This window comes from Sediminibacterium sp. FW305-C-61 (genome assembly GCF_058231065.1).
Genome location: NZ_JBIQXR010000003.1, coordinates 1 through 115,343 on the forward strand (window position 1 = coordinate 1; position 115,343 = coordinate 115,343).

Below are 115,343 nucleotides of genomic sequence, written 5' to 3' on the forward strand. Positions count from 1 at the left end.
TGGGCCGAATGGCCCCGTACCCGTTCCCAGACTACATTGGCCTCTGATTTAGCTGTCGTAGCTGCGCTCAACATCCAGGCCAATTACGGCCTGTAAACAGGTTGGCTGATTGTATTTATTCTTTTTTATCTTCCCTAAATACCTGGCTCCTGTTTAATGTCTGGTTTACTAATTACTTGCAGCTTGTGGCATGTAGCCTGTGGCTCAGAAGATGCTAGCAAATTTTCCCCGGACAGCAATGGCTTGCGACTTGAAGCTTGAAGCCAAATTTCCCCGGACAGTAATAGCTAGAAGCCAGTAGCCTTATCCCCATTCATTTTTCTTACATAAAGCCAGGTGCAAAATGCAGGAACCAAAATCTGGTAAAGCACCATAAATAAACTACTCCATAAATTATTTTGCTGCACACTATTTTGAGCAATTGGTATCAGGAGATGTTTTCCTATTGAACCATCTGAAAATACAATGCTTCCCACTGTGTTCCATCCAAGGTGTAAACCGATTGGCAGAAACAATGAATTTGTTTTAATAAAAGCATATGCATACATCCAACCCGCTGCTGCTGTAATGAGGAAAATAAAAATCATTTGAACGGGATGATTCCATGCATTGTAAGAAAACCAGTGATATACGCCGAAGGCAATCACTGATAACCAAAATCCTTTGGTAACACCCAGTCTTTTTAAAGCAATATAAAACAGCGCTCCCCGGAAAATAAATTCTTCATAAAGTACAGAACGCAACATCCACCAAAGACCTATACCAAACTCACTAAAAGAGTATGCTTCATTAAATTTCCAGGATATTCCGGCAAATGCTGATCTGGTTAAATGAAAAATGGAGGCCAGTGTCATGGCAATCAATAGTCCGATAAAAAACTGTTGTATTCTTTTTAAAGTTGGTAGTAAACCAAGTACGGAAAGCCCTTGTTTTTCAATTAGTTTTAAGAGTAGTAGTGATAACAGTAACTCTACCAAAATACCTGCCATAACTAACTGATTTTAAGTTTTTTATATCTGGTTTTCATCATTTGAGATAGGTGGTTTCCAAATAAAAGCTGCCAGGCTTGGAAAATTATGTTTATTTTTTCTATTTTTACAATCATGCAACGCTGCAATCAAATGTGGCGTTGTATTTTTTTTACCCTTTTTAAACCGCAAGATTATGAGTGAGAGTACTATGTATGTTACAAAGGAGACATTTGAAAAAATGCGTGAAGAGCTTCAGAAGATGAAATCGGTTGACCGACCGGCTGCGTCAAGGGCTATTGCAGAAGCCAGGGAAAAAGGAGATTTAAAAGAAAATGCCGAATACGATGCGGCCAAAGAGGCCCAAGGCATGCTTGAGGCCAAAATCAAGCAATTGGAAGGTGCCATCGCAAATGCAAAGATTGTAGACACCAGCGATATAGATACAAGTAAAGTAACTATACTTACTAAAGTAACCATTACTAATGTAGCTACTAAAAAAACGGTTACTTACCAGATTGTAGGAGAAAAAGAAGCTGACCTTAAAGCAGGAAAAATTTCTGCAGGTTCTCCTATTGGTAAAGGATTGATGGGAAAAGTAAGAGGAGAAGTGGCCGAGGTAATTGCTCCTACAGGAGTTATTAAATTTAAGATTGAAGACATCACTGTTTAATTAATTCTTCGTTGTTGTATGTTTCCGAAAAGCATACAACAACGAATTTCATATCTACAGGTTATGACCATTTTTTCCAAAATCATTGCGGGTCAAATACCATCTTATAAGATAGCAGAGGATGAACAATTTTTTGCTTTCCTGGATATTTTTCCACTGGTAGAAGGTCATGTGTTGGTTATTCCTAAACATGAAACTGATCGTTTCTTCGATCTATCGGATGAGTATCTCTCTGCTATGTTGCTTTTCGCTAAACCAATTGCCAAAGCAATCGAAAAAGCTTTTCCCTGTAACCGTTGTGGTATAAGTGTGGTTGGGTTAGAAGTTCCACATGCACATATGCACCTGGTGCCGATTAATAGCGCCGATGACCTGAATTTCACCAGAGGTAAATTACAATTGAGTCCTGAACAACTGCAGGAAAGTCAGCAACGGATATTGGCCGCGCTTTTAAAGTGAATTGTGAATGGTGAATTGTGAATGGTGTATATTACTTAATCCTTTACTTGTTGTGATTTCATATCTTAATTGGTAGTTGCATGTTATCTATCCTATTGCTGCAGCTTTCCAGGAATGCCAAAAAACAATGGACAATTCACCATTGACAATTCACTTTCCCCTAACTTTAGAAAAATAAACCCCACCGTATGCAAACTACTGCTTCAAAACGGGTCATTAATGGTTGGGCCATGTACGACTGGGCCAACAGTGTTTATAATCTAGTCATTACTTCAACCATTTTTCCTGCTTATTTCGAATCGGTAACCGGAGATGGTAATGATGCCACTACCAATGATACCGTTCAGTTATTTGGCAGAGAGTTTGTAAATACCTCTTTATATAATTATGCATTAGCAGTGGCATTTATGATTGTTGCACTGATATCGCCGATGCTTTCTTCTATTGCTGATTACAAGGGGAATAAAAAAAGTTTCTTATTCTTTTTCTGTACCATGGGCAGTTTAGCGTGTAGCGCTTTATTTTTTTACGGAAGTACGAACCTGGCATTTGGCTTGGCCTGTATGATTGTAGCCTGTATAGGTTATTGGGGCAGCCTGGTATTTTATAATTCATTTCTCCCGGAAATAGCTGCACCTGCCGATCAGGATCGTGTTAGTGCAAAAGGGTTTGCCATGGGATATACCGGCAGTGTAATTTTACAGATAGTATGTTTTGTTTTTGTGTTGAAACCAGATTTGTTTGGTATTACAGTCGGCAAAGCCTCACAAATTTCTTTTTTACTTGTTGGTGTATGGTGGTGGGGTTTTGGTCAGTTGGCATTGAGCCGTCTGCCTAAATCAACTCCTGCCGGAAATCTCAACAGTAAAGCGAGCATTTTCACAAATGGCTATAAGGAACTTAATAAAGTATGGAAGCAGCTTAGCCACACACCTATATTGAAAAGATATCTTGGGGCATTTTTCTTTTTTAATATGGGCGTACAAACCGTAATGCTTGCCGCCACTTTATACGGTAAAAGTGAACTGAATATACCTACAACCAACCTCATTATCGCCATATTAATAATTCAGTTGGTTGCCATTCCAGGTGCTTATACTATTGCAAAGCTCTCCGATAAACTGGGAAATTTCAGGGCATTGATGATTACAGTGGCTATTTGGATATTGATTTGTATCATCGGGTATCTATTGCCAAGAGATGGAGTGAATGAGTTTTATGCGCTGGCAGTACTGGTAGGATTTGTAATGGGCGGCATTCAATCTTTAAGCAGAAGTACCTATGCCAAACTAATGCCTGAAACAAAAGATACCACATCTTTTTTTAGCTTTTATGATGTTACAGAAAAAATTGCCATTGTAATTGGGATGTTTAGCTTCGGCTATATTAATGAATACACAGGCTCACAAAGAAATTCAGTATTGGCACTTGTAGTATTCTTTGTTATTGGATTGATATTACTCAGCTTTGCATCAGCAACTAAGCATAAACAAGGAAAAGTAGCATAGTTATGAAATTGTATTCGGTTAATAGTGGTTATTTTAAGTTGGATGGTGGGGCAATGTTTGGTGTTGTACCAAAATCAATGTGGAACAAATTAAATCCGGCTGATGAAAATAACATGTGCTCCTGGGCCATGCGTTGTTTGTTGGTGGAAGATAGGAACAGACTTATTCTCATTGATAATGGAATGGGCGATAAACAGGATGCCAAATTTTTTGGTCACTACTACCTGCATGGAAACGATACACTAGATAAATCACTTGCTCAATACGGTTTTAATAGAAATGATATCACCGATGTATTTTTAACCCATCTTCATTTCGATCATTGCGGTGGAAGTATAATTCGGGATGGAGATAAGCTGGTTCCGGCATTTCCCCATGCAACTTTCTGGAGTAATGAAAAACATTGGGATTGGGCCATAAAACCCAACGATAGAGAAAAAGCATCTTTTCTGAAAGAAAACATTCTTCCTATTCAGGAAAGTGGACAGTTGAAATTTATTAATACTCCATCAACAGGCTTTACAAGTAATGGACAATTAGAGACAGCGGCTTTTCTCGAGAATTTTTCTATCCGTTTTGTAAATGGACATACCGAGAAAATGATGCTGCCGCAAATAAATTATAAGGGGCATACCTTGGTATATATGGCAGATCTGCTTCCTTCCGCCGCTCATTTGCCTATTCCTTATGTGATGGCGTATGATATGTTTCCATTAACCACACTACATGAAAAGAAGCATTTTCTACAAGAAGCAGTTGAAAAGAACTACATACTATATTTCGAACACGATCATTTAAACGAATGTTGCAGCCTTCAGTTAACAGAAAAAGGAGTGAGGGTCGCTGAAACTTTCCCCCTCCACGCATTGTAAAGCTATCCAGGTTTGTAGTGTTTCACCTAATAATACCGCTTAAAAAATCCGTGAAAAAACGTGATAAAATCGGTGTTTTTCGGACTTCATTGCCATTTATTCATATTAAGTTTACGTTGAAATCCTAGCTTTAACACGCTATTTTAAAATCCAATGTCCAGAAACCAGGAAACCGGATGTCCTAATTGCGGATGCAGGATATCCTTCAGGCAGTTTATTCTGCTAAACAATTTTTCCGCCATCAACTGCGATACCTGCAATGCACGAATCGAAATTTCGAACCGGAATGGCAATGCAGTTATCGCAGTTGTTTCAGGAGTTATATCTGCTGCCACAGTGGTATATGCTGCTTATGCCGGTAAAGAATATTTAAATTCCTTTTTATTAGGTCTTATTGGAGGGGTTATACTGGCTACCCTTTTTGTGATAATTATCTGCAGGGTGCTATATAAAAGATCCCAGTTGTCGCGTAACGTACAAAGTAACCCTATACAGTATCCAAAAAATGCGATGGTGTCTAATGGTTAAAACTGATCATTGAACTAAGCGGGTATCTTAGGTTACGGTATTGCATCATGTCTACTTTTACACTTCCAACGATTATTGGACTTTCAATCCGAAGTGGTATATGATTGGGGTCGTCGCTCACCCATACCGTCATTTTTTCCCCACCTTCAAACAATGTTCCCTTAACCAGTAAGGGTTTGAATTTGATGGCCCTGAATTTACCATACTTTGTTTTGATGGTTTCCTTGCCTAAATACTTTATGTATAGGTTATAAACTTCATTGTCCAGAAACATGGAAAAGGGAATTTTTTCTTCAGGTTTATATTTATTGAAGTCAATATTCCGGGCATAATAAATAGAACTCAAAACATCCTGTACGCAACCGGGTACTTTAAATACACCTTCAGTTGTAACAGCGGTATTAGTTTCTTTATTAAACGTAATGTTTTCAAATTTTTTATAACCACCTTCGTCAATGTTCCGAATAAATTTTAGAGGCTGCAGATCGGTAGTGTCGATATATGATTCATACTTGTCCCTAACTTTAAAGATCCAGTCATAACTGGGGTTAGAGCTTCCTTTTCCAACTACATGGTAGGCAATTCTGTTGTTCATCTTATCGAGAGAAACGGAAAAATTGGCATTACCTGCATTTACATATAATCCAAGTACAGAATAAAATACATTAAATGAAATACTTTCACCTTCTTGAAAAGCGGTGTTCCGGATTCCGCAGAATTCATCTCCGGCCGAAAGGGGCTTTAAGGAGATAAGCCATATTAATAGTAAGAAAATTCGTTTCATGCTTGCCTGTTTACTTATTGTTTCTGAACAAACGAATGCCCAATAGAAATATACTACCTATTATAGCCGGAATAATCAGGTTTATTATCCAGATACTTCCGGTTGATGCAATGATGCCTAGCAGGTTGTTACTCAGTATGCCAAACAACTGTAAACTCACTTTTCCTCTTATTCCAATTTCCGCTAGTGTAATACTTGGAATAATGGTTAATATGACCAACAATACTGAAACAAGCGCTATTGTATCCCATATGCCTATTCCAACCTCAAACACTTGTATTACTAGCACATATTGTACCAGATATACAACGTATCGGAAAATAGAAAGAAGTAAAATTTTTGTTAAGAACTGCCACCCCAAACTTTCCATATTTTCTACTACAAACCTGTATCGCGACACAATCGGAATCTTTTCCAGTAGCCGGATTAGCCAGGATAATTTAAAATATAAAAGAATAAGCAATGCAGTTGCAAATCCGAGTACACTCATTAATCCTGTCAGCCAAAACATAGACAATCCCTCTAACTGATGGGTTGCATCGAAAATAAAAATGCGCATATATACCATTCCGGCTAAACCAAAGGAAAGGGTAGTAATAATCAGGCTCATGCTTCCTACTAATGAAATGGCCATGCCTTTCAATCGATTCCCATCATCCAGATATATTGATCTGGCAGCCGATTCTCCAAACCGATTAATACTATTAAAAACCAGCGCATTGCCGGTAATGGTTGCTTTAAGGGCCTTGGCAAAAGAAACTTTTTGCACTTTTGATACCAGTAATTTCCATTTATAGGATTCAATACCCAAATTGGCGAATACAAACAAAATTGCCAGTATTAGTTTCCAGGATTGCGGACCTTTTAAAGACCGTAAAATCATATCCCATGACTGCTGAATATCATCCTGATGCTGAACCTGCTGATAGATAGAGTAGGCCAGCCAGATAAAAAGTACTGGTCCTAGAAAGTAGTTCAGGAATATTTTTAGTCGTTTATTCAGGCACTGATGATTTAAGTAGTACAAAGAACGGGGAAATATAGCAGAATCATGGACTATGAAACTTGTTCAATAGACCATAGACCATAGTCTATGGCAGATGGCAAATAGATCGGGGTTTATAGTGGAGTATATATGGATTAAACAAAATGCTTCACCATGGACCATGGACCATGGTCCCTCTCTCCACAAATCTTCCGTATTTTCACCTGCGAATGGGAAAAGATGAAATTATATTAGGAATTGATCCTGGTACCCAGCTAATGGGTTATGCGTTGTTAAGGATTCATAAGGGGCAGCCGCAGGTATTGTTAATGGATATTTTGAAATTAACCTCACAGAAAGATATTTATGCCAGGCTCGAAACAATTCATGCAAAAGTTTGTGAGCTTATCAGGTTATATAAGCCTTCCACATTTGCCATTGAAGCACCCTTTTTCGGAAAAAATGTACAGAGTATGCTGAAACTCGGCCGTGCACAGGGTGTTGCTATTGCAGCAGCCATGCAGGCAGGTTTAACGGTAACAGAATATTCTCCTAAAAAAGTGAAACAGTCTATTACCGGCAATGGTAATGCCGATAAAGACCAGGTATGGAAAATGTTACAGCGTATTTTACAAATAGCCGAAAAGCCACAATATTTTGATGCTACAGATGCTCTGGCGGTTGCCCTCTGCCACTATTACCAATCATCCTCACCGCTGGCAATTAATGGAAAAAAAGGAAAGGGGTGGGAGGATTTTATTGCGAAAAATCCAAGCAGGATTAAATAATGGCAGATGTCAGATGTCAGATGTCAGATTTTTTTAAATCTGCAGACTCAATAAATGCCTATCTATCTCCTTAGCTAAAATATCAAATCTGCCATCTGCGATCTGCCATTCCACAATCCAAACCTGCCATCCCTACTTCAGGTATCCCGTCAATACAAGCACAAGCAATATCGCTCCGCCAATCACTCTGTACCAGCCGAAGAGGCGGAAGCCGTGTTTTTGTAGGAAGCCTATGAAGAATTTGATGGCGAGCATGGCTACGATAAATGCTACCAGGTTACCGACTGCAAGTGCGATGAGGTTATCGGTATTGGTTAATATTTCAGGATTGTCTTTCCAGGCTTTTAATAACTTATAACCGGTTGCGGCAGCCATGGTTGGTACGGCAAGGAAAAAAGAAAATTCTGCTGCTAATCCCCTGTTTAATTTTTGTTGCATACCTCCAATAATACTAGCGGCACTGCGACTCACACCTGGTATCATTGCAACGCATTGCCATAGTCCAATCATGAATGCGCGCACAAAACTCACTTCCTCTTCTTTATCAATTACTGGCTGCTGAAAAAGTTTGTCAATAAACAACAATACAAAACCACCTGCCAGCATGGTGATGGCGACTGTAAGTGGACTTTCAAGCAGATCATCAATCTTATCAGAGAAGAGCGCACCGAGTGCCAGGGCGGGAATAACGGCTATTAAAAGTTTTAGGTAAAAGTTCCATCTGTTAAGCGGAAAGAATTTTTTTCTGTATAGAACTACCACCGACAGAATAGCTCCAAGTTGAATGGCTACCTCAAACAGTTTCGTGAAATCGTCTTTTGCGATACCCAAAAATGAACTCGCAATAATCATATGACCAGTAGAAGAAATAGGCAGGAACTCGGTTATTCCTTCTACAATGGCAATTATAATGGCATCGAATATAGACATGGAGGAGAGTTGAAGTAGTCCGAAAGTCGGTTTGTTTGAAAGTCCGAAAGAAAGCTTAGTGTATAGTAAATCCTTCAGTGTATTTCTGTGTCTTCAGTGGTAATATTAATGCCACTTAAGACACAGAAATACACTGAAGGGTAGGGGATTTATTTTCCTTTTTTGAAGATCGCATAAATCTCTACCGCCAATCCGATTACGATAAGGATTGGTGCGATGGTAATGCGCGTGGTGCTGTAAACAACTTTGTAATCAAACACATTTGGGTCATTGCTTTTACCGCCACTCATCAAAAAAAATCCAAGCGCAATAATAACACCTCCTATCAACATCCACTTGTAATTATCTTTTGTAAAAAGTGGTGCTGGAGTATTTTTTGTTTCAGTCATATCAGTCAGTTTTTAAGAATTATTGTTTGTTCAAGTATTTTCTTTTAACCATTTACCATTCACATCTAATAAAGATCGTCCAATTTCATTTTTAAATATTTCAGTACGCTTCTGTAAGTACTGTACACTGAAATGCCTACGCCCAGAACAATCAGGCCACCAAAAAGTATAAAAGTAAGTTTCCAGTCGCGAATGGCTTTTAACTGCGGAAACTGACTTTCAGCCCAACTGATGATGCTAAATAACAATACGATCGCAATACCTGAACTAATTAATCCATTGACTATTGCCCTGATATTCAAAGGACGGGCAATGAAATTGCGCGTTGCCCCCACCATTTGCATGGTTTTGATCAGGAAGCGATTGCTGAACATCGCCAGACGTATTGTATTGTCAATACTTACTATAACGATAATACATAGTATGATGGCAATCACCAGGAATATGAGCCCGATTTTGGCCGCCCGCTCATTCAAATTACCCACCAGGGTTTGGGGATATTGAATATCGGTGATTTGGTTGCCATATTTGCCCAATAATTCGGTGGAAATGGCGTTTAGACTGTCTTTGTTTACGTATCCGGCTTTGGCATAAAAATCAATGCTTTCCGGAAGAGGGTTCATATCGAGTATTTTGGCCCAATCTTCATTGTTTTCCCGGTTCCAGATTTCCTGTGCCTTCTGTTTATCTACATAAGTAACAGTTTTTGTATAAGGACGACCAGCAATGTATTGCTGAATTTGCCCGATGGTATCTTTATTAAGGGTACGTAAATAGGCGCTGATGCGGATATCTTCCTTAAATGCATTACCCACCGAATTAATATTCAGGAAAAACCATCCCATGATACCCATAATCAATAGAACCAGGGCAACACCAATAATGGAGTAGATATAATTGGGTTTACTACGTTTTAAAGAAGATTTTGCGCTGTCTGCCATACTAATTCCTGTTTTTTTCTTTTCCCCCTTCTCCACCAGTGGAGAAGGGCAGGGGATGAGGAGCAAATGTAGGGTTTTGACGCCTAAAGACTTACATTTGCAGCCACTCTAACGATTATTTCGCTTTTGAAAAATAGCGTAATCCTGACTTATTTGGGTTAAAGATATGTTAGGATTACCGGCAGTTGCCGAAAAGTACTGAGCCTTCAGTTTCTGATCAGCAGACCTGCCCAATTAATAACGCTTTACAACAACAAAAAGTATACAGAACAGGACCAAATATGGAATACAATTTCAGGGATATTGAACAAAAATGGCAGTCAGCCTGGGTAAAAGACAAAACCTATCAGGTAAAAAACAATTCCGATAAACCAAAGTATTATGTACTGGATATGTTTCCCTACCCAAGTGGTGCGGGATTACATGTGGGACATCCCCTGGGTTATATAGCTTCTGATATAGTGAGTCGTTTTAAAAGACTCAAAGGATTCAATGTATTGCACCCGATGGGATATGATGCTTTTGGTTTACCTGCCGAACAATATGCCATTGAACATGGTGTGCATCCTGCTAAAAGTACCGCACAGAATATCGATAATTTCAGGAAGCAACTGGATAATATAGGTTTTAGTTACGATTGGGATCGTGAAGTGCGTACCTGTGAGCCGGGTTATTATAAGTGGACACAATGGATATTTCTGCAGTTGTTCAATAGTTACTATAACAGGCAACTACAAAAAGCCAGTCCGATTACAGAGCTAATAGCGGCTTTTGAAAAAAATGGTAATGCAGATCATGTTTGTCCGGGTGATAACAGTATTCAGTTTACTGCAGATCAATGGAAGGCTTATTCAGCAAAAGAACAGCAGGATATTTTGATGCACTATCGACTTGCATTTTGTGGATACGGTGAAGTTAACTGGTGCGAAGCCCTTGGTACCGTGTTAGCCAATGATGAAGTTGTGAATGGGGTGAGTGAACGTGGGGGACATCCTGTTGTAAAAAAGAAACTACGCCAGTGGTACCTACGAATTACTGAATATGCTGATCGCTTACTTAGTGGCCTCGACACCATCGAGTTCAGCGAAGCCATGAAAGAAATGCAAACGAACTGGATCGGAAAGTCCTCGGGAGCAGAGATCAGCTTCAAGCTACAAGCTGCAAGCCACAAGCAAGAGCCATCAAGCTTGCAGCTTGAAGCTTGTAGCCTGGAGCTCAATGTTTATACTACTCGCCCCGATACCATCTTCGGAGTTGACTTTATGGTTGTAGCGCCTGAGCATGAGCTTATTGAAAAAATTACCACGCCAGAGCAAAAAGAAGCGGTGGAGGCTTATGTAGCTTATGTGAAAAGCAGAAGTGATAGAGAGCGTCAGGCAGAGAAGAAAATTACCGGATGCTTTACGGGTGCTTATGCCATCAATCCATTCGACGGAAGAGAGATACCGGTATGGATTTCAGAATATGTACTGGCAGGTTATGGTACAGGAGCTATTATGGCAGTGCCATGTGGCGATGAGAGAGATTTTAAATTCGCTCAACATTTTAATATTCCTATTACCAATATTATTGGTGCTGCTTTCGATGGCAATGAAGCCAATCCAACCAAAGATGCCATACTCCATAACAGTGGTTTCCTCGATGGTATGAAAATGAGAGATGCCATAGAACTGGTGATTAGTAAACTGGAGGAGATGGGTATCGGTAAACGCAAAGTGAACTACAAAATGCGTGATGCAGCATTTAGTCGCCAGCGTTACTGGGGAGAACCATTTCCTATTTTATGGAAAAATGGTATTGCTTATCCGCTGGATGAATCGCAACTACCCTTAACCTTGCCAAATGTAGAATCGTATAGCCCTGGTCCGGAAGGCGAAGGTCCACTGTCGAATATTCCGGATTGGACCAATCAGTTTGGTGATAAAGGGGTGTTGGAAACCAATACAATGCCTGGTTATGCCGGAAGTAGCTGGTATTTCCTGCGATATATGGATCCCCAAAATGATCAACAGTTTTGCGGCAGAAAAGTTAGCGATTACTGGAACCAGGTTGATCTTTATATCGGTGGTACTGAACATGCGGTTGGACATTTATTGTATAGCCGTATGTGGACCAAAGCTCTCTACGATTTAGGGCATATTGGTTTTGATGAACCATTTAGGAAATTGCTGAACCAGGGGATGATACAGGGAAGTAGCAGATTTGTGTTTCGGAAAAAAGGAACACAACTTTTTGTGTCTGCAGGGTTAATAAATAAAGAAGAAGTTGATCAGTTACATGTCGATGTAAACATAGTTGATGGTGTTGAATTAGATATTGAAGCCTTTAAAAAATGGCGCAACGGCGAATATGCTAATGCTGAATTTATGTTGGAGGATGGTAAATATATCTGTGGGGTGGAAGTGGAGAAAATGTCTAAATCCAAATTCAATACCGTTAATCCGGATACGTTGGTTGAGAAATTCGGAGCAGATACATTCCGTATGTATGAAATGTTCCTTGGTCCGGTAGATCAAAGCAAACCTTGGGATACCAAGGGAATTGAAGGGGTACACCGTTTCCTTAAAAAGATGTGGCGATTGTTTTTTGATGAAACAAAAGGTGAAATCTGGAACAACGACACACCAACTGCTGAAGAATTAAAAGTATTACACCGCACTATCAGGAAAATTGAAGAAGATACAGAACGATTCAGTTTCAATACGGCAGTAAGTAGCTTTATGATTTGCGTAAACGAACTGAGTGATCTTAAATGTCATAAGAAAGAAATACTTGAGTCATTGCTGATTCTCTTAACTCCTTATGCCCCACATATTGCTGAAGAACTTTGGCAGCAATTGGGCAACAGTGGGTCTATTCTCGATGCACATTTTCCTGTATTCAATGCTGCACATGTAACAGAAACAAGCAAGGAATACCCCATCAGTATTAATGGTAAAATGAGAACCAACTTAACCATTGCGCTGGATGCTACGGAAGAGCAGGTTAAAGAACTGGTACTGGCTAATGAACTGGTTCAAAAATGGATGGAAGGAAAGCCTTTGAAGAAACTGATTTTTGTGAAGGGAAAGATGATTAATGTAGTAGTATAAAGACTTGATTTAGGGGAGATGCCGGTTTTCAGGCATCTTGCCTAATTTGGGCATCTTCTGTAAAGTGAATGTTGGCGTTTCTTCCTGCGTGTCTCCCTTAATTGACATGGTTATAAATAATAAACCATCTTTTATATGTCCAGGCCATTCATCTGTAATGTATTCACCTAAGCTATTTTGAGAAGTAACCATAATAAGGTTACTTTTTTTATTAAAACAATACTTTGTATCATTTATCATTAATTCTCCCATGAACCGCATACTTAATTTCGATGCGGTTGTAAAGTCAAATTCAATGCTGCCATACATCATTTTATGTATATCTATCAGCGCTTGTTTGGCGGAATCAGCACCATTGTTGTAAGCTCCTGGAAACACAGACATAGAATCAGTCAGGAAGTTAAAAAATCCATCTTCCGTTTTTACGCTAACAACTCTCCAATTACCAATTAAGCTGCTATCACATTGTGCATGAATCTCAGTAACTGAAATAAATAAGACAATAAGAAAAGCAACTTTTTTCATGTATAGTATTAGCTTAATTCCCGCAATATATAAAAAAATTTAATATTTTTTATCCCGTTGTTAAACCGTCGGTCAATCCAACCTTTTTGTCATTTATAACTTAAGTATATTGTACATCCAAAAACTGCATACATGAATAGGATCATTTCCTGCCTGCTTGGCTGCATAAGCCTCGCCAGCGTACAAGCTCAATCCAATCAACCTTACTTTTTATCAAACCCGGCTATAAGTCCGGATGGCGAAACCATCGTTTTTGCCTTTGAAGGAGATCTATGGAAAGCTGCCATTAAAGATGGTAAAGCCACCCGCATAACAGCCATGCAAGGGTATGAAACCAGTCCACGCATTTCTCCTGATGGACAATGGCTGGCATTCAGCAGCAGGCAAATGGGTAACGCTGATATTTATCTAATGCCCCTGACAGGTGGTGAAATAAAGCAGCTGACATTCCACAGCGCAAACGACGAAGTGAATAACTGGAGCTGGGATAGCAAGAAAATATATTTCACCTCTAATAGAATGGGTCAGGTTTCCGGGTTTACGGTAAATATTAATGGAGGTACGCCACAAAGATTATTCGGTAATCATTTCTTTCAGTTGGATCATGGTTTGGCTGAACATCCTTCCGGAGATATCTACTTCAACGATACCTGGGAAAGTACCAGCCAAATAGCCCGTAAGCGCTATAAGGGACCTTTTAACCCTGATATCCAGTCGTATAATATTGCCAGCAAGCAATACAAAAAACATACAGAATGGGAAGGAAAAGATTTCGCTTCAACCATCGATAAAAGTGGGAAATTGTATTTTATTTCTGATGAAGCAAATGGTGAATACAACCTTTATACATTAGAGAATGGAAAGAAAACGGCTCTTACCCGTTTCAATTCTTCTATCAAAGCTCCAGTGGTAAATGCCTCTGGTACTAAAATAGTTTTTGAACGCGATTACCAACTATGGCTTTATGATATTGCTTCAAAACGTTCAGAAAAATTAAATATCAGCCTGAACCGTAACTATGTTCTGCCAGCCGATAAAGATTATAATGTACGTGGTGCAATAACCAATATGGACGTTTCTCCTGATGGGAAAAAAATAGCTTTTACATCAAGAGGAGAAGTATTTGTAAGTGACCTTGATGGAAAATTCGTACAACAGATCAATAAAGGAAATACGGAAAGAGCAAGGGAGGTAAAGTGGATGAGCGATAATAAAACTATTCTCTTTAATCAAACTGTAGATGGTTACCTGAATTGGTTTACAGCTACAGCAGATGGATCCGCACCTGTAAAACAAATCACAAAAGATGTTAAGAATAATCGATCTGGAGTTTTAAATAAAACCAGGACCAAACTGGTTTATCTTAGTGGACGTGATGAAGTGAAACTACTTGATTTAAAAACATGGGAAAATAAAACACTGGTTAAAGATGAAATCTGGGCCATCCAGAATTCCGATCCAGGGTTTTCTCCCAATGACGAATATGTTTATTTTACTGCCATCAGAAATTTTGAGCAGGATATCTTTATCCATCACCTGAAAGATAACCGTACCATTAACCTTACAAATACTGGTATCACGGAAGCGGGTCCTGTTTGGAGCCCTGATGCAAAGTATATTTATTTTATCTCATCCCGCACCAAACCATCTTATCCATTCGGAATGCAGAATCCAAGTATCTATCGGATGCCGTTAGAGAAAATAGATGCTCCTTACCGTAGTGATAAATACGAGGCTCTTTTCAAAACAGAGAAAAAGGACACTTCGAAAAAAGAACCGGCACCTATTAAAATTGATGCTGCTAAAATTATGGATCGACTGGAGCAGGTTGGACCAAACTTCGGTTCCCAATTCCTTTTGAATGTTTTACAGAAAGGAGAAAAAACCATTGTATTGTATGTAAGTAATCATGCTGAAGGACGACCAGCTTTGTGGAAAACAACCCTTGAACCATTTGAGCAACCCAAAACAGAAAAAATTAATGGAGCTGATGCATTCAGTGTTGATTATGCGGAAGGTGGAGACAAGACTATGGTGCTGATCAACGGCTCTGTTTATAAATTGAATCTGGATGCAAATAAAGTAGACCCAGTCGCCATTTCTAAAGTATTCAGGAGAAACCTGTCTGCAGAATTTACACAAGTGTTCCAGGAAACATGGGCACATGTAAATGAAAATTTCTATGATGAAAAATTCCATGGTATAGATTGGCTGGCAACACGCAAAAAGTATGAAGTATTTTTACCTTATCTGAATACAAGAGGAGACCTGCGTACTTTGCTTGCAGACCTTTTGGGCGAATTGAACTCATCGCATCAGGGCTTCTCCTCCTCAGGTGATGAAGAGTCGGTGCAGCTTTCTAATAGAACCATGGAAACAGGGATTATCTTCGAAAACGACGATCCTTATAAAGTAAAATATGTAGTGTCAGGTAGTAATGCCGACAGGGCAACTGTTGATGTTCGCCCCGGCGACATTTTGGTAAAAGTGGATGAAGAATCGGTGGACACAAAAACAGACAGGAACTATTATTTCAGCAGACCTTCACTCGATGCTGAGTTGAACCTTACATTCAACCGCAACGGACAAACCATTACTACCAAAGTACATCCTCAGGGCTCATTATTTGCCAACCTTTCGCAGGAGTGGAGTGATATCAACCAAAAGCGTGTTGATGAAAAAACCAATAACCGTGTCGCATACCATAATATGAAAGATATGGGTACCGGTGAACTGGAAAAATTCCTGATTGATATGACACAGGATTTTTATCAGAAAGAAGCATTGATACTCGACCTGCGATATAATACGGGTGGTAATGTGCACGATGAAGTATTGAAATTTTTAAGTCAGCGTGCCTATTTACAGTGGAAATACAGGGAAGGTAAACTAACACCTCAATCCAATTTTGCACCCGCCGATAAACCAATTGTGTTATTAATCAATGAACAGTCGCTGAGTGATGCTGAGATGACATCACAGGGTTTTAAAGCACTTAAACTCGGAACCATTATCGGTATGCCGACATACAGGTGGATTATTTTCACCAGCGGTACAGGATTGGTAGACGGATCATTTGTTCGCCTGCCAAGTTGGGGATGTTATTCTTTAGACGGAAAAGACCTCGAAATTACTGGTGTTGAACCTGATATTAAAGTGCCGATGAATTTTGAGGATCGTATTAATGGACGTGACCCACAATTGGATAAGGCTATTGAAGAAATCATGAAGAAACTCAAAAAATAATCTTTCATAATCTGTGAATCTGTGGCAAAATATTTTAAGCCACAGATTCACAGATTAAGTTTAATCGGCTCTTATGTTTCATTCCATTGTTCCTTTTGAAAAGGGGACAGATTTACTTTTTCAACTCGACCTTACTGCCAATAACACAGCGGTAACCAGTGAGTTGGTAAATGATACCAATGCATTTGATGCTTATATAACTGCTTGCCGGCTGAATGCAGGTGCCCGATATGCGATTGGAGGATATAATGAGCATCGAACAGTTTATAGCAGGAGTGCTGTATTTGATACTGCAGATGAACCACGTCGCTTGCATTTGGGAGTTGATATTTGGGGAGATGCAGGTACACCTGTATTTGCACCATGCGATGGTGAAGTGCATAGTTTTGGATTCCATGAAACCTATGGAGATTACGGAGCGGTGATTATTTTAAGGCATATAATTGAAGATGCAGAGATTCATAGCTTATATGGACATCTTTCTTTAGGTGATCTGGATGGTTTGTATGAAGGAAAGCCCATAAATGGAGGCGATCAAATAGCTCATTTTGGACTACCTGAAGAAAATGGTCATTGGCCACCGCATTTGCATTTTCAGTTGATTAAAGATATGCAGGGCATAAAAGGAGATTACCCCGGCGTATGCAAATTCAGTGAGCGTATAAAATACCTCAATAATTGTCCTGATCCAGCCTTTATTTTGCGACACACATTCTAATCTCTTCTGTGGCCTTCTGTGCCCTCTGTTGCATTATTAATTGCCACTGAAGACACAGAAAGACACAGAAAGGGCAATCATTCACAATTCAATATTTAGTAGCTTTGGCCCATGTTAAACCCAAATCTTAACAGTGATTCTGGTAACCTCAGTGGTTCTGAAAAAGAATTTGAGAATGTCATTCGCCCGGCAGAAATCAATGATTTTTCAGGTCAGCCACAGTTAATTGAGAACCTTGTTATTTTTATCAAAGCTGCTAAGCTAAGGGGTGAAGCTTTGGATCATATCCTCTTTCATGGTCCACCGGGCCTGGGTAAAACCACCTTAAGCAGAATTGTTGCCAATGAACTGGGGGTAAGTATTAAAGAAACATCGGGTCCGGTTATTGAAAAACCGGGTGACCTGGCAGGACTATTAACCAACCTTCAACCCAATGATGTATTGTTTATTGATGAAATTCATCGTTTGAGTACGGTTGTAGAAGAATACTTATACGCTGCGATGGAAGATTTCAGGATCGATATTATGATTGATTCTGGTCCGAATGCTAGAAGTGTACAGATAAACCTGAATCCATTTACCCTTGTTGGTGCTACTACCAGAAGTGGATTATTAACAGCCCCATTATTGTCAAGATTTGGTATTAAGTCGAGACTGGAATATTACCAGGCTGAGACACTACAAAAAATTATTGAACGTAGTGCTGCTATATTAAACACCTCCATTCAATCAAATGCGGCATTTGAAATAGCCCGAAGAAGCAGGGGTACACCTCGTATTGCAAATGGCTTGTTGAGAAGGGTGCGCGATTTTGCTCAGGTTTTGAATGACGGTGAGATTGATTTAGGTATTACACAGCATGCCCTGAAAGCTTTGAATGTGGATGAGCATGGATTGGATGAAATGGACAACAGGATTTTATTGGCCATCATTGATAAGTTTAAGGGAGGCCCTGTTGGGTTGACTACCATAGCAACTGCAGTAGGAGAGGAAGCTGGAACTTTGGAAGAAGTATATGAACCTTTTTTGATACAGGAAGGCTTTTTACAGCGAACACCAAGAGGGAGAGAAGTTACTGCTAAAGCTTATACCCATCTTAATCGTGCTTTTAAGCAAACGGGTAATCAATCAGATTTATTTGCTTAAATAATTAAGCCACAGATTCACAGATTATGAACGATTAATCTGTGAATCTGTGGCTTAATAAATTATTGTTAGTGGTACTAAGGTGCTACCAATCTGAATCCATTCCCGTGAATATTCACGATTTCAATATTCGTATCGTCTTTCAGGTATTTGCGCAGCTTTGCGATATACACATCCATACTTCTACCATTGAAATAAGTATCACTACCCCATATTTTTTTCAGCGCACGTTCGCGGGGCAATAAATCATTTTTATGTTCGGCAAGCATTTTCAATAACTCATTCTCTTTAGGAGAAAGTGTTTGCGTGCTATCGCCGGTTTTCAACTCACGTAACTTTGGATTAAAATGGTATTTACCCAGATCAAACTCAATATTTTCATTGGTTTTGTTTTCTTCTTCGTTACGCTTAAGGATAGCCCTGATTTTTAACAATAAAACTTCACTGTCAAAAGGTTTAGTGATATAATCATCAGCGCCAAGTTTGTAGCCCTGGATAATATCTTCTTTCATGGTTTTAGCACTGAGGAAGAACAGAGGAATATCCGGATCTACATCACGAATTTCTTCAGCAAGGGTAAATCCATCCATATTGGGCATCATTACATCTAGGAGGCAGATATCATATTTCTCCCTTTGAAATGCAGCAAGCCCTAATCGTCCATCGCGTTCCAGTGTTACATCGTAATCGTTCAGTTCCAGATAGTTCTTTAATACCATACCCAGATTGGTATCGTCTTCGCACAAGAGTATCTTAAATTTTTTCTTGTCTTCCATGGTTCTAAAATTTATGTAAATAAAGATAATTCACTACTACTTAACATCCTATAGTCTGCAATCTTTTGTTAAAGGTGGGGTAATAGGTGCTGGGTACTAGGTACTGGGTATTAGGTATTAGGTGTTAGGTGTTAGGTGGTGCTTGTGGTCGATGAGTACATTTATTCATAATAACCTCTTCTCAGTACCCAATACCTATTACCTAGCACCTAACACCTAACGCCTAACCCCTACTCCCAACCGCTTATCCGTTAAGGTCCTTAAAAATGCAACCAGGTCGGCTTTTTCTTGTTTGTTCAGACCTAAAGGGGCCCCCATGGTACTATCCATATTAATCGGATTCAATACAAAAGCTCCGGGGTTATTGTAATATTCTATTACTTCTTCAAGGGTTTGAAACATGCCATTATGCATATAAGGAGCAGTAAGTGCTATATTCCGTAGTCCTGGAGTTTTGAATTTTCCAAGGTCTTCTTTTTTTCTGGTGATCAGGTATCTGCCCGAGTCTTTCAAAGCATATCCGTCGAATAATCCAATATTTTTAAACTGGTCATCGGTAAAATCTGGCCCTCTGTGACAATCGAAACATTTGGTTTTTTCACTGATGAATAATTTTCTTCCTCTTTCTTCCGAATCAGTAAATGCGATGATATCATCTATATAGGCATCGAATCTACTGCTGTCTGTTTCCAGCGTTTTCTCAAAAGCTGCGAAAGCGGCACCCAGGTTATATTTATTGGGGGTTGTTTTGAAGATACGCAGAAACAGTTTTTTATACTCGGCATTTGTATTTAATCGCTTTACCGCTTCGTCAATCGATAATCCCATTTCATCAGGATGTGCAATAGGCATCAGTGCCTGTTCTTCCAGTGATTTGGCACGACCATCCCAGAAAAAATAGGGGCGGTTTTTCATGTTCAAAACAGAAGGTGTATTTCGAAGGGTTGATCTTCCTTCAATTCCTATGCTGAAAGCCAAAGTATCAGCAAAGCCAAATTCAGGCAGGTGACAACTTGCACAACTTATACTATTGTCTTTTGAGAGAATTTTGTCGTTAAAGAGTTTTTTACCCAGTGCAGCTTTTGTATTAACAGGCGGCGGTGAAGTATAGGCAGCTAGGATGATTCCTGAAAACATTATAACCAGGATGGCTGCAATAGTCTGCTTCATGTTACAAAAATACTGAATCACCCGATTTTCATTTTCTGTTTTATTTTTACGGATTCAAATAAGGATAAACAGCTGTATTATGTTACTTACATCAGACAATAAATTCAAAAAACTCATTGTAATTGGCGACAGGGTACTGGTACGACCATCCAAACCTGATGAACAAACAGCGAGCGGTTTGTACCTGCCACCCGGTGTTCAGGAGAAAGAGAAAGTACAACAGGGGTATATCATTAAAACAGGTCCTGGGTACGCTATTCCAATGCCCGTTGATGAAGAACCCTGGAAAACAGATGAGGAACAGGTAAAATATGTGCCCTTACAGGCAAAGGAAGGAGATTTAGCAATATTTCTGGTCAGCGGTGCTACGGAAGTGATGTATGAACAGGAGAAATATTTTATCGTGCCACAGAGTGCTATATTATTGTTGGAAAGGGAGGAGGAGCTTTGAGCTGTTAGCCTTTAGCTATAATGCATTAGCTTTTAGCAGATGTTGATGTGAATGGGTTTTCTATTTAATATTTAATGGTTTATTTTTAAATCAATAATTTTTACAAAAGCTAATAGCTAAAGGCTCATAGCTAACTGCCAAAAGCCCGGTTTTCCTTAACTTCCAAATCTGAATCCCATAAATCATACCATCAAAAAATCATTATGTCAGATCAGCAGGTATTTGTAGACGCAATTAACGCGGGATATGGTTTTAAAGGCGAGCAGGTAAAAATAGGAGTGGCCATGTTAAATGGTGAAGTAGTACCTGGTGCTGATATAAAGCTGCCACTTAAAACCATGAATCGACATGGTTTGATTGCCGGTGCAACCGGAACAGGGAAAACAAAAACTTTGCAACTTTTGAGCGAGGCCCTGAGCGATAATAGCGTACCTGTGTTATTGATGGATATTAAAGGTGATTTGAGTGGTGTTGCTGCTGCAGGACAAGCAAACGAAAAACTAACGGCACGAAGTGAAAAACTTGGCGTTCCTTTTGTACCTAATTCATTTCCTGTTGAACTGCTCACTTTAAGTAATGAAAAGGGAGTTCGGTTAAGGGCTACTGTAAGTGAGTTTGGTCCGGTTTTATTAAGTAAGATTCTTGGTTTGAATGATACACAGGGAGGTTTGGTAGCTATGATTTTTAAATATTGTGACGACCATAAAATGCCCTTGCTAAACCTGAAAGATTTCATCAAAATACTTCAATACATAGGTAATGAAGGCAAGGCTGAAATAGAGAAGGAATATGGTAAAATTTCAACAACTTCAACAGGTACCATATTGCGGAAAATTATTGAACTTCAGCAACAAGGTGCAGATATTTTCTTTGGAGAAAAAAGTTTTGAAACCGATGACCTCATGCGAATCAGCGATGATGGCAGGGGAATGATTAACGTTTTGCGTGTAACTGATATGCAAGACAGGCCAAAACTGTTTTCCACTTTTATGTTGCAACTACTGGCTGAATTATATGCCAGTTGCCCGGAAGAAGGAGACCTCGACAAACCTAAACTGGTTATTTTCATTGACGAAGCACACTTGGTTTTCAATGAAGCTTCCGATGCCTTATTACAGCAGATTGAAACAGTGATTAAACTAATTCGCTCTAAAGGAGTGGGTATTTTTTTCTGCACCCAGAATCCTCAGGATATTCCTGCCTCTATACTAAGTCAATTGGGTATGAAAATCCAACATGCATTGCGAGCTTTTACTGCTGCGGATAGAAAGACAATCAAGCAGGCGGCTGAGAATTTTCCAGAAACCGCTTTTTATAAAACAGATGAGCTGTTAACACAAATGGGAATTGGGGAGGCGCTGGTAACCCTTTTAAATGAAAAAGGAATACCTACACCACTGGCACATGTTATGCTATGTGCACCTCGTAGTAGAATGGATATTTTAACGGAACAGGAAATCAACCAATTAACGAGTTCCAGTAAACTGGTGGCAAAATACAGTCAGGAAATCGACAGTCATAGCGCCTATGAAATATTAACCGACAAACTGGAAGAAGCTGCAGCAAGGAGTCAGGAAGTTGAAACGATGACGGAAAAAACAACAGGTAGAAAAAAACAGGATGACAGTTTTTTTGATAACCCTGTGGTTAAGCAGGTTGGAAGAACAGCAGCAAGCATAATCACCAGAAGTCTATTAGGCGCATTGGGATTAGGAGGGCGCTCCAGTTCAAAGACCAGAAGAAGGAGTTAAATGAATATTTCCGGATTCGTTTATTGTTATTAGTCCTTCACTTTGTAGAAAGTCAAGCACTACCCACCATTTTTCGCCCGAAATGTTTTTCATGGATGCGAATAATTGATCAATGGTGCAGTCGCCTTTTCTTAATTGCTGTTGAATGTTTGTTTCAAGTAAACTGAATTCTTCAACGGAAAGATTTTTCTTCTTTTTAGCTAAACAGTTATCACAGATACCACACTCGCGGATGGTTTTGTCACCGAAATAAATGCCGATAAACTGGCTGCGACAAGCTTCATTATCTCTCAGGTACCGGATCATGTCGTGTACTCGTTTTTTGAACTGTTCTTTTCTTTTAAAATATGCATCATGATCTATGTGAAGGTACTTAGCTGGTGCCCGATTTAAAAGATAATGAATTTGAGGTGTTTCTTTTTGTGGTAAATAAGTAATTACACCGTATGCCATTAATTCGCGTAATTGTTTTTTTACTGTTTCAACGGGTAGTCTGGTTAGTTTTGCGAGTTGTGATTCAAAAACAGAGACCTGGTTGTCGAAAATGCCTTCATATCCCCTGAGCAAACTTCTGATAGTAAGTTCCAGTGTCGGGTGAGCATTTTCAAAATTGTACAAAGCGTCTTTGTCGATGGTAAACTGAACTTGTGAGGGGAGGAAAATATTTTCTGCATAGCTGATATGTCCTTCCTGCTCCAGCACTTTCAGTGTGTTGACGGTGGTGATCAGGTCGAATTTAAAGCGGTCTGCAAATTCCCTGATATCAAAATCATAATAAGCCCCTTCTCCTGAGCCTACGGGCAATTGAAAAAAATCGGCCAATGCCTGGTAAATGGATTGTATAATCGGAATAGCTGGGTAACGCTTTTCTGGTAATTGTTCTAGTTGGTAAAGGTCGTCTTGCTGGAATAATGATACGGCAAATGCCCTATTTCCATCCCGACCAGCGCGACCTGCTTCCTGATAATAATTTTCCAGGCAGTCAGGAATATTAAAATGTATCACCGAACGAACGCCCGATTTATCGATTCCCATTCCAAATGCGTTGGTACAAACCATGATCCTTATTTCATTGTTGATCCATCTGGTTTGTTTAACTGTTCTTTCATCCTGTGATAGACCGGCATGGTAAAAATCAGCGGATAAGCCATGCAACTGTAATAAGGAACTGACTTCTTTGGTAAGTTTTCTGCTGTTACAATATACAATGCTGCTACCCGCAACGTTATGGAGTATTTGTATCAGTTTATTGATTTTGCTTTCAACTGGGAAACAACTGTAAGACAAAGCAGGTCTTTCAAATGATTGCCGGAAGAGATGGAAGTCTTTGAATTGTAATTTCCGGATAATATCTTCCTGAACTATTTCAGTAGCTGAAGCGGTAAGGGCGATTACTGGTACATTACTCAGTTCTTTTCGTAGTTGGGCAATGCGAATATAAGGTGGTCTGAAATCATACCCCCATTGCGAAATACAATGCGCTTCATCTACCGCTATCAATGATATATCTAAAGCAGGTAAGTATTCCTGAAACAGGGTTGATTCTATTCTTTCCGGTGACAGATAAAGAAATTTAAAATCTCCACGAACTGCTTTTTGTAATGTGTTTTTTACTTCTGCATAACTCATGCCGCTATTTAGTGAGGCGGCAGGAATTCCTTTATCCAATAAATGTGTAACCTGGTCGCGCATGAGTGCGATAAGCGGACTAATTACTATACACATACCATCCATCAACATGGCCGGTACCTGGAAGCAGATTGATTTTCCGCCACCGGTTGGTAAAAGTGCTAATGTGTCTTTCCCCTCCATCACAGACTGAATGATATCTTCCTGCATAGGCCGGAAGCTATTGTGTCCCCAGTATTTTTTTAAAATATCGATTGGAGTAATCATGGAAAAGAATGAAGTGATCAAAAATACGGGGAAATATCAGATGTCAGATGGCAGATGTCAGATGGCTGATAGCTGATGTCTGATGTCTGATTTGAAGGGATTGCCTTCGCCATTGTTGGTCGCCTCCGCCATTTTTGGTCGCCTGACCAACAATAGTTACACAGAGAGGGTGTTCGCTTTATATATGTGCACTTAGTATTTATGCGGGCAGCAAAATGAATCATAGGTATCGAATTAGTTTGTAGTTGGTCAGGCGACCAACTACGGTAGAAGATTTTGCCTGTTGTTAGAAATTAATCTGATTTAACCGTATATTAGTATATCATGTTAAAATATCGACTATTCTTTTTTGGAGGGTTGTTATTACTAATATTGATATTAGCTGATGTTGCGTGGTGGATTGCTAATTTTACAGAAACAATATCCTACGAAGAGAATACAAAAAAATACCTCAGTCGCTTTCCGGCTTTTTTACAAAACGCAAGACTTACCACCGTTATTGAAATAGGTATACTATCTATAGCGCTTGTTGGATTTTGGAAGTCTAAGCAGGCAAATTATTTAAGAAAAGTAGCTGTACTATTATTTGCCTTAACCTCAGTTGTATTATTTTGGTTATTATTTACCCTTATGTGAAATATATTTTCTTATTTATTCTAACACATCAATAAATAAATTTGCCAAGCTCCTATTTCAATATTATTAATTGCATGGATAAAAAAATTGCAATAAGGTATCTGATATGTCTTTTTTGTTTGAGTTTTGTTTTAAGTGGATATGCACAGGAAAAGCGGCAGAAAACTTATGTACATGCGTCGGCTGGTTTTTTCAGGGGATCTACAAATAGTGATAATATTACTAATACTCCATTTATGCTGGATTTCAAAATAGGGGGTTTTCTGGGGGATAAAGATGTAATTGGTTTACAAATCTCTACGAGTACACAAAGTATTCCGACAAAGGGAACTACAAGATCCGTTTATATTGCTGATTTTGGATTGCCAGAAACATACGGTAGACTGACACATAAGTATACTGCAGTTGGTATGTTTTATGATCATTTTTTTTCGATTGGTAAAAAGATCGACATCTTTCCTTCAGCTTATTTACAATACCTGGAGTACAGGGCAGAAGACAAAGGCAATATTATTGTAGTAACTGATTCATCCAGAACTTATTTAAATAAAATTGAGAACAGTTTTAAAGGTAGGGTAGGCATAAATTTAAATTTGCAATACGCACTAAATAAATCTACTTCTGTAACGCTCCGTTTTGTTCAGTTTGATTGTAAACTATGGGATCATACAAAACAGAATCTTTCATTGGAAATGCCTTTATTAGTGGGGGTTAGGTGGATACTACGGTAGAATAGTTGAGCATTAACTCCCGCTGTTGTTGTTTAGGCGACCAACAACGCGTGGGTTATTCTTTTCCTTTCATATTCCTTATTTCTCTGTTCCTTATTCCTCTGTTCTCTCACCCTGCCCATCCTTCACGATCCAGGCTTCGATAATGAATCGCTTCCGCCAAATGCTCCGGCTGTATATCAGCACTATCAGCCAAATCAGCAATCGTTCTGCTCACTTTTAAAATGCGATCATAAGCTCGTGCACTCAGGTTTAGCTTTTCCATGGCACGCTTGAGTAAGTTTTCTCCCACATTGCTGATCCGGCAAATTTCCCTGAGTTGTTTACTGCTCATCTGTGCGTTGGCGTACACGCCATTCTCGCCATTATAACGGGTTGCCTGTATTTCTCTTGCTTTGATGACACGTTCACGAATCGCTGCTGAATCTTCTCCGTTTTGTTGATTGCTCAGTTCACTGAAAGCAACAGGTGTAACTTCTACATGCAGATCAATCCTGTCTAATAAGGGACCGGAAACTTTGTTTAAATATTTCTGCACAATACCCGGTCCGCAGGTACATTCTTTTTCAGGGTGGTTGTAGTATCCACAAGGGCAAGGATTCATCGAAGCTATCAACATGAAATTCGCTGGAAAATCCAGGGCAATTTTAGCCCTCGATATAGTTACCCTTCTTTCCTCCATGGGCTGACGCATCACTTCAAGAACGGTTCTTTTAAATTCTGGCAACTCATCTAAGAATAAAACACCATTATGTGCTAAAGATATTTCACCCGGCTGCGGAACACCACCACCACCTACAAGGGCAACATCACTAATGGTATGATGCGGTGACCTGAAAGGCCGCTTACTAATCAGTGCACTATGCTCAGGAAGCTTACCAGCGACACTATGAATTTTTGTTGTTTCCAGTGCTTCCTGCAAACTAAGCGGTGGCAGAATGGTTGGTAAACGTTTTGCCAGCATAGTCTTACCCGCCCCCGGCGGACCAATTAAAATAGCGTTATGTCCACCAGCCGCCGCAATCTCCAATGCCCGTTTGATGTTTTCCTGTCCCTTTACGTCTGTAAAATCAAATTCAAATTGGTACTGGTCATTGAAAAATTCTTCACGGGTATTAACAACTACAGGTTGAAGGCTGTTTTCATCTTTAAAAAATTCCACAACCGTCTTAAGATGATCAACACCATAAACCTGCAGGTTATTTACCATTCCCGCTTCCCGGGCATTCGCCATAGGTACTATCAATCCTTTATAACCCTCTTTTCTGGCTTGAATGGCAATGGGTAAAGCTCCTTTAATCGGTTGTATACTTCCATCCAGACTCAATTCTCCCATGATTACATAATCTTTCAAAGCATCGGCATTATCTAATTGCTCACTCGCACCGAGAATACCTAAAGCTATCGGAAGGTCAAAAGATGAACCTGATTTTCTGATGTCTGCCGGAGCAAGATTTACCACCAGTTTAATCCGAGGCATATCGTACCCATTGGTTTTAATGGCACTCTCTGTGCGCTGTAAGCTTTCCCTGACTGCATTATCAGGTAACCCAACAATCTGGTAGCCCTGCCCTGCACTCACATTTACTTCAACTGTTATCGTAATGGCCTCAACACCATAAACAGCACTACCAAAAGTTTTTACAAGCATGAATGAAATTCAAAAGTGAAAAATAAAAATTCAAAACGAGGGTAAGATAGGGAAGAGTAGGAAAGAAAAAATGAAATGAGGGGAAATACGGGGGACTTATACTTGAAAATGGCAGATGTCAGATGGCAGATCTCAGATTTGTATGTCGGAATTGATGGATTACAAGAGGGTCGCAGTGGAAGTTGATATTTTTGATTTAAAAAATGGATAGACAAATACTTGAGCAACGAACAAAGCAATTTCATATTGAGGTGATCAGATTATGTTTATTGTTACCTAAGAATAATGTGGGGTATGAAATAGGAAAACAACTCATTCGATCAGCTGGCTCTGTAGCTGCTAATTATAGGTCGTCTAAGAGGGCAAAATCTATGTTAGATTTTATTTATAAAATTGAAATTGTCTTGGAGGAGGCAGATGAATCATTATACTGGCTACAAGTAATAAAAGAGGCAGCGTTAATTCATGATCAAAATACCAAATCATTGATTCAAGAAGCCCATGAACTAACTGCCATATTCTCCGCAACAACCAAAACCGCCAAAAGCAAAATAAAAAAATAAATCTGACATCTGCCATCTGACATCCAACAATCTCCTCCCTACAGTTTCTGCAACAACTCCACCACTCCCTCTTTTCTTAAAATCAAGTATCCAAGTCTGTCGTTGCTGATGCCTTCTTTGAGTTGGTAGCTGAAAATTAGTTGATCGTCACTAACACTTGTTTCGAAATAACGGAACTGGATATTGCTATGCTGTTGTAAAGCATCACCAATTTCATATAAGTGAGTGGATAGAATAAATAGTACATTTTTCATTTTTCGTAATCCCTCTATCACAGTACTGCTGCATTTCATGGCATCTTGTACATTGGTGCCTTTGAAGAGTTCGTCTATGAGAATAAGCCAGTTCTTTCCATCACTTATTTTTTGAATAGTATTTCTGATTCTCTGTACCTCATTAAAGAAATAACTTTCTCCTTTGATGATATTATCTACAACATTGATATTACTTAATAAGCCATCGAATAAACTCATTTGCATTTTTTGAGCGGGTACGCCCATACCCAGATGCGCCAGGTAAACACTTACGCCTACAGCTTTGATAAAAGTGCTTTTACCAGCCATATTAGCTCCGGTGAGGAAGAGGAAATTTTTTTCGCGGCTTAACTCTACGTCATATGATACCGGTATCTGTAATAATGGGTGATATAAGGCTGATGCTTCTACGTAAGGCTGCTCAGATTTCCGGATTTCAGGAAAGCAGAATGCATATTTTTTACAGGCAATACTTAATGAAAGAAATGCATCAATCCTGCTGTAAATGTCAATCAGTTCAAAGAACTGATTTTTGTAGTGAGATCGCACAAAATCTGCATAGCTGAGTATTTTCCAGTTACTCAATCCTTCTTTACTTGCATGGCCCATTTCGGGGATCATGCCCTTGTTCAACAGCATTTCTATCCGATCAGCCCAAATGCGTAAATGCTTGCTGGTAGCATTATCTTTAAGCAGCTGAACAATTTCTTGCATTCCTTTTACAAAATCTATGCAATGACTAATCGTATACCTCGTTAAAGAAAAATCAGGGGCATTAAATAGTTTGTAAATAAAGCTGCTGAACGCATTAGGTTGTGTCGGATATTTATTAATCTGTGATTCATAAAACCTGGCAATTACCATGATGGTACCATTGGTGATGGTAATTGGCCAACGATCAATTAAAGGAATGAGATCACGAATAGTTTGCTGATTGTTTTCAATCGCCTCAACTGTAGATAAAGGCTTGGCCACCACGTCATAGAGATATTCCCTACCACCAGTTGTTTGTGTATGATCCAAAAAATGAACAACGGATAATTCTTCCTCACTATGAAATATGGAAAGATCGGCAAGTGTAGTTTTGTCTATCTGCATCTGTTAAAGTTAAGAAAGTCCGGAAGTCGGAAAGACCGGAAGTCCGAAAGATGAAGGTTTATTTTTTAATAAGCTACTGTTTAAAAAGTTTTAGTAACTAAACAATCGAGAAAAAGCTTAGCATGATAATGTATACGTATGGATTGGACAGGGACTTTCTTGATTATGATGATTTATCATGAAAGATCATGAAAATCTGTGTTCCATACTCACCCTTCCATGTCTGTGGTTAAACAAAAACATACAGCAATACAAGGAAGGGATCTATACACCATCTACATAACTTCCGGACTTCCGGTCATCGGACTTTCCGACTTAACCTCTATCGCTCAAACCCCAACCTCATCCCTTTCTTAGATTCATCAAATACCCCTTTTCCATATACAGGATGACCATTTACAAAAGTATATTCAACAGTAGCTGGTATAAATTGTCCTTCTAAAGGGCTCCATCCACATTTATAGAGAATATTATCTTTCTGAATAGTATAACCTTCATTCATGTTAACCAGTACTAGGTCAGCATAATAACCTTCCCTGATAAAGCCCCGGTCCTTTATCTGAAAACAGGTTGCTACTGCATGACTCATCTTCTCTACCACTTTCTCAATACTGATCTTTCCTTCTTTTACATAGTGCAGCATTAGTCCAAGGGAATGTTGCACCAACGGTAAGCCTGCATGTGCATGTTCATAGTCTTCCAGCTTCTCAGCCCAGGTATGTGGGGCATGATCGGTGGCGATAACATCCAGGCGATCGTCGAGTAATGCTTCCCAAAGAGCTTTACGGTTATGCGGCGCTTTAATTGCAGGATTGCATTTAATCTGGTTGCCCAGTCTAGCATAATCATCACTGGTAAAATGCAGGTGGTGCACACATACTTCAGAAGTGATTCTTTTTTCTGCCAGTGGCAGCATATTGCCAAATAGCTGTAACTCTTTTTCAGTGGTGATATGTAGTATATGCAAACGGGTATTATATTTCTTAGCGTATTGTATGGCTTTGAAAGATGATTCAAAGCAAGCATCTTCGTTTCTTATGATTGGGTGATCTGCAGGCTCCAGTATTCCTTTCTTTGCTTTTAGTGCCTGGAAATTTTGTTTGATGATACTTTCTTCTTCGCAATGCGTGGCAATCAATAATTCAGACCCTGCAAATACTTTTTCCAACACCAGCGGATTATCTACCAGCAGGTTGCCGGTGGATGATCCCATAAATATTTTTACACCACATATCTCGTTCTTCTTATCATTGGTACGTAATATCTCTTCCAGGTTATCATTGGATGTTCCCATGAAGAAGGAATAATTAGCCAGCGAAGTATTCTTTCCTGTTTCATATTTCTGCTCCAATAAATCATGGGTAAATGCCGGTGGACTGGTATTCGGCATTTCCATAAAACTGGTTACACCTCCGGCAACTGCGGCTTTAGCTTCGGTGTAGATGGTTGCTTTATGGGTTAAACCTGGTTCCCGAAAATGTACCTGGTCATCTATTACGCCTGGTAATAATAATTGGTTACTGCCATCTATTTCAATGGCATTTATAGCTGGACTCAGGTTGGCGCCGATTTGTTCGATACGTGCATTCCTGATCCATACATCGCCATAAGTTATACTGCCTTCGTTTACGATGCCAGCATTTTTAATGATATAATCCTTCATAACAAAGATTGCCTTTGTGGCAAGCAATGCAATTTATTACATCATTCTCACTAAACCTTAATCTTCGAGGTGAATGGAGAAAATGATCATGCGCGACTGTATTTTGTCGAGCACATTAGAGAAGCGCAGGGTAGGGTCGTATTGATGGATATTGGACAACCCATAACTGAATTTTATTTCCGGAGATACGGTAACAAAAGGCAGGTAAAAGTTGAAGCCAATGCCAGCCTCAAAACCAAAATCATTTCTTTTCAGCTTTAATAGATCTTCAGATAATCGGGCTGCTGAATTGGAAGAAAGATCCGTATCCAACTTAATACCACCAAGCAGGTATGTTTTAAAATTGCCAATTCTATCTGAATTGAATTTAAAATGAAGGGGTAAGCTGATCAGGGTAGCCGGCAGTGTTTGTCTTTGAAGCGCCGCTTCTCCAGGTCGGGGTTTACCCAAACTATAATCAATGTATTTTGACCCGCCGATAATTAGTTGGGGGTTTGCACGGAACTCAAGGTGGTCGGTCATTTTTACCGTGGCTAGTAATCCCATGGTAATACCACCACTAGAACCAGGTCGTACCGCCAGAATCGAATCGTTTTGTAAAAAAAGAGGCGATTTCTGCTGGTGCAAAAAGGAGCTGTTATAGCCTAGGGTAAGACCAAAATAATAAGGCAGGTCATCGTGGTTTGGACGATAACGCTGTTTCTGTGCCATAACAGCCAGTGTACAGGTAATAAAGAGAGATAGCAGGATTACTTGCTTCCGCAATAAATGGTGCATATTCCGAAACTGAGTTTTTTCAAATAAGTTTGGGTAAATCCTGCTTCATGCATAATATTTAAAAAATTCTGCCCTTCCGGAAAGGCTTGAACACTATCGTTCAGGTATTGGTAAGCATTTTTATTTTTAGCAAATAAGCCACCCACTCCAGGGGTAACTACATTGGTATAAAAGTCGCACAGTTTTCTGAACAATGGCTGACTCGGTCTTGAAAACTCCAGCACCACCAGTTTACCTCCTGGTTTTAGTACCCGGAACATTTCTGCCAAACCTTTATCCAGGTGTGCAAAGTTCCGAACACCAAAGGCCACGGTAATGGCATCGAAATGATTATCTGGAAAATGAATGGTTTCACTGTCGCCTGTTTGAAGCTCAATTGCCTCATTCAATCCGAGTTTGGTTAGTTTTTCTCTACCCAAAGCCAACATTCCTTCAGAAATATCTATGCCAATGATCTTTTTGGTCTTCAATATCCTGTGTGTCATAATGGCTACATCTCCTGTGCCCGTAGCCACATCCAGTACCAGTTGAGGTTGAACGGCTTTTAACTGCCTGATGGCTTTTTTTCGCCATTGTACATCAACCCCTGCTGTGAGGAAACGATTCAGAAAATCGTACCTGAAAGCAATACTGTTAAACATCTCCGCCACCTGTTCCTTTTTACCCTGACCACTCTCCGGGTTAGGAACCACTTCGTCGTGCGCAAATTGTGCCATATCGGCAAAGATATTGAATTCCGGCCTGAAGGTCAGTGTTTGTAGACTTATACCGCTCAAAACAGGGGTTAATGTTTCGCAAATATTCGCTGTTCTGGGTTAAATCAGCTTAGAGTACTGTCTAGGGAATAGGCTGCAAGCTACAAGCTTCAAGCTGCAAGCCTTGATTCGTGGTTATTTTAGGCTTTCTGCTAATGATGAAATAAATTGGAGGCAAGCGTATTATAAACATAAATCTTACAGGGAGAGGAAGTGCCTAATTAGTAGGCCTTCCCATTAAAACGAATAATTGCTGAAATCCTTAAACATGCACAAATCAAGGCTTGCAGCTTGAAGCTTGAAGCATGTAGCTAATCGCCCTTTTTAGCTGCCTTGCTTTCAAGCCCCCATATAGATACGTTAAAACCCATAACCGCGTATTATCTTCGTGGCTCATGAAAGCCAGAATTTATAAATCTACCGGTAGTTGGTATGTCGCCAGGGGGGAAGATGGTAAAACCTACCAGGCACGTATCAAAGGGGTTATGAAAATAGAGGGTATTACCTCTACCAATCCTATTGCGGTAGGTGATGAAGTGGAAATGGAGATCGAAGCTATTCAGGAAGAATCGGCAATCATCAGTGAGATTTATGACCGGAAAAATTATGTGGCAAGGGTGTCTCCCCATAATAAACACCAACATCATATAATAGCTTCTAATCTCGACCAGAGCCTGTTATTTGTTACCCTGAAAGATCCTAAAACATCACAGGGTTTTATGGATCGCTTTTTAATTTCTTGTGAAGCTTTTCATGTACCCGCCATCATAGTTTTCAATAAGGCGGATCTCTATAAAAAGAAAGAGTTAGAGAAATTTGAGCGGCTAAAAGAAATTTATGAAGCTATCGGTTATAGTGTTTTATTGTGCAGTGTGGCAGAACAAAGAGGATTGGAAGAAGTAAAAGCATTGTTACATAATAAGGTTTCCTTACTCAGTGGACATAGTGGCGTTGGTAAGTCTACGTTTATTAATGCGCTATTCCCTGAATTCAAACTACGCACACAGGAAGTAAGTGGATGGAGCGGAAAAGGATTACATACCACCACTTTCGCAGAAATGTTCGACCTGCCAGGTGGCGGACAAATAATTGATACCCCCGGTATTCGTGAGCTAGGTATTGTTGATGTAAGCAAAGAAGAACTCGCTCACTATTTCCCCGAAATGCGCGACCGCATACAAAACTGCCAGTTTAATAACTGCATGCACATTGAAGAACCCAACTGCGGCATCAAGAAGGCCGTAATAGATGGAATCATTTCCGAAGAAAGATATATCAGCTATCGTACTATTTTGGATACGATGGAGGAGGAATGGTGAGATGTGAATGGTGAATGGTGAATTGTGAGTAGTTTGGGTGAATAATTTTACTCACTATTCACTATTCACCATTCACAACCTCCTCAATACTCTTCAAAACAACCTCACAAACTTCTTCCAGTTCTTCCGTTGTAATGATTAATGGAGGTGCTATTCGCAGCCTGTCTGGGGCGAAGAGAAACCAGTCGGTTATTAAACCATTCTTTACACATTGATGAACAATTTTTTGATTCGTTTCAGCATCCTGAAATTGCAGCGACATCCATAGTCCATGTATTTTTTTATCCTTGATGGCAGGGTGATTGAGCTTCTTATTTAGTATTTCTGCCTTTTTTTCAACGGTATCAATCATACCACTGTTGGTTAATACTTCAAAAGCTGCTTTACCAGCCGCACATGATACGGGGTGACCACCAAAAGTGGTGATATGACCAAGCACAGGATCATAGGTTAGGGTTGACATTAATTTCCTGTCTGCAATAAATGCACCTAAGGGCATTCCACCACCTAGTGCCTTGCCTAACAATAAAATATCGGGAACAACATCAAATTGTTCAAATGCCCATAGCGTACCTGTTCTTCCAAAACCTGCCTGTATTTCATCGAATATGAGTAACACGCAATGCTCATTGCATTTTTGCCTGATTTTTTCCAGCCATTCTTTTCGTGGGGCAGTGATACCGCTTTCTGCCTGCACAGTTTCCATTACCACACAAGCCACCGTTGAATCGATCGCATCTATCACAAGATCATCGTCGTAATTATAATGATGTATATCGGGTAGCAAGGGTCTGAATGCATTTCGCCAATATTCACCACCCATGATACTTAATGCCCCTTGTGTACTGCCATGGTAGGCATTATTGAATGCAATGATTTTTGAACGACCTGTAATTCGTTTGGCTAATTTCATTGCACCTTCTGTTGCTTCGGCACCGCTGTTGGTGAAATAAACACAATTCAATAAAGTGGGTAAATGATCTATGAGTAGTTTAGCATATTGTACCTGCGGACTTTCTATAAATTCTCCATACACAATCAGATGCATATAAGTGGCGGCCTGTTCCTGTACAGCTTTTACTACAGCTGGATGACTATGACCGATATTACAAACACTGAAACCGGAGATAAGGTCCACATATTTTTTCCCCTCTGCATCCCATAAATGAATGCCTTCCGCTTTTGTCATTTCAATGCCAATAGGTGCTTGTGATGTTTGTGCAACATGCTGCAAAAAAACTTGTCTGTTAGAAATACCACTCATTTTACTAACTTTCATTAAAGTTCATTTATTACGCATTCGAAATTCGATATTTTATGCCAGTAATTCTCCCGGTTCTCGGTAAACATCCACAATTAGGTGAAAATTGTTTTATAGCGCCCAATGCCACTATAGTTGGCGACGTGGTAATGGGTAACGACTGCAGTATATGGTTCAATGCCGTGGTGAGAGGGGATGTTCACTATATAAAAATGGGTAATAAAGTGAATATCCAGGATGGAGCAGTCATTCATTGTACGTACCAGAAAAACCCAACCGAAATAGGTAACAATGTTTCTATCGGTCATAATGCACTGGTACATGGCTGTACTATACATGATAATGTATTAATCGGCATGGGTGCCATTGTAATGGATCGTTGTGTGGTTCATAGTAATTCTATCATAGCTGCGGGTGCCGTTGTATTGGAAGGAACGGTTGTAGAAGCAGGCTGTATTTATGCGGGAGTACCTGCTAAAAAAGTAAAAGATATATCACAGGAGCTGATCCATGGCGAAATAGATCGTATTTCGAATAATTATGTGATGTATGCTTCCTGGTTTAAGTAAGGAACTTTTGGTCCATAGATTATAGACTATGGACCATGGTCTATAATCTATGGAATGCTATTTGCAATCAACAAGGCCCCATTCTGCAGAAGCGGCTGTATAATTTTTCGTAAACCGGAATGATGTTTTTAATGTCGAACCTGCAAGCTTGCTGGTAGGCAGCTTCTTTCATATTCTCCATTTTTGTATCGTCCTGTAATAATTCAATCGCATATTGGCTCATGCTGGCAACATCACCTACATTGGCCATAAAACCGGTTTCACCCTGAATATTTATTTCACTTAAGCCACCTGCATTAGAACTGATGACTACCGATCTGGCGGCCATGGCTTCTAAGGCAGCCAATCCAAAACTTTCATATTCAGATGGTAACAGGAATACATCACTAACTGCCAGTATATCTTCCATTTGCTCCTGCTTACCCAGGAAACGCACATCGTCTTCTATGCCCAATTCACGACTCAGTTCTTCCATGCCTGGTCGTTCAGGTCCATCGCCAACCATTAGTAATTTAGCCGGCATGGCTTTTCTTACATTGGCAAAAATATGGATCACATCAACCACCCTTTTTACCTTCCTGAAATTGGATGCATGTATAAGTATTTTCTCCCCATTAGGAGCAACCACTTTACGAAATGCGTCAATGGGTTTTTTATTAAAACGACTAACATCCACAAAGTTGTGGATCACTTCAATCTCCTTTTGAATAGGGAAGAACTTAAATGTTTCTTCTCTTAAATTTTGCGATACAGCAGTAATCGCATCGCTTTCGTTTATTGAAAAAGTCACAACGGGTTCGTAAGTCTTATCCTTACCAACCAGTGTAATATCTGTTCCGTGTAATGTAGTAATAACCGGTACATTTCTATTTGCTTTCTGCTTAACTATCTGCTTGGCCATATATGCAGCAGAAGCATGTGGTATTGCATAGTGTACATGCAACAGATCTAAATCGTGGTTCATGATAACATCAACCATGGTGCTGGCAAGCGCCACTTCATATGGCGGATAATCAAAAAGCGGATAGGTAGGCACCCTTACTTCATGATAAAAAATATTGGCATTGAAAACATTCAGCCTTACCGGCTGCTGATAAGTAATAAAATGTACCTGATGCCCTTCATCCGCCAATGCTTTCCCTAACTCAGTGGCCAGTACCCCGCTACCACCAAATGTTGGGTAACAAACTATTCCGATACGCATGTTTCTATTTGTTTAATTTGGAAGCCTATTAGCTTATGGTTGATAGTCGATAGCCCATAGTCCATAGTCCATGGTCTATGGTCTATGGTCTATGGTCTATGGTCTATAGATCAAAGATCACAATCTTTCCCCTGCAATTAACAACAATTATCCCAATCCTGTTTTCCATTCATATAACTGGCGAAAACATGACAAATGATTAACTTTAGGCTTATGAAAAAATTGATACTCCTTTTATTACTCTCACCCATTGCCTTGCTGGCTCAGCAGGAAGACGCGGCAATGATCAAAAAAATATCGGATGAAATACTACGCAATGGAAAAGCGTATGATTTATTGTACCAGCTCACGAAACAGGTTGGCGGGCGTTTGGCTGGTTCCCCACAAATGTATAAAGCGGAAGCCTGGGGTGAAAAAGCCCTAAAAGAAATGGGGGCCGATAATGTGTATCTCCAGGAATGTATGGTACCCCGCTGGGTGCGTTATGGTAAAGAAGAAGCTACCATATTAAGCGCAGATGGTAAAACAATAAATAAAAAACTGGACGTACTTGCATTAGGTAATTCCCTGGGCAATGGAAAGCCCGTTACTGCAGAAGTTATTGCATTCAACAGCTTTGAGGAAATGGATAAACGTAAGTCGGAAGTGAAAGGTAAAATTGTCTATTTTAATCACTCATTTGACCCAACTAATATTAAACCATTCATATCCTACGGGCAAACTGGTGTTTCCCGCAGGGCAGGACCCAGCGCCGCTGCAAAATATGGTGCAGTTGCGGTTATGATCCGCTCCCTGACAGAATCAACGGCCAATGACCCGCATACAGGCAGTACAGTTTATAATGATTCATTTCCTAAAATACCAGCCATTGCCATGGGGCCAAGAGATGCAGATTATGTTTGGGTACTCTGCAAAAAATCTGTCGTAAAAGTTACGATGAAAACAAGTGCCAAATTTTTACCAGATACCATTGGGCATAACGTAATCGGTGAACTGAAAGGGAGTACTTATCCAGATGAAATCATCACTGTAGGAGGCCATTTAGACAGTTGGGATGTAAATGAAGGGGCGCATGATGATGGCGCTGGTGTAGTGCATACTATTGAAGTAATGCGCGCTTTAAAAGCTATAGGTTATACACCAAAAAGAACGATTCGCTTTGTATTGTTTGCAAATGAAGAAAATGGCATGCGAGGTGGTAATAAATACGCAGAAGTAGCAAAACAAAAAGGAGAAAAACACATTTTCGCCCTCGAAAGTGATGAAGGTGGATTTACACCAAGAGGTTTTGGTTTTACGGCAACCAAAGAGAAGCATGAGAAAGCACAACAGTGGTTATCATTGTTAAAACCATATGGCACCGAAGATATGTCGGGAAGTGGGGGTGGAGCAGATATTGGTCCACTGAACAGACTTTTCGGAACACCTATTGCAGGCTTTCTTCCCGACCCTCAGCGATATTTCGACTTACACCATGCACGTACAGATGTTTTTGAGAATGTAAATAAAAGAGAGTTGTTATTGGGTGCAGTGAATATGGCAGGGTTAATTTACCTTGTTGATAAATACGGTCTATAATATGAATAAACGTAAAATTATCTGGACCATCGTTACGGTCTTGCTTCTCGCCTTGGTAATCTTCATATACTGGCGCTATTATTTTATTTATGCGGAAGGTACCAAAGCTGGACAATTAAATACTTTTCAGAAAAAGGGAATATTATTTAAAACATGGGAAGGTAAAATCATTCAAAGTGGTTTCAGGGCTAATGTTCAGAGTAATGAATTTGATTTTAGTGTAACCAGTGAATCTGTTGCTGAAGAATTGCTAAGGTGTTCAGGTAAAGAAGTTGAACTGCATTATAAAAGATATATTGGCACTTTGCCATGGAGAGGCCTGGAAAGAAACATTGTGGATAGCGTTTATGAAGTAAGAGCTACATCAACAGAAAGTGTCATCACACCAAAATAACCTTTTAAGCGGATTGATTGGACACGGATTTTCATGATAAATCTTGAGAATCATGAAAATCTGCGTTCCATATTCCTCACCCTTTTCTCAAGTATGAATTTTACCGCAGAGAACGAGAGATAAAGGAGGTGGCGCAGGGTTTTTATTAGGTGGCATGGAGTAAGAATATTGCCAGACGTTTATGAATGTCTGGCAGTTGGTTTTTCCATTCCTTTATGGTTTTGGTTTGAATAGACTCGGCAGGAGCTGTAATATTCCTCACCCCATTTCTCAAGTATGAATTTTACCGCAGAGAACGAGAGATAAAGGAGGTAGCGCAGGGTTATTTATTAGGTAGCATGGAGTAAAAATATTGCCAACCGTTTATGAATGTCTGGCAGTTGGTTTTTCCATTCCTTTATGGTTTTGGTTTGAATAGACTCAGCAGGAGCTGTAATGTCTACCGCAATACAAAGCTTTGTTTCCTGACGACAATATTGAACCAAGTCCTTGATTAGTGGATTATTACGATAAGGAGTTTCTATAAAAATCTGTGTGCAGTTTCTTTTATGTGAATCAGTTTCCAGCTCTTTGATTTTTTTCTTTCTCTCTGCAGCATCAATGGGTAAATACCCGTGGAACTGAAAAGATTGTCCGTTCATACCACTGGCCATTAAAGCAAGAAGTATTGAACTAGGTCCTACAAGGGGTTTAACTGTTGCCCCGATTTGCTGGGCCGCCTCTACCAGTATTTGACCGGGATCAGCAATGCCAGGGCAACCAGCTTCACTTATGATGCCAATATTTTTTCCCGCCTTTAATAACTGGGTAAAGTTTGCTTTAACGGATGATTCAGCTTTGTGAATAACAAACCATTGGTAGTCATCAATGACCATTTCTTTCCATATTTTTTTCAGGAAACGACGTGCAGTTTTTTCTTGTTCAACAAAAAATACAGTGCAATCTTTTACTGCATTGAGTATATATGAAGGAATGGTTTCCAAAGCCTCCTCATGCAGTACAGTAGGTATCAGGTATACTTTTCCGGTCATGCCTTGTTTCTTTCATTGGCAGGGTAAGTACTCAGTGTGGCTGCTACAACTGCATAAGCAGGTGCTAATATCCATCCAACTACCGGAAGTATATGCATCATATAAAAAATTATGCCATTACCCAAAGCGAGCCCTTTATGATGACCAATATAATAAATACTTTCAGCAGGTGTTTTTTTCTGGCGTTCCATGGTATAGTCCAGCATAGAAAATCCATAATAATAACATTCTACCAAAATTGCCAGAATGGGTGTTAACCATCCGACTAATGGAATTAAACTTAACACTAGAATTGCCAGCACATAAACAGTTTGCCATACACTATTTCGTAAAGCAATGGAAATACCCCTCAGAATATCTTTCCCGAGCTGTTTAAAACTGAATGGGTATTCTTTTCCTTCAATAATTGCGGCAGTTTTTTCACTCAGGTAAGCAAATAAAGGCGACCCAAGAATTAGGAAAAGATATTTGAACAATGAAAAATACAAAAGCATTAATACAAGCCACATCAGGGTAGTACCGAATACAAAGAGAAAGCCGATAAAGCTGCTTGATAATTCATCGATCCATGTTCTCAGTCCTGTTTTTAGGGTCATCCATTCAATAAAATCAGCAGCAGTTTGCCCGAAATAATACATTCCGGTAATAAAAAGCAGGGTATATAAAATACCAGGTATTAAAATCCATTTCCATAGCTTATGACGCACAATAAAATGGTGTGCCTGAATGTAGGATTGTATGGCTATGATGAGTTCTTTGAGCAAAAGGAGTGGTTTTGATCCACTAAGTTAATGTATTCAGTATGTTTATCCAGTGAAAGCTTTAACAGAATACAGGCAGCAGCAATTAACGCAAGCATTTTACCGAAGCAATAATGTTTGTGCCATTGCAAGAGACCTGATTGGAAAAATACTGATTACCTGTTTTGATAACAAGGTTACTGGCGGACGTATAGTGGAAACAGAAGCGTATAATGGTATAGTTGACAAAGCCTCGCATGCTTATGGTGGAAGGTTTACTAATAGAACTGCTGTAATGTATCGGGAAGGCGGGCGAGCCTATGTTTACCTCTGTTATGGTATACACCACTTATTCAATGTAGTTACAGGCATAGAGGGCAATCCCCATGCGGTTTTGATAAGAGGCATTGAGCCCATAATAGGCATGCCTATTATGCTTGAAAGAATGAAAAAATTAAAACCAGACCCTTCGGTTGGCAGAGGACCAGGTAATGTTGCAAAAGCGCTGGGGCTAAGGGTGCCACATACCGGCATTGATTTATGTAGCACAGAGATATTTATTGCAGATGATGGCTATCGGGTTAAAAAAACTGCTATACTCGCCACACCCAGGATAGGGGTTGATTATGCTGCGGAAGATGCACTGCTACCCTATAGATACATTGTAAAAGGTCACCCACAGGTTACACCACATAAACTGAATAAAACAGGATAAAGCCGGCAGTATAAAATGACTAGAACTTTGGACAGTTAACAATCTTATCAGAAGAAGGTCTTCTTATATAGATCAACGATAACTCAATTCCACCGCGATTCATAGAGGCCGTTTTTAAAGAAGATGAATTATAATCATAACTAACCCCAAGTCTGAAATCGTCAAATTCAAGTCCTACGTAGGGTATAATTGCGTCCTTAAATCGCATCCAGGTACCTACATATAAACTGGTTGCTTTAATATCATCCGGATTGGTATTGAATTGAAGTGCGGCCCCCAGCATGGTTGATGATGTGCCACCCTGAAACATTTGCATACCGGTTAAATGCAGTGAAGTGGTTGTTCCTACCGGAAAATAAGTTCCTGCATGTACGGTAGTGCGGGTTGGTAGTATGTAGTTAGCTCCGGTAAACGATTGCTTAGGCCGGTTGAGGTGGTACATGCTGATGCCAAAGTAGAAGTTATTGCGCTCATTGGTGCTGCCATTGTACAATAATCCTGCATTCACATCAACATAACTGGCTTTTAATACACCAGAATTAAAGACTTCGGAAGTTACACCTGTAAAACCTGATGTAGTTAACTGATCCTGGAATTTCAGCATATTGGTATTGATCAGCATATTGGCATAAGTAACTTGAAAACCGGCACCTAACTGGTGAAAGCCGTCTTCATCCAGTCCTTTATGGTATGCAGTAGATATGGCCCCATAATTAAACTTAACTGCGCCATTGGCACTGTTATCTGTATAGCCCATAAATCCCAATCCCCAGGTATCATTACTGGAAATTTTGTCTTTCATGATTTGAAAGTCTGCAGAAGCAGTTGCTGTTGTGTAGGCTTTCTCAATACTGGGCCATTGGTTCCTGTAATTACCAGCTATTCTATAACTACCGAAAAATTTACCTGTAAAAGCCGGGTTGAGGGTAAGCGGAGAGGAGAAAAACTGTGAGAAATTAGGATCCTGTGCTGATGCATTTAATGATAACATCAGTAATAATCCCATGCAGCTTATTTGGTACAGCTTTTTCACTCGGCGTCGAATTTAAGATAATCTGGTTAAATCATATACGCGTGGCCGGAACATTAGGTTGTCCTTAACGCATAGGGTTGACCAGAAAAATGACAGGATCGCTGCTCGGGTCAGGATTGATTTTTAGTGCCGAAAGCAAGGTCTCCGGCATCTCCAAGTCCGGGTACTATATACCCTTTGGCAGTAAGTTCATCATCGATATCACCACACCAGATATGTATTTTATCGCCACATTCTCTGTGAATGAGTTCAATACCTACAGTACAGGCAATGGCCACCACAACATGAAACTCACTTGGAGTGCCCTCGTCTTTCATATATTGGATTGTTTTCACAATCGAAGCACCTGTTGCAAGCATTGGGTCGCTGATGATCACAATACGGTTATCAAGGGTTGGACAACTCATATATTCGAGGCTAATCTCAAAAGAGCCATCGCGATGGTGTTTTCTGTAGGCAGAGATAAATGCATTGTCTGCTTTGTCGAAATAATTCAGCATTCCATTATGCATGGGTAAACCTGCTCTTAGTATGGTAGCCAATACAGGTTGTTGCTCCAGCCGTTTACTCTCGTGGGTACCAAGTGGGGTAGGTACTTCTACAATTGTATGAGGTAAACGCTTGCTGATTTCATAAGCGGCAATTTCTCCGATACGTTCCAGGTTACGGCGAAAACGCATACGATCACCCTGGATATTTACATCTCGTAATTCAGATACCCAGTTGCTAACGAGGCTATGCTCCTGACTAAGGTTTACAATCATGGTTCAGATATATAGGTTGCTAAAGGCTTCAAAACTAAAATCTATCTGCTGGAATGAGAAATTTAAGTTTAAAGGCTGGGAATCATCGTCTCGCTGGAAATGTTCTCTCATAAGTTTTTAACGGAATAAAAACAGGGAATGGCTTATTTTGGAGGAAATTATAAGCCCTTATGCAAAAATACCTGGTGGTTTTGGTCGTATTGGCGCTGTTCGCAGCCTGTAAAAGCGACAAAAAAGAAAAAAACTTTGATAATAACAGCTATGAAACGGTAAAAGAAACACTGGCCGAAAAGGAAAAAAATAACCCGAAGCGTTTCCTGATGGTAAGTAATACAGATAGAAAAAACCTGATAGGACAAACTGTAGTCAAGGGTTCCATTTCAAATAAAGCAACCATTTGCTGGTATAAAGATGTTGAATTGAGACTATCCTTTTACAGTAAAACAGGTGTTAAACTCGATGAAGGGCTCGAAACCATCTATGAAAATATCGGTCCGGGAAAAACTATCAAATTCAAAACAAAATATTTCGCACCCAAGGGAACGGATAGTGTTGCCATCAGCATCAACAAAGCTTCCGGAGATATTTCCGCAGCAGAATAATTTTAAACAGGCTTTTGATTTCTATTAGAGACCATTGTGGGACAGCTTTTAGCCTTTAGCTGTTTTCTCCCGGAAAGCAATAGTTAAAAGCTTAACTTATTCAGTTTTAGATAGAAGGGCAAAACCATCACCATCAAATAATCCTTTGTCGCTGAGTTTTAGGTGTGGTATCACCAATAATGCCATAAAACTCAAGGTCATAAAAGGTGCCTGAAGGGTTGACCCTAATTGCTTGGCCATACGATCAATATTTGTATATGCTTCTGCAACAGTATATCCATCATTTATACTCATTAAACCCGCAACAGGTAATCCGAGTACCTGCTGATTATCAGCATTGGCATAACAACTAACACCACCTTTTTCGGCAATTACCAGATTGATTGCAGCGGCTAAACTTTCATCATCTACGCCTACTGCAACAATATTATGACTATCATGCGCAACTGATGATGCAATGGCACCTTTCTTCAAACCAAAATTTTTAATAAAGCATTTCGCAACCGGGGCATCAAAGTATCGGTTTACCACCACCATTTTTAATATATCATCCTCAACATTTGCTTGCCAAAATCCATCTTCCAAAAATCCTGGAAGGGAAAGTTTATTGGTGATGAGTTGTCCATCAAGCGCTTCCATAACTGGAATCATTCCTTCTGTATTCGGATATTGTTTTTGGGCAATTTTCATATCGTTGGCAGTTACAGGCTTACAGCTAAACTGATTAATCGTGTCTGCCGCTACCTGTTCGATTAAACTCTTACCTTCTTTAGCTACTAATTTGCCATTGATATAGGTTTCCAACACTTTAAATGTTGTCAAATCCTTTACAACAATAAAATCTGCAGGATCACCTTCCTGTAATAAACCAACAGGCAGTCTGTAATGTAAAACAGGGTTTATGCAGGCGGCTTTCAAAACATGAAATACATCGATACCTTTTGCTACTGCCCTTGCGCATAAATCATTGATATGTCCGGCAACCAAACTGTCAGGGTGTTTATCGTCGCTGCAAAAAAGAACCTGGTTGGGATGGTCTTCCAAGAGATCAATCAATGCTTCAAAATTTCTTGCTGCACTTCCTTCACGGATGATAATTTTCATACCGTATTGCAATTTATCAAGTGCCTCATCAAGGGTAAAACATTCGTGGTCGGTAGAAATACCTGCTCCAATATATCTTTTTGCATCATCACCCCTCAAACCAGGTGCATGTCCATCAACCGGTTTCCCGGCCTTATGTGCAGCCGCAATTTTTTTCATCACTTCCGGGTCATTGAATAATACACCCGGAAAATTCATCATTTCACTTAGGTAGGCAATTTCAGGTCTTTGTAATAATGCTTCAACCGCAACACTGTCTAAAGCAGCTCCCGCCGTTTCAAATACAGTTGCCGGTACACAACTCGGGGCACCGAAATTGAATTTGAATGGAACTTTTTTTCCATTTTCAATCATGTAATCAACCCCGGCAATACCACACACATTGGCAATTTCATGCGGATCGCTCACAGTACCAACCGTGCCGTGAACAACAGCAAGTCTTGCAAACTCCGAAGGGATAAGCATGCTGCTTTCAATGTGTACGTGGCTATCGATAAATCCTGGTAGCAAATAATGGTCGGGTATCGGACTATCTGCTGGCAATGCTTCGATATGAGTGATCTGTCCCTCTTTAACCTGAACCTTTGCCGGATAAATCATTTTTTTTTGAATATCTACCAATTTGCCCGAAACGCTGAAATGACTGTTTGCATTCATAATACAAAGATAATTCTTCTGCGGATGTACTGTTATACAGGGGCTTCCCCCATTCATCATATCTTTTAGTTAAACCGCTGCATACTAACAAAACTGTCTGTAAGTTTACAGGTACAGAAAATACAAAACAATGAAAAAGCAAATCCTGACGAGTTTAGTGTTATTGCTCACTTTATGTGCCTCAGCACAAACTGTGGAAGAAATAATCGGCCAATATGAAGAAGCCAATGGTGGAAAGAATAAACTGAAAGCCATTAAAACACTTCAAATGGAAAGTGTGATGAAAATGAATATGATGGGACAAACCTTCGATATAAACCTCAATAGTATTCGTGAAAGAGGCAAATTATACCGCAAACAGATGGGTGGTATTATGGGTATGGGTAATTCCTGGACGATGGTAACAGATACAGCAGGATATATCCTGGTGCCAGCAATGCCTAATTTCGGAGGAGGTGGTTTTGGTGGGCCAGGTGGTGGTGGTGGACAAAGAGGCGGTGGAGGAAATACGGGTAATAGTCCGACAATCACTAAAATGACGGATGATGATCTCAAAAAACAACAGTTTGAACTTGATTGTGCCGGCGCATTTTCAATGCTGGTTGACTATGCAAAAAAGGGTTACACAGCTGAATTACAGGGCACTTCAAAAATTAATAAAGAAGAATGCTACAAGATTAAGTTGACCATGAAAGATGGTTTGGTTGGTACATTTTTCATCAATAAAAATACCCTGCTGGTTCAACAGGTAGATGCAACTGATGATATGGCCGCTGCAATGTCTGGCTTTGGCAGTATCATGCGTATGATGGGTGGCGGCAGACGTAACCTCAAAGTGTCTATTCAATACAGCGACTACAAAGAAATTGCCGGAATTAAATTTCCGATGAAACAAGTGATTAGTCTAGGCCCGGTAGAAACCGTCATCGAGCACCTCGATATCAGGTTGAATGAACCGGTGGATGAAGTTTGGTATAAAGTGAAGTAACAGAAGAATGTCCAATATCCAATGTTGAATGTACAAGTGGTTATTTCAACATTGGACATTCATTGTTGTCCGGAGAATTTGAACTGCGAGCTGTAGGTTTCGCGTATGATGGAACACAGATTTTCATGATTTTCAGGATTTATCATGATAGATCTTGAAAATCATGAAAATCTGTGTTCTATTAATAGCAGATAGTGTATTTAAGGCAACCAAATATTTCTTTAAGCAACTGACTTTAAATTTTCTCCCCCTCTTTTAATTCCAGTAAAAGCAGAAAATCTATAATAAGCACCCATCAAAGCTTGTAGCTTGCGGCTTGAAGCTTGCAGCCAATTTTCCCTGACATCAATGACTTGACATTCATTTTTTACTCGCTTTTTCGTACATTACTTTCCCAATTTAATACTGCGTATGAAAAAAAACTACTGGTTGTTGTCAATTGCTCTATTGACAATAACACAACTCATTGCTCAGAAACCTGATACCAGGAAAACAACTACCCCAATCAAAGATCCTGAAGCTGTTTTTATGGAAAGCTTGAAGTACAGGCTGGTTGGTCCTTTCCGGGGCGGCAGAAGTGCTGCGGTTGCTGGAAGTTTTAAAAACAAAACGACTTTTTATTTTGGTGCTACTGGTGGTGGTCTATGGAAAACCACTGATGGGGGAAGTAATTGGAAAGCTATCGGAGAAAAATCGCTTGGTGGAAATATAGGTGCAATTGCAGTAGCTCCCAGCGATGATAATATCATTTATGTAGGTGAAGGAGAGAACACCGTTCGGGGTAATGTGGCAGAAGGATTAAACGGAATGTGGCGTAGTGATGATGGCGGACGCACATGGAAAAATCTTGGCTTGAAAGAAGGGCGCCATATTATCAGGATCATCATACATCCGCGCGATCCGAATACTGTTTGGGTTGCTGCATTAGGTCATTTGTTTGGTCCTCACGAAGAAAGAGGTGTGTTTAAAACAACAGATGGTGGTAAAACCTGGAAAAAAGTACTGTATGTAAATAACCAGACGGGAGCTTCAGATCTTGTAATTGATCCGGAAAACCCGGGTGTTTTGTATGCAGGTATGTGGAGACTAATCCGTACACCCTACAGTTTAGAAAGTGGTGGCGAAGGAAGCGGTATGTATAAGAGTACGGATGGTGGCGAAACCTGGACAAATATCAGCACAGCAAAAGGACTTCCAAAAGGAGTCTGGGGTATTGTAGGTGTAGCCATTGCTCCTTCAAACACGGATAAAGTGTATGCTATCGTTGAAAATGCCAATGGTGGACTATATACAAGTAATGATGCAGGTGAAACATGGTCTTTAACCAGTAGTGATAATAATATCAGACAGCGCGCATGGTACTACAGCAAAATTTTTGTCGACCCTAAAAATGAAAACCTTGTCTATGCTTTGAATGTGGGTTTCATGCGCAGTCGTGACGGCGGACGTACTTTTCAAAGTGTAAGAACGCCTCATGGCGATCACCATGATTTATGGATTGATCCGGAAAATGGTAATAGGATGATTGTGGCAGATGATGGCGGCGCTCAGGTAAGTTTTGATGCAGCTGATAATTGGAGTACCATGGATAATCAACCAACAGGTCAGTTTTATCGCGTATCAACTGATAATGCTTATCCATATCGAATACTTGGCGCACAGCAGGATAATTCTACTATCAGGATTAAAAGTCGTGGTGCAGGAGCTGGTATCACCGATCGTGACTGGGAAGTAACTGCAGGTTCTGAAAGTGGTTATGTGGTTGCAGATCCACTGAATCCGGATATTGTTTATGGAGGTAATTATGGTGGATACCTTGCACGATTAGACCATCGCACCGGAGAAAACAGGGCTATCAATGTTTGGCCGGATAATCCGATGGGTGCAGGAGCCGATGTATTGAAATATCGATTCCAGTGGAATTTTCCCATCTTCTTCTCACCACATAATCCTAAACGATTATATACAGCAGGTAACCATTTGTTTGTAACTGAAAATGAAGGACAGAGCTGGGAAATCATCAGCCCGGATTTAACTACCAATGATAAAAGCCGCCAAGTGTCCAGTGGTGGTCCGATTACAAAAGATAATACCTCAGTAGAATACTATTGCACCATTTTTACTGCTGCAGAATCTGTTTTGGAAAAAGATTTATTATGGACAGGTAGTGATGATGGATTATTACACATCAGTAAAGACGGAGGTAAAAACTGGGAGAACGTAACCCCTGCAGACGCTGGTAAATGGATGATGTGGAACTGCATTGAAACAGATCCATTCAAAAAAGGAACGGCTTATGTTGTAGGGACTAAGTATAAACTGGATGACTTTACGCCTTATATCTACAAAACTGAAGACTATGGTAAAACCTGGAAAAAAATTACCAATGGCATCGAAAAAATGCATTTTGCCAGGGCAATTCGTGCAGATAAAAAACGTCCGGGATTATTATATGCAGGAACAGAATATGGTATGTACATTAGTTTTGATGATGGTGCCAACTGGAAGAAATTCCAGCTCAACCTTCCTGAAACACCTATCACAGATTTAACTATTAAAGAAAACGACCTGATTGTAGCAACACAGGGTCGTGCTTTCTGGGTATTGGATGATTTGAGCGTAATACAACAAATGAATCCTGCATTGACAGAAAAGAAATTACATGTATTCGATGTAAACCCGGTTTACAGATCTGAAGGAGGTGGAAGAGGCAGAAGAAATTTTGGCGGAACGCAAAATAACATGGGTGCAAACCCTCCCACAGGTGTAGTTATTAATTATTACCTGAAAGGCGTTACCGATAGCTCAAGGGTTTCAGTGACGGTTTTTGATAAGCAGTCTAAGCCAATCAGAACCTTCAGTAAAAATGCCCGTGAAGCATCTGATAAAATAAGTTTCACTGAAGGAATGAATCAGTTTGAATGGGATATGCTGTATCCGCCAGCTGAACGCTTGGATGGATTGATTCTCTGGAACGGAAGTATTGGATCTCCCAAAGCTGCCCCAGGAAAATATAAAGCACGTATTCGTTTTGGTAAAGATTCAGTAGATGTGCCATTTGAAATTAAACCAAATCCTAACTACGCAACTACAGAAGCTGGATACGATGAACAAGTTAGTTTCCTCTTACAAGTACGGGATAAGTTTAGTGAAGTGCAAAAAGCTATTAAAAATATCCGTGCTTTAAGAACACAGATGAATGAATTCACCGGTAGACTCGAAGGCAATAAAGAAATCAAACAATTTGCAGACAGTATTAATAAAAAAATAACTGCCATTGAAGAAGCCCTGTATCAAACCAAAGCGAAAAGCAGTCAGGATGTATTGAATTTCCCGATTAGATTGAATGATAAACTGGCTGGCTTATACGGTGTTGCTTCCAGCGGACAAAACCCGCCAAGCAAACAGGCCAAAGAAGCATTTGCAGAATTAGGTGGACAGGCAGATGTTCAACTTGGGAAATTGAAACTCATCATGGAAAATGATGTAAAAGCGTTGAATAAACTGATTAATGAAAAGCAGGTACCGGTAATTGGTATTAAATAATCATTCGTGCCTGAGTAAATTTAGCAGCAAGCCTTGATTGGCATTAATAAGGAACTGCTAATAAACTTCAAAAATAAGAAGCCATAGATATTTCAAGTATCTATGGCTTCTTTATAAACTATACCAACTAATTAATCAACTTATTGATGATGTAACAAAACTTAAAAACTGTTGCAAAAAAAACTTTCCAATAACCATAGGCCTTATGCAGCTAAGACCATCTTCATTACTATACTTTCGGTAAAAAAAATGAAATAAGTAAAACCCCAAAAACCGCGCTTTATAACCAACAATATCGAATTAAGCACCATACCAAAAATCCGACATCCGCCATCCGCCATCAGACATCCAAATCCGACATCCGCCATCAGCCATCAGACATCCAAATCTGAGATCTGAGATCTGACATCTGCCATTTGCCATCCGCCATCAGACATCCGACATCAAATCCGGTCTTCTCTCTTTCGTTCGCTCGAGTGCCTGCTCATATCTCCACTCTTCCACTTTTTTAGGATCGCCCTGCAAAAGAATTTCCGGAACTTTCATGCCCCTGAAATCTGCGGGCCTGGTATAAACCGGAGGTGCAAGCAGATCGTCCTGGAAGGAATCTGTGAGTGCAGAAGTTTCATCATTTAATACGCCGGGAATGAGTCGGCCAATTGCATCAACAACTACAGCCGCAGCCAGTTCTCCGCCACTGAGTACATAGTCACCGATGGAAATCTCCATGGTTACATATTGCTGACGAATTCTTTCATCTATGCCTTTATAGTGACCACAAATGATTAATAAGTTACCCTTTAGTGAGAGCAGGTTCGCTTTGCGTTGATCAAAACGACTTCCATCGGGTGTCATATATATAATTTCATCGAATGGGTAATCTTTCTGAAGTTCATCAATGGCATTTGCCAATGGTTCACACATCATTACCATTCCTGCGCCACCTCCATACTGATAATCGTCTACCATGCCATATTTGTTCACGGCCCATTTACGTAGCTGGTGAACATGTATTTCTAATAAACCTTTTTCCTGTGCCCTTTTCATGATACTGTGTGAAAAAGGACTCTCCAGTAATTCCGGTAATACGGTTAATAGGTGAATGTGTAACATACTGCAAAGGTATGAAAGACAGCTAAGGAATTCCTTTTGTTCAGGAAATTTGGCTTCAGGCCACAAGCTGCAAGCCATTGCTGTCCGGGGAAATTTAACAGCGAGCTGTAGGTGTCGCGTATGATGGAACACAGATCCTCATGATTTTCAAGATTTATCATGATAGATCTTGAAAATCATGAAAATCTGTGTTCTATTAATAGCAGATAGTGCATTTATCGCAACCAGATATTTCTTAAAGCCAGTTGCTTAAAGAAATATTTGATTACTTGAATTTGCATTAGGTGAAAAATTTCTCTGAAAGTAAAAAAAACATATTTTATGCTGTTATACCTGGTAACTCCTCTCTCCCCTATGGGATGATGAATCCAAGTTTTTTTATTTTCACAATATGATACATCAGAGTGTCTGATTGAGAATCAGTTTTTTGTAAACCGAAGCTTTTATCACCACGATTCAGTTGCATTAATTCGTACTATAAATAAAGTCAGGTCGAATAAGCAGAGCGTTCAGTGAGAATCAGAACGTGAGAAATATTTAATCGGCTAAAAAATCGCCGAGGTCACGTCTTTGCTTTTTAGTAGGTCTTCCGATTTTACTCAGTCGCTTTCCTGTCTGGTAGGTAGCTGCTTCATATTTTACCCGATCCAGTTCTTCAGCCGGGGTGAGGTCGATATAGAATTTTATGGCTTCGCTGTACTGTACACGATGGTCCAATAAGCCTGTTACTTTTACCACCCATCTTTTTGTTTCTGTTTTAACTTCATATTCATCTCCAACGGTAACGATGCGAGAAGCTTTAACAGCAGTGCCATTCATTTTTACTTTGCCTTTACTGCAGGCATCACCTGCCTGGCTCCTTGTTTTAAACAAACGTATGGCCCAGAGGTATTTATCGATTCGTAATTTTTCTTTGACTTCACTCATAGTAAAAAGAAGGAGCAAATAATTTATTTGCTCCTTGTACTATTTATTTTGATGCTGAATAGTATTGGTGGAAATAAGGAATGGTTTCAATGCCTTTATAGAAATTGAAAATATCGTATTTCTCATTTGGACTATGCAAGTTATCGCTGTCTAACCCAAAGCCCATAAATACAATCTTTAAACCCAGTTCCTTTTCAAATAAAGCACAAATAGGAATACTTCCTCCGCCACGTACTGGTATGGGTTCTTTGCCAAAAGTGGTTTCAATGGCTTTTGCAGCAGCACGATATTCATTAGAATCAATTGGTGTCATATAAGGTTCACCGCCATGATGCTCATGTGCTTTTACTGTTACACCCGCAGGAGCTATACTGGTAAAGTAATCCAGTATCTTCTTCGTAATTTTTTCTGATGATTGGTTTGGAACAAGACGGCAGGAAATTTTTGCATAAGCTTTAGACGGTAATACGGTTTTAGCGCCTTCGCCGGTATATCCTCCCCAAATTCCATTTACTTCAAGAGTGGGTCTAATGCCGGTTCTTTCATTGGTGGTATATCCTTTTTCACCCCATAACTGATTTATGCCGAGGTCATTTTTATATTCATTTTCATCAAATGGAGCTTTTGCCATTTTCGCACGCTCTTCTGGACTGGCTTCAACCACATCATCATAAAAACCAGGTATGGTGATATGGTTATGCTCATCATGACAAGAAGCAATCATTTTAGCCAGCATGGTAGCTGGATTGGCAACAGCGCCACCATAAACACCACTGTGTAAATCGCGGTTAGGTCCGGTTACTTCTACTTCAATATAACTTAAACCACGCACACCAATATCAATGGAAGGAGTATCCATACTTAACATTGATGTATCACTAATTAGAATAACATCTGCTTTCAGTAATGCTTTATTGGCTTTTACAAAAGTTGCGAGGTTCGGACTACCCACTTCTTCTTCACCTTCAATCAGGAATTTTACATTGCAGGAAAGTGAATTGGTATTCGTCATGGTTTCCAGTGCTTTCACATGCATGTAAAACTGGCCTTTGTCATCGCAAGCACCGCGCGCATAAATTTTCCCATCTTTAATCACCGGCTCAAAAGGTCCGCTATGCCATAATTCCAGTGGGTCTGCCGGTTGTACATCATAGTGTCCATAAACCAATATGGTTGGTTTGGCAGGGTCAATAATCTTTTCGCCATAAACAATCGGATGTCCGGCAGTAGGGTATATATGTGTAGTTTCGGCACCTGCGTCTTTAAGACTTTTCTCAACCGCTTCGGCACAACGTATCATATCTTCTTTGTGTTCACCACGGGCGCTTACACTGGGTATGCGCAGTAATTCCAGTAATTCGTTGAGAAAACGGTCTTTGTGTTGTTGCTGATAATCTTTCCAGGCTTGCATAGCAATGGTTTTTGAATGAGGATGCAATTTAGGGTATGCATTGAAAATTTATCTTTTTTTACCATAATCCGGGAAGATTTTAACGGAATAAAGCTTGCAGCCATTGTTGTCCGGGGAAAAACAGCTTCTAGCCACTAGCTGCTGGCTACTAGCCTTTTTTTGCTATTAATTTAACCATTCACAAGCTTGGATATGGTAATTAAATTTTTATTTTAAGAAGGATTATTACAAAACAAATTCGCAAGCCCTGTCATTTATTCAAATAATAGCAGAAAACCTAAAACAAGCACCAATCAAGGCTAGCAGCTAGAGGCTAGAAGCTCGTAGCCTATTTTCCCCGGACAGTTCTGGCTTGAAGCATGCAGCCAAACTCCCCCCACAAATACCTCAAAGCTGGTGTTTCTTATCAGAAATAATATTGCTTAGGTTCCATTCCACCCTTTTTTCAAAAGGCTTTTGTCTTTCCCTGCAATCTTTACTGCATATACTGCAACTAAAAGGAAGGCAACCGTCTGTATGTACAAAAAACTCAATAGAATCACCAAATTCCTGTCTGATCAGGTCAGATAATCTGTCAATTTCTTTATGCGCCTCATGTATGTTTAGATACCAGGGTACGGTGAGGTGACAGTCAATATGTAATAAACTTCCATATTTAATTACCCGGAGATTGTGTAAATCGATCCAGTTTTCTTTCCGGTTATTATTCAATACTTCAATAAAACGTCCCAGTAATTGGGTATCTGCCTCATCCATAATTCCTGCAAGCGATGATCGGATAATTTTATAGCCATTGTAAATAATAAGCAGACTCATGCCTAAAGCGATGAGTTTATCAAGCCAATAGAGTTTTGTTACAAGAATAATCAGTAATCCGGCAATAATGCCAAGTGTTGAATAGGTATCTACCTGTAAGTGTTTTCCGCTAGCCTGTAAAGCAAGAGACTTATTCTTTTTTCCCATACGCAGGCAAAAACTTCCCGCCACAAAATTGATAACTGCTGTAGCACCTACCAGCCAAAGTCCCATATCCAGTTCATGAATAGGTTCATTTCGAACTATATTGGCCACGGTTTCATAGATAATCATGATACCGGCTGCAACAATAAGGCCTCCCTCAATAGCTGCTGAAACAAATTCAGCCTTGCCATGTCCATAAGGGTGTTCGAGATCTCTTGGTTTTGCTGCAACATATAAACTGTATAATCCAATAAAACCCGCAAGCACATTTACAATACTTTCAAGCGCATCAGATAGAATAGCCAGTGAGTGTGTTTGATAGTAAGCAATGATCTTGGTAATAAATAATACCACACTCAGTATGGTAATCCATAACTGCACACGAAAATTTTGTTGTGCCGGGGTCATGCTTTTTTTTATAAAGATAACAGAGACTTGAGAGATGGTGGTTTAAAATTCAAGGTTTGAAACTTGCAGACCATAGTCCATAGTCCATGGACTATGGACTATGGACTCGCTTTTCTAACTCCGGTAACTATAATCTTTCAGTATCTTTCCCCATTAAACCATTTATCATGCTCAGAAAGAAATTGTTTGCTGCTTTGCTATTGTCGGTAGTGGTAGCGCAGGCGCAAGACAAAACAACTGCCAAATGGGATGTGAATAATCCTCCCGGCCCAACCAAAGAAATTGAGTTTACGGTTAATGAAGGCACCTGGATGAACCTCGATGTTTCACCCGATGGGAAAGAAATTGTGTTTGATCTTTTAGGTGATATTTATATCATGCCTGTTTCAGGTGGTACTGCAAAACTACTGCGTGGTGGTCATGCCTTTGAGGTGCAGCCAAGGTTTAGTCCGGATGGCACTAAAATCTTATTTACTTCTGATGCGGGTGGTGGCGATAATATTTGGGTAATGCAACGCGATGGAAGTAACCCCGTTCAAATTACCAAAGAGAGTTTCCGTCTGCTTAATAATGCTAGCTGGGTACCGGGAGGTGAATATTTTGTTGCAAGAAAACATTTCACTTCAACCAGATCACTCGGTGCCGGTGAAATGTGGATGTACCATATCAGTGGAGGTTCCGGACTTCAATTAACAACCCGTAAAAATGACCAGCAGGATGTGAATGAACCTGTTGTTTCGAATGATGGGCGATATGTTTATTTCAGTGAAGACATGTATCCCGGTGGTCAGTTTCAATATAATAAGGATCCGAATAACCAGATTTTTGTTATTCGCAGGTTAGACCGGGAAACGGGTAAGATAGATCAGATTACCGGAGGTCCGGGCGGAGCAGTTCGTCCCCAGTTATCACGTGATGGAAAATTACTGGCATTTGTAAAAAGAGTGCGCACAAAAACTGTATTGTACCTGCGTAATATTGAAACAGGAGAAGAGTGGCCGATATATGATGATCTGTCTAAGGATCAGCAGGAAGCATGGTCGATATTTGGTTTATATACTGGTTTTAACTGGATGCCTGGTGATCAGGAAATTGTTATATGGAGCAGGGGGAAAATGATACGTATTGATGTGAACGGAACAAATAAAAGTGTTGAAATCCCTTTCACAGCAAATGTGAAACAAAAGATTGTGGAAGCCGTACGCTTTCAGCAGAATATAAATCCTGAAACATTTAACGCTAATGTTATTCGTCAGGCAGTAACCTCACCGGATGGGAAATGGCTGGTATTTAATGCAGTTGGTTACCTATGGAAAAAAAACCTGCCCGATGGGAAAGCTGTTCGTATAACCAGTGGAACAAATTTTGAATATGAACCCTCTTTTTCGCCAGATGGTAAAACCATTGTTTACACCACCTGGAACGACGAAAACAGTGGTGCCATTTATTCAGTAGCACTTAACGGTGGCGCACCTAAGAAAATTACTTCTCTGAAGGCAATCTACCGGCAGCCTTCATTTTCCCCGGATGGAAAAACTATCTTATTCCGTAAAGAAAATGGCAGTGATGCCATGGGGCCTGCTTACTCCTCAGTTACTGGAATATTTATTATGAATGCTGATGGTACCAATGAACAATTAGTAACACAACGTGGTGATCAGCCAAGATTTAATAGTACTGGCAAACGTATATATTATACACTTGGCGGAGGAATGAATCGTCAGTTTGGTAGTTGCGATTTATCTGGTAACGATGATCGTATTCACCTGAAAAGCACTTATGGAAGTCAGTTCACCGTTTCGCCCGATGATCAATGGATTTCATTTATTGATCTGCATGAAGTATATGTGGCTGCATTTCCCATTACTGGTAAAACAGTTGATATAGGTGCAAATACAAAAGACTTCCCCGTTCGGATCGTATCAAAAGATGCAGGAATCAACCTGCATTGGTCTGCCGATAGCAAAACCCTTTACTATACTTTGGGTAACCAATACTTTACCATCCCTTTACAAGACAGATTTGGTTTTATATCGAATAAGTCAGAAGCAGATTTTAAAGTACCCGAAAAAGGGATAGAAATACAGGTTACAGTACCTACTGATAAGCCTGCAGGTATCATTGCATTTACCAATGCAACCATTATTACCATGAAAGGGGAAGAAGTAATTACCGGAGGAACCATTGTGGTTGAAAATAACCTCATCAAACAAATAGGGAAATCAGCTTTTGTAAAAATTCCTGCAGGGGCCAAAGTGATTGATTGTAAAGGGAAAACCATCATGCCTGGTTTCATTGATGCCCATGCACATGGAAGTCATTTCAGGTCAGGAATGTCTCCCCAAAAACACTGGCCATATTTTACCAACCTGGCTTATGGTGTAACTACCATGCATGATCCATCAGCTAATAGCGAAATGGTATTTGCACAGAGTGAGATGGTGAAAGCGGGTGTTATGACTGGTCCTCGTGTTTTTTCAACCGGTACAATTTTATATGGTGCAGATGGCGATATGAAAGCAGTGATTAATACTATTGATGATGCACGAAGTGCTTTACGCAGAACAAAAGCATTTGGCGCATTTTCTGTAAAAAGTTATAACCAGCCACGTCGTGAACAGCGGCAAATGGTAATACAGGCTGCAAGGGAATTGGGAATGGAAGTGGTTCCGGAAGGAGGTTCTTTTTTCTTTCATAATATGACCATGGTAATGGACGGACACACCACAATTGAACACAATATTCCGGTTGCGCCATTGTATAGTGATGTTGTTAATCTTTGGAAAGCATCTAAAACAGCTTATACACCAACATTGATTGTAAACTATGCAGGTGTAAGCGGTGAATACTACTGGTACCAGCACACGAATGTTTGGGAGAAAGAAAGGTTATTGCGTTTTACTCCTCGCACAGTAATTGATACCCGTAGCCGACACAGGACTATGCTGCCGGAAGAAGAATATAAAAACGGGCATATCTTAACTGCAGAGAGCGCCAAAAAATTGAATGATAATGGTGTTGCTGTTAATATGGGTGCGCATGGTCAAATACAGGGTATGGGGGTGCATTGGGAAATATGGATGATGCAGCAAGGCGGTATGAGTAATTTACAGGCATTAAAGACAGCTACTATTAATCCGGCACAAAGTCTTGGTCTCAATCAGTGGATCGGTTCTCTTGAAGCAGGTAAATTAGCCGATATGATTATATTGGATAAAAATCCATTGGAGAATATCCGGAATACCGAGTCTGTAAAATACACCATGATCAATGGTAGGTTGTATGATGCGGATTCAATGAATGAAATCGGAAATGTAAACAAACCAAGAACTAAATTCTATTGGGAACAATCTAAGAATGCAGCAATCTTTAGTTTCCCCTGGAATACAGAAGCTACTACTGAAACAGAAACATGTTCCTGTGGTAAACATTAATGATTCAATATTATCCTAATAAAAATAGGCTGCCAATTATGACAGCCTATTTTTATTTTATCGGAAGAAAATCAGATTAATTCCGCGGTATAATTAATTGGACAGTGTTTGCCCAGCATTGCGGATACGCCACAATATTTTTCGTGTGATAAACTTACGGCACGGTTTAACTTGTCGAGGTTGTCTGCCGAAACATCGCAGCGGTAAACCATATTGATAAATTTGAAAACTTTCGGATGATTATCTGTTTGTTCTGCGGATGCTTCTATTTCCAGTTTGGTGAAAGGAACTTTCATTTTATGCAGAATATCTACTACATCAATTCCACTGCAACCAGATAATGAACCTAACAACATTTTTTTGGGATTCATACCTGTGGCCGAACCACCATTTTCAACGGTTGTATCTATGCGAACGGTTTGTCCGGTATCTGCGGTAACATCAAATGCCAGTGTTTCTACCCATGTTGTTGTAACTTTCATGCTTATGCTTATTTAAATATTAGTTGACTTTAATCCTATTTGTTCATCCTCGCAGCTACTACATCCCAGTTTACTATATTCCACCAACTGTTGATATAATCGGGTCTTTTGTTCTGATACTTTAGGTAGTATGCATGTTCCCAAACATCGAGTCCGAGTAATGGTTTGCCCCAGGTATCATTTATATCCATCAGTGGATTATCCTGGTTAGGGGTTGAAACAATGGCAAGTGCATTGTCGCTGTTTACAATTAACCAGGCCCAGCCACTTCCAAAACGTGATTTTGCAGCATCAGCAAACTGGGTTTTAAAAGTTTCAAAGGATCCGAAAGATTGAATGATGGCATTACCCAGTTGTCCTGATGGAGTTGCAGATCCACCTGGCTTCATGGTTTGCCAAAACATTTCGTGGTTGAAATGTCCACCTGCATTATTCCTCATTTTAGTGGAATATTTGGAAATATTTCTCAGTACAGATTCTAAAGTTTTAGAAGAGGTATTTACGCCTTCAGCGGAACAAGCTTCTCCCAAACTTTTGGCATAACCTGCGGCATGTTTGCTATAATGGATTTCCATGGTTAATGCATCAATCCATGGTTCCAGTGCATTATATGCATAAGGCAGAGCCTGTTGTTGAAATTCATTTGCAGCTAATGTATTAGCCTGTAATACACCCGGAATTGCTGAAGCCAAACCAATTGCCAGTCCGGCTTTTCCTGAAGTCTTGATAAAATGACGTCGTGATGATTGGTGATTCATACAATTGCTTTTAGTAGTTAAGTGAATACGTTGGAGGACAGACCATAGTCCATGGTCCATAGTCCATAGTCTATGGTCTATGGTCTCTCTTCTTCACCCTAAAAGTATTCCAAATCTTACGTAATCGTGTAAAAGTTCTGTAATAAAACTCCTGGTTAAATAATTGTGAATCACTCATGGCTTTAATAATCAGGAATATACCAATAGGAATGAGTACCAGTGTTGAGAGCCACATGCCTTCAATTGGACTTGCTTGCCCTGATCGCACAAATTTTTCTCCGAAAGTGTTGAATAGGTGAAACAGCACGAAAAAGATGATGGCAAATACCAATGGAGTACCCAAGCCTCCTTTTCTTATGATGGACCCCAATGGTGCTCCTATCAGGAATAAAACCAAGCAGGCCACAGAAAGGGTGAATTTTCGGTGCCATTCGATTTCATGTGATATCAGCGATTTATATTTCTCTTCATAATCAGAAGCCATAAAGCCTGCATTCCCTTTTATACTGGTTATTTGTCCAAGGGTACTTTCAATTACACTTTCTCTGATAGAATCTGGGATAAGTGCATCAAATGTTTTGGCAGTTATGGTGGTGTCTTTTCCTTTTTTTATCCATCCTGTATCATTTGCGTATCGCGCGAATCGAATGTATGGGGTGATTTCGGTACGTGCTTTTCTGGTATAGAATGTGTCAATATGTTCTAATGAATCAATTGCTGAATTCAACTGTCGCAGACTTAACATTTTAGGATCATAAAAAGCGCTGTCTCCGGATTTGTTCATTTGGAAACTTTTCAGATCGAATACTTTTTTATATTCTTTAAATCCAAGCCTGATGAATTCTGTATTAGTGGTTCCACGTGGTCCTCTTTCTTCAAATCGCCAACCATCTTTTAAAATAAATTCCAGGAATTTTTTGTCTGGTGTAATACGCATGATACCCGATTTGGCCATCAGCATATGATCCTGTAAACCATAACTTTTTTCGAATAAAACGATATCATGAATTATGCTGTCGTTTTTTTCTTTCTTACCCAGTTTAATTACATATCCATCGAGCTTATCATAAAACACACCTTCTTTGATATCGATGGCTGGCTTTGAGACGATGATATCATATTTTAATGCAGCCAGTTTTAACTGTGTAACCGGAATGATATTGTTTGAAAACAGAAAGGCAAGTCCACTTAAAAAAACCGTTATCACAAATAACGGACGCATAAAACGTAACAAAGGAATACCTGATGCTTTGATGGCCACCAATTCGAAGCTCTCACCAAGGTTGCCGAAAGTCATGATAGAAGAAAATAAAAGTGCCAGTGGTAAAGCCATCGGTACCCAGAAAAGCATAACCAATCCAACCAGTTTCATAACGGTGAAAAAATCAAGTCCTTTACCCACCAGGTCATCTATGTATAACCAAAAGAATTGCATGGTTAATACAAATAATGAAATTGCGAATGCCGCCAGAAAAGGACCAACAAAGGAACGTATGATGAGTATATCTAGCTTCTTAAGCATGGGTGGTTTTAATGGTGATCCAGTTCGTGAATGGTCAATTGTGAATGGTGAGTAGTGAGAGATCAGTAGTGAGTAGTAAGCTATCAGTATAGAATTCTACTCACTATTCACCATTCACAACTCAAATCTGACATCTGAGATCTGACATCCGACATCTCCCTATCTTTACCAAATGTTGCCTGCAAAATTAACACTTTCGGAAGAGGAAAGGGAATTGATGATGAATGCCCGCTTCATTTTAACAAAGAATGCGGTATTGGAGCAGATGGAAGGCTTTTTTGGGCAGCTTTGTAACAGGTTTCGGGAGCAGGTAGCAAAAGCTGGATTTTCAGATGATGAATTGTTTATAACAAATCCAAAGATTTCAAAGGGGGAGCAGTATCAGCAACTTCCATGGGTTATGTTAGACTACCCCCGTTTGTTCAGTAAAACGGATACCTGTGCTATCCGTTGTTTTTTCTGGTGGGGACAATACTGGAGTATCACTTTGCAATTGAGTGGCAGGTTTTTATCGGAATACCAGCAGGATTTGGTTGGATTTGTAAATGACCGGATAGATGAACCAGATTGGTATGTTTCAGCAGGAGATGATCCCTGGCAGCACGATTTACATAGTGAACACTATCTGCCGATAACAGCTATAACGCAACATTATTGGCAGGAGGAGCGGAGTTATCTTAAACTGGCAAAAAAAATCCCACTGGAAGAGTGGGATCAAATAGTAAGGTTGATGGAAGATAATTATTCGGCGTTAATAGCCATACTGAATCATCAGGCTCCCAGGCGATGAAATAATTCTTTCACCTGATATTCCCATAACTGACTTTGGTCTTTGATTTCATTTTTTTCTGCGAAATCTTTAATCACCAGAATAGTTTGATTAGAAATTTCGGTTTTTTCTATCCGAAATTCAAAGTATTCATTCTTTTCCGTGTGAAGCCAGTGAAAACGTATAAACTTATCCTGTTCCTGATCAAGAATAGAAGCTTTATCGGGTGTACCGCCACTCCAGGAAAAACTGTAAACGCCTTCCCACTCATCTACTTTATCAGCAAACCATTCCTGCAAACCGGCAGGTGTTGCCAAAAATTCGAAAAGGATGGTTGGAGAACATCTTACGGGAAACTCTAAGGTAAATAACTGCTTTTTGCTCATTACAATCTCTTTAACTACCGTCAATCGAAGGCTGCAATAATATTAAATAATCCAAACCCTCCAAATGTTTTTTTAATGAACTGAACCGTTTTATGCCAAAGATTTGTGGATATCTGAATCCGATTATTATAACATACTGAATATCAGTGATTTGTATGGAATGTTTTTTTTGATGGAATGGGAAAAATGCTTAAATTGCTGTAAAGACAGGAAGACGCGCGCGCAGGAGAGAATAAATCTAATACCCGGTTTTATCTAACAACCCTAACATACAACCAAAACTGCTTCTACATGAGTATGCGTCAACTCAAAATCACGAAGTCGATTACGAATCGTGAATCACAGAGCCTGGAGAAATACCTGCAGGAAATCGGAAAAGTAGACCTTATCAATCCAGAAGAAGAAGTGCAATTAGCCATGCGCATCCGTCAGGGCGACCAACGGGCCCTGGACAGACTGGTTAAGTCGAACCTGCGTTTTGTGGTTTCTGTTGCCAAACAATACCAGAACCAGGGATTAACCTTGCCTGATCTTATCAATGAAGGAAACCTGGGATTAATAAAAGCAGCCTTACGTTTTGATGAAACAAGGGGGTTTAAATTTATCTCTTATGCCGTTTGGTGGATCAGACAAAGTATTCTACAAGCGCTGGCCGAACAGAGCCGGATAGTGCGATTACCATTGAATAAAGTTGGTTTAACGAACCGTATCAGTAAAGCCTATCAACAGCTTGAACAGGAATATGAGCGGGAGCCAACAGCCCAGGAATTGGCAGATCTCTTAGAACTAAGTATTGAAGAAGTTACGGCTACCATGAGTGTAGGTTTTCGTCATGTTAGCATGGATACTCCCTTATCAGATGGGGAAGACGGCACTTTAATGGATGTTATGGAAAACCCCAATGCCGAACGAACCGACGAAAACCTCGTACACTATGAATCACTTCGGTTAGAGATAGAGCGAAGCCTTAAAACTTTAACGGAGCGGCAGAAAGACGTACTCTGTTATTTTTTCGGGATCGGGGTAGATAACCCGCTCAGTCTGGAAGATATTGGTGAAAGATTTAACCTTACCCGTGAAAGGGTGCGGCAGATAAAAGACAAAGCCATCACCAAACTACGCAGTACCAGCAGGTGCAAACATTTGAAAGTGTATCTCGGGTAAAAAATCCGTACTATATTTGCGCAGCTTAAGTGAACCTGATATTGGTTCACTTTTTTATTGGTGAAAGCCCGAAATAGTGAATTATGTTCCAGAATCTCTCTGAAAGATTAGAATCAGCCTTTAAGAACCTCAAAGGTGAGTCGCGCATTAACGACCTGAATATTGCCAATACGGTAAAAGATATTCGCCGTGCATTGATTGATGCGGATGTGAATTTTAAAATAGCCAAAGAGTTTACCGATAAGGTAAAAGACAAAGCCGTTGGTGAAAAAGTAATCAATGCGATTAGTCCTGGCCAGTTGATGGTAAAAATTGTACAGGATGAACTAACAGAACTAATGGGTGGTTCTGAAGCCCCTTTTAATATTACCGGAAACCCCGCTGTAATTCTTATTGCAGGCTTACAAGGTAGTGGTAAAACCACTTTTACCGGAAAACTTGCGAACTACCTCAAAACAAAAAAAGGAAAATCTCCTTTATTAGTTGCTGCAGATATTTACAGACCTGCCGCCATTGATCAGTTAACGGTTCTTGCAGAGCAGGTTGGAGTTGACATTTATAGCGAGCGTGAAAATAAAGACGCCGTTGCCATCGCATTAAATGCGATCAAAGAGGCAAAAGCAAAGAATAAAAATGTAGTCATCATCGATACTGCCGGTCGTCTTGCAGTAGATGAGGCGATGATGAAAGAAGTTGCTGATATTAAAGCAGCGGTTAATCCTACAGAGATTTTGTTTGTGGTGGATTCCATGACCGGACAGGATGCTGTGAATACCGCAAAAGCATTCAACGACCGACTCGATTTTTCTGGTGTTGTACTGACTAAATTAGATGGCGATACACGCGGTGGTGCTGCACTTTCAATTAAATACACCGTTAACAAACCAATCAAGTTTGTAAGTAGTGGAGAGAAACTCGACACGCTGGATATCTTTTATCCTGAAAGGATGGCACAGCGTATCCTGGGAATGGGTGATATTACTACACTCGTAGAAAAAGCACAGGCCCAGTATGATGAAGTGCAGGCAAAGAAACTGGAGAAGAAAATCAGGAAAAATCAATTCGATTTCCAGGACTTTCTTGATCAGTTACAACAGATAAAGAAAATGGGAAACCTGAAAGACCTGATGGGTATGATACCTGGTGTAGGTAAAGCCATTAAGGATGTAGACATCAATGATGATGCTTTCAAAGGCATAGAAGCCATGATCAGTTCTATGACCCCGCATGAAAGGGCCAATCCTGATAGCCTCACGCCAAGTCGCAAGCAAAGAATAGCCAAAGGAAGTGGAAAAGATATAGCCGAGTTAAACGCATTCATGAAACAGTTCGAGCAGATGAAACAGATGATGAAGATGATGAACAATATGCCGATGGGCGGCAGACTTCCTGGGATGCGGAGATAAATTGTTTGTATGGTACAACTATTTTGATTTTACTGGTGTCATACCAGTTCATAAGCGTTTATGCGGGTACTGGTTTGTATATTCTCAATAGCCTTTAGTTTATTCTGCCATCAGGTGATTGGACAGAAAGCTATTCTTTTGGGGGCGGGTGGTAAATTCTATGATTTTGATATTGTAAATGGAGTATGTACCACCAAGGAGATCACTAATCTATGTAATATCGCAGCCTCGTCGGGCTTTTCTGTTGCTCAATACAAAAACAAAGTATATTTCAATACGCCCCTAAACGATCTGTTCGAATCAGATCTTTTAAATCCAGCCCTTTGTCGTCAGATTTCATCCTTCGTTTCGGCCAACTCACTGACAGTCGATAAAAACGGCACTTTATACTGGATTTCCGGACAAACTTTATACCGTCTTCCCGCTGGCTGGACACAGCCTGAAATTTTAGGGGCACTTCCTTTCTCACCAGCCGGTGATCTTATGTTTTATGGAGATAAATTATTGATGGCCGCTATGCCTAATGCAACTGTGAGCAATTATAGTTTGGTTGAAATAAATATTGCTTCTCCTCCCGACAGTAAAGTATTTATGGAAACACCAGAGTATGAATTTTACGGTATTATGAGTGTTTCTTCTAACTGTAACGAAAACAGGATTTTTGGAATCTCAGTAAGCCTGGTTAGTCTGGGCAGTGATATCGTAGAACTCGATCTGGTAAACAAACGGGTAATAGGTATATTTTGCTCGGTTAATTTTCGGGTATTGGATGCTGCTTCCTATACCGAAACCGGTGAAGTAAAAGGAATCAATATAAATAACATAAGTGTAAAACCCCAATGCGATGGTACAGGTTTAGGTGAAGTTGGTGTAGCAGCTACCAGTGCCACTGCTTCTGCCAATCTTCTTTTTTCTATCAATAATAATACGGCAGTGCCTTCAGGTTTGTTCGCCAATCTTTCTGCCGGAACCTATCCTATCAAAATAACCAGTTCGGATGGTTGTACCAAAGACACATTTGCTACTGTTCCATTTATTGATCGCCTGAGGGTTAATATGATTACAGCACCCGATACTTGTGGCACTCTTAAAGGTGGGGTAGTTATTAATGGAATAAGTAATCATACCGGATTTCGTTACTCTCTCGAGAATGCTTCTTATGTAGCAGGAAATGTGTTTAATAATCTTTCTGCTGGAATCAAATCACTAAAAGTTATTGAAACAAATGGTTGTGAACTGGATACCAGTTTTACCATCGGAAGTTTTCAACCACCCATTCCGATTAGTTCACTGGATATCACCAGTGCGAACTGTACAAATTCAGACGGATCAATTAAGGTTAATTTTAGTGCAGGTGCAACCATTCAGGGAGCCCGTATTAACGGAGGTTCGGTTCAAACGAATTACCAATTTACCAACCTGCCGGCAGGCTCACATCAATTACAAGTTTTAACGGCCAGTTGCATTTATGATACTACCATAACAATACCCAGTTTGTCAACAACACCGCCTGTTGTTTCGTATTCGGCAAGTGCACCTGATTGCGGAACCAAATCGAATGGTTCTTTACAGATAAATCTTACCGGAACTGTGGGTCCTTATACCTATAGATTAAATCAATCACCCTATACGAGTAATACTTATTATCCCAATCTGGCATCAGGTGTTTATCCCATCACTATAAAAGATGCCAAGGGGTGTGTTTTTACAGGTAGCGCAACAGTACCTCCATTCGTAGCCCAACCTGTGAACGTACAATGGAATGCAATACCTGCCGACTGCTGGCAGGCAGGTGGTAAACTAACTCTTATAGCCAATGGTTCAGAAGCTCCTTATTTCTATAGAATCAATAATCAGGTATACCAGACAGGTCGGGAAGCTTCCGGAATAGCTCCGGGTACCTATATCACCCAAATTTTAAATGGGAATAATTGTCCGGTTGATTCCCTTAGCATTACCATTACCACGCAACAATTGCCGGGTGTAGTGTGCGATACCGTTTATGTGCCTACTGGTTTTACCCCCAATGGAGATGGTAAAAATGATGAACTGAGACCAACAGCAGGTTCTGTTATTAACAACTTCATTTTCAGGGTGTTCAACAGATCCGGACAGGTAGTTTTTGAAACAAAAGAAAGTGGAAAGGGGTGGAATGGCCGTTTTAAAGGGATAGATCAGCCTCAGGGTACTTACGTATGGACATTTACCTATATAGGTCCGAATATGCAACAAAAGGTATTCAGGGGAACTACGGTACTGATTCGGTAACAGTATATTAACTTTTCAGTATGGATTAGCTTTGGAAATATAGGTGTAAACACTTATTTTTGCCGCCTGATTCACCCTATTTCTTAACGCCTATAAATTTCTATTTAACATGGCAGTAAAAATGAGATTACAGAGACACGGTAGCAAAAAGCGCCCATTTTACTTCATCGTAGTGGCCGATGGCCGTGCTCCAAGGGATGGTAAGTTTATCCAAAAGATTGGAACTTACAATCCGCTGACTGTTCCCGCAACTATCCAGTTAGACCGTCAAAAAGCCCTGGAATGGTTGAACAAAGGTGCACAACCTACCGATACAGTCCGCCGAATCCTCTCTTTCAAGGGAGTGTTGTACCTGAAGCACCTGTTAAGAGGTGTGAAATTGGGTCTGTTTGATGATGCAACCGCTATGACTAAATTCCAGGCATGGCACAATGAGCATGAAGCAAATATTACCCGTCGTAATGAAGAGCACAGAAAAAATCAGCGTGCAAAAAGAGCTTATACACCAGTTGTAAAAAAGGTGGAAGCTAAAGCTGAAGAAACTGCCGCTCCTGCTGAAGGAACTACAGAAGCTTAATCACGATAAGTTCAACATACTCCTGAAAGCCCCGATAGAACTGTCGGGGCTTTCTTTTTTATGGCTGATAGCTGATGTCTGATGTCGGATTTTATTTTATGGATAATAAATCTGACATCAGCGATCAGACATCAGCCATAGTCCTCTTATTTTTGCACCATGGAATCATACATTCACATAGGCCGTATTGTTGCAAGCTTTGGTTTGAAGGGAGAAGTGATTGTGCAACATGCTTTGGGTAAGAAAACTGCTTTGAAAGATGTAAAAGTGTTATTTGTAGAAGAGCAAAAAGGTTCTTATCTGCCCTATTTTATCGAAAGCTCAAAAGCCAAAGACCAGGATGAAATGTATGTAAAACTCGAAGGCATTAACACCAAAGAATCCGCTGCCAGAATCAGCACCCGAAATGTTTGGTTAAAAGACGCTGATTTCAGAAAGCTGGCAGGTAAGTCGTCCCCAATTTCCTTAATCGGATATACCATTATCACCGACGAAGAGGAGAACCTCGGTCCGGTAGAAGAAGTGATAGAACAACCACACCAGGTACTGCTAAAAGTTTTACTGGAAGGAAATGAAGCACTTATACCCCTTCACGAAGAAACCCTCGACAGCATCAACCACGAAACGAAAACAATTCATGTGGTATTACCGGATGGTTTGCTGGATATATATAGATAGAAGATAGTAGATGTTTGATCTCTGATCTTTGATTTATTAGGTTGGTAATAGCAATTAACGTAATCAAAAATCAAAATTCAAAAATCAAAATTCAAAAATCCTATATCCGACATCAGCCATCAGCGATCAGACATTCTCTTTAGCGCTCGCTCTGCCTGGAGAATATGTCTGTGATGATGCGCTATATAGAAATTGAAAGTGTCGCCTAGCTTTAGTTTTACCAGTTTTGAGATAGATATCGCACAAGTAGCTTTGCTAAGATCAACTTCTTTTGCAAGTTCCAATAACTGCAATAATTTTTCCTGCTGTTCAATGAATTCAGCTATTACCTTATGGCTTTCTGAATTGGTAGCCGGGTAATGGTTTTTAGGGGATGACATTTTTTTATTTACCATGCCATCATTCCCTGGCATCATTAGTTTGGTGAAATAATTACCTAGCCAACCCGATTTAAACTGGGTTGTTGATCCGTATTCCTTTTCTTTTGCTTTTTTAATGGCTCTTTCCATTTCCGGCAGATAAAAACGACCATAACTGTTCAAGTGCTCAAGACATTGGGTCGCACTCCATTTTTCAGGAGCCGTTTTATAACCAAACTCACTATTTTTCAACATTTGCCACTCACTAATGGCTTTGTCTAAAAATGATTCTGTCTGCTCCTGTAATGAAGATAAAAGCGTTGTAGATGAATAAATAGGCATTTTGCATTGTTTTTATTACTACAAAGCTGAATTAGTTTTATTCAGAAAATCTTGGCGCAGACCAAGATTTTGAAAGGAAATGAATTTTGAAAGATGAATAATTAGTAGTCTATAATAGGAATGTATATTTTCACTGCTCACTACTCACAATTCAAAATTCAAAAATCAAAATTCAAAAACTTAGCCTCACACCCTTACCCTACCCAGCAATTTACTAAATGTGGTCGCATCAATGCCTAGGTAGGATGCCAGGTATTTATGGGGTATCAGTCGAAGTACATGTGGACTTCTCTTTAAGAGTACTTTGAATTTTTCTTCTGCAGAAAAGCATTGCAATTCTATTTGTCTTTCCAGTACACCCATTAAGGAAAAACTGATGGCTTTTCGAATAAGGGTTTCGAAATTATGGTAACGATTCATTAGCTCATTTACCTGGAGATAGCTTGTTCTTAAAAAGCTGCTCTTTGTTAATGTTTCAAAGAAAAACTTTGAAGGGGTTTGTGTTAGAAATGAATCAGCAATACCCGAAAAAGAAAACGGGTAGGTGAAAACTATGGTAGCTTCTCTATCATCATCACCTGCATAAAATGCACGCTGTACGCCGTCTAAAACAAAATATAGATATCTTTCTGTCTCTCCCTGTTTGGTTAAAACCGATTTTCGTGGGGCAGCAAATGGTTGCCAGCAATCTGCAAAATCATTCCATTCATCATCCGACAAAAGATGAATCTTATTGCAAAAATCTCGTAAGGCAGATAAGTCTTTGGGATCGACGCTCAAAATAGTTTAACGATTTAATATCCAATTTACGGCAGTTTCTAATACTTTGTCTTTTTTCTGTTTCAAATCTGCAGCGCTAGTATAAACAATATTTTCAGGTATCACTGGCCCAAAATCTTTCTCGTCTTTATTTGCTCTGGTAAATAATTTTGTAGCGCCTCTTGCAATGATATGGCTGTTGGGTAACATGAAATTGTACATCTCTCCAAAATCATTAGGTGATTCACCGGTAGGTTCACCAAAGGTTTTCGCCAGCTTATAACTTACAATACCATCGGCAAGCATATTGGCACTTGAGAAAGTACCTGTACCTATTAAAACGGCAACTTTACCATTAAAGAAAGGTTCCTTCGGAGTTGGTATTGTTAGTTGTTCATTGATGTATTCATAGGTATCACCATCTTTCTGGCTCATATAAAACCGGGAATCGGCATCGTTATAATTAGCCTGCGCTTTCAAAAATGTTTTATAAGGTGCGCTTATTTTCCACTTCATACCACCCGCAAAAATGTACGGTTTCTTATTAAAATAGCGGATCAGTAATTCCCCCAATTGCGAATCGCCGCCCCCATTCTCACGCAGATCAATGATTAGGCCAGTAGCATTGCTGTCTTTCAGCTTGCCAAAAGTTTCGTCAAGAAATTTTTCAAAGGGTAAGCTTTTATCATTACGCATACTTCTGTAATTCAGGTATCCAACACCATTCGGCAGAAACTTAAATTCATAAGGCTTATTTCCTGTACTGTTTAATTTAACGGCCAATGCCTTATTAATGCTATCGGCCTCGGCACGTGAAAACCCTTCCACCGTATAACTTTTCCGCATTCCATTTTCTTTGATGGCTTCAATTTGGTAAGGACTGCTGATGCCATCCAGAAACAGTAGTTTTCTGCTATAATATCCGATCTGTTCATATTTCCATGTGTCTAGTCCACCAAAGTAATCCAGGTATTTTTTATTCAATTCCTCAACCGGAATGTTATTAATTTTTACAATGCGGTCATTATACTCTAATAGTTGGGCTTTACTAAGATCGTATGAAACACGCCAGGCATCTTTTTCTGCTTTCCGGATCATAAAAGGGAAACGTATACTATTTGTATATAGACTATCTGTTATCCTGCTGCTTACCAAACCAAGGTGTCCCTCCTGTAATGAAGCACTTAACCTGCTAAATAGGAAAACAGTTTGGTTATGGGTAAGACTATCGCCTTTGTAACCTGCCAGTAAATTTTCAGCCAGTTGAGCCAGCTCTATTTTACTAATACCATGGTAAAGATTTACGTGAGAAGCTTCCTGAGTCGATACCCAGAATTGTATATCATTTCGAACCTGCTCTTTTGATATTCTTTTATAATAAAAATCTGCCGGATGCTTCTGTTCGAATGCAATTGTCTGTTGCCCAATAGAGGACATGGTGCAAAAAAGAATAATCACCACTATAAATACTCTCATCTAATTTTTTTCCATCAAACGTACATTTACTCTAGAATGTTACAATCGCATAAAAAGGGGATTTTTGATGGGCTTGTTGTAGCTATTGCTGTCGGGGGAAACAGCTATTAGCCATTAGCTGTTCAGGGAATTCGGAGTCAGGCTACAAGTCTAGTGTAGGATAGAACAGAGATTTTCAGGATTTTCAGGATTTATCATGATAGATCTTGAAAATCATGAAAATCCGTGTTCTATTAATAAGAATTAGCGGATTAACAGCAATCAATTATTTCTTTAACCAGCTCATCAAAACTCCTGCTAAATAAAAAAACCAGCCCAAAAGGCCGGTTTTTATCGAATCAATGCTAAGGGCTTGTTTATTTAATTTCTTTAGAGAAAACTGAAACCTGACCGTAAGTAGTAATTTCCAATACGAGTTTCATATCTGATTTATCCATAGATACGAAATAGCTGGTTTCGCCTTCTGCATTTTCAAACTCGATGATGTCTTCGAGTTGAAATTCAGGGTAAGTATACTTGGTTGTAATGGTTTGGAGGGCTGCTTTAGGCAATTTGTCGAAAGCAAAAGCTTTTGCAGAACCAATCAGTTCACCCTGGTGGGTATAGAACACTTCTTTTTTAATGCCATTCTCCATAAAGCTAACTTTTTCGTAGTTGGCATCAGCGCTCCAGCTTACTTCTTTCGCACCAGTATAGTTTGAAGTAAAGTGGCTGGCACCGTTGTAACTTACTTTTTTATTGGTATCAGCAAAAGCGCTGGTTCCAAGAGCAATTAGGGCTAAGGTGAGGATAAATAACTTTTTCATTTTTTCTTGTATTAATGTGTTTATAATTAGTTTGTCGTTTTTCTTTTGGTTGAATTGACAAGTCAAAAGTAGAACCGAGTGATATATAGACGAAGGGAATTGTGATTAGTTACAAGCTAATGATGAGTGATGTTATGAGTGGTGTTAATGGTAATGTTAAGCATTGTTAATACAGCGCCATAACCCTTATCTGGTAAGAGGTATAGCCGAATTCTTAAAGAAATATTAAAGGCCTTTTGACAGTGATGAACTGCAAAATCAATCTGTCCGGTTTAGGATGAACGGTAGAAGATTCGGTGAGGAAGTAGGCCTTGGGCCTGGGACCATAGTCCATAGTCCATAGTCGATGGCCCATAGTCAATGGTCAATGGTGAATGGTGAATAGAATGGAGTCTATATTATAAACTCTATGGTCCATGGACTATGGCCTATGGGCCTAATCTGCAAAGAGCATTGCGACATAATTAATAACTTAGCTCTATGCAAGCTCCGCAGCGATATATAGCTCATTTTGATCTGGACTCCTTTTTTGTAAGTGTTGAGATGCTGAACAATCCTGAACTTAAAGGGAAGGCAGTAATTGTTGGAGGTTCTCGGGATCGGGGAGTGGTAACCACTTGTAGCTATGAAGCCAGGAAATTCGGGGTAAGAAGCGCTATGCCCATGAAAACGGCCATGCGGTTATGTCCACATGCAATACTCGTTCGGGGTACACGGGGTGAGTACAGCAGGTACTCTAGATGGGTAACAGATATAATTGCGGCCAAAGCACCTTTATTTGAAAAAGCATCCATCGATGAATTTTATATTGACCTCACCGGGATGGATAAATTTTTTGATCCTTTACAATGGACAATCGACCTGCGTGCCCAGATTATGGAAGAAACGCAATTGCCGATTTCATTCGGACTGGCCACCAACAAAATGGTGGCAAAAATTGCTACAGATGAGGCTAAACCTAATGGATACCTTTTTATTAAACCGGGAATGGAAAAAACATTCCTTGCTCCATTACCTGTCAGTAAATTTTCAGGAGTTGGGGAAAGTACATTGAAAGTGTTGCATGCAATGGGAATTCAAACCATACGTGATGTTAGTGAAACCAATATTGAATTTTTAGAAAAGAAACTTGGTAAATGGGGAACTGATCTTTGGTATAAATCACAGGGTATTCACCATGGTATCGTTCATGCTTACCATGAAGCAAAATCTATTTCAACGGAAAATACTTTTGAAGAAAATAAAACGGATATTGAATTTCTGTTGAGTGAATTGGTAAGGATGACAGAAAAAGTAGCTTACGAACTCAGACAGGATGAAAAACTTACAGGTTGTATAGCAGTTAAAATCAGGTATCCAGATTTTGAAACAACTTCCCGACAAACCACCATTGATTATACTTTAAGAGATGATGAACTGATACCGGTAGCCATTGATCTCTTTCATAAACTTTACCGAAAAGGGCAGCCAGTTCGTTTATTAGGTGTTCGGTTGAGTGAATTAACCAATCATGCCGTTCAGGCGAGTTTGTTTGATGATGCAGAAAAGAAGAATGAACTCTATAAAGCTATTGATGAAGTAAAGAATCGATTTGGTAAATCCTTACTTCAAAAAGCCAGAACCGTGAAAAATGATCAGGCAAAAGGTAAATAAAGTCCTGAACCTGGTATATTGATACCTGTTTTCTGTATCTTACTAATTCTTATACCTAAATAATCATCATGAAAAAACTACTTTGTTTTGGATTCGCCATATTGATGGTGTCTTTGTCAATAGCTCAACGAACCCTTATTTATTGCGGTCAAATGGTGGATGTAAAGAACCTGCAGGTATTAAAAGAAATGACGATCGCCATTGAAGGCAATATAATTGTTGATGTTATAAAAGGATACTCAGCAGCTAATCCTGGAGATAAAATAATCGATCTCAAATCAAAAACCGTTATGCCCGGTTTGATCGATATGCATGTTCACCTTGAAGGTGAAACCAATCCAGGACAATACATGGAAACTTTCACCTTTAATCCGGCAGATTACGCCTTTCAGTCTGTTGTATTTGCAGAACGCACTTTGATGACAGGATTCACGGCTGTAAGGGATCTTGGAGGTAGCGGCGTAAATATTTCACTTAGGAATGCAATTAATAAAGGACTTGTAAAAGGACCAAGAGTGTACACTGCTGGTAAATCTATTGCAACTACCGGTGGACATGCAGATCCAACCAATGGTTACCGTAGAGATTTAATGGGTGATCCGGGCCCGGAAGCCGGAGTGATAAATGGCGCCGATGAAGCTGCTAAGGCAGTAAGACAGCGTTATAAAGAAGGTAGCGATGTAATAAAAATTACTGCATCTGGTGGCGTATTGAGTGTAGCCAAAAGCGGAGAAAATCCACAGTTTACTGAAGCTGAAATTAAAGCCATTGTAGCAACCGCCAAAGATTATGGATTTAAAGTAGCCGCCCATTGCCATGGTACAGAAGCGATGAAACGCGCAGTACTAGCAGGAGTAAACTCAATTGAACATGGAACTTATATGACAGAGGAAGTAATGGAACTCATGAAAAAAATGGGTACCTACTATGTGCCAACAATTACAGCCGGTAAATCGGTAGGCGATTCAGCAAAAAAACCAGGCTACTTTCCTGCACTGGTAACCCCCAAGGCTCTTGCTATTGGACCAAGAATACAAAATACCTTTTCCAATGCATATAAAGCTGGCGTAAAAATTGCTTTCGGCACAGATGCAGGCGTTTATGCACATGGAAAAAACTGGCTGGAATTTGTGTATATGAATGAAGCAGGAATGCCCGCATTAGAAACCATCCGCTCCGCAACATTATATGCGGCTGATTTATTGGGTGATAATAGAATTGGTGTAATCGAAAAAGATAAACTGGCCGATATCATTGCCATTGATGGAGACCCGGTAAAAGATATCCGCGCCATGGGTAGTGTTAAGTTTGTAATGAAAAACGGAATAGTGTACAAAAAAGAATAAGAAATAAGGAATAAGAAATAAGGAATAAGAAAGTGTTAGTTAATACTCACTTTGGACATTTCTCTGTTCCTCTGTTTCTCTGTTCCTCTGTTATCTCAGTTTTCTAAGCTGCGCCAGCATTGCCCTCAGGTCTTTGGGGAGTTCGGCTTCGAGTTCAAATTTGTTATCGTGGAAAGTGAAGTTAAGTTTATAGGAATGAAGTGCAAGTCTGTTCATTAATGGCCTTTCCTGCTCATCATGTTTGGATAATTTGAACTTCTTTTTAAGTGCAGAAAGCAAAACAGGAGACGGGTCGCCATACAATTCATCACAAACAATCGAATGACCTAAATGCTGCATGTGTACACGTATCTGGTGTGTGCGGCCGGTATGAATTTGAAACTGCAACCAGCTATATAGCCGAAAGCTTTCTAAAACGGTATAGTCGGTTAGAGAAGACTTTCCTTTAACGTGTGTAATCATCTTACCGTTTTTGCCGGGATGTTCCATAATGGCAGCATCAATGGTGCCGTTTTCGTTCATTAGTTTACCGTGTACAAGTCCGAGGTAAAACTTCTCAACTTCTCTGCCTTCAAATAATTGAGAGAGTTCCTTGTGTGTATCTTCATCTTTGGCAAAAACAATAATACCGCTGGTATCTTTATCTAAGCGGTGAACAGTATAAATATTTTCGTACCTCGATTTAAGGATATCTTTTAACGAAAGCTCCTGTCCTAATCGATCAGGAATACTTAACAGGCCAGAAGGCTTGTTAACCGCAACAAAAAAATCGTTTTCAAATATAATATCGGGACGCATGTTAGGGGTTGGGGGTTAGGCGTTAGGTATTAGGGGGAAGGCTGGTTTGTATACTAACTAAGAGCTAACGCCTAACACCTAATTCCTAACACCTGCTAATTTTATTTATTTTTTCTCAGGAAGGAATTATTCATAAACTTCAGCAACCTCACTTCTTTTTCATTCAGGAAACGCCATTTGCCTCGGTCTACATTCTTTTTGGTGAGGTTGGCGAACATCACTCTGTCTAGACCTTTTACATCATAACCAAGGTGTTCAAAAATTCTTCTTACAATTCTGTTTCGACCGCTGTGAATTTCAATACCTACAATATTTTTTTGTTTATCGTCTGCATATCCAACAGAGTCTGCTTGAACAAAACCATCTTCTAAAGTAACACCACTTAAAATAGTTTCCAGGTCTTTTTTAATTACCGGCTTATCTAATGTAACCTCGTATATCTTTTTAACTTCAAAAGAAGGGTGCGTAAGCTTTTGGGCGAGTTCACCATCGTTGGTAAGAATTAGTACACCGGTAGTGTTTCTATCTAATCGACCTACCGGGTACACCCTTTCCGGGGTAGCATTTTTAATCAGATCCAATACAGTTTTGCGCCCCTGTGGGTCATTTGCTGTAGTGATGTAATCCTTTGGTTTATTTAATAGGATATACACTGCATTTTTTTGTAGAAATACCTGTTTGCCTTTTACAATTACTTTGTCTTTTGAAGAAACCTTGTATCCTGGTTCAAAAACCTTATCCCCATTCACCGTTACTTTACCATCTTTAACCAGATCAGCGGCTTCCCTTCTTCCACAAACACCTGCGTGTGCAATAAACTTATTTAAAGGCATTTGTTCACCAGGTTCTTTTCCTGGTAAAGAAATGTTGGTGGGTTGAGTTTCTGCTGTTGTATTTTTCTGCTTTTCTCCTCTATACTTCTTACCCTCTATATGGTTTAAAGCCTTTTTTTCATCCTTTTTTTTGCCTGGAGCCTGAGGCTTGAAGCTTGTAGCTTTCCCTTGCTCCCCCCTCATTTTCTCTATCTTCTTTTTCCGCATTTCTTCACCTGCGGCCCTTGCTTCTGCTTTTATTTTCTTTTTTTCCTGGCGGAAAGCTTCTTTAACTGCGCTGCCTTTTTTCTTGTTGGCAAACTTGTCGAAATTGTCGGTTCTTTTTTTCATGTTTTTGTTTTTGCTGTTTTACAACAGGAATGTAGCTTGAGGCTTGAAGCATATACTTATCCTTTATTTGCCAATTGTCCGCAGGCAGCATCAATATCTTTACCGCGACTTCTTCTTAAACGTGCATTGACACGGTTAGATTCGAGAAACTGCATGAAATTTTGTATGCCCTCTTCATCTGGTTTGGTGAAACGGAAAGCATCTATCGGATTGTATTCTATAATATTTACTAAGTCTGCAGGTACCTGACGATAAATTTTTATCAGTTCCTCCGCATCCTTTTGTGAATCATTGAAATTCTTGAACAGGATGTATTCAAAAGTGATTTCATTGCCGGTCTGTTTGTAGAAATAATTCAAAGCTTCAATAAGCACTTTGATATTGTTTGTTTCATTGATCGGCATAATCTCATTTCTTTTTGCATCATTAGCTGCATGCAAAGAGAGTGCAAGTTTAAATCGAACCTGATCGTCGCCCAGTTTGCGGATTGCTTTGGCAACACCAGCAGTGGAAACGGTAATTCTTCTTGGACTCATAAACAAACCATCTTCCGCTGAAATGCGTTCAATGGCTTTCATCACATTACCATAATTAAGCAGGGGTTCACCCATGCCCATAAATACAATATTGGATAATTTTTTCTGAAATTTCTCTTCGCTCTCTTTATTAATCAGTACAACCTGATCATATATTTCGTCGTAAGTCAGGTTGCGTTTACGGTCCATGTATCCAGTCGCACAAAACTTGCAACTAAGACTGCATCCTATTTGTGAGGAAACACAAGCAGTTTTTCTTTCGTCGGTCGGAATCAGTACTCCTTCAACAAGGTGGTTATCGTGGGTGCGAAAGCGGCTTTTGATTGTTCCGTCTTCGCTATATTGAACCGCATCAACTTTTAATGCAGGTAAACTAAAATTCTGAGCAAGCTTAGCCCTGAGTTCTTTGCTCAGGTTAGTCATATCATCAAAACTATGGGCATGTTTTTGCCATAACCACTCATGCACCTGTTTCACCCGGAACTTTTTCTCCCCCAATCCATTAAAATAATCCTCTAAATCATTGATACTCAGGTGTCTAATATTTGGTAGTTCCGTATTCATTATGCAAAGATACCCAAGAAACAGAGAAATGTCGAATAATGAATATCCAAGGTTGAAGTGAGTCATGAATTCGATATTGGATATTCGATATTTCTCTGTTCCTCTGTTTCATTCACTTATCTTGCGCAATATTTATTATTGTATGAATGCTTGTTATATTATAGATGCAGTTCGCACACCAATAGGAAGATATGGTGGGAAATTAAGTTCAATACGTCCGGATGATCTTCTGGCGCATGTAATAACAGCGCTTTTAAATAGGAATAATACCATCGATCCTGCTGCTTTTGAAGATGTGATTGCAGGTGCTGCTAATCAGGCAGGTGAAGATAATCGTGATGTAGCAAGAATGGCTGCTCTTTTAGCCGGATTGCCCGTAACAGTTGGAGGTAATACGGTGAACCGTTTATGCGCCAGTGGATTACAGGCTGTTATGGATGCATCGAGGGCCATTATGTGTGGAGAAGGAATGTTATACATTGCCGGTGGTGTAGAAAGCATGACACGCGCCCCCTTTGTAACAGCTAAAGCAGAAGGCGCCTACAGCAGAAAGATAGAAAGTTTCGACACAACAATAGGATGGCGTTTTGTTAATAAAAAACTGGCATCCATGTACCACCCATATAGCATGGGTGAAACAGCAGAAAATGTGGCGAAGGATTGGAATATTGGAAGGGAAGCACAGGATGCTTTTGCGTTTGCATCTCAGCAAAAATATTTTGCGGCACTGGAAGCAGGTAAATGGGACGATGAAATTGTAGCGGTTGAAATGATCAATGACCGTTTGATTTCCTGGTTCAACCAGGATGAGCACCCGCGTCAAACCTCTCTTGAAAAGTTAGCTACTTTAAAACCAGCTTTTGCCAAGGATGGCACTGTTACGGCAGGTAATTCCTCCGGTATTAATGATGGTGCAGCAGCCATGATCCTCGCCAGCGAAGAAGCCGTTAAACTATTTAACCTTCAACCAATGGCAAGGGTAGTGAGTATGGGTGTTGCGGGTGTAGATCCAGCTATTATGGGTATTGGTCCGGTACCTGCTTCACAAAAAGCCTTAATCAGGGCTGGATTAAACATTAATGACCTTGATCTTGTAGAACTCAATGAGGCATTTGCCTCTCAAAGTCTTGCATGTATGAAAGACCTTGAACTGGATCCTGAAAAAGTGAACGTGAATGGTGGCTCAATAGCCATCGGACACCCATTGGGTTGTAGCGGGGTACGTATTTCAACAACACTATTACATGAAATGAATCGTCGCAACTCGAAATATGGATTGGCGACGATGTGTGTTGGCGTTGGACAAGGTGCTGCAGTTGTTTACGAAGGATTACAGTAAATGTTTAGGTAGGGGAAATTATTCGTGCAAAGCAAAACAACAGGAAGAACCTGGCTTCAAGCTGCAAGCCGCAAGCTACAAGCCTTGATGGGTGCTTATTATAGACTTTCTGCTTTTAATGGAATTAAAGAGGGGAGAAAATTTAAAGTCAGTTGCCTGAATAAATAGTTGCTTGCCGTAAATGCATTATCTGCTATTAATAGAACACAGATTTCCATGATTTTCAAGATATATCATGATAAATCATGAAAATCATGAAGATCTGCGTTCCATCATACGAGACACCTACAACTCGCGGTTAAATTTCCCTGACAACAATGGTTTGAATAACTCAACTTTTTTGTTCTTAAAACTGCATGGAAAGCGATTGCTAACTACATGTTTTTGCTTTCCAATATACTGATGATTGCTTCCTTTTTTCTTTGTGATACAGGCACAGAAAGCCCGCCTTCTAAAATCAATGCTCCGCCATCTGATTTATCGTAAATGGTAATTTTATCTGGATTTACGAGATAAGAGTGGTGTGTTCGTAAAAACCCCAGCGGCTCTAACAGGGTTTCATATTCTTTCAGGTTTTTTGAAACCAATATCTCCTTTGCTGATTGTAAATAGAATCGCGTATAAGTACCATCAGCCATACAATAAAGTATTTCACTAACTTTTACGAAGTAGATATTTTCAATGTCTTTGAGTACGATGCGTTTGTCTTTATCTGGCTTGCCGGCAATTTGCTGGAGCAATATATCTATTTGGTCTTTTAAAGATTTCGACTCGATATTGGTTGCGGCTTTATCTAAACTAATCTTCAATTCGTCAGGATCAACAGGTTTAAGCAGGTAGTCTATGGCGCTGAATTTAAAGGCGTCTACTGCATACTGGTTATGCGCCGTAACAAATATCAATTGAAATTTAGGTGCAGGTAATTGCTTCATTAAATCGAAACCGGTACCATCTTCCATTTCAATATCTAAAAAAACAATATCCGGATTTTCCGTCTGTATCCGTTGAATACCATCCTTTACACCGGAAGCTTCTACGATTCGGCTGAATGGAAAGCCTATCTGTTTTATAAGTTCACTTAAGGTATTTCTTATGCCCGGCTCGTTATCAATGATTAATATAGTCATGGTTAATTGTGTATGTAAAACTATTTATTAATCACTTATCTATCAAGTTTCTTCATTTAATAATCGGATTGATTCAAAGATTAATGGTTTAAGTCTAAGACTATTCGCTTAAATACTTTTACTGGCCTAAATCTTTAACCAGGAATATGAAGCAGAAATTAGCAGTTTGCTGTGCGATCATTTTTTGCGCCATCGGTTCATTTGCTCAACGAACCGCCTATAGCCGCGAAGGTGCTGAGGCAACTTCAAAGCAGGTTGAGCTTTTGTTTAAAGACCCTTTCATTTTTAAAAAGGGCAAGGTGAATTTATCTGGCGATAAAACCGAAAATAAATCAGCTGTGATGGAAGCCCTGGCTATAAGCGACCAGGTAATTAAAGAGTATGAAGATAAAGTGGATGCATTTATCAAAAGTAAGCCAACGGCCATTGTGGTAAAAGACGGGTACCAAAGTGTAACTGCAAAAGTAAAAAGTTTATCAATTGCCATTGACAAGGCTGCAGACGGCTATAAAAACTGGCGCTCTTTAAGTACAGTTTCTTTCTTGCAAGACCTGTATTTATACCAGGCTTTTATCAAGGGCGCACTAAAAGTATATCCTGAAGCAATTTCGTTGGAAGAAAAGTTAGGAGAAGTTAAAGCGGCGATTGATCTGTACGGGACCAGAGAAAACTACCTGAATAAAATGGAAAAGAATCAGGCTGAATATGTTAAAAACCTGAGAATGAAAAAAGCCGTAATGGTTGATGCAACGGTAGAAGCAAACGCCAAGAAACAATACGAACAAAACTGGCAATCAGTGAAATTGGTAGTAACAAAGGTGAATATCACCACTATTTGGATCATTGAGAAGAATGCATTGGATATTCCTTTACACAAAGAAGTTGAAGTAAATCTTGCTATAAAAAAAGCAGATGGCAGTTGTGCCATAGCTAGTGGTTATGTACGTGCTACTTATGAAGGAGGCGGCAAATATGGTGCTCCTTTATTAATTATGCCAACCCATCCGATTGTTCTTCCATGTGAGAATTTAACTAAATAGACCTAATCTGCTAAAAATGAAACAAGTTTTAATTACTGTACTACTGCAATGTTCCCTACTCGTCACTGGCTTTTCGCAAGCCAGAGGTGGCAATCCTAAATTTGATGCTGATGCAAACCCTTATGAGAAAATAGTTAAGGAATCAGACCAGGGTAAAAGAACCGCCAAATTCTTCCAAAATTTCATTCAACCTCCTGTGCTTCGTGATTATTTCGATGCATCGCCATGCAACGAATATGTAAGCCTTAGTAATAATCGTATCGAACAGTTTAATGATTTTGTAGATGCAATTATAAAAGGTGGAATTGATGCAAAGCAAATGACAAAAGCTGCCAATGATTTCAAAAAAAGAGGCATAGCCACGCAAATTGCAGATATTGATTACCATACTGGTTATATAGAGAAACAAGGCACATTTACAACAGATAACAAAGTGCCGGTTGAAAACCTGCTCTGCAGAGCCAAGGGAAGTTTACAGGCGATTAAGAGTATCGTTGCTTATTTGGAAGCAGTAAAGAAATTATTTCCATCCATAGATGATATTGATCTGGCTATTCAGAAAGGAAAGAGTACAATACATGCCTATCCCGATAACAAATCATTACTAGACAAGATTAAACAAAACCTTAATCAATAAACCTATTATACTGTTTGGGTAAATGCCGCCTGTTGCTGCACGTAGATGTATTGATCTACCATCTATGTACAGTCAGCCCTATTGCATATAAATATTGTTTCAATCATATTTCAAATATACATTCATGAAAAAATTAAGTTTTAGTATTTATTATATAATCATTGCAGGTATTTTGGTATCAGCATGTGGTAAGAAAGGTGATCAGCAAGCTGCTGTAAAAAAACGATATATTTTAACCAATGAATATAACAATGCGAATAACAGTGCGATAGCAAAATATTTCGTAGATGATGTGCCAACTACAATTGGCAATCCTTCTGTTTCTGAAATATACGGTGAGGATTTAGAGGTTTCGGGAAATGATGTTTATGTTTTAGCAAGCAGACGGCCAATATCAGGAGGGGCATTTGATGCAGTAGTTTACAAGAATGGCGTTGAGCTTGTTACTGTTTCTGCTGTTGCCGGTGTCTATTATAATTGTTTGGCTGTAAATGGTAGTGATATCTATCTGGCTGGCATGCATTACCCATCTGGGGGTGTCCCTAAAATCATTCAGTGGAAAAATGGTACTGTTACATCCATTACTGAAAACACAGGTTCTAATGCAACAGATGCCAGACCTTATGATATGACAATAGCGGGTTCAGACGTTTATATAGCAGGATATGAAACAGCCACTGGAAGTCCATATAATAAACTGCCCAGGTATTGGAAGAACGGAGTAGCCGTAACACCGAATGCTTCTCCGGGAGTTTATTCTATCATACACAGAATAGTAGTAGCAGGTAATGATGTTTATTGTGCCGGACAATCGGATGATAAAGCAGTATACTGGAAAAATGGTGTACCTGTTGTTTTAAATAGTTTAAGTGGTTGGTGTTATGGTATTGCAGTTGATGGAGGTAATATTTATGCTGCCGGATCTATATCAGCCAGTCCGGGTACTTATAATGCAGTTAGCTGGAAAAATACCACACAAGCTATGTTAAGTAATATTACTGCTGCTGGAGTGGTTAGTGTTTATGGTATCGGGTTGGATGGAAATGATGTTTACATCATTGGAAGTATGCCGGAGGCCAATGGCTCAGGCGCAAAATCTGTGTATTGGAAAAACGGCACATTAACGGTACTTCCAACTGGCGATGGATATAATGGCTATGCCTATAGGATAGTTATCAAGTAATTAACCAATGGAGATTGCTAATATTCAGGATTAAACCTTTCTAAGGTCAGTTTTAGTCTAAAACTATCCAAAGAACATTTCGCCATAATCAGCAACAAACAGCTTGCAGTAATTATTATCCAGGGAATTATAGCCGCGAGTTGCAAGTTATGGTTAGGTTGGAACACATGTTTTCAGGATTTTCAGATTTATTATGATAGATCATGAAGATCCGTGTTCTATTAATATAAGCATGCCTAAAATAACTGCCAATCAATGTTTGAATCTTACAGCTCAGGCAAAACGAACGCTCGAGACTAAACCCGAATTGCTGGAATAGTAATGTCCACTATAGTGCCCGTACCTGCTTGTTCTTTTATGTTAAAGTTAGCCTCGGCATTAAATTTCAGGTTCAACAAATAAAAACGATCTTTTAAAATTTGACTGGCCCTTGAAATATGGTTTGTTTTTGAGTGATCATTTTTGATGATACCTCTACCGTTGTCGGCAATACAGATATGAATTTGTTGATCCTGCAATAATAAATCTACATTAATATGTCCTTTATAATCTATGCTGTTAAATCCATGTTCAATGCTGTTCTCTATAAATGGCTGCATAATCATGGAAGGAATCTGCCACTCATTTAGGTCAATGGCCTCATCGATATTAAAGGAGTAAGTGAATTTTTCGGGAAACCGCATGAGTTGTAAATCGATATATTGTTTTAAGAAAGTAATTTCTTCTTCAATGGTAATATAGTCGTTGTAGGTGCTTTCAAGTGTGTTGCGCATTAAACGGGAAAATTTTACCAGGTTTGAAGCAATGATGGACTGATCTTTTTTTTCAATGAGTAAAGATTGAATTGAGGTCAAAGCATTAAAAAAGAAATGAGGATTCATGCGTGCCCTGTTTAATCGCTGTTCTGTTTCCAGTACTTTTTGTTTATGCTTTAAAGATTGCTGACGGAGAAAGAATCCAATTACCCCAATCGCCAGTAAAGCGATAATAGCAAGAAGCAGATAGATTTTCTTTTGAAGAGAAAGTTCCTGGATCGTCTTTTCATTTTTCGCCTGGTTGTATTTCTTTTCCAGTTCATTGATGGTCGCAGTCTTTTCAATGGAATAAATGCTGTCTCTCAAAAAAGTCATTTCTTCCAATGCAGTTGATGCCCTTTTGAAATCATTGAGTTTTTTTGAACTTTTAAAAATGATGTTAAGCGGTTGAATGGCCAGTTGTTTATTAAAAAGAAGGGCATAGTGATAGGCTGAATCGCCCATTATTCTGGCAGTAGTATAATTATTCTGCGTAAAATAGATTTCACTCTTTACGCTATAACCATTCAACAAAAGCCTGTAAAAATCATAAACGCCTTTTGGACAAGCCTGAATGGCGCTATCGGCATAACGGATGGCAGTTTGGTATTTTTTTGTGACAAAAAAGTATTGGCTGATTTTGCTATAAGCATCTGCAAGCTCCAGTAAGTTCTCAGGTTTATTTTGTGAAATTCTTATGCATTCTGTAGCAAGTAGGAATGAGCTGTCTAAAGATGCTTGCGATTTAGTATGTTGATATGATTCGTAATAACTTTCCGCAACCCTTGTAAGTACTGCGGCAAGTATTACCGTATCTTTAGAAAGCCGGGCAAATGATAATGCTTTTCGGCTATAATGTAGGTATTTATTGAGTTGTTGCTCTTGCTGAAAAATGGATGCCAGATTGATACTTGCCCTTGCTGCTGCATACCAGTCTTTTTCTTCCTCTGCCAGAACAATAGCTTTTAAGGTAATGAATGAAACACTATCCCTATAGCCTGCTTCCTGGTAATAACGGGCCATTGTGTTGTAAAAACGGATCAGTAACTTTTTACAGTTTAGTTCTTTTTGAATTATTTCTTCTTTGAGAAAATAACTCCTTGCAAGTGATAACTGTTTTTTTGCAACAGCAATCTGACCTATGCCGTCTAAATAAACAATTTGACAAGCATTATTGGTGGATGCTTTAAGCTCATTCAATACCAGGATGGCTGAGTCTAATTTACCTGAATTATAATATTTCCCAATTTTTTGCCTGAGCGTGTCTGCCGGTTTGCAATTACAGTCTTCCTGGGCAGTACAAATGGCAGATATAAAAAGGGAAATAACTAAACCAATTATGCGCATGGCTGATTTCATAAAATCTTTTCTATCAGAAAGTAATATAAGTTATTTTATAACTATAATTCCTTAAAATTGAAGATGCGAGTTGAGGCTATTACTTGCTTTTGCAGTTATTAATTGAAAGCATTCAACTGTTTAAAAAAAGTCATCAATTATTTATTATTAAGAAATTGGATATTCTTCTCTCTTTGGAGAAATATTAAGGGGTGAAATACCTGCATTAATCTTTTAAATGAAAGGGTAAATTGAGTCACTTAAATGAAAAATGGATTAATTTTTTGGTTGCTATTTGTTGTTTACTAAATTGGTTTTTGAATGTTTAGGCGCCGATGAGAGGAGAATATAGGTTGCAGGTGGTACTGCTGGAAGAATAGCTTTATTTATATAGAAAAATTTACACTACGTTTTCTGGTAAATGTTGTAACTTTTGCTTTGAAAAACCGTTACGCAAAAAACTAAAACCTGATACTCATGAAAAAAATGTTGATGCTTTGTCTACTAATTGGCAGCGCAGTTTTTGTTCAAGCACAGTCTAAAGACAGTACCCTGAACGATTTTGTAGGAAAATATAAATTTCCTGATGGAAGTATTGTTACAGAAGTAGTTGTAAGTATGGAAGGGGAAGGACTTATCATGGGCTCAAGTGTGGGCAATTCTACCTTAGTAAAAACAGGAGAAGACTTATTTTCTATTACTGCATATGATGGCACTGCTCAGTTTAAGAGAGATGCCAATAAAAAAGTTATTGGTGTAAATATTAATGCCGGTGGTTATGTGCTGGAAGGTTCAAAATCAGAGGGCATTGCACTCAATCATGCTACAGCTATGCTTTTGAAGCGACAAATGTTTTTATCGGGGAAATAAAGTACCTGCTATGGACCATGGACCATAGACCATAGTCCATGGTCCATAGCAGATTCTGCTTTTCACTTGATTTTGGCACACTGCCAATATCTAAAGCTGCCGACTAATACCTAATACCTAACCCCTTACCCCTGTGCATAAAATTTAAACAGGTGTTTACTTGTAATAAGTTTCATCCAGGTAAAACAAGCCATCTTCTTGTTGCCAGTACCAGAATTTTTTTCTGTAGATAACATATTTACCCCTGGCAGTCGTTTTAATATAATTTTCTGGAACAAATAAAATACGGGGAGGAACTATTTTATACCTGTAAATAAGGTTGGTTCGTTGATTGGGTGTAAATGCACGGGTAAGTGTTCTGTAGTCTGCCTTTGCAGCAATCTCTTCAGGTAATTTTTCTTTTGGGGTAATGATATTCCCCATACCATCAATCACCACCATTGGTACCAAAGCTTCTTTTACTTCAGTTTTTGGTAACTCCTTCTCTTTAACAACTTTATCTTTTTTTTCAGGTACAGATGCTGGAGTTGTCTCTTTTTTTGCTGGTGCTTTTACCGTGGGTGTTGTAGTAATAACATTATCGGTTTTAGCGGGAACTGTTTTCCTTCCACAACTCATGATGAGCAGCGTTGCAGCAGCTATAATCCATTTTGGCTGTATCATATTGTTGTTTTGCGGTATGATATGCCAATATTGTGCCAGAATGGCTGATAGTCCAAGTCCATGGTCCATAGTCCATGGTCCATAGCAGATAGATCATGGTTTATTGTAAATGGGATAAAGACTTAATTAGTCTTTAAAGAAATAGTTAATTAACCATTGACCATGGACTATGGACTATGGTCTATCTCCCACGAACACTGCCAATGCAGATTGCTCGATTTCCTCCTGGGTTCCTTTTATCAGGTCTTTAACAACGCAGGTGCCTTGTTCCATTTCTTTAGAGCCAATGATAACAGCGTAGGGAATATTTTTCTTTTCTGCGTATTTGAATTGTTTGTCGAATTTGGCCTGTTCATGAAATAATTCGGCAGCAATCTGCTTAGATCTGAGTTGTTGTAGTAATTGAAATGCTATTTTAGATTCAGCTTCGCCTAAATTGAAGAACAGTACTTTGGTGCCTATTTGCACGGTGTTTGGAAAAAGTTGTAATTCTTCCATTACATCGTATATGCGATCAACACCAAAGCTTATGCCGACACCCGGTACATTAGGAACACCAAATAATCCGGTAAGGTCATCATAACGACCACCACCACCAATACTTCCCATCTGAACATTCAAGGCTTTTACTTCGAAAATTATTCCGGTGTAATAGTTGAGTCCTCTGGCTAAGGTAAAATCAGTGATGAGTTTGCTGCTGCCGTTTAAGCTGCAATTTGAAAGGATGTGCACAATTTCTGATAATCCTTTTTTCCCTGTTTCATTATTGCCGATGAGTAGTTCGAGTTGACTGATTTTTGCTTCGTTCGAACCATCAATCTTTAAATATTGCTCAACAATATTAACCTGATCGTTTGTTAAACCGCGTTGAAATAATTCTTCTTTTACTTTTTCAATACCTATTTTATCAAGCTTGTCAATTGCAACGGTGATATCCACCATTTTATCTGATCCACCACAAATTTCCGCAAGTGCAGCAAGAATTTTACGGCTATTGATACGAATTTCAACCGGTATACCCAACTGTTCAAAAACAGTTGCATAGATATGCGTTAGTTCAATTTCATTCAACAGACTATTGCTACCTACCACATCAGCATCGCATTGGTAAAATTCGCGGTAGCGGCCTTTTTGTGGGCGGTCGGCACGCCAAACAGGCTGAAGCTGATAACGTTTAAAAGGCATGGTTAATTGACCATGATTCATGGCAACATAACGGGCGAAAGGAATGGTAAGGTCATATCTTAATGCCCGTTCCGTTATGCCCTTATTGTTTTTTCCTTCAAGTATCTTATCAAAATCATGCCTGGCCTGTTCGTGTTTAGCTGGGTTATCAAGACCATTGTTCAGGATTTTGAAAATAAGTTTATCTCCTTCTTCGCCATATTTTCCCATAAGGGTATCGAGGTTTTCCATGGCCGGGGTTTCCAGTGGTTGAAATCCATATAATTCAAAAACCGACCGGATGGTTTGGAAAATATAATTGCGTTTGCGTACAACTGCCGCACTGAAATCTCTGGTTCCTTGGGGTAATCCGGGTTTGTTCATCTTTTTAGCTATTTATTGAGCTGGCTATATTTTGCAATTATTCTGTCGCAGGCTTCGGATAATAAGCCGAAAACATGGTGGTATCCATCTTCATTACCATACCATGGATCTGGCACAGATTCGTCATTTTCATTTATTTCATTCAATATCAGTTTGATCTTTTGAGGATTCCAAAAATTTCCGCTGATACGTTTAACATCCTTATAATTATCCTGATCCATCACATAAATCAGGTCGAAATTGTCCATGTCTGCAGCTTTAAACTGCCTGCAGCGTTGCCTGCTGATGTCGATACCGTTTATGCTGGCTACTTTTTGTGAAAGCTGATGTGGCGGTTCCCCGATATGGTAATTACCCGTACCAGCGCTATCAACCATCCAGGATAAACCAGCAGACTGGGCCTTGGCTTGTAAAATGCCTTCTGCCAGTGGACTTCTGCAAATATTACCCAGGCAGACCATCAATACTTTCATGGCTGCAAAGATAATGGTCAACCGCTAGAATGCTGTTCCTGTCTCAGATTCATTGCTGTCAGGGGGAAATGGCTGCAAGCTACAAGCTGCAGGCTGCAAGTTTAGCGTAGGATAGCAAGCAGATATATCATGATAAATCCTGAAAATCATGAAGATTAATAACAGATAGAGCTTTTAGAGCAATTAAATATTTATTTAACAAGCTGATTTTAAATAGTTAATTCGCTTACCCACCTTTTTATTTCATCAATAGCAGAAAGTCTAAAATGACCACCAATCAAGGCTTGCAGCTTGCGGCTTGTGGCTTGCAGCCAAATTTCCCCGGACAGTATTGTCTCCTATTTCGGATCCTTCGACTTATATATTTCAAAAAAAATCATAATAATAACTAACAACTGGCAGCATCTTTAACAAAGGTTATTATGGAAAGCTAAAATGAGTGCATCTAAAGAGTAAGAAGGAAATATTTTATTGTAAAATGAACACTTGATTCTTCTGGTAAATAAAATTATTAACTAAATTGCCCACCCCGGGTACAAAAAATGGTCAATATGGAACTGGATTTTAGAGAGAAACAGCGAAAGAGTTACCGAGTGATGAGGATGATTTATGATCTCTCTATGGCAGTTTTCATCATGGGGATGGCTTTTATATTATTGTTGGCTGAGCAGTTAAAAATTGAACAGTTAACAATGATAGATCCGATGTACAGGTACCTGATGGGGTCTATATCAGTATTGTATGGAGGTTACAGGTTGTACAGGGGGATTAAGCGGGATTATTAACATGCAAAAAGGAATTGTTTATACAATAGGATGGTTTTGTTTGTTTACCATGGTATGGTCTTGTAACAGTCCTGATAAAGTAAAGACTGAGTTAGACACACCAAATAAGGGGACAATCAGGATCAGTGTGGATGAGAGTTTTAAACCGGTTATTGAAGAGCAGCTAAGGGTACATAAATCTTCTTTTCCTGAAACCAATATCATCGTTTCCTATAAACCGGAATCAGATTGTTTCAGGGATTTGCAGAAGGACAGTACCCGTATGATTATTGTAGCGAGGGGATTATCGAAAGAGGAAGCATCGTTCTTTGAGAATCAGTTGTCTTTTAATCCGCAATACGGTATACTGGCTTATGATGCAGTAGCCATTATTGTAAATAGGCAATCACCTGATAGTGTCTTCACCCTGAGCAAACTTCGCAATATCCTGAGCGGTAAGGATAAAATTACCGCTGTAATGGATGGTAATAAAGCAACCAGTACGGTTCGCTATTTAAAAGACAGTGTATTAAGAAATGGCAATTTTGGCGCCAATGTGGTGGCGGCAAAAGATAGCCGGGATGTACTGGATGTTGTAGCTTCCAGAAAAGATGTAGTAGGGTTTGTAGGTATTAGCTGGATCGCAGATAGTTACGATCCTGTACAACTCGACTACCTTAAAAAGATTAGAATGGGATTAGTGGAATGTGTTAAATGTGAAGAAAAAGATATATTCGCAATGCCCTCACAGGCAACCATTTCACGTGGACAGTACCCTTTGGCACGTCCATTGTATTATATATTAAAGGAAAACGCTGCTGGACTCGGAACAGGATTTATGAATTTCATGAGCCTGGAAAGGGGACAGTTAATTTTCCGGAGAGCATTCCTGGTTCCGGCAAAAATGGGATTTGGGAAAAGATCCGGAAGTATTAAAGATGCAGATTAACACACAACTATAAAAACCGACAAATGAAGAAGACCGTTTCTTTGATCGTAACAGCCTTGCTTGCTGTACAGTGTTTGATGGCGCAGGTAGCTGAGGGAATTAAATTCCTCAACTACGAGAAGTATAAAAGCGCCCGTGAAACTTTGAAAAAGGCTTATGAGGCCAACACAAAAGATCCCCAGACGATCTATTGGTACGGTCAGTCATTGATTGCTGCCGAAGCAGGCGGATTAACCAAAGACATGATTACTGCGGCCAAAGATGTTTACCAGAAAGGTTTACAGGAAATCGGCAGCGATGCATGGTTGCTGGTAGGTATGGGTCACCTCGAAATCCTTGAAGGAGGTGATATCAATTCTGCTAAACAAAAATTTGAGCAGGCTATTACAGCCACCACTGCAACCAGGGGGCGTAATAAAGGTAAAGCCGACCCCGGTATCCTGAATGCTATCGGACGTGCAAATGCCGATGGAGGCAGTAAACTGGGAGACCCAAGTTACGGTATCGAAAAACTGAAATTGGCAGCCGCTACTGATTTAACTAACCCAGATATTTTCATTAATATGGGTATCAGCTACCTGAAACTAGGTGGCGAAAATGGTGGTGAAGCTGTAAAAGCATACCAGGAAGCAATTACACGTGATCCTAAAAATGCGAAAGCTATGTACAGGATCGGTCGTATCTACCAGAGCCAGAATAATAAAGAACTGTTCGAGCAGTTTTATGGTAACGCGATTGCCGCGGATCCTACCTTTCCTCCGGTATATTATGTACTGTATGATTACTATGCAGATAAAGATGTACCTCGTGCAAAAGAATACCTCGATAAATATGTAGCTAACGCAGATAAAGACCCTAACACTGATATGTTTGTGGCAGACTATCTTTTCCGCGCTGGTAAATACAATGAAAGCCTTGAAAAAGCCAGACAAATTGAAGCTGAAGTAGGTGGCATAGATAAATTTCCTAAGCTAAACATCGTTTATGCATATAACTACGATCGAACCAATGATTCAGTAAAAGCAAAAGAGGCTATTGAAAAATTCTTTGCAACTGCTGATCCCGCAACAATAACTACCTCGCAATGTGAATTGGCAACAAAAATTTATGCCCGTTTCCCTGGAAGTGAAGAAAAAGCTGTTGCTTATATAGAGAAAGCAATGACTATTGATACCCTGAAAAACAGCAAAATTGCCTATATGGGCAAAGCTGCAGAAATTTATGGTAAAGCAGGTAAATTCCGCGAACAGTTAAATTGGTTGCAAAAACAGGTAGACCTGAAAGGCGGAGTAATGGGCGAATATGAATACTATCAGTTTACCAATACCGCATTTACCGGAAAAGATTACGCTTTAACCATTGAGTTAGGTAAGAAATACCTTGCGGCATTTCCTGATAAGCCACAGCCTTATTCATTCCTGAGAAGAGCTGCTTTTGCTTCAGATCCTGATACTTTAACCGGAGCAGCCATCCCAGTGTTGGATTATCTGGATTCTTTTTACATGAAAGACAAGGAAAAAAACAAGAAAACCATCTTCGTTAACCTTTACTACAGACTCAAGTATTATGTGGATAAAGCCAAGGAACTGGAGAAAGGTTTAGCTATTACCGAGCAAATGCTGACACTTTATCCTACTGAAGGTGAAGAAAATAAGTTTGCTTTAAATGCCAAAGCCGCAATAGTAGAAGGTTTAAAAGCCAAGGAAAAGCAAGGGAATAGCGGAAAAACCACCTCCGGAAACACATCAAATTCATCCGGAAGCGGGGATTAACGCTAAATGATTAAATAATTCGGTAAAACTCTCCCATTATTGGGGGAGTTTTTCTTTTTATATGCTTCACAGGCTTATTTTTGCGGGACATTAATGTTTTAACATGAACTGGCCGACTTTTTTGTTAGATGCTTCTGCTACAAGTAATGCGTATGGGTACCTTCCGATTGGAATCCAACTGATTTTTGCCGCCGGTTTTGTAGCTACCATGATTGCTGTATCTCAGTGGCTTGGACCAAAAAGAAAGACCTCCGATAAGCTGGAAACCTTTGCAAGTGGTATTGAAAGCCACGGAGATGCTCGCCAGCCTATGGCCATTAAATATTTCCTGGTAGCCATTTTGTTTGTGTTATTCGATGTGGAAGTAATTTTCTTTTATCCATATGCAGTTAATTTCAGGGAACTGGGTTGGGCAGGTTTTTGGGCTGTATTGATGTTTGTTTCCTTTTTCCTGGTTGGCTTCATTTATATTATCAAAAAAGGTGCCCTTAAGTGGGAAGATTAATATGCTGTGAATAATCTTCACAGCTTTTTTGTAAATAGAAAAAGTAGATGGAACATTATTGAGCCATTTATTGTTAATAGAAAGATTATGGCACGTCCGGTACGATTTAATATTAACCCCATCCCAGCCAATACCGCTGATGCAATTTCAACAGTGAAGGCTCCGGAGGGTTTTTCTGGTGAAGGGTTTTTTACCACCCAATTAAGCAGTGTAGTAGGTTTAGCCCGTAAAAATTCCATCTGGCCACTGCCTTTTGCGACATCCTGCTGCGGAATTGAATTCATGGCCACTATGGGTTCGCATTACGATTTATCAAGATTTGGTTCTGAAAGGGTAGGTTTCTCCCCCCGTCAATGCGACCTGCTGATGGTAATGGGTACTATTGCAAAAAAAATGGGCCCTGTTTTGCGTCAGGTTTACCTGCAAATGGCAGAACCCAGATGGGTAATTGCCGTAGGTGCCTGCGCTTCAAGTGGCGGCATTTTTGATACTTACAGTGTGTTACAGGGTATTGATCAGGTAATACCAGTTGATGTGTACGTACCTGGATGCCCTCCAAGACCAGAAGCAATTTTAGATGGCTTTATGAAAATACAGGATCTTGTAGGACAGGAAAGTATCAGAAGAAGAAACAGTGAACATTATAAAGCGCTCCTGAATAGCTACGGCATTCAGTAGATTGTACATAGACCATGGTAGACTAACCATGGACAAAACAAAAAATCAATGGCTTTAACCAACGAATTCATACAAAATGCGCTGAAAGAAAAATTCGGCGAACTGGTTTACAACTTTGAGGAAACCTATGGTATGCTCAGTTTTGAAGCACCTAAGGAGCATAACCTTAAAATTTTACAGTTTTTGTACGATGAAGCATCACTTCAATTTCGCTTCCTGACAGATCTATGTGCCGTTAACTATCCCGATGACGCAGGCAGAGAATTAGCAGTAGTTTATCATTTACATAACCTTGCTGAGAATATTCGTATTCGGTTCAAAGTCTTTACATCTGTAGCAAATCCGGATGTTTTCACTGCTTCAAAACTTTTTTCCAGCGCCAACTGGATGGAGCGTGAAACCTATGATTTCTATGGAGTAAACTTTGTTGGACATCCAAACCTGAAACGAATCTTGAATGTGGATGAAATGGATTATTTCCCACTTAGAAAGGAATATCCATTAGAAGATCAGACAAGGATTGATAAGGATGATGAAATGTTTGGAAGAGGATAATTTGGTGAATAGTGAATGGTGAATGCTTTTCATCGCTCACCATTGACCATTCACCATTGACCATTCACAATAATAAATGCAGCAAAGCTGATCAACATAGTAAACATGTTAGCGCAACAACAACATAATATCAAATTACCGGAAGGTTCCATTGAAAAAGAAACCACCACCTTAAACGTAGGGCCTACTCACCCTGCAACACATGGTGTGTTTCAAAATATTATGGAACTAGATGGAGAAAGAGTGGTGTCTACCGAACAAACAGTTGGGTATATCCACCGTGCATTTGAAAAATTAGCAGAACGCAGACCGCTCTACCAGATCACCCCCATCACAGACAGGTTGAATTATTGCAGCAGTCCTATCAATAACATGGGATGGCACCTTACCTGTGAAAAACTCCTGGGTGTTTCTACGCCTAAACGTGTTGATTACCTGCGTGTCATCATCATGGAACTTGCGAGGATTTCAGATCACCTGATTTGTAATTCAATCGTTGGTGTAGATACTGGTGCTTATACAGGCTTCCTGTATGTAATGCAATACCGTGAATTAATTTATGAAATATATGAAGAAGTATGTGGGTCCCGTCTTACTACTAATATTGGGCGTATTGGCGGTTTTGAAAGGAATTTCACAAATACAGCGTTTACGAAACTCGAGAAATTCCTAGCAGAATATCCTAAAGTGCTGAAAGAGTTTGAAAACCTCTTTACCCGTAACCGTATTTTCATGGATCGTACTCAAGGTACTGGTGGAATCAGCGCCGAAAGAGCACTGAACTATGGTTTTACCGGACCAAACCTCAGGGCCGCCGGTGTAGACTATGATGTACGCGTACATAGTCCATACAGCAGCTACCAGGATTTTAATTTTACTGTACCCGTTGGTACTACCGGCGATAATTATGATCGCTTCCTGGTGCGTAATGCGGAAATGTGGCAGAGCTTAAGTATCATCGAACAGGCTTACCAGAAAATACAGGAGTTCAAAGGTGCTGAAGCAGAAGTATACCATGCAAATGTGCCAGAATATTATCTTCCTAAAAAAGAAGATGTATACACAAAGATGGAAGCCTTGATCTGGCACTTTAAAATCATTATGGGCGAAGTTGATATGCCAAAAGGTGAAGTGTACCATGCCGTTGAAGGAGGTAATGGTGAATTAGGTTTTTACCTGATCAGTGATGGTGGCCGAACACCTTTCCGCCTGCATTTCAGAAGACCTTGCTTTATTTATTACCAGGCATATCCTGAATTAATTCAGGGAGGAATGCTGAGTGATGCAATTGTTACAATGAGTAGCTTAAACCTGATTGCAGGAGAGCTGGACGCATAATTAATTTGAAAATTTGGAAATTTGGAAATGGCTTAACTAGTGGTACTCCATTTTCATTTTCAAATTTTCAAATTATTCAATTTTCAAATTGAATAGTATGATAAGATTTTCAGAAGAACAGATGACCGAGTTTAAAAGACTGGTAGCGCGTTATCCGGAGGGAAAACAGAAGAGTGCACTGTTGCCGGTACTGCATCTGGCACAGGATAGTTTTGGTGGTTGGTTGAGTGCCGAAACAATGGACTATGTAGCTGATTTATTGCAAATAACACCGATAGAAGTATATGAAGTAGCAACCTTCTATAGCATGTATAACCTAAAACCCGTAGGAAAACACATGTTCGAAGTTTGCCAGACTGGTCCTTGTATGCTTAATGGCAGCGATGATATTATCGCCTATATAGGGGAGAAATTGGGCATTAAACCCGGTGAAACAACGTCTGATGGACTATTCACTTTAAAAACTGTGGAGTGTTTGGGTGCATGTGGCTATGCCCCAATGATGCAAATGGGAAAAACTTATCGGGAACACCTGACAAAAGAAAAAGTTGATGCAATAATAGATGAATGCAGAAAAACTGCAGTAAGTCTAAATTAAAGAGGATGAAAAAAATAATATATCCATTCTTTATCTGCCTGGTGTTTGTAACCGCTTGTGAGAATATCTCTACCTCGGGTACAACGACGATAACATCAACAGATACTGTGATGGAAGATATGTCGATAGATAAAGTGGATAGCGCTGGCAATCCAATTGGAGCAACAGCGAAAAATTCACTGGATGTAATGGGAAAATATAAGGGTGTTTTGCCCTGTGCAGATTGTGAAGGGATAGAAACGGTGGTCGAATTAAAAGCAGATAGTACCTATAGCAGGGAAATGAAATACCTCGGCAAAAAAGACAACCTGTTTACCGCCAGTGGTAAATGGACCTGGGTTAGTGAATTTGTGATTAGTCTGGGTAGTATTAAAGAAGGACCCAACCGGTATTTTGTAGCGGAAGGGAAACTGTTGCAATTGGATATGAATGGCAAAAAAATCAGTGGGCCTTTAGCAGATAAATATGAACTGAAAAAGCAGTAATGAAAAAAGGGTTAATCATATTATTCACTTTATTTTCTTTATCAGTATTTGCCCAAGGCAAAGCTGAGGGGAAGGTTTTGAATCAAATAAAGGCATTAAATGGCGCCATTTTCATCAACAGGGATAGTGCGGTACTGGCTGGATTAATAGATGAGATGGTTACTTATGGACATTCAAGCGGAAAAATTGAGAACAAACCCGAGATGATCCATAATGCAATGGTAAGTCCAACCACCTACAAAGATTTTGGCATGAGTGATGTCTCAATCAGGATAGATGGTAAAACGGCCATTGTAAGACATGTATTAAAAGCAAGATCATTTGATGCTGCTGGTAAGGAAGGTGTATTGCATCTGAATGTATTGCAAACATGGATCAAGAAAAATAAACAATGGATACTGGTAGCCAGACAGGCTGTTAAGTTACCCTAGTTGAATCATACAAATTCAAAACGCTTTTAGGCGCCGGATATATGAGTAAAAAATTATTATTAGAAAAAGCAGACGTAGAAGGCATCAGGTATTTCGATGTTTACCGTCGTGAGGGTGGGTACCGTAGTGTAGAGAAAGCATTGAAGGAAATGAACCCTGAAACGATTGTGGAAGAAGTGAAAAAAAGTGGACTGCGTGGTCGTGGTGGCGCTGGTTTTCCTGCAGGTATGAAATGGAGTTTCATCGCTAAACCAGAAGGTGTTCCCCGCCACCTGGTTTGTAATGCCGATGAAAGTGAGCCAGGTACCTTTAAAGATCGCTACCTGATGGAATTCATTCCTCACTTACTCATTGAGGGATTGATTGTTTCTTCTTTTGCGCTTGGTAGTAACGATACTTATATCTATATCAGAGGCGAATATGCATGGATTGTTGATATTTTGGAACAAGCCATCACTGAAGCCAAAAACAACGGGTTCCTTGGCAAAAATATTTTAGGTACAGGATTCGATTGTAATATTCATGTACAACGAGGAGCAGGGGCTTATATCTGCGGTGAAGAAACTGCATTGATTGAGTCATTAGAAGGAAAACGCGGTAACCCACGTATTAAACCTCCATTCCCTGCGATTAAAGGGTTATGGGAGAGACCAACCGTAGTTAATAATGTAGAAACACTTGCGGCAGTAGTTCCCATTATAAATATGGGTGGCGATGAGTATGCAAAAATTGGTGTTGGCCGTTCAACCGGAACTAAGTTAATCAGTGCTTGTGGTAACATTAATAAGCCTGGGGTATACGAAATCGACATGACTATTTCTGTAGAAGAATTTATCTACAGCGACGAATATTGTGGTGGTATACCCAATGGGAAAAAATTAAAAGCCTGTATCCCAGGCGGTTCATCAGTGCCAATTCTTCCGGCTAACCTCTTACTGAAAACAGCCATAGGTGAAACACGCTACATGAACTATGAAAGTCTTGCAAATGGCGGCTTTGCAACCGGATCGATGATGGGCTCTGGCGGATTTATTGTAATGGATGAAGATCAGTGCGTAGTTCGTCATACACTTTCACTTGCACGTTTCTATCGTCATGAAAGCTGCGGACAGTGTTCACCATGTCGTGAAGGAACTGGATGGATGGAAAAAATTCTGAAGAATATTGAATATGGAAATGGTAAGATGAGTGATATTGATCTGTTATGGGATATTCAAAGAAAAATTGAAGGAAATACGATTTGTCCCTTAGGCGATGCCGCAGCATGGCCCGTAGCCGCAGCGATCCGTCATTTCAGGGATGAGTTTGAATGGCATGTAAAGCATCCGGAAGAAGCGCAGAAAAGAAACTTTGGGTTAGCGCATTATGCTGATCCGATACATGTGCCGGTAGTCTAAGTAAAAAGTCAAAAATAAAAATTCAAAAGAAGAGGGTGTTGATAAGTGAGTTTGATGATTTTGAAGTGAATGAAGGAGAGAAGCCGTATAACATCAGGCATCGGTGTTTTTACTTTTCGAAAGAGCTGATCATATTTGTAGGAGATCATAAATATGATAGGGTTTATAGTTCTTTATTTGATCAATTGATAAGAAGTGGAACATCCATAGGGGCAAATGTAGTAGAGGGGAAAGCTGGAAGTTCTAAGAAAGACTGGAAAAAGTATTTTGATATAGCATTAAAATCGGCGAATGAAACGAAGTATTGTTTATGTCTGATAAGAGATACAATGAATGTTTCTAAGCCAAAAGTAAATGAACTGATCAAAGAAGCGGATGAAATATCAAAAATCATCGCTTCAATAATACTAAATGCTAAATAGTCATAGTCGAAAACAGTTTTTTGACTTTTGACTTTTTAATTTTGAATTAACTGTTATGCCTGAACAACAATTGTTTAAAGTAACGATCGACAACATCACCATTGAAGTGCCTGCAGGAACTACTATTCTGAATGCAGCACGCAAAATTGGTGGTGATGTTACGCCTCCTGCCATGTGCTATTACAGCAAGCTGGAAGGAAGTGGTGGTAAGTGTCGTACCTGTTTGGTTGAAGTGAGCAAAGGTTCTGAAAAAGACCCTAGACCAATGCCTAAATTGGTAGCTTCCTGCCGTACTACCGTAATGGATGGTATGGAAGTAAAAAATATTACCAGTGAAAAAGTAATTGACGCAAGAGCAGGTGTGGTAGAATTCTTATTATTGAATCATCCACTCGATTGTCCAATTTGTGATCAGGCTGGTGAATGCCACCTTCAAGACCTAAGTTACGAACATGGTAAAGAAGGTACGCGATATGAGTTTCAACGCAGAACATTTAAGAAACACGACCTCGGGCCATATATTCAGTTACACATGACGCGTTGCATACTTTGTTACCGTTGTGTATTTACTGCAGATCAATTAACGAATAAACGTGAACATGGGGTGCTCGACCGTGGCGATCATGCAGAAATTGCCACTTTTATTGAAAAGAGCCTTGATAATGATTTTATAGGTAATGTTATTGATGTTTGTCCGGTAGGAGCTTTAACTGATAAAACTTTCCGTTTCAAAAATCGTGTATGGTTTTTAAAACCTGTTGATGCTCACCGCGATTGTCCGACCTGTTCTGGTAAGGTAACTTTATGGAACAGAGGAGATGAAGTGTTTCGGGTAACTGCACGTAAAGATGAGTGGGGCGAAGTGGAAGATGCTGCTGATGGAAAACCTGGCTGGATCTGTAATACCTGTCGCTTCGAGAAAAAGAAAACCAGCGACTGGGTTATTGAAGGACCAAGACTCATTAACCGTCATTCTGTTATTTCGCAAGGACATTATGCCGGTAAAGTGGGTACACACATACCAACGGAAACCTTTGAAGCTGTTAATGACGGCAGACAGCCACAGTTATTAATGGATATTCATTCCGTTAGTGAAGTAAATAAACCCGATGTGCAGTTAAGCCTGATTGATGGTCCTGCACATAATCAAGTATTTAATAAGAACAAAGACTAATCGCATTTTATAATGACACTACTTGCTTTTGACTGGGCCTTATTAATAGAAAAACTCGCACTGATTGCAGTAATTGTATTCGGTAGCTTAGGTATTGCACTATATACCACTTTCGCAGAAAGAAAAGTAGCTGCTGTATTGCAGGATCGCCCGGGACCCAACCGTGCGGGTCCTTTTGGTTTGTTACAACCATTTGCTGATGGCTTGAAACTGATGATGAAGGAAGAGATTATTCCGAATACTTCTAATAAAGTATTGTTTATTCTTGGTCCGGGTTTGGCCATGACCGCAGCATTGATGACATGCGCCGTTATTCCATGGAGCAGTCACCTGGAGTTGTTCGACCGTAAAATTGAATTGCAGATCGCAGATATTAATATCGGTATCCTTTATGTGTTTGGTGTGGTGAGTATGGGTGTGTATGGTATTATGATCGGAGGTTGGGCCTCTAATAATAAGTTTTCCCTTATGGCAGCATTAAGGGGAGCTTCTCAGGCAATTAGTTACGAACTAGCAATGGGATTGTCTTTAATTGCTGTGCTGATGCTGTCGGGCTCTTTAAGTTTGAAAACCATTGTTGGCGAACAAATGGCTGATGGTAATTTCTGGAATATTGTTTACCAGCCACTTGGCTTCCTCATTTTCTTTGTTTGTGCGCTGGCTGAATGTAACCGTACACCATTCGATTTACCGGAAGCAGAAAATGAATTGAACTTTGGCTATCACCAGGAATATTCATCCATGAAACTGGGCTTTTACCTTTTTGCAGAATATGTGAACATGATTATGAGTAGCGCAGTAATGGCATGCCTTTATTTCGGAGGATATGATATTCCATTCCTGGATGAATCAACCCTCGCACCAAACCTTGCAGCGGTATTGGGTGTAGGTGCACTGTTAACTAAGATTGTCATTTTTATATTCATATTTATGTGGATTCGTTGGACAATCCCACGTTTCCGTTACGATCAACTAATGAACCTGGGTTGGAAAACGATGATACCGTTAGCCCTTGCCAATATGCTGATTACTGGGGCTGTGATTTTGTGGAGAGCAGGAGGGTGATGTGAATGGTCAATTGTCAATAGTCAATTGGAGGAAGTTCAAGCTGACTATTGCCTTTCACAAGCGCGATTTATTGTTGGTAAAAATGGTGGTTAAAAATATTTTTGCGAAAAGTTAAACATCCCAAGGGATAAAAGATATGCAGGCATTAACAAACAGGGCAGAGGAAGTAAGTCGGAAACCCATGAGTTTCATGGAGCGACTGTATCTCCCTGCGATTATGAAAGGAATGGCGATTACATTCAGCCATATTTTCAAAAAGCAGCCAACCATCCGCTACCCGGAAGAGAAAAGACCATTTAGTCCGGTTTTCCGTGGATTACATGTGTTGAATCGTGATGAAGAGGGCCGTGAACGTTGTACTGCTTGTGGACTTTGCGCAGTTGCATGTCCGGCAGAAGCTATTACCATGGAAGCGGCTGAAAGACTTCCGGAAGAAACGAATCTTTACCGGGAAGAAAAATATGCAGCAAAGTATGAAATCAATATGCTTCGTTGTATTTTTTGCGGACTATGTGAGGAAGCCTGTCCCAAAGATGCGATTTACTTAAGTGAAACATTTGCTCCAGCTAATTATACCAGGAAAGGTTTTATATACGGGAAAGAGGAATTGTTGATCCCTAATCCTAAAACCAATCCGGAAGAATATGCAAAAGCAAAAGGATTATAAAATGGATAACCTGTAACAGCCTGTTCTGTTGCTTATGATGAAAGCTAATTAAAACACCAATGAGTATAACTGAAATATTATTCTTTTTCCTTTCTGCCCTGGCTGTATTCAGTGCTATTATGGTACTGGTAAGTAAGAACCCGGTGCATAGCGTTCTTTGGCTGATTGCGGTGTTTTTTGCCATTTCAGGTCACTATATTTTATTGAATGCACAATTCCTGGCCATCGTAAACCTGATTGTTTATGCCGGAGCCATTATGGTATTGTTCCTATTTGTGATTATGTTAATGAACCTGAATAAAGAAACGGAAAGGAATAAGCATGTTTGGATGAAACTGGCCGGTGCAGTATCCGGAGGATGTTTCCTGATGGTATTGATCTCATTGGTGCGTCAGGCAACCGATTTTCAGGATAAAGCAGCGCTGATGGGTACAGGAGATATTGGTTTAATAAAAAACCTGGGTAAAGCATTGTTTAGCGACTTTGTGGTTCCCTTCGAAATCAGCAGCGTATTGTTCCTGAGTGCAATGGTAGGTGCAGTGGTGATTGGGAAAAAAGAGTAAGATTAAGACAATAGTACATGGTCCATAGTCCATGGAAAATATATTAGCAACCATGGACAATAAACCATGGACTATAAACTAAAGAATATGCCGATACAATATTATATCTATTTAAGCCTAGCACTGTTCAGCATTGGTATCATTGGAGTGTTAACACGTCGCAATGCGATCATTGTTTTTATGTGTGTAGAATTGATGCTAAACGCGGTAAACCTTTTGCTGGTGGCATTCTCAAAAATGCACCATGGTATTGCATTAACCAGTGACCCAGCTACTACGGTGGGTATAGACGGGCAATTATTTGTGTTCTTTATTATGGTAGTGGCGGCTGCAGAAGTAAGTGTAGGACTTGCAATTATTGTAATGATGTACAGAAATGTACATTCAGTAGATATTAATTTTTTGAATCGATTGAAAAACTAATTCCTGAAAAGGAAGCATTGTTGATCCAATCCCAGTAATGGGATAAAAAGACTCCGCCTCAGGCGGAAAGAAGGCTATGAGTAAACTTGTTTATCTGGTTCCACTTTTCCCATTAATCGGATTCCTGATTAATGGACTAGGAAGAAAAGCAATGTCAAAATCAATGATCAGCATCGTTGGTTGTGGTGTAATGCTGGCATCCTTTGTGGTTAGCTTATTGGTATTTTTTGATGTAAAAGAACATGGTGCTACAATTGTCAACCTGTTCTCTTTTATCAAAACTTCCGCTTTTCAAATTCCTTTTGCTTTCCAGGTTGATCAACTATCTTCCTTATTCCTCCTGATAATTACCGGCATTGGATTCCTGATTCATTTGTACTCTGCCGCTTATATGCACGAAGAACAAGAACAGCATTTCGGAAGGTATTTTGCCTACCTGAACCTGTTCGTATTTTCAATGTTACTGCTCGTATTGGGTGCTAACTATGTAATCATGTTTATCGGTTGGGAAGGGGTAGGCTTGTGTTCTTATTTGTTAATCGGATTCTGGTTCAAAAATGATCAATACAACTACGCGGCAAAGAAAGCTTTCGTGATGAACCGTATTGGCGATCTGGGTTTCCTGCTTGCCGTTTTCTGGTTGATTTTTAAACTGGGCACCGTTTCTTACGGCGATGTATTCTCCAGTATCGATAAGCTATCAACCTTTGATATAACTGCAATCACTTTATTATTATTTGTTGGTGCTATGGGTAAAAGTGCCCAATTGCCTCTATATACATGGTTGCCTGATGCAATGGCTGGCCCTACTCCGGTTTCAGCGCTCATCCATGCTGCTACCATGGTTACAGCCGGTATCTATATGATTGCCAGAAGCAATATTCTTTATACACTCGCACCTGTATCACAAACTGTCGTTGCAATTGTGGGATTAGCGACAGCAATTTTTGCAGCAACCATTGCGCTCAAACAAAATGATATTAAAAAAGTACTGGCATACTCAACAGTTAGTCAGTTAGGTTATATGTTTCTTGGCTTGGGAGTAGGCGCCTATACTGGTGCGGTGTTCCATGTTATGACACATGCTTTTTTCAAAGCATTATTATTCCTTGGAGCAGGTTCTGTTATTCATGCAATGCACCATGAACAGGATATTCGCAAAATGGGTGGATTAAAAAAATATATGCCCATTACGCATATCACTTTCTTTTTAGCCTGTTTAGCAATTGCCGGCATACCTCCATTTTCAGGATTCTTCTCCAAAGATGAAATCCTCATGGCTGCCTATAACGCCAACCCACTCTATTATTATATTGGAATGGCAGGTGCTTTAATGACTGCTTTCTATATGTTCCGTTTATATACTTTGACCTTCCTCGGATCTTTCCGTGGTACCCATGAACAAGAACATCATTTGCATGAAAGTCCATCAGCGATGACAATCCCATTAATCGTCCTGGCTGTTTTATCTGTATTAGGTGGATTTGTAGGAATACCAGAAGTATTTGCGTCTGATGCTCATTCTCTGGAACATTTTCTGGCCCCCATATTTGCTGAGTCCACGAAGCATGCTCATGAACATCATTTAACACATACGCAGGAATATATTATGATGGGTGTTTCTACTGCACTGATCGCTGGAATAATTTTCTTCGCGGTTGCTAAATTCAAGAAACCCGGAACATCAACCGAAAGCAGTGGTATCGGAAAATTACTGGAGAATAAGTGGTATGTAGATGAATTATATGATGCAGTTATTATAAAGCCATTACACTTGCTGTCTGTATTCCTGAAAAATATTGTAGAGAAAGCAGGTATTGATGGTTTTGTAAATGGTATTGGTAAACTGGTCGGATATGGGTCCAGACAACTGAGGTTATTGCAAAGTGGACAGGTAGCGAATTATCTCCTGATTATGGTGATGATTATGGTGTTGTTTGTATTGATATGGTTCAATGATCTGACCATCTTAAACTTTTTCAAAAAAATATTTTAACCGCTAAGCGCGATAAAGCATATTTATGATTCCAGTTTTTTTGATATTACTTCCCTTGCTTACAGGTGTGGCAGGATTCTTTATTAAAGAATCTAATGCGGCAAAAGGGTGGGCGCTGTTATCGGCGGCATTGACATTAATCGTGGCAATTGCCGGTATTTATTTTTATCCATCAACGCAACAGTCATTTGACACTGCATGGCTGCCTTCATTAGGAAGCAGGTTTACCCTAACTATGGATGGAATGAGTAAAATGCTGGTATTATTAACGGCTATTTCCTTCCCGATTATTTTTCTGGCTACCCATAAAAATACTTACCAAAAAGCCGGATCATTTTATGCGCTGATGTTATTAACCCAGGCCGGTCTGATGGGTGTATTTCTTGCGAATGATGCATTGCTGTTTTATTTCTTCTGGGAGCTGGCTTTAATACCTGTTTATTTTCTTTGTTCGATCTGGGGTGGAGAAAAAAGAATTGCAGCAACCTTCAAATTCTTCATCTATACTTTTATTGGCTCATTAATGATGCTGGCAGGAATACTCTACATGTATTTCCAAACAGCCGATCATTCATTTGCATGGCAATCGTTTTACACAGTACAATTAGCACCAGCACAGCAATCATTGATTTTCTGGTTGTTTTTTGTGGCATTCGCTATTAAGATGCCCATTTTCCCTTTCCATACATGGCAGCCCGATGCTTATGAGCAATCGCCAACCGCAACAACTATGGTATTAAGCGGTGTAATGGTTAAAATGGGAATCTTTGCTGTCATCAAATGGCTCTTGCCTTTTTTCCCTGCAGCAGCCGATAAATTTGCCCAAATCATCATCATTCTGTCTGTTACAGGAATGTTATATGCCTCATTTATTGCGATCAGGCAGGACGATATAAAAAGATTGATTGCTTATTCCTCTATTGCACATATCGGATTAATGTGCGCCACTTTGTTTACCAATAGCAGGGTGGGATTGGAAGGAGTGATGATTCAAATGTTTAACCATGGTATTAATGTAATTGGACTATGGATTGTAGCCGATGCCATTGAACAACAACTAGCTACACGTAAGTTTAGTGAACTAGGTGGATTAGCTCAAAAAGCTCCGGTACTTGCCATTCTGCTGGTAGTAATGGCATTTGCAAATATTGCACTGCCACTTACCAATGCATTCATTGGTGAATTCATGATGTTTAATGGATTATTCAGTTACAATATCTGGATCACAGCAATCGCAGGTATCAGTATTATCCTTGCAGCAGTATATACTTTGAACATGGTTCAGAAAGTGTTTTATGGAAATACAACTGATGCCACGGTAAATGCAACGGATATCAGTGGCAATATTAAACTGGCATTGGTAGTGTTGGTTATTGTAATTATTGCTTTAGGTGTATACCCTCAACCTATGATAGACCTCACAAAAGATACTGTGGGAGCTACTATGGCGGGTAAATAGAATAGATATTTGATTATTAACAAGTAAAGATGACAACATCTTTACCCAAAATTCCCTCAGGGGATTTGGATATATGAACGCAATTATATTATCGGCATTATTGGGTGTTGTAATGATGTTTAGCGGCATTATTACAAATAATAAATCAGTATTAAAGTATATTGCCGCAACAGGACTACTGTTGCTGATAGGAGCGAATTTGCTGGATACATATGCATTGTTTAAAATTCATATCAATACCAGGGGCTTACTGAGTTTTGAAAAATTCGGACTCTATTTTAATACCCTGGCTTTCGGAGCAACGTTTATCTATGTATGCCTGAGCGGGAAGGATATTGAAAAAGCCGGTATCAATGTAGCAGAATATTTTGCCCTTATTTTCTTTGTATTATGTGGGGTAAGTATACTTTCTGGCTTTAATGGATTATTGATGCTATTCCTCGGTATTGAAATTTTATCCATCCCTCTATATATTCTTACCGGATCAGATAAGCGGAACCTGAAAAGTAATGAAGCATCCCTGAAATATTTCCTGATGGGATCATTCACAACAGGCATTATGCTCATGGGTATAGCCCTTTATTATGGGGCTACCGGTTCATTCGCTTTAAATGCACCTCCGGTAATTCCAACTACCGGCACTATAAATCCTTCCTTTCTTCAGATAGCCGGATTATTACTGCTGTTTGTAGCCATGTGTTTTAAAGTATCTGCCGCACCATTTCATTTCTGGACACCAGATGTATACGATGGGGCACCTAGTGTATTTACTTCTTTTATGGCAACGGTGGTTAAAGCAGCAGGTTTTATTGCCTTTATTCGCTTGTTTCAAAACCAGGCAGTAGCGCTTGGCCCATCATGGAAAATCATCCTGTCATTTGTAATCATAGCAACATTACTCATCGGTAATATTACCGCTGTATTCCAGCAGAGTGTAAAACGTATGTTGGCATATTCGAGTATTGCGCAGGCAGGCTTTATGCTGTTTGCCTTGTTTGCCGGAAACGACCTGGCAAAAGAAGGTATCCTGCTTTATGCAGTGGCATATAGTCTGGCAACCATCGGCATTTTTGCAGTATTGATAAAAATGCCTGATTATACATTCGATGGTTTTAACGGTTTGGCTAAAAAACAACCCGTACTGGCATTCACAACCACCATTTTTCTGCTTTCTTTAGCCGGTATTCCACTTACTGCAGGTTTCTTCGCTAAGTATTATATGTTGGCAGCAGTTGTTAAGAGTGGAGGTGCTTTATGGCTGGTAATCATCGCTCTATTCTTTGCTGCGGTAAGTGTATACTACTACTTTAAAGTAATACAAGCTATGTATTTCAAAGAAGGCGATACAGAAGCCCCTGTAACAAGTGGTGCATTCAAAACCGGACTTGTCTTATTGGCGGCACTGGTAATTCTTATCGGTATTTGGCCATCTTTGATCCTGAACTGGTTTTATTTCTAACCGCTCCTCATTTTTTGGTGCCTGAGGTCTATCCTGACAGCTTTTCTACGTTATCTTTATAGGAGAAATGCTATTATGAAGGGTATGACCATCTTTGATTCTCTATCGCTGGCCTGGCGAACAGTACGCAGTAATAAATTGCGTACCGGCATTACTGTGGCTATTATTGCCTTCGGTATCATGGCATTAATAGGTATCATCACAGCAATTGAAGCAATGAACCAGAGCCTGGTAGAGAGCTTTTCTTCTATGGGAGCTAATGCCTTCAACATTCGATTTAAAGATTCTCGTGTAAGGTTCGGAAATAATTCAGATGTCAAGAAAACAACCAGGGGCAAGAAAGAAAAAAAATCGAACCTGGATAAAGCCATTCTCAAAGAAGAAGCAGAATATTTTAAAGATAATTTCAATTACCCCGGAGCAAAAGTGAGTATCTATAGAAGAGGTCCCGGAGGACAAGAAATTAATTACCGCGACAAGAAAACCAATCCTCAAATAGTAGTATGGGGCGGCGATGAAAACTACCTCGCTGTTACCGGCTATACGATAGAAGTTGGAAGAAACCTCAATTCCCTCGATCAGCAAAGTGGGCGTAATGTTTGCCTCATAGGAAGCAATGTTGCGAAAACTTTGTTTGGAACAAGTCCGGAGAAAAGTTTGGATAAAGTGATTCGTGTAGGAGGACTGCCATACAGAGTAATAGGTTTACTAAAAAGCAAGGGCTCCAGTGCCATGTTGCGACAAGATGATGTAATTGTTACTACCTATACCAATATCCGGCATTTTCAAAACATCAATCGTTCCTATATGCTTGGGGTAATGGTGGGTAATGTAAATGATCTGGAACCCGCATCCGGGGTAGCTACATCGGTCTTTCGGTCGGTTCGAAAACTACAACCCATTGAAGAAGATAATTTTGTGATTGAAAAGAGCGACAAATTCGCGGAAATGTTTATCGGGTTCCTGAGCAGTATTACTGGTTCAGCAGGTGCAATCGGACTTATTACCCTGATCGGCGCAGCCATCGGTTTAATGAATATTATGCTTGTTGCCGTAAATGAAAGAACCAAGGAAGTTGGCTTGATTAAAGCAATCGGTGGGAAAAGTAAAAATGTTCGTCAACAGTTCTTATTTGAAAGCATGATTATTAGTCTGCTAGGAGCCATCTTCGGCATCATCCTTGGCGTACTTGTGGGTAACTTATTCGGACTAGTTTTAAAAACAGGATTTGTTATACCATGGGCCTGGGTAATAGTAGGGGTGGTAATCTGTTCTGTTGTAGGGCTTGCAGCGGGCATCTATCCAGCCATGAAAGCTGCCCGATTAAATCCTATCGTCGCACTGCGATACGAGTAGGTAATCTTCTGCCTTATTCTTTAGAATTTGATGTTAGCATTAACAAGTATGCAAAGTTATTTTTTCCTGGTTGCTTGTTTTAATTGGTCGTTGATGTAGTAGATCACATCTTCTTCGGTACTATGCTTCCTTAGCCATTCATAAGTTGGTCTGTTTTGCTGGATGAATGAATGTAGTTTTTCATCTTTAAAACCTGTTAGCGATTGAACCAGTGCAGTATTGAAGCGGTAGTTGATATAGGCTTCTTTTTCATTGGTTTCATAAAATTGCATTGCTTTTCGCTTCTTCTTTTCATGTTTTGAGAACCGATCAATATTCAAGGCAATACCTGCACCGGAATTGGCTTTCGAAACGGTGGGTATGGTATAGTTTACAATATCCTGTAAAAATTCTTTTCTTCTTTCTATGCTATCCAACTGATATCGACTAATGCCACTTCTTGAAGTAACGGTTACATTACCCAGATCACGGGCCAGTGGAGAAAGAAAAGCAGCAAGTGTATCCTGAACAACAAGGTTCTTATTGTACTGCAGTGTGTCAAAAAAATAACCAACTGCTGCAAATGATAAGACATGGTTTTCTGCAGCTTCTATTGCAAATCGCCCCTCATTATTCGTCATAACCGTAGTATTGGTATTCAGGTTACGAACACTGGCGATTTTAATGGGTATATTGGTAACGCTATCTTTCAGGTAACCATAAACAAGCTTTCTTTTTTGCGCATGAAGGCCAAAAGAAATAACCACCGCCAGCATAACCAATACAAACCTTTTCATGATCTTTTTTACAAAGGTACAGGGAAAGGGATTTATGGAGTATGTAAATAATTTGGGGTGAGGTACTGGGTGCTGGGTACTGGGTACTAGGTGTTAGGTATTAGGTGTTAGGTGTTAGGTGTTAGGCTTTAGCGTAAAGAATTTTATAAACAATAAACATTACTAAATACCCAGTACCTAACGCCTAATACCTAATACCTAATACCTAACCCCTTAATCATCACTTAACAATGATCACTTTCTGCAAGTATGTCTTCTTATTGTGTAAAATCTTCAGCACATAATACCCATCGCCTACATTACCCACATTCATTTGTTTGGAGAATGTTCCGTTAAAGCCTGGGTATGATTGATTAAACACCCGCTGTCCGGCAGAATTTAATAATTCAATTGCGAGGTCAGCCTTTTCCTTCACTTCAAAACTCAGGTTGAATATTCCCTTATTAGGGTTGGGCGATAAGCTAAGTTTTATTTCTCTTGCAATTACTTCCGGAGGTAATGCAGTAATGGTTACTTGCAATGTATTGGAGGTTTTCTGACAACCTAATGCATCAACCACTACAACTTTATAAACACCAGATTCAATTGGTTTATATTTATTAGAAGTGGCGCCATTGATGCCTACATCATCTTTAAACCATTGCATGGTTGTACCTGTAATACTGCTAACCAGGGTGTCACCTACTTTAGTAATAGCAGGGGTTGGGGCATCACCTACCACTAATTCAACCCGATCACTAGGGCAACTTGTTCCTGTTCTGATCTTCATGTCGTAGAAGAAATAGTAGAATGGATTAACATCGGCACTTGTATTGGTAAGGTTAACACTATTACCTGTAATCGACATTACGTTAGCAATACTTATGGGGTAGGTAGTGCCGGAAATATTATTGTTCCTGAAAATAGTCGCCCCATTTTCATTACAAAGTACCAATAAGATATGATCACCCGTTTCGTTTACTGGCAGATTCAGGTAATAAACAGCCCCTGTATCTGCGGTTGGGTTTCCTGTTACTGCTCCGGGTTGTGGATTTGGATTCGTAGCTGTAACGGAAAGGGTGGTTCTTGATAAAGGCAGATAGGTAAAGCTTCCATCCTGGTTAACTGTTCCCAGGTTGGCTACAATAACTTCTACTGTACCAGGGTTGCCAATATATAAACGAGCACTTTCAATTGTAAGTGGAACTGAATTATTAAACCTTACAAAATTCCCCCTGAAGTTATTATATCCTCCCTCTGCATAAGCCATTTTAGTGGCTGGTCCAATAGAAGCTTTCACTTCATTCGAAACATAGAAAGTTTTATTGGTAGGAATGCTGGTGGTAGTTACAGCCGCCCCACTTGCAATTGGAGAAGTAGCTGTTGAACTGTTATACCAGAAATAATTACTGTTCGCTACCGGATTATTTACTTTCAATATAGCCGTGGTATTACAGATGGTCCCTATTGGTGAAGGGTTATCAGCTTTCTTACCTATGGTAAGGTTTGTAGTTAATGTATTGTTACTGGTATTCTGATCACCGGTTACATTGGCTGTGGCCAGAATGGTATAGGTAGTGTTTTGCGTAGTTACAAATGGTGTTTGTAAAGTAAAACTTACATTCGATAAGCCAGGTACTGCCGCCGGGTAAATGCCATTAAGCGTAGCTACAGTTGTAGCTCCGTTTTTAACTTCTATTGAAACAGGAATATTTGTTTTAGGTACACTTCCATTGTTACGGATACTTACAGTAAGGTATTGTTTGTTATCCGCACAATCGGCAATGGAAGGGGTGAGAATTTCACTGATGGTAAAGTCAGTAGAAGGGTTCACCACAATCAACCTGAAATCTTCTGTTTCTCCCTTTGTATAAGTACCACAAGATGATATATCAGTGGCTGTGGCTGTTTCAACCAGTACGATTCTTGTCCGGAATGTACTTCCAATGGTAAGTGTACTAGGAGTTGTAAATGAACCAGAAAATACTTGCGTGTTTTTTAATACACCACTGGTTGCCACTAATTCGTTTGCATCTGCAAAATCACCATCGTTGTTATAGTCGATGAATATTTTTACCATTTTATCTGCATCAGTTGCATCTGAACTATTTACACGAACACGGAATGGAACCGATTGAGAGGGTTCAATACTAGCAGCTAAAGCAGTATTGTTGGTATAAGTAGTAGCTCCTGTCGGATTTGCATAACGAATCGTTTGAAGACTCACGCTATCAATTCTACCACCAGCATTATTTGTTGCTGCTGAACTGCAATGCGCCGTTCCACCCACACCACTTACGATTAGTGAATAAGCCTGTTGTCCTCTTGTTAAGGTACCCAAAGCACCTTTATGTGTTACAGTGATGGTATAAGCTTCTCCTGCAACCGTACTGTCAATATCAATTCTTTCAACATTATCAACTGTATTATCACCTTTCACAGCGGCATTTGCTGGAAAGGCGGGGTCGAGTGTCCAGGGTCTGAAAGTTCTGCTTCCGCTGGTAATGCGTATATCCAGGTCGTTGATAAGTTTTTTCTCAGGGTTGTTCAGCACATTAATCTGGTCTACAGTGCCTTTTACATCTGTCCAGCAAATAGTAGCTTTTAATGGTTCTTTACCTGTTGCAACAACTGTGGTGCTAAATGAATTGGTCGTACCATTGAAAAGATTTTCGTACATCAGGTGTTCACTGGTAGCACTATTGTTAGATGCTACAGAAGCAGAAATAACTGCTGCTGCTTTTTGTACATTCAATAATCCCCAGCCGTTCTGATAGTCGGGTCCCGGAGTTATACCTGCTTCATCTGCCGTGTGTATGGCAAGTCCCTTAAGGGTTGCCGAACGCAGAAAGTTGCCATTTTTTAATTTTGAATAATGATCCTGCAAAAGGAACAATGAACCTGAAGTATTAGGAGTGGCCATAGAAGTACCACTTAAACTTGAATATGCTGTAGTTGATGATGAATAGGATGATAACACGTTAACGCCATCTGCTACTACATCTGGTTTTATCCTGCCGTCATCTGTTGGGCCCCATCCGCTAAAAGAACTCATCACCACATCTTCTGGTCTGTTATAACCACCGGGAATTCCTCTTACCGCACCAACAGTAAGAATATTTTTTGCATTCGCATCCCATGGAATACTGCCATAACTATCATTGCTGCTGATATCTCCTGGTCTGTTTCCGGCAGCAGTCATCTGGTTTTGCGCATTTAAACGGAAATAGGGATCTCCGACATTCGGACCTGTTTCTCCGCGGTTATTACCTGCTGCTTTAACTATCAGATAGAAAGGTGCATTGTATGCAATTGAATCCAGTAACTGCGCATCTGTACTATAATAACCGAATTTATAATCTTCGGTTTCATTAGGTCTGCCCCAGAACTCCCAACGGTTTTGATCTTCATTAAAATTCCATCCAGAAACTACGTTGTAAGAATGGTTTGATACCAGCAATCCCGCTGCCTCTGTAGCTTGTTCCGCATAACTGTTGGTGAAGTCATATGCAATCATACCCTGCGCACCATACGACATTCCTTTTGCACTTGGATTAACACCAGATGCTATCATAGTACCAGCAACGTGAGTAGCATGGTTATCATTGGTTGAGGGATTATCTTTTTGGGTAATTCTTCCTGTTAATTCCACATGCGATGAAAGTACCCGGCCCCCATCCCAGATACCAATCTTGTTTTTCAGGATAGCTGAATTCGCAGAAAGATTCAATCCGCTGGCACCACCTTCCCAAAGTTGATTTGCTCTGGTTGTAGCTGCTGCAATGGTATTGTTATCTGTAATAAAATATTTGGGAAAATTGAATCCATCTACACCTACCAAAGTAGCCAGTCTGCCATCCTTAGAACGTATACTTAGCGGCCAGTTTTTTTGTTTGGCTAATGACATGGCTTTGGTATACTCACGTCTCTCTTTTAAAGTAATACCCTGGGCTGCTTTCTCCAGTTCCTGAACATTTGTAGCTACCTGACCAGCCGCAAATGTTACGATGGTTAAGCATCCAATAAAAGTGGGTAAAAATCGTCTGAGCATAATATAGTTTAGTTTAACTTCATGATCACCGGCACACCCCCGGGAATATTATTAAAATTAGATACTTTCACCATTCAAAGTGAAGCATGAGAAAGATTCTTTTTAGCCTGTTTATTGCCATTTTAACATTTTCCGCCTGTTCGTCGTCAAAAAAGGCCCAAAATGGTGAAATTAAGCAGGGTATTTCTGGAAACATCACAGAAGTTAAGGGAAATCAGATGCCAAAAGTCGGTATTCAGCCACCTACCCCCAAACCCGTATCAACCACTCTTTTTGTCTATTTACCCACCCATATCTCACAGGTAACACCGGTAGAACCCGGATCACCCCTATATACGGCAATTAACAGCAAACTGGTTGCTTCTGTTCAATCAGACAGTCTGGGTCGTTACAGTGTTGCTTTGCCAGTAGGATCCTACTCGCTTTTTGTTAAGAAAGGTGCGCATTATTTTGCCAATTTGTTCGACACACAAAACAATATTCAACTGGTACAGGTTGATTCAGGGAAAATTACACCCATGAATATCCTGATTAATTCTAGTGCAACTTATTAACCTAACAAAGGTTACCTTTGCATCCCTGATTTCGGTTTTTAACCGATAGCAGGATTGGCACTATGAACCTGAATGTGTTGTTGGAGCAGTACCAGAATAACCCCCGGCTATTTCAGCTGGTGGACAGGCTCTCTTTTTCCCAACCTCAGCAAATTTTCCTGAAGAACCTGCAAGGTAGTAGCTCCGAATTCGTTGTGAGTAGTGTGTTTAGCCATCCTTCCTGCCAAGAGCTTAATCATTTAGTAGTATTGAATGATGCTGAGGAAGCAGCTTATTTTCATAACACACTCGAAAACCTTACATCGGCGCTTGACCTTTTTTATTTTCCTTCCTCCTTCAAAAACCGCAAAAATTTCCGGATACTTAACAGCTCACATGTAATGCTTCGTACTGAAGCACTTACCAGACTGGTCGCGGGAGGAAATAAAAAAATACTGGTAACTTATCCTGAAGCGATTTTTGAAAAAGTAGTACTACCGAAAACCCTCAGCAGTAATATCATTACCATCAAAACAAATGATACCATTAATCCAGACAGTTTAATGGAATTATTCGTAATGTATGGGTTTGAACGTACAGACTTCGTATACGAACCCGGACAGTTCGCCATAAGAGGTG

At 39.7% G+C, this 115,343-nt stretch carries 104 protein-coding genes (1 of these 104 running past the window's edge); 60 read left to right on the plus strand and 44 right to left on the minus strand.

Annotation, left to right across the window (positions count from 1 at the left end):
• Positions 1-287 precede the first annotated feature (287 nt).
• A complete protein-coding gene (locus ACH30E_RS08980) occupies positions 288-989 on the minus strand; it encodes a CPBP family intramembrane glutamic endopeptidase (protein WP_294996337.1) in 702 nt (233 codons plus the stop codon).
• A gap of 175 nt (positions 990-1,164) precedes the next feature.
• Here ACH30E_RS08980 and greA point away from each other — a divergent pair, with 175 nt between their 5' ends.
• The 5 genes from greA to ACH30E_RS09005 all read left to right on the plus strand — a co-directional run bounded on the left by greA (position 1,165) and on the right by ACH30E_RS09005 (position 5,008).
• Positions 1,165-1,641 carry a transcription elongation factor GreA gene (gene greA / locus ACH30E_RS08985; protein ID WP_294996340.1) on the plus strand — a complete coding sequence of 159 codons (477 nt, stop codon included), beginning with the start codon at positions 1,165-1,167 and terminating at the stop codon, positions 1,639-1,641.
• A 63-nt stretch (positions 1,642-1,704) separates the two neighbouring features.
• Positions 1,705-2,100 (plus strand): HIT family protein, encoded by a 396-nt coding sequence (locus ACH30E_RS08990; protein ID WP_490824528.1) that lies wholly within the window; start codon positions 1,705-1,707, stop codon positions 2,098-2,100.
• A 188-nt stretch (positions 2,101-2,288) separates the two neighbouring features.
• The gene (locus ACH30E_RS08995; protein ID WP_294996344.1) at positions 2,289-3,608 is read left to right on the plus strand and encodes an MFS transporter; all 1,320 of its coding nucleotides are present in this window, start codon (positions 2,289-2,291) and stop codon (positions 3,606-3,608) included.
• A gap of 2 nt (positions 3,609-3,610) precedes the next feature.
• A complete protein-coding gene (locus ACH30E_RS09000) occupies positions 3,611-4,480 on the plus strand; it encodes an MBL fold metallo-hydrolase (protein WP_294996347.1) in 870 nt (289 codons plus the stop codon).
• A 153-nt stretch (positions 4,481-4,633) separates the two neighbouring features.
• Positions 4,634-5,008, plus strand: a complete 375-nt coding sequence (locus ACH30E_RS09005) for a hypothetical protein (protein WP_294996350.1) — start codon at positions 4,634-4,636, stop codon at positions 5,006-5,008.
• Here ACH30E_RS09005 and ACH30E_RS09010 read toward each other — a convergent pair.
• Positions 4,998-5,792, minus strand: a complete 795-nt coding sequence (locus tag ACH30E_RS09010; RefSeq protein WP_294996353.1) for a DUF3108 domain-containing protein — start codon at positions 5,790-5,792, stop codon at positions 4,998-5,000. The two genes, ACH30E_RS09005 and ACH30E_RS09010, sit on opposite strands and share 11 nt — an antisense overlap.
• Before the next feature lie 10 nt (positions 5,793-5,802).
• Positions 5,803-6,819, minus strand: a complete 1,017-nt coding sequence (locus ACH30E_RS09015) for a hypothetical protein (protein ID WP_490824531.1) — start codon at positions 6,817-6,819, stop codon at positions 5,803-5,805.
• Positions 6,820-7,007: 188 nt separating this feature from the next.
• Between ACH30E_RS09015 and ruvC the strand changes: the two genes are divergently transcribed.
• Complete coding sequence (ruvC, locus tag ACH30E_RS09020; protein WP_490824532.1) at positions 7,008-7,565, plus strand: crossover junction endodeoxyribonuclease RuvC; 558 nt, start codon at positions 7,008-7,010, stop codon at positions 7,563-7,565.
• A gap of 132 nt (positions 7,566-7,697) precedes the next feature.
• Here ruvC and ACH30E_RS09025 read toward each other — a convergent pair whose 3' ends face one another.
• The 3 genes from ACH30E_RS09025 to ACH30E_RS09035 all read right to left on the minus strand — a co-directional run bounded on the left by ACH30E_RS09025 (position 7,698) and on the right by ACH30E_RS09035 (position 9,891).
• Complete coding sequence (locus ACH30E_RS09025; RefSeq protein ID WP_294996361.1) at positions 7,698-8,495, minus strand: undecaprenyl-diphosphate phosphatase; 798 nt, start codon at positions 8,493-8,495, stop codon at positions 7,698-7,700.
• Positions 8,496-8,644: 149 nt separating this feature from the next.
• Positions 8,645-8,884, minus strand: a complete 240-nt coding sequence (locus ACH30E_RS09030) for a DUF3098 domain-containing protein (RefSeq protein WP_490824533.1) — start codon at positions 8,882-8,884, stop codon at positions 8,645-8,647.
• Between the two features lie 65 nt (positions 8,885-8,949).
• Positions 8,950-9,891, minus strand: a complete 942-nt coding sequence (locus tag ACH30E_RS09035) for a cell division protein FtsX (RefSeq protein WP_490824535.1) — start codon at positions 9,889-9,891, stop codon at positions 8,950-8,952.
• A 215-nt stretch (positions 9,892-10,106) separates the two neighbouring features.
• Here ACH30E_RS09035 and leuS point away from each other — a divergent pair, with 215 nt between their 5' ends.
• Positions 10,107-12,917, plus strand: coding sequence for a leucine--tRNA ligase (leuS, locus tag ACH30E_RS09040; RefSeq protein ID WP_490847336.1), 2,811 nt, complete (start codon positions 10,107-10,109; stop codon positions 12,915-12,917).
• A gap of 9 nt (positions 12,918-12,926) precedes the next feature.
• On the opposite strand, the gene ACH30E_RS09045 is transcribed toward leuS, so the two are convergent.
• The gene (locus ACH30E_RS09045; protein ID WP_490824537.1) at positions 12,927-13,442 is read right to left on the minus strand and encodes a hypothetical protein; all 516 of its coding nucleotides are present in this window, start codon (positions 13,440-13,442) and stop codon (positions 12,927-12,929) included.
• A gap of 132 nt (positions 13,443-13,574) precedes the next feature.
• Here ACH30E_RS09045 and ACH30E_RS09050 point away from each other — a divergent pair, with 132 nt between their 5' ends.
• The 3 genes from ACH30E_RS09050 to ruvB all read left to right on the plus strand — a co-directional run bounded on the left by ACH30E_RS09050 (position 13,575) and on the right by ruvB (position 18,552).
• Positions 13,575-16,688, plus strand: a complete 3,114-nt coding sequence (locus tag ACH30E_RS09050) for a S41 family peptidase (protein WP_490824538.1) — start codon at positions 13,575-13,577, stop codon at positions 16,686-16,688.
• A gap of 73 nt (positions 16,689-16,761) precedes the next feature.
• Positions 16,762-17,406: a peptidoglycan DD-metalloendopeptidase family protein gene (locus ACH30E_RS09055; protein ID WP_490824539.1), complete on the plus strand. Its 645-nt coding sequence runs from the start codon at positions 16,762-16,764 to the stop codon at positions 17,404-17,406.
• Positions 17,407-17,517: 111 nt separating this feature from the next.
• Complete coding sequence (gene ruvB / locus ACH30E_RS09060) at positions 17,518-18,552, plus strand: Holliday junction branch migration DNA helicase RuvB (RefSeq protein ID WP_294996380.1); 1,035 nt, start codon at positions 17,518-17,520, stop codon at positions 18,550-18,552.
• Positions 18,553-18,629: 77 nt separating this feature from the next.
• Here the strand turns inward: ruvB and ACH30E_RS09065 are convergent, their stop codons facing one another.
• Both ACH30E_RS09065 and ACH30E_RS09070 read right to left on the minus strand, forming a co-directional pair.
• The gene (locus tag ACH30E_RS09065; RefSeq protein WP_294996383.1) at positions 18,630-19,328 is read right to left on the minus strand and encodes a response regulator transcription factor; all 699 of its coding nucleotides are present in this window, start codon (positions 19,326-19,328) and stop codon (positions 18,630-18,632) included.
• Positions 19,329-19,544: 216 nt separating this feature from the next.
• On the minus strand, positions 19,545-20,498 hold the full coding sequence (locus tag ACH30E_RS09070) for a cytochrome-c peroxidase (RefSeq protein WP_490824540.1): 954 nt from the start codon (positions 20,496-20,498) through the stop codon (positions 19,545-19,547).
• 79 nt (positions 20,499-20,577) lie between these two features.
• Here ACH30E_RS09070 and ACH30E_RS09075 point away from each other — a divergent pair, with 79 nt between their 5' ends.
• Together ACH30E_RS09075 and ACH30E_RS09080 are read left to right on the plus strand one after the other, a co-directional pair.
• Positions 20,578-20,949 carry a co-chaperone GroES gene (locus ACH30E_RS09075; RefSeq protein WP_294996389.1) on the plus strand — a complete coding sequence of 124 codons (372 nt, stop codon included), beginning with the start codon at positions 20,578-20,580 and terminating at the stop codon, positions 20,947-20,949.
• Between the two features lie 203 nt (positions 20,950-21,152).
• On the plus strand, positions 21,153-22,700 hold the full coding sequence (locus tag ACH30E_RS09080) for a helicase HerA-like domain-containing protein (protein ID WP_490824541.1): 1,548 nt from the start codon (positions 21,153-21,155) through the stop codon (positions 22,698-22,700).
• On the opposite strand, the gene ACH30E_RS09085 is transcribed toward ACH30E_RS09080, so the two are convergent.
• Positions 22,677-24,596, minus strand: coding sequence for a RecQ family ATP-dependent DNA helicase (locus tag ACH30E_RS09085; protein ID WP_294996393.1), 1,920 nt, complete (start codon positions 24,594-24,596; stop codon positions 22,677-22,679). The two genes, ACH30E_RS09080 and ACH30E_RS09085, sit on opposite strands and share 24 nt — an antisense overlap.
• A gap of 324 nt (positions 24,597-24,920) precedes the next feature.
• On the opposite strand from ACH30E_RS09085, the gene ACH30E_RS09090 reads away from it, so the two are divergent.
• Positions 24,921-25,232 carry a hypothetical protein gene (locus ACH30E_RS09090; RefSeq protein ID WP_490824542.1) on the plus strand — a complete coding sequence of 104 codons (312 nt, stop codon included), beginning with the start codon at positions 24,921-24,923 and terminating at the stop codon, positions 25,230-25,232.
• Between the two features lie 74 nt (positions 25,233-25,306).
• Entirely contained in the window at positions 25,307-25,963 is a 657-nt protein-coding gene (locus ACH30E_RS09095) for a hypothetical protein (protein WP_490824543.1), read from the plus strand.
• Between the two features lie 109 nt (positions 25,964-26,072).
• On the opposite strand, the gene ACH30E_RS09100 is transcribed toward ACH30E_RS09095, so the two are convergent.
• The gene (locus ACH30E_RS09100; RefSeq protein ID WP_490824545.1) at positions 26,073-27,614 is read right to left on the minus strand and encodes a YifB family Mg chelatase-like AAA ATPase; all 1,542 of its coding nucleotides are present in this window, start codon (positions 27,612-27,614) and stop codon (positions 26,073-26,075) included.
• Between the two features lie 203 nt (positions 27,615-27,817).
• Between ACH30E_RS09100 and ACH30E_RS09105 the strand changes: the two genes are divergently transcribed.
• Positions 27,818-28,177: a four helix bundle protein gene (locus ACH30E_RS09105; protein ID WP_490824547.1), complete on the plus strand. Its 360-nt coding sequence runs from the start codon at positions 27,818-27,820 to the stop codon at positions 28,175-28,177.
• Between the two features lie 38 nt (positions 28,178-28,215).
• On the opposite strand, the gene ACH30E_RS09110 is transcribed toward ACH30E_RS09105, so the two are convergent.
• The 4 genes from ACH30E_RS09110 to ubiE form a co-directional block, all read right to left on the minus strand.
• On the minus strand, positions 28,216-29,529 hold the full coding sequence (locus tag ACH30E_RS09110) for a MutS-related protein (protein ID WP_490824548.1): 1,314 nt from the start codon (positions 29,527-29,529) through the stop codon (positions 28,216-28,218).
• A 322-nt stretch (positions 29,530-29,851) separates the two neighbouring features.
• Positions 29,852-31,192: a dihydroorotase gene (locus tag ACH30E_RS09115; protein WP_490824549.1), complete on the minus strand. Its 1,341-nt coding sequence runs from the start codon at positions 31,190-31,192 to the stop codon at positions 29,852-29,854.
• Between the two features lie 57 nt (positions 31,193-31,249).
• On the minus strand, positions 31,250-31,903 hold the full coding sequence (gene porT / locus ACH30E_RS09120; protein ID WP_294996410.1) for a type IX secretion/gliding motility protein PorT/SprT: 654 nt from the start codon (positions 31,901-31,903) through the stop codon (positions 31,250-31,252).
• A 38-nt stretch (positions 31,904-31,941) separates the two neighbouring features.
• The gene (gene ubiE, locus ACH30E_RS09125; protein ID WP_294996413.1) at positions 31,942-32,685 is read right to left on the minus strand and encodes a bifunctional demethylmenaquinone methyltransferase/2-methoxy-6-polyprenyl-1,4-benzoquinol methylase UbiE; all 744 of its coding nucleotides are present in this window, start codon (positions 32,683-32,685) and stop codon (positions 31,942-31,944) included.
• 434 nt (positions 32,686-33,119) lie between these two features.
• Between ubiE and rsgA the strand changes: the two genes are divergently transcribed.
• On the plus strand, positions 33,120-34,043 hold the full coding sequence (rsgA, locus tag ACH30E_RS09130; protein ID WP_490824551.1) for a ribosome small subunit-dependent GTPase A: 924 nt from the start codon (positions 33,120-33,122) through the stop codon (positions 34,041-34,043).
• A gap of 61 nt (positions 34,044-34,104) precedes the next feature.
• Here the strand turns inward: rsgA and ACH30E_RS09135 are convergent, their stop codons facing one another.
• Positions 34,105-35,322, minus strand: coding sequence for an aspartate aminotransferase family protein (locus ACH30E_RS09135; RefSeq protein WP_490824552.1), 1,218 nt, complete (start codon positions 35,320-35,322; stop codon positions 34,105-34,107).
• A 38-nt stretch (positions 35,323-35,360) separates the two neighbouring features.
• Here ACH30E_RS09135 and ACH30E_RS09140 point away from each other — a divergent pair, with 38 nt between their 5' ends.
• The gene (locus ACH30E_RS09140) at positions 35,361-35,873 is read left to right on the plus strand and encodes a gamma carbonic anhydrase family protein (RefSeq protein ID WP_490824553.1); all 513 of its coding nucleotides are present in this window, start codon (positions 35,361-35,363) and stop codon (positions 35,871-35,873) included.
• A gap of 67 nt (positions 35,874-35,940) precedes the next feature.
• Here the strand turns inward: ACH30E_RS09140 and bshA are convergent, their stop codons facing one another.
• The gene (bshA, locus tag ACH30E_RS09145) at positions 35,941-37,077 is read right to left on the minus strand and encodes an N-acetyl-alpha-D-glucosaminyl L-malate synthase BshA (RefSeq protein ID WP_294996423.1); all 1,137 of its coding nucleotides are present in this window, start codon (positions 37,075-37,077) and stop codon (positions 35,941-35,943) included.
• Positions 37,078-37,290: 213 nt separating this feature from the next.
• Between bshA and ACH30E_RS09150 the strand changes: the two genes are divergently transcribed.
• Positions 37,291-38,655 (plus strand): M20/M25/M40 family metallo-hydrolase, encoded by a 1,365-nt coding sequence (locus ACH30E_RS09150; protein ID WP_490824555.1) that lies wholly within the window; start codon positions 37,291-37,293, stop codon positions 38,653-38,655.
• Position 38,656: 1 nt separating this feature from the next.
• Positions 38,657-39,049: a DUF8785 domain-containing protein gene (locus ACH30E_RS09155; RefSeq protein ID WP_490824556.1), complete on the plus strand. Its 393-nt coding sequence runs from the start codon at positions 38,657-38,659 to the stop codon at positions 39,047-39,049.
• Between the two features lie 329 nt (positions 39,050-39,378).
• Here ACH30E_RS09155 and ACH30E_RS09160 read toward each other — a convergent pair whose 3' ends face one another.
• Positions 39,379-40,080, minus strand: coding sequence for an SAM-dependent methyltransferase (locus ACH30E_RS09160; protein WP_490824558.1), 702 nt, complete (start codon positions 40,078-40,080; stop codon positions 39,379-39,381).
• Positions 40,077-40,844: an EI24 domain-containing protein gene (locus tag ACH30E_RS09165; RefSeq protein WP_490824559.1), complete on the minus strand. Its 768-nt coding sequence runs from the start codon at positions 40,842-40,844 to the stop codon at positions 40,077-40,079. Before ACH30E_RS09165 ends, ACH30E_RS09160 begins: the two co-directional genes overlap by 4 nt.
• A 49-nt stretch (positions 40,845-40,893) precedes the next feature.
• Between ACH30E_RS09165 and ACH30E_RS09170 the strand changes: the two genes are divergently transcribed.
• Positions 40,894-41,535: a DNA-3-methyladenine glycosylase gene (locus ACH30E_RS09170; RefSeq protein ID WP_490824561.1), complete on the plus strand. Its 642-nt coding sequence runs from the start codon at positions 40,894-40,896 to the stop codon at positions 41,533-41,535.
• Between the two features lie 19 nt (positions 41,536-41,554).
• On the opposite strand, the gene ACH30E_RS09175 is transcribed toward ACH30E_RS09170, so the two are convergent.
• Both ACH30E_RS09175 and upp read right to left on the minus strand, forming a co-directional pair.
• A complete protein-coding gene (locus tag ACH30E_RS09175) occupies positions 41,555-42,568 on the minus strand; it encodes a PorP/SprF family type IX secretion system membrane protein (RefSeq protein WP_490824562.1) in 1,014 nt (337 codons plus the stop codon).
• A gap of 110 nt (positions 42,569-42,678) precedes the next feature.
• The gene (gene upp, locus ACH30E_RS09180; protein WP_294996442.1) at positions 42,679-43,332 is read right to left on the minus strand and encodes a uracil phosphoribosyltransferase; all 654 of its coding nucleotides are present in this window, start codon (positions 43,330-43,332) and stop codon (positions 42,679-42,681) included.
• Between the two features lie 170 nt (positions 43,333-43,502).
• On the opposite strand from upp, the gene ACH30E_RS09185 reads away from it, so the two are divergent.
• Positions 43,503-43,934: a hypothetical protein gene (locus ACH30E_RS09185; RefSeq protein WP_294996444.1), complete on the plus strand. Its 432-nt coding sequence runs from the start codon at positions 43,503-43,505 to the stop codon at positions 43,932-43,934.
• A 96-nt stretch (positions 43,935-44,030) separates the two neighbouring features.
• On the opposite strand, the gene ade is transcribed toward ACH30E_RS09185, so the two are convergent.
• Positions 44,031-45,695, minus strand: coding sequence for an adenine deaminase (gene ade / locus ACH30E_RS09190; RefSeq protein WP_490824564.1), 1,665 nt, complete (start codon positions 45,693-45,695; stop codon positions 44,031-44,033).
• Positions 45,696-45,825: 130 nt separating this feature from the next.
• On the opposite strand from ade, the gene ACH30E_RS09195 reads away from it, so the two are divergent.
• Both ACH30E_RS09195 and ACH30E_RS09200 read left to right on the plus strand, forming a co-directional pair.
• On the plus strand, positions 45,826-46,683 hold the full coding sequence (locus ACH30E_RS09195; protein WP_294996450.1) for a hypothetical protein: 858 nt from the start codon (positions 45,826-45,828) through the stop codon (positions 46,681-46,683).
• A gap of 411 nt (positions 46,684-47,094) precedes the next feature.
• Complete coding sequence (locus ACH30E_RS09200; RefSeq protein ID WP_490824566.1) at positions 47,095-50,229, plus strand: WD40/YVTN/BNR-like repeat-containing protein; 3,135 nt, start codon at positions 47,095-47,097, stop codon at positions 50,227-50,229.
• Between the two features lie 429 nt (positions 50,230-50,658).
• Here the strand turns inward: ACH30E_RS09200 and trmD are convergent, their stop codons facing one another.
• The 4 genes from trmD to ACH30E_RS09220 all read right to left on the minus strand — a co-directional run bounded on the left by trmD (position 50,659) and on the right by ACH30E_RS09220 (position 55,048).
• The gene (gene trmD, locus ACH30E_RS09205) at positions 50,659-51,342 is read right to left on the minus strand and encodes a tRNA (guanosine(37)-N1)-methyltransferase TrmD (RefSeq protein ID WP_490824567.1); all 684 of its coding nucleotides are present in this window, start codon (positions 51,340-51,342) and stop codon (positions 50,659-50,661) included.
• Between the two features lie 537 nt (positions 51,343-51,879).
• The gene (locus tag ACH30E_RS09210) at positions 51,880-52,269 is read right to left on the minus strand and encodes an RNA-binding S4 domain-containing protein (protein WP_294996456.1); all 390 of its coding nucleotides are present in this window, start codon (positions 52,267-52,269) and stop codon (positions 51,880-51,882) included.
• 43 nt (positions 52,270-52,312) lie between these two features.
• Positions 52,313-53,680 carry a dipeptidase gene (locus tag ACH30E_RS09215; protein ID WP_294996458.1) on the minus strand — a complete coding sequence of 456 codons (1,368 nt, stop codon included), beginning with the start codon at positions 53,678-53,680 and terminating at the stop codon, positions 52,313-52,315.
• Between the two features lie 387 nt (positions 53,681-54,067).
• On the minus strand, positions 54,068-55,048 hold the full coding sequence (locus ACH30E_RS09220; protein ID WP_490824569.1) for a cation diffusion facilitator family transporter: 981 nt from the start codon (positions 55,046-55,048) through the stop codon (positions 54,068-54,070).
• Positions 55,049-55,215: 167 nt separating this feature from the next.
• On the opposite strand from ACH30E_RS09220, the gene ACH30E_RS09225 reads away from it, so the two are divergent.
• On the plus strand, positions 55,216-58,482 hold the full coding sequence (locus ACH30E_RS09225; protein WP_490824570.1) for an amidohydrolase family protein: 3,267 nt from the start codon (positions 55,216-55,218) through the stop codon (positions 58,480-58,482).
• Positions 58,483-58,553: 71 nt separating this feature from the next.
• Here ACH30E_RS09225 and ACH30E_RS09230 read toward each other — a convergent pair whose 3' ends face one another.
• From ACH30E_RS09230 to ACH30E_RS09240, 3 genes are all read right to left on the minus strand, one after another.
• Positions 58,554-58,964, minus strand: a complete 411-nt coding sequence (locus ACH30E_RS09230; RefSeq protein WP_490824571.1) for an OsmC family protein — start codon at positions 58,962-58,964, stop codon at positions 58,554-58,556.
• 35 nt (positions 58,965-58,999) lie between these two features.
• Entirely contained in the window at positions 59,000-59,722 is a 723-nt protein-coding gene (locus ACH30E_RS09235) for a superoxide dismutase (RefSeq protein ID WP_490824573.1), read from the minus strand.
• A 70-nt stretch (positions 59,723-59,792) separates the two neighbouring features.
• Entirely contained in the window at positions 59,793-61,244 is a 1,452-nt protein-coding gene (locus tag ACH30E_RS09240; protein WP_490824575.1) for an LptF/LptG family permease, read from the minus strand.
• 172 nt (positions 61,245-61,416) lie between these two features.
• Here ACH30E_RS09240 and ACH30E_RS09245 point away from each other — a divergent pair, with 172 nt between their 5' ends.
• The gene (locus tag ACH30E_RS09245; RefSeq protein WP_490824577.1) at positions 61,417-62,034 is read left to right on the plus strand and encodes a hypothetical protein; all 618 of its coding nucleotides are present in this window, start codon (positions 61,417-61,419) and stop codon (positions 62,032-62,034) included.
• Here the strand turns inward: ACH30E_RS09245 and ACH30E_RS09250 are convergent.
• Complete coding sequence (locus ACH30E_RS09250) at positions 62,016-62,399, minus strand: START-like domain-containing protein (RefSeq protein ID WP_294996082.1); 384 nt, start codon at positions 62,397-62,399, stop codon at positions 62,016-62,018. The genes ACH30E_RS09245 and ACH30E_RS09250 overlap by 19 nt on opposite strands.
• A 291-nt stretch (positions 62,400-62,690) precedes the next feature.
• Between ACH30E_RS09250 and ACH30E_RS09255 the strand changes: the two genes are divergently transcribed.
• From ACH30E_RS09255 to rimM, 5 genes are all read left to right on the plus strand, one after another.
• A complete protein-coding gene (locus tag ACH30E_RS09255) occupies positions 62,691-63,563 on the plus strand; it encodes a sigma-70 family RNA polymerase sigma factor (RefSeq protein ID WP_490824578.1) in 873 nt (290 codons plus the stop codon).
• Between the two features lie 83 nt (positions 63,564-63,646).
• Positions 63,647-64,969 carry a signal recognition particle protein gene (ffh, locus tag ACH30E_RS09260; RefSeq protein ID WP_294996088.1) on the plus strand — a complete coding sequence of 441 codons (1,323 nt, stop codon included), beginning with the start codon at positions 63,647-63,649 and terminating at the stop codon, positions 64,967-64,969.
• A gap of 60 nt (positions 64,970-65,029) precedes the next feature.
• Complete coding sequence (locus tag ACH30E_RS09265) at positions 65,030-67,237, plus strand: T9SS type B sorting domain-containing protein (RefSeq protein ID WP_490824580.1); 2,208 nt, start codon at positions 65,030-65,032, stop codon at positions 67,235-67,237.
• A 109-nt stretch (positions 67,238-67,346) separates the two neighbouring features.
• Positions 67,347-67,814 carry a 30S ribosomal protein S16 gene (rpsP, locus tag ACH30E_RS09270; protein WP_490824581.1) on the plus strand — a complete coding sequence of 156 codons (468 nt, stop codon included), beginning with the start codon at positions 67,347-67,349 and terminating at the stop codon, positions 67,812-67,814.
• 159 nt (positions 67,815-67,973) lie between these two features.
• Positions 67,974-68,492 carry a ribosome maturation factor RimM gene (rimM, locus tag ACH30E_RS09275; RefSeq protein ID WP_294996097.1) on the plus strand — a complete coding sequence of 173 codons (519 nt, stop codon included), beginning with the start codon at positions 67,974-67,976 and terminating at the stop codon, positions 68,490-68,492.
• 119 nt (positions 68,493-68,611) lie between these two features.
• On the opposite strand, the gene ACH30E_RS09280 is transcribed toward rimM, so the two are convergent.
• From ACH30E_RS09280 to ACH30E_RS09295, 4 genes are all read right to left on the minus strand, one after another.
• A complete protein-coding gene (locus ACH30E_RS09280; RefSeq protein WP_490824583.1) occupies positions 68,612-69,193 on the minus strand; it encodes a DinB family protein in 582 nt (193 codons plus the stop codon).
• A gap of 186 nt (positions 69,194-69,379) precedes the next feature.
• Complete coding sequence (locus tag ACH30E_RS09285) at positions 69,380-69,973, minus strand: Crp/Fnr family transcriptional regulator (protein WP_490824585.1); 594 nt, start codon at positions 69,971-69,973, stop codon at positions 69,380-69,382.
• Positions 69,974-69,979: 6 nt separating this feature from the next.
• Positions 69,980-71,428 (minus strand): S41 family peptidase, encoded by a 1,449-nt coding sequence (locus ACH30E_RS09290; protein WP_490824586.1) that lies wholly within the window; start codon positions 71,426-71,428, stop codon positions 69,980-69,982.
• A gap of 356 nt (positions 71,429-71,784) precedes the next feature.
• Positions 71,785-72,234, minus strand: a complete 450-nt coding sequence (locus ACH30E_RS09295) for a hypothetical protein (protein ID WP_294996109.1) — start codon at positions 72,232-72,234, stop codon at positions 71,785-71,787.
• A gap of 480 nt (positions 72,235-72,714) precedes the next feature.
• Between ACH30E_RS09295 and dinB the strand changes: the two genes are divergently transcribed.
• Positions 72,715-73,887, plus strand: a complete 1,173-nt coding sequence (gene dinB / locus ACH30E_RS09300) for a DNA polymerase IV (protein ID WP_490824587.1) — start codon at positions 72,715-72,717, stop codon at positions 73,885-73,887.
• Between the two features lie 68 nt (positions 73,888-73,955).
• Complete coding sequence (locus tag ACH30E_RS09305; RefSeq protein WP_294996115.1) at positions 73,956-75,233, plus strand: metal-dependent hydrolase family protein; 1,278 nt, start codon at positions 73,956-73,958, stop codon at positions 75,231-75,233.
• 90 nt (positions 75,234-75,323) lie between these two features.
• On the opposite strand, the gene ACH30E_RS09310 is transcribed toward ACH30E_RS09305, so the two are convergent.
• The 3 genes from ACH30E_RS09310 to rlmN all read right to left on the minus strand — a co-directional run bounded on the left by ACH30E_RS09310 (position 75,324) and on the right by rlmN (position 78,294).
• The gene (locus tag ACH30E_RS09310; RefSeq protein WP_490824589.1) at positions 75,324-76,031 is read right to left on the minus strand and encodes an RluA family pseudouridine synthase; all 708 of its coding nucleotides are present in this window, start codon (positions 76,029-76,031) and stop codon (positions 75,324-75,326) included.
• A gap of 101 nt (positions 76,032-76,132) precedes the next feature.
• A complete protein-coding gene (locus ACH30E_RS09315) occupies positions 76,133-77,194 on the minus strand; it encodes a pseudouridine synthase (RefSeq protein ID WP_490824590.1) in 1,062 nt (353 codons plus the stop codon).
• Between the two features lie 56 nt (positions 77,195-77,250).
• The gene (gene rlmN / locus ACH30E_RS09320) at positions 77,251-78,294 is read right to left on the minus strand and encodes a dual-specificity RNA methyltransferase RlmN (protein WP_490824591.1); all 1,044 of its coding nucleotides are present in this window, start codon (positions 78,292-78,294) and stop codon (positions 77,251-77,253) included.
• Positions 78,295-78,358: 64 nt separating this feature from the next.
• Here rlmN and ACH30E_RS09325 point away from each other — a divergent pair, with 64 nt between their 5' ends.
• The gene (locus ACH30E_RS09325; RefSeq protein WP_490824592.1) at positions 78,359-79,633 is read left to right on the plus strand and encodes a thiolase family protein; all 1,275 of its coding nucleotides are present in this window, start codon (positions 78,359-78,361) and stop codon (positions 79,631-79,633) included.
• Between the two features lie 374 nt (positions 79,634-80,007).
• On the opposite strand, the gene ACH30E_RS09330 is transcribed toward ACH30E_RS09325, so the two are convergent.
• Entirely contained in the window at positions 80,008-80,760 is a 753-nt protein-coding gene (locus ACH30E_RS09330; protein WP_490824594.1) for a LytR/AlgR family response regulator transcription factor, read from the minus strand.
• A 146-nt stretch (positions 80,761-80,906) separates the two neighbouring features.
• Here ACH30E_RS09330 and ACH30E_RS09335 point away from each other — a divergent pair, with 146 nt between their 5' ends.
• The 3 genes from ACH30E_RS09335 to ACH30E_RS09345 all read left to right on the plus strand — a co-directional run bounded on the left by ACH30E_RS09335 (position 80,907) and on the right by ACH30E_RS09345 (position 83,620).
• On the plus strand, positions 80,907-81,800 hold the full coding sequence (locus tag ACH30E_RS09335) for a hypothetical protein (protein WP_490824595.1): 894 nt from the start codon (positions 80,907-80,909) through the stop codon (positions 81,798-81,800).
• A gap of 16 nt (positions 81,801-81,816) precedes the next feature.
• On the plus strand, positions 81,817-82,437 hold the full coding sequence (locus tag ACH30E_RS09340) for a hypothetical protein (protein WP_490824596.1): 621 nt from the start codon (positions 81,817-81,819) through the stop codon (positions 82,435-82,437).
• Between the two features lie 124 nt (positions 82,438-82,561).
• Positions 82,562-83,620 (plus strand): hypothetical protein, encoded by a 1,059-nt coding sequence (locus ACH30E_RS09345; RefSeq protein WP_490824597.1) that lies wholly within the window; start codon positions 82,562-82,564, stop codon positions 83,618-83,620.
• Positions 83,621-83,916: 296 nt separating this feature from the next.
• Here the strand turns inward: ACH30E_RS09345 and ACH30E_RS09350 are convergent, their stop codons facing one another.
• Positions 83,917-85,773: a sensor histidine kinase gene (locus ACH30E_RS09350; RefSeq protein WP_490824598.1), complete on the minus strand. Its 1,857-nt coding sequence runs from the start codon at positions 85,771-85,773 to the stop codon at positions 83,917-83,919.
• Positions 85,774-86,229: 456 nt separating this feature from the next.
• Here ACH30E_RS09350 and ACH30E_RS09355 point away from each other — a divergent pair, with 456 nt between their 5' ends.
• Positions 86,230-86,622 carry a hypothetical protein gene (locus ACH30E_RS09355; RefSeq protein WP_490824599.1) on the plus strand — a complete coding sequence of 131 codons (393 nt, stop codon included), beginning with the start codon at positions 86,230-86,232 and terminating at the stop codon, positions 86,620-86,622.
• Positions 86,623-86,778: 156 nt separating this feature from the next.
• Here ACH30E_RS09355 and ACH30E_RS09360 read toward each other — a convergent pair whose 3' ends face one another.
• The 3 genes from ACH30E_RS09360 to ACH30E_RS09370 all read right to left on the minus strand — a co-directional run bounded on the left by ACH30E_RS09360 (position 86,779) and on the right by ACH30E_RS09370 (position 89,306).
• Positions 86,779-87,354: a hypothetical protein gene (locus tag ACH30E_RS09360; RefSeq protein ID WP_490824600.1), complete on the minus strand. Its 576-nt coding sequence runs from the start codon at positions 87,352-87,354 to the stop codon at positions 86,779-86,781.
• A 105-nt stretch (positions 87,355-87,459) separates the two neighbouring features.
• A complete protein-coding gene (gene hisS, locus ACH30E_RS09365) occupies positions 87,460-88,833 on the minus strand; it encodes a histidine--tRNA ligase (RefSeq protein ID WP_490824601.1) in 1,374 nt (457 codons plus the stop codon).
• 8 nt (positions 88,834-88,841) lie between these two features.
• Entirely contained in the window at positions 88,842-89,306 is a 465-nt protein-coding gene (locus tag ACH30E_RS09370; protein ID WP_294996153.1) for a low molecular weight protein-tyrosine-phosphatase, read from the minus strand.
• A gap of 551 nt (positions 89,307-89,857) precedes the next feature.
• Here ACH30E_RS09370 and ACH30E_RS09375 point away from each other — a divergent pair.
• The 21 genes from ACH30E_RS09375 to ACH30E_RS09475 all read left to right on the plus strand — a co-directional run bounded on the left by ACH30E_RS09375 (position 89,858) and on the right by ACH30E_RS09475 (position 109,365).
• Positions 89,858-90,091 (plus strand): hypothetical protein, encoded by a 234-nt coding sequence (locus ACH30E_RS09375; protein ID WP_490824603.1) that lies wholly within the window; start codon positions 89,858-89,860, stop codon positions 90,089-90,091.
• Between the two features lies 1 nt (position 90,092).
• Positions 90,093-91,019: a PstS family phosphate ABC transporter substrate-binding protein gene (locus tag ACH30E_RS09380; RefSeq protein WP_490824604.1), complete on the plus strand. Its 927-nt coding sequence runs from the start codon at positions 90,093-90,095 to the stop codon at positions 91,017-91,019.
• Between the two features lie 23 nt (positions 91,020-91,042).
• Positions 91,043-92,791 carry a tetratricopeptide repeat protein gene (locus ACH30E_RS09385; RefSeq protein ID WP_490824605.1) on the plus strand — a complete coding sequence of 583 codons (1,749 nt, stop codon included), beginning with the start codon at positions 91,043-91,045 and terminating at the stop codon, positions 92,789-92,791.
• Between the two features lie 103 nt (positions 92,792-92,894).
• Entirely contained in the window at positions 92,895-93,296 is a 402-nt protein-coding gene (locus tag ACH30E_RS09390; RefSeq protein ID WP_294996166.1) for an NADH-quinone oxidoreductase subunit A, read from the plus strand.
• Between the two features lie 87 nt (positions 93,297-93,383).
• On the plus strand, positions 93,384-93,974 hold the full coding sequence (locus ACH30E_RS09395; protein ID WP_294996169.1) for an NADH-quinone oxidoreductase subunit B: 591 nt from the start codon (positions 93,384-93,386) through the stop codon (positions 93,972-93,974).
• A 48-nt stretch (positions 93,975-94,022) separates the two neighbouring features.
• On the plus strand, positions 94,023-94,529 hold the full coding sequence (locus ACH30E_RS09400) for an NADH-quinone oxidoreductase subunit C (protein ID WP_490824606.1): 507 nt from the start codon (positions 94,023-94,025) through the stop codon (positions 94,527-94,529).
• Between the two features lie 105 nt (positions 94,530-94,634).
• Entirely contained in the window at positions 94,635-95,867 is a 1,233-nt protein-coding gene (locus ACH30E_RS09405; protein ID WP_294996175.1) for an NADH-quinone oxidoreductase subunit D, read from the plus strand.
• A 97-nt stretch (positions 95,868-95,964) separates the two neighbouring features.
• The gene (locus tag ACH30E_RS09410; RefSeq protein ID WP_294996178.1) at positions 95,965-96,465 is read left to right on the plus strand and encodes an NADH-quinone oxidoreductase subunit NuoE family protein; all 501 of its coding nucleotides are present in this window, start codon (positions 95,965-95,967) and stop codon (positions 96,463-96,465) included.
• Between the two features lie 5 nt (positions 96,466-96,470).
• On the plus strand, positions 96,471-96,950 hold the full coding sequence (locus tag ACH30E_RS09415) for a copper resistance protein NlpE (RefSeq protein WP_490824607.1): 480 nt from the start codon (positions 96,471-96,473) through the stop codon (positions 96,948-96,950).
• Complete coding sequence (locus ACH30E_RS09420) at positions 96,950-97,381, plus strand: nuclear transport factor 2 family protein (RefSeq protein WP_490824608.1); 432 nt, start codon at positions 96,950-96,952, stop codon at positions 97,379-97,381. The genes ACH30E_RS09415 and ACH30E_RS09420 overlap by 1 nt, the downstream gene beginning before the upstream one ends.
• A gap of 41 nt (positions 97,382-97,422) precedes the next feature.
• Positions 97,423-98,778, plus strand: coding sequence for an NADH-quinone oxidoreductase subunit NuoF (nuoF, locus tag ACH30E_RS09425; RefSeq protein ID WP_490824609.1), 1,356 nt, complete (start codon positions 97,423-97,425; stop codon positions 98,776-98,778).
• Between the two features lie 35 nt (positions 98,779-98,813).
• The gene (locus tag ACH30E_RS09430; RefSeq protein WP_490824610.1) at positions 98,814-99,200 is read left to right on the plus strand and encodes a four helix bundle protein; all 387 of its coding nucleotides are present in this window, start codon (positions 98,814-98,816) and stop codon (positions 99,198-99,200) included.
• A gap of 55 nt (positions 99,201-99,255) precedes the next feature.
• Entirely contained in the window at positions 99,256-100,374 is a 1,119-nt protein-coding gene (locus ACH30E_RS09435) for an NADH-quinone oxidoreductase subunit G (protein WP_294996193.1), read from the plus strand.
• A 12-nt stretch (positions 100,375-100,386) separates the two neighbouring features.
• Positions 100,387-101,439, plus strand: a complete 1,053-nt coding sequence (gene nuoH, locus ACH30E_RS09440) for an NADH-quinone oxidoreductase subunit NuoH (protein ID WP_294996196.1) — start codon at positions 100,387-100,389, stop codon at positions 101,437-101,439.
• Between the two features lie 139 nt (positions 101,440-101,578).
• On the plus strand, positions 101,579-102,109 hold the full coding sequence (nuoI, locus tag ACH30E_RS09445) for an NADH-quinone oxidoreductase subunit NuoI (protein WP_294996199.1): 531 nt from the start codon (positions 101,579-101,581) through the stop codon (positions 102,107-102,109).
• Between the two features lie 59 nt (positions 102,110-102,168).
• A complete protein-coding gene (locus tag ACH30E_RS09450; protein ID WP_294996202.1) occupies positions 102,169-102,672 on the plus strand; it encodes an NADH-quinone oxidoreductase subunit J family protein in 504 nt (167 codons plus the stop codon).
• A gap of 66 nt (positions 102,673-102,738) precedes the next feature.
• A complete protein-coding gene (gene nuoK, locus ACH30E_RS09455) occupies positions 102,739-103,095 on the plus strand; it encodes an NADH-quinone oxidoreductase subunit NuoK (RefSeq protein WP_490824611.1) in 357 nt (118 codons plus the stop codon).
• 76 nt (positions 103,096-103,171) lie between these two features.
• Entirely contained in the window at positions 103,172-105,091 is a 1,920-nt protein-coding gene (gene nuoL / locus ACH30E_RS09460) for an NADH-quinone oxidoreductase subunit L (protein ID WP_490824612.1), read from the plus strand.
• Positions 105,092-105,116: 25 nt separating this feature from the next.
• Positions 105,117-106,550: a complex I subunit 4 family protein gene (locus tag ACH30E_RS09465; protein ID WP_294996208.1), complete on the plus strand. Its 1,434-nt coding sequence runs from the start codon at positions 105,117-105,119 to the stop codon at positions 106,548-106,550.
• 73 nt (positions 106,551-106,623) lie between these two features.
• Positions 106,624-108,009: an NADH-quinone oxidoreductase subunit N gene (locus ACH30E_RS09470; protein ID WP_294996211.1), complete on the plus strand. Its 1,386-nt coding sequence runs from the start codon at positions 106,624-106,626 to the stop codon at positions 108,007-108,009.
• 84 nt (positions 108,010-108,093) lie between these two features.
• Positions 108,094-109,365, plus strand: coding sequence for an ABC transporter permease (locus ACH30E_RS09475; protein WP_294996215.1), 1,272 nt, complete (start codon positions 108,094-108,096; stop codon positions 109,363-109,365).
• A 56-nt stretch (positions 109,366-109,421) separates the two neighbouring features.
• Here the strand turns inward: ACH30E_RS09475 and ACH30E_RS09480 are convergent, their stop codons facing one another.
• Together ACH30E_RS09480 and ACH30E_RS09485 are read right to left on the minus strand one after the other, a co-directional pair.
• Complete coding sequence (locus tag ACH30E_RS09480) at positions 109,422-110,141, minus strand: hypothetical protein (protein WP_490824613.1); 720 nt, start codon at positions 110,139-110,141, stop codon at positions 109,422-109,424.
• A gap of 220 nt (positions 110,142-110,361) precedes the next feature.
• Positions 110,362-114,171, minus strand: a complete 3,810-nt coding sequence (locus ACH30E_RS09485; RefSeq protein ID WP_490824614.1) for a S8 family serine peptidase — start codon at positions 114,169-114,171, stop codon at positions 110,362-110,364.
• Between the two features lie 86 nt (positions 114,172-114,257).
• On the opposite strand from ACH30E_RS09485, the gene ACH30E_RS09490 reads away from it, so the two are divergent.
• Positions 114,258-114,725 (plus strand): hypothetical protein, encoded by a 468-nt coding sequence (locus ACH30E_RS09490; protein WP_490824615.1) that lies wholly within the window; start codon positions 114,258-114,260, stop codon positions 114,723-114,725.
• A gap of 62 nt (positions 114,726-114,787) precedes the next feature.
• On the plus strand, positions 114,788-115,343 hold the 5' end (the start) of the coding sequence (gene mfd, locus ACH30E_RS09495; RefSeq protein WP_490824616.1) for a transcription-repair coupling factor. Its footprint extends 2,849 nt past the window's final position; 556 of the gene's 3,405 nt are visible here — the first part of the coding sequence; its start codon is at positions 114,788-114,790; its stop codon lies off the right edge, out of view.

Excerpts from the sequence above, each read along its gene's own strand:
- ACH30E_RS08980 (WP_294996337.1), bottom strand. The coding sequence starts at position 989 with ATGGCAGGTATTTTGGTAGAGTTACTGTTATCACTACTACTCTTAAAA.
- greA (WP_294996340.1), top strand. The coding sequence starts at position 1,165 with ATGAGTGAGAGTACTATGTATGTTACAAAGGAGACATTTGAAAAAATG.
- ACH30E_RS08990 (WP_490824528.1), top strand. The coding sequence starts at position 1,705 with ATGACCATTTTTTCCAAAATCATTGCGGGTCAAATACCATCTTATAAG.
- ACH30E_RS08995 (WP_294996344.1), top strand. The coding sequence starts at position 2,289 with ATGCAAACTACTGCTTCAAAACGGGTCATTAATGGTTGGGCCATGTAC.
- ACH30E_RS09000 (WP_294996347.1), top strand. The coding sequence starts at position 3,611 with ATGAAATTGTATTCGGTTAATAGTGGTTATTTTAAGTTGGATGGTGGG.
- ACH30E_RS09005 (WP_294996350.1), top strand. The coding sequence starts at position 4,634 with ATGTCCAGAAACCAGGAAACCGGATGTCCTAATTGCGGATGCAGGATA.
- ACH30E_RS09010 (WP_294996353.1), bottom strand. The coding sequence starts at position 5,792 with ATGAAACGAATTTTCTTACTATTAATATGGCTTATCTCCTTAAAGCCC.
- ruvC (WP_490824532.1), top strand. The coding sequence starts at position 7,008 with ATGGGAAAAGATGAAATTATATTAGGAATTGATCCTGGTACCCAGCTA.
- ACH30E_RS09025 (WP_294996361.1), bottom strand. The coding sequence starts at position 8,495 with ATGTCTATATTCGATGCCATTATAATTGCCATTGTAGAAGGAATAACC.
- ACH30E_RS09030 (WP_490824533.1), bottom strand. The coding sequence starts at position 8,884 with ATGACTGAAACAAAAAATACTCCAGCACCACTTTTTACAAAAGATAAT.
- leuS (WP_490847336.1), top strand. The coding sequence starts at position 10,107 with ATGGAATACAATTTCAGGGATATTGAACAAAAATGGCAGTCAGCCTGG.
- ACH30E_RS09045 (WP_490824537.1), bottom strand. The coding sequence starts at position 13,442 with ATGAAAAAAGTTGCTTTTCTTATTGTCTTATTTATTTCAGTTACTGAG.
- ACH30E_RS09050 (WP_490824538.1), top strand. The coding sequence starts at position 13,575 with ATGAATAGGATCATTTCCTGCCTGCTTGGCTGCATAAGCCTCGCCAGC.
- ACH30E_RS09055 (WP_490824539.1), top strand. The coding sequence starts at position 16,762 with ATGTTTCATTCCATTGTTCCTTTTGAAAAGGGGACAGATTTACTTTTT.
- ruvB (WP_294996380.1), top strand. The coding sequence starts at position 17,518 with ATGTTAAACCCAAATCTTAACAGTGATTCTGGTAACCTCAGTGGTTCT.
- ACH30E_RS09065 (WP_294996383.1), bottom strand. The coding sequence starts at position 19,328 with ATGGAAGACAAGAAAAAATTTAAGATACTCTTGTGCGAAGACGATACC.
- ACH30E_RS09070 (WP_490824540.1), bottom strand. The coding sequence starts at position 20,498 with ATGAAGCAGACTATTGCAGCCATCCTGGTTATAATGTTTTCAGGAATC.
- ACH30E_RS09075 (WP_294996389.1), top strand. The coding sequence starts at position 20,578 with ATGTTACTTACATCAGACAATAAATTCAAAAAACTCATTGTAATTGGC.
- ACH30E_RS09080 (WP_490824541.1), top strand. The coding sequence starts at position 21,153 with ATGTCAGATCAGCAGGTATTTGTAGACGCAATTAACGCGGGATATGGT.
- ACH30E_RS09085 (WP_294996393.1), bottom strand. The coding sequence starts at position 24,596 with ATGATTACTCCAATCGATATTTTAAAAAAATACTGGGGACACAATAGC.
- ACH30E_RS09090 (WP_490824542.1), top strand. The coding sequence starts at position 24,921 with ATGTTAAAATATCGACTATTCTTTTTTGGAGGGTTGTTATTACTAATA.
- ACH30E_RS09095 (WP_490824543.1), top strand. The coding sequence starts at position 25,307 with ATGGATAAAAAAATTGCAATAAGGTATCTGATATGTCTTTTTTGTTTG.
- ACH30E_RS09100 (WP_490824545.1), bottom strand. The coding sequence starts at position 27,614 with ATGCTTGTAAAAACTTTTGGTAGTGCTGTTTATGGTGTTGAGGCCATT.
- ACH30E_RS09105 (WP_490824547.1), top strand. The coding sequence starts at position 27,818 with ATGGATAGACAAATACTTGAGCAACGAACAAAGCAATTTCATATTGAG.
- ACH30E_RS09110 (WP_490824548.1), bottom strand. The coding sequence starts at position 29,529 with ATGCAGATAGACAAAACTACACTTGCCGATCTTTCCATATTTCATAGT.
- ACH30E_RS09115 (WP_490824549.1), bottom strand. The coding sequence starts at position 31,192 with ATGAAGGATTATATCATTAAAAATGCTGGCATCGTAAACGAAGGCAGT.
- porT (WP_294996410.1), bottom strand. The coding sequence starts at position 31,903 with ATGGCACAGAAACAGCGTTATCGTCCAAACCACGATGACCTGCCTTAT.
- ubiE (WP_294996413.1), bottom strand. The coding sequence starts at position 32,685 with ATGGCACAATTTGCGCACGACGAAGTGGTTCCTAACCCGGAGAGTGGT.
- rsgA (WP_490824551.1), top strand. The coding sequence starts at position 33,120 with ATGAAAGCCAGAATTTATAAATCTACCGGTAGTTGGTATGTCGCCAGG.
- ACH30E_RS09135 (WP_490824552.1), bottom strand. The coding sequence starts at position 35,322 with ATGAAAGTTAGTAAAATGAGTGGTATTTCTAACAGACAAGTTTTTTTG.
- ACH30E_RS09140 (WP_490824553.1), top strand. The coding sequence starts at position 35,361 with ATGCCAGTAATTCTCCCGGTTCTCGGTAAACATCCACAATTAGGTGAA.
- bshA (WP_294996423.1), bottom strand. The coding sequence starts at position 37,077 with ATGCGTATCGGAATAGTTTGTTACCCAACATTTGGTGGTAGCGGGGTA.
- ACH30E_RS09150 (WP_490824555.1), top strand. The coding sequence starts at position 37,291 with ATGAAAAAATTGATACTCCTTTTATTACTCTCACCCATTGCCTTGCTG.
- ACH30E_RS09155 (WP_490824556.1), top strand. The coding sequence starts at position 38,657 with ATGAATAAACGTAAAATTATCTGGACCATCGTTACGGTCTTGCTTCTC.
- ACH30E_RS09160 (WP_490824558.1), bottom strand. The coding sequence starts at position 40,080 with ATGACCGGAAAAGTATACCTGATACCTACTGTACTGCATGAGGAGGCT.
- upp (WP_294996442.1), bottom strand. The coding sequence starts at position 43,332 with ATGATTGTAAACCTTAGTCAGGAGCATAGCCTCGTTAGCAACTGGGTA.
- ACH30E_RS09185 (WP_294996444.1), top strand. The coding sequence starts at position 43,503 with ATGCAAAAATACCTGGTGGTTTTGGTCGTATTGGCGCTGTTCGCAGCC.
- ade (WP_490824564.1), bottom strand. The coding sequence starts at position 45,695 with ATGAATGCAAACAGTCATTTCAGCGTTTCGGGCAAATTGGTAGATATT.
- ACH30E_RS09195 (WP_294996450.1), top strand. The coding sequence starts at position 45,826 with ATGAAAAAGCAAATCCTGACGAGTTTAGTGTTATTGCTCACTTTATGT.
- ACH30E_RS09200 (WP_490824566.1), top strand. The coding sequence starts at position 47,095 with ATGAAAAAAAACTACTGGTTGTTGTCAATTGCTCTATTGACAATAACA.
- trmD (WP_490824567.1), bottom strand. The coding sequence starts at position 51,342 with ATGTTACACATTCACCTATTAACCGTATTACCGGAATTACTGGAGAGT.
- ACH30E_RS09210 (WP_294996456.1), bottom strand. The coding sequence starts at position 52,269 with ATGAGTGAAGTCAAAGAAAAATTACGAATCGATAAATACCTCTGGGCC.
- ACH30E_RS09215 (WP_294996458.1), bottom strand. The coding sequence starts at position 53,680 with ATGCAAGCCTGGAAAGATTATCAGCAACAACACAAAGACCGTTTTCTC.
- ACH30E_RS09220 (WP_490824569.1), bottom strand. The coding sequence starts at position 55,048 with ATGACCCCGGCACAACAAAATTTTCGTGTGCAGTTATGGATTACCATA.
- ACH30E_RS09225 (WP_490824570.1), top strand. The coding sequence starts at position 55,216 with ATGCTCAGAAAGAAATTGTTTGCTGCTTTGCTATTGTCGGTAGTGGTA.
- ACH30E_RS09230 (WP_490824571.1), bottom strand. The coding sequence starts at position 58,964 with ATGAAAGTTACAACAACATGGGTAGAAACACTGGCATTTGATGTTACC.
- ACH30E_RS09235 (WP_490824573.1), bottom strand. The coding sequence starts at position 59,722 with ATGAATCACCAATCATCACGACGTCATTTTATCAAGACTTCAGGAAAA.
- ACH30E_RS09240 (WP_490824575.1), bottom strand. The coding sequence starts at position 61,244 with ATGCTTAAGAAGCTAGATATACTCATCATACGTTCCTTTGTTGGTCCT.
- ACH30E_RS09245 (WP_490824577.1), top strand. The coding sequence starts at position 61,417 with ATGTTGCCTGCAAAATTAACACTTTCGGAAGAGGAAAGGGAATTGATG.
- ACH30E_RS09250 (WP_294996082.1), bottom strand. The coding sequence starts at position 62,399 with ATGAGCAAAAAGCAGTTATTTACCTTAGAGTTTCCCGTAAGATGTTCT.
- ACH30E_RS09255 (WP_490824578.1), top strand. The coding sequence starts at position 62,691 with ATGAGTATGCGTCAACTCAAAATCACGAAGTCGATTACGAATCGTGAA.
- ffh (WP_294996088.1), top strand. The coding sequence starts at position 63,647 with ATGTTCCAGAATCTCTCTGAAAGATTAGAATCAGCCTTTAAGAACCTC.
- ACH30E_RS09265 (WP_490824580.1), top strand. The coding sequence starts at position 65,030 with ATGCGGGTACTGGTTTGTATATTCTCAATAGCCTTTAGTTTATTCTGC.
- rpsP (WP_490824581.1), top strand. The coding sequence starts at position 67,347 with ATGGCAGTAAAAATGAGATTACAGAGACACGGTAGCAAAAAGCGCCCA.
- rimM (WP_294996097.1), top strand. The coding sequence starts at position 67,974 with ATGGAATCATACATTCACATAGGCCGTATTGTTGCAAGCTTTGGTTTG.
- ACH30E_RS09280 (WP_490824583.1), bottom strand. The coding sequence starts at position 69,193 with ATGCCTATTTATTCATCTACAACGCTTTTATCTTCATTACAGGAGCAG.
- ACH30E_RS09290 (WP_490824586.1), bottom strand. The coding sequence starts at position 71,428 with ATGAGAGTATTTATAGTGGTGATTATTCTTTTTTGCACCATGTCCTCT.
- ACH30E_RS09295 (WP_294996109.1), bottom strand. The coding sequence starts at position 72,234 with ATGAAAAAGTTATTTATCCTCACCTTAGCCCTAATTGCTCTTGGAACC.
- dinB (WP_490824587.1), top strand. The coding sequence starts at position 72,715 with ATGCAAGCTCCGCAGCGATATATAGCTCATTTTGATCTGGACTCCTTT.
- ACH30E_RS09305 (WP_294996115.1), top strand. The coding sequence starts at position 73,956 with ATGAAAAAACTACTTTGTTTTGGATTCGCCATATTGATGGTGTCTTTG.
- ACH30E_RS09310 (WP_490824589.1), bottom strand. The coding sequence starts at position 76,031 with ATGCGTCCCGATATTATATTTGAAAACGATTTTTTTGTTGCGGTTAAC.
- ACH30E_RS09315 (WP_490824590.1), bottom strand. The coding sequence starts at position 77,194 with ATGAAAAAAAGAACCGACAATTTCGACAAGTTTGCCAACAAGAAAAAA.
- rlmN (WP_490824591.1), bottom strand. The coding sequence starts at position 78,294 with ATGAATACGGAACTACCAAATATTAGACACCTGAGTATCAATGATTTA.
- ACH30E_RS09325 (WP_490824592.1), top strand. The coding sequence starts at position 78,359 with ATGAATTCGATATTGGATATTCGATATTTCTCTGTTCCTCTGTTTCAT.
- ACH30E_RS09330 (WP_490824594.1), bottom strand. The coding sequence starts at position 80,760 with ATGACTATATTAATCATTGATAACGAGCCGGGCATAAGAAATACCTTA.
- ACH30E_RS09335 (WP_490824595.1), top strand. The coding sequence starts at position 80,907 with ATGAAGCAGAAATTAGCAGTTTGCTGTGCGATCATTTTTTGCGCCATC.
- ACH30E_RS09340 (WP_490824596.1), top strand. The coding sequence starts at position 81,817 with ATGAAACAAGTTTTAATTACTGTACTACTGCAATGTTCCCTACTCGTC.
- ACH30E_RS09345 (WP_490824597.1), top strand. The coding sequence starts at position 82,562 with ATGAAAAAATTAAGTTTTAGTATTTATTATATAATCATTGCAGGTATT.
- ACH30E_RS09350 (WP_490824598.1), bottom strand. The coding sequence starts at position 85,773 with ATGAAATCAGCCATGCGCATAATTGGTTTAGTTATTTCCCTTTTTATA.
- ACH30E_RS09355 (WP_490824599.1), top strand. The coding sequence starts at position 86,230 with ATGAAAAAAATGTTGATGCTTTGTCTACTAATTGGCAGCGCAGTTTTT.
- ACH30E_RS09360 (WP_490824600.1), bottom strand. The coding sequence starts at position 87,354 with ATGGACCATGGACTTGGACTATCAGCCATTCTGGCACAATATTGGCAT.
- hisS (WP_490824601.1), bottom strand. The coding sequence starts at position 88,833 with ATGAACAAACCCGGATTACCCCAAGGAACCAGAGATTTCAGTGCGGCA.
- ACH30E_RS09370 (WP_294996153.1), bottom strand. The coding sequence starts at position 89,306 with ATGAAAGTATTGATGGTCTGCCTGGGTAATATTTGCAGAAGTCCACTG.
- ACH30E_RS09375 (WP_490824603.1), top strand. The coding sequence starts at position 89,858 with ATGGAACTGGATTTTAGAGAGAAACAGCGAAAGAGTTACCGAGTGATG.
- ACH30E_RS09380 (WP_490824604.1), top strand. The coding sequence starts at position 90,093 with ATGCAAAAAGGAATTGTTTATACAATAGGATGGTTTTGTTTGTTTACC.
- ACH30E_RS09385 (WP_490824605.1), top strand. The coding sequence starts at position 91,043 with ATGAAGAAGACCGTTTCTTTGATCGTAACAGCCTTGCTTGCTGTACAG.
- ACH30E_RS09390 (WP_294996166.1), top strand. The coding sequence starts at position 92,895 with ATGAACTGGCCGACTTTTTTGTTAGATGCTTCTGCTACAAGTAATGCG.
- ACH30E_RS09395 (WP_294996169.1), top strand. The coding sequence starts at position 93,384 with ATGGCACGTCCGGTACGATTTAATATTAACCCCATCCCAGCCAATACC.
- ACH30E_RS09400 (WP_490824606.1), top strand. The coding sequence starts at position 94,023 with ATGGCTTTAACCAACGAATTCATACAAAATGCGCTGAAAGAAAAATTC.
- ACH30E_RS09405 (WP_294996175.1), top strand. The coding sequence starts at position 94,635 with ATGTTAGCGCAACAACAACATAATATCAAATTACCGGAAGGTTCCATT.
- ACH30E_RS09410 (WP_294996178.1), top strand. The coding sequence starts at position 95,965 with ATGATAAGATTTTCAGAAGAACAGATGACCGAGTTTAAAAGACTGGTA.
- ACH30E_RS09415 (WP_490824607.1), top strand. The coding sequence starts at position 96,471 with ATGAAAAAAATAATATATCCATTCTTTATCTGCCTGGTGTTTGTAACC.
- ACH30E_RS09420 (WP_490824608.1), top strand. The coding sequence starts at position 96,950 with ATGAAAAAAGGGTTAATCATATTATTCACTTTATTTTCTTTATCAGTA.
- nuoF (WP_490824609.1), top strand. The coding sequence starts at position 97,423 with ATGAGTAAAAAATTATTATTAGAAAAAGCAGACGTAGAAGGCATCAGG.
- ACH30E_RS09435 (WP_294996193.1), top strand. The coding sequence starts at position 99,256 with ATGCCTGAACAACAATTGTTTAAAGTAACGATCGACAACATCACCATT.
- nuoH (WP_294996196.1), top strand. The coding sequence starts at position 100,387 with ATGACACTACTTGCTTTTGACTGGGCCTTATTAATAGAAAAACTCGCA.
- nuoI (WP_294996199.1), top strand. The coding sequence starts at position 101,579 with ATGCAGGCATTAACAAACAGGGCAGAGGAAGTAAGTCGGAAACCCATG.
- ACH30E_RS09450 (WP_294996202.1), top strand. The coding sequence starts at position 102,169 with ATGAGTATAACTGAAATATTATTCTTTTTCCTTTCTGCCCTGGCTGTA.
- nuoK (WP_490824611.1), top strand. The coding sequence starts at position 102,739 with ATGGACTATAAACTAAAGAATATGCCGATACAATATTATATCTATTTA.
- nuoL (WP_490824612.1), top strand. The coding sequence starts at position 103,172 with ATGAGTAAACTTGTTTATCTGGTTCCACTTTTCCCATTAATCGGATTC.
- ACH30E_RS09465 (WP_294996208.1), top strand. The coding sequence starts at position 105,117 with ATGATTCCAGTTTTTTTGATATTACTTCCCTTGCTTACAGGTGTGGCA.
- ACH30E_RS09470 (WP_294996211.1), top strand. The coding sequence starts at position 106,624 with ATGAACGCAATTATATTATCGGCATTATTGGGTGTTGTAATGATGTTT.
- ACH30E_RS09475 (WP_294996215.1), top strand. The coding sequence starts at position 108,094 with ATGACCATCTTTGATTCTCTATCGCTGGCCTGGCGAACAGTACGCAGT.
- ACH30E_RS09480 (WP_490824613.1), bottom strand. The coding sequence starts at position 110,141 with ATGAAAAGGTTTGTATTGGTTATGCTGGCGGTGGTTATTTCTTTTGGC.
- ACH30E_RS09485 (WP_490824614.1), bottom strand. The coding sequence starts at position 114,171 with ATGCTCAGACGATTTTTACCCACTTTTATTGGATGCTTAACCATCGTA.
- ACH30E_RS09490 (WP_490824615.1), top strand. The coding sequence starts at position 114,258 with ATGAGAAAGATTCTTTTTAGCCTGTTTATTGCCATTTTAACATTTTCC.